At 51.7% G+C, this 89,001-nt stretch carries 77 protein-coding genes and 6 pseudogenes; 65 read left to right on the top strand and 18 right to left on the bottom strand.

Going from position 1 to position 89,001, the window contains the following annotated elements; translation table 11 throughout:
• Positions 1-317 precede the first annotated feature (317 nt).
• Entirely contained in the window at positions 318-791 is a 474-nt protein-coding gene (locus DEP07_RS22400; RefSeq protein ID WP_287103027.1) for a DUF6896 domain-containing protein, read from the top strand.
• Between the two features lie 316 nt (positions 792-1,107).
• Here the strand turns inward: DEP07_RS22400 and glpT are convergent.
• Positions 1,108-2,471 (bottom strand): annotated as a pseudogene (gene glpT, locus DEP07_RS22395) (glycerol-3-phosphate transporter).
• Between the two features lie 215 nt (positions 2,472-2,686).
• On the opposite strand from glpT, the pseudogene DEP07_RS22390 reads away from it, so the two are divergent.
• A pseudogene (locus tag DEP07_RS22390) lies at positions 2,687-2,869 on the top strand (oligopeptide/dipeptide ABC transporter ATP-binding protein); the annotation flags it as partial.
• Positions 2,870-3,494: 625 nt separating this feature from the next.
• Positions 3,495-5,570 (top strand): annotated as a pseudogene (locus tag DEP07_RS22385) (DEAD/DEAH box helicase); the annotation flags it as partial.
• Positions 5,571-5,691: 121 nt separating this feature from the next.
• On the opposite strand, the gene DEP07_RS22380 reads toward DEP07_RS22385, so the two are convergent.
• Together DEP07_RS22380 and DEP07_RS22375 are read right to left on the bottom strand one after the other, a co-directional pair.
• A complete protein-coding gene (locus DEP07_RS22380) occupies positions 5,692-6,843 on the bottom strand; it encodes an epoxide hydrolase family protein (protein WP_287103025.1) in 1,152 nt (383 codons plus the stop codon).
• A 118-nt stretch (positions 6,844-6,961) separates the two neighbouring features.
• Positions 6,962-7,351 (bottom strand): MarR family winged helix-turn-helix transcriptional regulator, encoded by a 390-nt coding sequence (locus tag DEP07_RS22375; RefSeq protein WP_122962149.1) that lies wholly within the window; start codon positions 7,349-7,351, stop codon positions 6,962-6,964.
• 184 nt (positions 7,352-7,535) lie between these two features.
• Here DEP07_RS22375 and DEP07_RS22370 point away from each other — a divergent pair, with 184 nt between their 5' ends.
• The 7 genes from DEP07_RS22370 (at position 7,536) to DEP07_RS22340 (ending at position 14,334) form a co-directional block, all read left to right on the top strand.
• Positions 7,536-8,198, top strand: coding sequence for a response regulator transcription factor (locus tag DEP07_RS22370; protein WP_173597892.1), 663 nt, complete (start codon positions 7,536-7,538; stop codon positions 8,196-8,198).
• Complete coding sequence (locus tag DEP07_RS22365; RefSeq protein WP_281868853.1) at positions 8,198-9,676, top strand: sensor histidine kinase; 1,479 nt, start codon at positions 8,198-8,200, stop codon at positions 9,674-9,676. Before DEP07_RS22370 ends, DEP07_RS22365 begins: the two co-directional genes overlap by 1 nt.
• A gap of 71 nt (positions 9,677-9,747) precedes the next feature.
• Entirely contained in the window at positions 9,748-10,299 is a 552-nt protein-coding gene (locus tag DEP07_RS22360) for a hypothetical protein (protein WP_281868854.1), read from the top strand.
• Positions 10,300-10,427: 128 nt separating this feature from the next.
• On the top strand, positions 10,428-11,306 hold the full coding sequence (locus DEP07_RS22355) for a helix-turn-helix domain-containing protein (RefSeq protein ID WP_287103029.1): 879 nt from the start codon (positions 10,428-10,430) through the stop codon (positions 11,304-11,306).
• A gap of 113 nt (positions 11,307-11,419) precedes the next feature.
• Positions 11,420-11,842 carry a nuclear transport factor 2 family protein gene (locus DEP07_RS22350; RefSeq protein WP_173597896.1) on the top strand — a complete coding sequence of 141 codons (423 nt, stop codon included), beginning with the start codon at positions 11,420-11,422 and terminating at the stop codon, positions 11,840-11,842.
• 156 nt (positions 11,843-11,998) lie between these two features.
• On the top strand, positions 11,999-12,778 hold the full coding sequence (locus tag DEP07_RS22345) for a TrmB family transcriptional regulator (protein WP_287103024.1): 780 nt from the start codon (positions 11,999-12,001) through the stop codon (positions 12,776-12,778).
• Positions 12,779-12,861: 83 nt separating this feature from the next.
• Positions 12,862-14,334, top strand: coding sequence for an MFS transporter (locus DEP07_RS22340; protein ID WP_242773142.1), 1,473 nt, complete (start codon positions 12,862-12,864; stop codon positions 14,332-14,334).
• Positions 14,335-14,436: 102 nt separating this feature from the next.
• On the opposite strand, the gene DEP07_RS22335 is transcribed toward DEP07_RS22340, so the two are convergent.
• On the bottom strand, positions 14,437-14,880 hold the full coding sequence (locus tag DEP07_RS22335; RefSeq protein WP_122962157.1) for a MarR family winged helix-turn-helix transcriptional regulator: 444 nt from the start codon (positions 14,878-14,880) through the stop codon (positions 14,437-14,439).
• A 98-nt stretch (positions 14,881-14,978) separates the two neighbouring features.
• Here DEP07_RS22335 and DEP07_RS22330 point away from each other — a divergent pair, with 98 nt between their 5' ends.
• The 4 genes and pseudogenes from DEP07_RS22330 to DEP07_RS22315 all read left to right on the top strand — a co-directional run.
• Positions 14,979-15,461, top strand: coding sequence for a GNAT family N-acetyltransferase (locus DEP07_RS22330; RefSeq protein ID WP_122962158.1), 483 nt, complete (start codon positions 14,979-14,981; stop codon positions 15,459-15,461).
• A 127-nt stretch (positions 15,462-15,588) separates the two neighbouring features.
• Positions 15,589-17,073, top strand: a complete 1,485-nt coding sequence (locus DEP07_RS22325) for an aminotransferase-like domain-containing protein (RefSeq protein ID WP_280649286.1) — start codon at positions 15,589-15,591, stop codon at positions 17,071-17,073.
• A gap of 21 nt (positions 17,074-17,094) precedes the next feature.
• A complete protein-coding gene (locus DEP07_RS22320; protein ID WP_217023360.1) occupies positions 17,095-18,021 on the top strand; it encodes a D-alanine--D-alanine ligase in 927 nt (308 codons plus the stop codon).
• A pseudogene (locus DEP07_RS22315) lies at positions 18,014-18,193 on the top strand (hypothetical protein); the annotation flags it as partial. The gene DEP07_RS22320 and the pseudogene DEP07_RS22315, both read left to right, overlap by 8 nt.
• A 64-nt stretch (positions 18,194-18,257) precedes the next feature.
• Here the strand turns inward: DEP07_RS22315 and DEP07_RS22310 are convergent.
• Positions 18,258-19,025: an SDR family oxidoreductase gene (locus DEP07_RS22310; RefSeq protein WP_122962161.1), complete on the bottom strand. Its 768-nt coding sequence runs from the start codon at positions 19,023-19,025 to the stop codon at positions 18,258-18,260.
• A gap of 279 nt (positions 19,026-19,304) precedes the next feature.
• Between DEP07_RS22310 and DEP07_RS22305 the strand changes: the two genes are divergently transcribed.
• From DEP07_RS22305 to cntE, 9 genes are read left to right on the top strand one after another with little or no spacing between them, the layout of a single operon-like run.
• Positions 19,305-20,150: a diaminopimelate epimerase gene (locus tag DEP07_RS22305; protein ID WP_242773125.1), complete on the top strand. Its 846-nt coding sequence runs from the start codon at positions 19,305-19,307 to the stop codon at positions 20,148-20,150.
• A 22-nt stretch (positions 20,151-20,172) separates the two neighbouring features.
• Entirely contained in the window at positions 20,173-20,979 is an 807-nt protein-coding gene (locus tag DEP07_RS22300; RefSeq protein ID WP_287103023.1) for a methyltransferase domain-containing protein, read from the top strand.
• A gap of 11 nt (positions 20,980-20,990) precedes the next feature.
• Entirely contained in the window at positions 20,991-22,292 is a 1,302-nt protein-coding gene (locus DEP07_RS22295) for an opine metallophore biosynthesis dehydrogenase (RefSeq protein WP_173597903.1), read from the top strand.
• 37 nt (positions 22,293-22,329) lie between these two features.
• A complete protein-coding gene (gene cntA, locus DEP07_RS22290) occupies positions 22,330-23,943 on the top strand; it encodes a staphylopine-dependent metal ABC transporter substrate-binding lipoprotein (RefSeq protein WP_217023374.1) in 1,614 nt (537 codons plus the stop codon).
• An 8-nt stretch (positions 23,944-23,951) separates the two neighbouring features.
• Positions 23,952-24,884, top strand: coding sequence for a nickel/cobalt ABC transporter permease (gene opp1B / locus DEP07_RS22285; protein WP_122962166.1), 933 nt, complete (start codon positions 23,952-23,954; stop codon positions 24,882-24,884).
• Position 24,885: 1 nt separating this feature from the next.
• On the top strand, positions 24,886-25,779 hold the full coding sequence (gene cntC / locus DEP07_RS22280) for a staphylopine uptake ABC transporter permease subunit CntC (protein ID WP_122962167.1): 894 nt from the start codon (positions 24,886-24,888) through the stop codon (positions 25,777-25,779).
• A gap of 6 nt (positions 25,780-25,785) precedes the next feature.
• On the top strand, positions 25,786-26,607 hold the full coding sequence (gene cntD, locus DEP07_RS22275) for a staphylopine uptake ABC transporter ATP-binding protein CntD (RefSeq protein ID WP_122962168.1): 822 nt from the start codon (positions 25,786-25,788) through the stop codon (positions 26,605-26,607).
• Entirely contained in the window at positions 26,594-27,337 is a 744-nt protein-coding gene (locus DEP07_RS22270) for an ABC transporter ATP-binding protein (RefSeq protein WP_122962169.1), read from the top strand. Before cntD ends, DEP07_RS22270 begins: the two co-directional genes overlap by 14 nt.
• 33 nt (positions 27,338-27,370) lie before the next feature.
• Positions 27,371-28,582: a staphylopine family metallophore export MFS transporter CntE gene (gene cntE, locus DEP07_RS22265; protein WP_122962170.1), complete on the top strand. Its 1,212-nt coding sequence runs from the start codon at positions 27,371-27,373 to the stop codon at positions 28,580-28,582.
• Between the two features lie 90 nt (positions 28,583-28,672).
• Here cntE and DEP07_RS22260 read toward each other — a convergent pair whose 3' ends face one another.
• Positions 28,673-29,725 carry a 2,3-butanediol dehydrogenase gene (locus DEP07_RS22260; RefSeq protein WP_063229073.1) on the bottom strand — a complete coding sequence of 351 codons (1,053 nt, stop codon included), beginning with the start codon at positions 29,723-29,725 and terminating at the stop codon, positions 28,673-28,675.
• 333 nt (positions 29,726-30,058) lie between these two features.
• On the opposite strand from DEP07_RS22260, the gene DEP07_RS22255 reads away from it, so the two are divergent.
• Positions 30,059-31,102 (top strand): LacI family DNA-binding transcriptional regulator, encoded by a 1,044-nt coding sequence (locus tag DEP07_RS22255; RefSeq protein ID WP_122962171.1) that lies wholly within the window; start codon positions 30,059-30,061, stop codon positions 31,100-31,102.
• A gap of 73 nt (positions 31,103-31,175) precedes the next feature.
• Here the strand turns inward: DEP07_RS22255 and DEP07_RS22250 are convergent, their stop codons facing one another.
• Entirely contained in the window at positions 31,176-31,781 is a 606-nt protein-coding gene (locus tag DEP07_RS22250) for a TetR/AcrR family transcriptional regulator (protein WP_287103022.1), read from the bottom strand.
• Positions 31,782-31,911: 130 nt separating this feature from the next.
• Here DEP07_RS22250 and DEP07_RS22245 point away from each other — a divergent pair, with 130 nt between their 5' ends.
• Positions 31,912-33,138 carry an MFS transporter gene (locus DEP07_RS22245; RefSeq protein ID WP_122962173.1) on the top strand — a complete coding sequence of 409 codons (1,227 nt, stop codon included), beginning with the start codon at positions 31,912-31,914 and terminating at the stop codon, positions 33,136-33,138.
• A 1,216-nt stretch (positions 33,139-34,354) separates the two neighbouring features.
• Here the strand turns inward: DEP07_RS22245 and DEP07_RS22240 are convergent.
• Together DEP07_RS22240 and DEP07_RS22235 are read right to left on the bottom strand one after the other, a co-directional pair.
• A complete protein-coding gene (locus DEP07_RS22240) occupies positions 34,355-35,431 on the bottom strand; it encodes a hypothetical protein (RefSeq protein ID WP_122962175.1) in 1,077 nt (358 codons plus the stop codon).
• 67 nt (positions 35,432-35,498) lie between these two features.
• A complete protein-coding gene (locus tag DEP07_RS22235; protein ID WP_122962176.1) occupies positions 35,499-36,353 on the bottom strand; it encodes a YiiX/YebB-like N1pC/P60 family cysteine hydrolase in 855 nt (284 codons plus the stop codon).
• Between the two features lie 275 nt (positions 36,354-36,628).
• On the opposite strand from DEP07_RS22235, the pseudogene DEP07_RS22230 reads away from it, so the two are divergent.
• Both DEP07_RS22230 and DEP07_RS22225 read left to right on the top strand, forming a co-directional pair.
• Positions 36,629-36,817 (top strand): annotated as a pseudogene (locus tag DEP07_RS22230) (hypothetical protein); the annotation flags it as partial.
• Between the two features lie 235 nt (positions 36,818-37,052).
• On the top strand, positions 37,053-38,261 hold the full coding sequence (locus tag DEP07_RS22225; RefSeq protein ID WP_173597910.1) for an MFS transporter: 1,209 nt from the start codon (positions 37,053-37,055) through the stop codon (positions 38,259-38,261).
• A gap of 48 nt (positions 38,262-38,309) precedes the next feature.
• Here the strand turns inward: DEP07_RS22225 and DEP07_RS22220 are convergent, their stop codons facing one another.
• On the bottom strand, positions 38,310-38,567 hold the full coding sequence (locus tag DEP07_RS22220) for a hypothetical protein (protein ID WP_229049792.1): 258 nt from the start codon (positions 38,565-38,567) through the stop codon (positions 38,310-38,312).
• A 48-nt stretch (positions 38,568-38,615) separates the two neighbouring features.
• A complete protein-coding gene (locus tag DEP07_RS22215) occupies positions 38,616-38,975 on the bottom strand; it encodes a winged helix-turn-helix transcriptional regulator (protein ID WP_122962178.1) in 360 nt (119 codons plus the stop codon).
• A gap of 175 nt (positions 38,976-39,150) precedes the next feature.
• Here DEP07_RS22215 and DEP07_RS22210 point away from each other — a divergent pair, with 175 nt between their 5' ends.
• From DEP07_RS22210 to DEP07_RS22195, 4 genes and pseudogenes are all read left to right on the top strand, one after another.
• Positions 39,151-39,993: an aldo/keto reductase gene (locus DEP07_RS22210; RefSeq protein WP_122962179.1), complete on the top strand. Its 843-nt coding sequence runs from the start codon at positions 39,151-39,153 to the stop codon at positions 39,991-39,993.
• A gap of 187 nt (positions 39,994-40,180) precedes the next feature.
• Positions 40,181-41,560 (top strand): PepSY-associated TM helix domain-containing protein, encoded by a 1,380-nt coding sequence (locus tag DEP07_RS22205; protein ID WP_122962180.1) that lies wholly within the window; start codon positions 40,181-40,183, stop codon positions 41,558-41,560.
• Positions 41,561-41,593: 33 nt separating this feature from the next.
• Positions 41,594-42,319: a response regulator transcription factor gene (locus DEP07_RS22200; protein ID WP_122962181.1), complete on the top strand. Its 726-nt coding sequence runs from the start codon at positions 41,594-41,596 to the stop codon at positions 42,317-42,319.
• Positions 42,320-42,362: 43 nt separating this feature from the next.
• A pseudogene (locus tag DEP07_RS22195) lies at positions 42,363-43,124 on the top strand (amidohydrolase family protein); the annotation flags it as partial.
• A gap of 141 nt (positions 43,125-43,265) precedes the next feature.
• Here the strand turns inward: DEP07_RS22195 and DEP07_RS22190 are convergent.
• From DEP07_RS22190 to DEP07_RS22180, 3 genes are read right to left on the bottom strand one after another with little or no spacing between them, the layout of a single operon-like run.
• A complete protein-coding gene (locus tag DEP07_RS22190; RefSeq protein ID WP_173597911.1) occupies positions 43,266-43,571 on the bottom strand; it encodes an Ada metal-binding domain-containing protein in 306 nt (101 codons plus the stop codon).
• A 10-nt stretch (positions 43,572-43,581) separates the two neighbouring features.
• Positions 43,582-44,700 carry a deoxyribonuclease IV gene (locus tag DEP07_RS22185; RefSeq protein ID WP_173597912.1) on the bottom strand — a complete coding sequence of 373 codons (1,119 nt, stop codon included), beginning with the start codon at positions 44,698-44,700 and terminating at the stop codon, positions 43,582-43,584.
• Between the two features lie 20 nt (positions 44,701-44,720).
• A complete protein-coding gene (locus DEP07_RS22180) occupies positions 44,721-45,686 on the bottom strand; it encodes a DNA-3-methyladenine glycosylase family protein (RefSeq protein ID WP_173599705.1) in 966 nt (321 codons plus the stop codon).
• Between the two features lie 137 nt (positions 45,687-45,823).
• Between DEP07_RS22180 and DEP07_RS22175 the strand changes: the two genes are divergently transcribed.
• The 4 genes from DEP07_RS22175 to DEP07_RS22160 all read left to right on the top strand — a co-directional run bounded on the left by DEP07_RS22175 (position 45,824) and on the right by DEP07_RS22160 (position 48,263).
• Complete coding sequence (locus DEP07_RS22175; RefSeq protein WP_122962185.1) at positions 45,824-46,381, top strand: bifunctional transcriptional activator/DNA repair enzyme AdaA; 558 nt, start codon at positions 45,824-45,826, stop codon at positions 46,379-46,381.
• 107 nt (positions 46,382-46,488) lie between these two features.
• The gene (locus tag DEP07_RS22170) at positions 46,489-47,589 is read left to right on the top strand and encodes a threonine aldolase family protein (protein WP_173599706.1); all 1,101 of its coding nucleotides are present in this window, start codon (positions 46,489-46,491) and stop codon (positions 47,587-47,589) included.
• Between the two features lie 12 nt (positions 47,590-47,601).
• Positions 47,602-47,811 carry a hypothetical protein gene (locus DEP07_RS22165; protein ID WP_122962187.1) on the top strand — a complete coding sequence of 70 codons (210 nt, stop codon included), beginning with the start codon at positions 47,602-47,604 and terminating at the stop codon, positions 47,809-47,811.
• 65 nt (positions 47,812-47,876) lie between these two features.
• Entirely contained in the window at positions 47,877-48,263 is a 387-nt protein-coding gene (locus DEP07_RS22160; RefSeq protein ID WP_122962188.1) for a VOC family protein, read from the top strand.
• A 54-nt stretch (positions 48,264-48,317) separates the two neighbouring features.
• Here the strand turns inward: DEP07_RS22160 and DEP07_RS22155 are convergent, their stop codons facing one another.
• The gene (locus DEP07_RS22155; protein WP_287103021.1) at positions 48,318-49,409 is read right to left on the bottom strand and encodes a helix-turn-helix transcriptional regulator; all 1,092 of its coding nucleotides are present in this window, start codon (positions 49,407-49,409) and stop codon (positions 48,318-48,320) included.
• 145 nt (positions 49,410-49,554) lie between these two features.
• Here DEP07_RS22155 and DEP07_RS22150 point away from each other — a divergent pair, with 145 nt between their 5' ends.
• From DEP07_RS22150 to DEP07_RS22095, 12 genes are all read left to right on the top strand, one after another.
• On the top strand, positions 49,555-50,550 hold the full coding sequence (locus DEP07_RS22150) for an ABC transporter substrate-binding protein (protein ID WP_287103020.1): 996 nt from the start codon (positions 49,555-49,557) through the stop codon (positions 50,548-50,550).
• Positions 50,525-51,307, top strand: coding sequence for an ABC transporter permease (locus DEP07_RS22145; protein WP_287103019.1), 783 nt, complete (start codon positions 50,525-50,527; stop codon positions 51,305-51,307). The genes DEP07_RS22150 and DEP07_RS22145 overlap by 26 nt, the downstream gene beginning before the upstream one ends.
• Positions 51,283-52,050: an ABC transporter ATP-binding protein gene (locus DEP07_RS22140; protein WP_287103018.1), complete on the top strand. Its 768-nt coding sequence runs from the start codon at positions 51,283-51,285 to the stop codon at positions 52,048-52,050. Before DEP07_RS22145 ends, DEP07_RS22140 begins: the two co-directional genes overlap by 25 nt.
• Complete coding sequence (locus DEP07_RS22135; RefSeq protein WP_287103017.1) at positions 51,995-52,711, top strand: class I SAM-dependent methyltransferase; 717 nt, start codon at positions 51,995-51,997, stop codon at positions 52,709-52,711. Before DEP07_RS22140 ends, DEP07_RS22135 begins: the two co-directional genes overlap by 56 nt.
• Positions 52,712-52,716: 5 nt before the next feature.
• Complete coding sequence (locus tag DEP07_RS22130; RefSeq protein ID WP_287103016.1) at positions 52,717-54,129, top strand: MFS transporter; 1,413 nt, start codon at positions 52,717-52,719, stop codon at positions 54,127-54,129.
• Positions 54,130-54,215: 86 nt separating this feature from the next.
• Positions 54,216-55,304 carry a saccharopine dehydrogenase family protein gene (locus DEP07_RS22125; protein WP_287103015.1) on the top strand — a complete coding sequence of 363 codons (1,089 nt, stop codon included), beginning with the start codon at positions 54,216-54,218 and terminating at the stop codon, positions 55,302-55,304.
• 255 nt (positions 55,305-55,559) lie between these two features.
• Positions 55,560-56,195 (top strand): nitroreductase family protein, encoded by a 636-nt coding sequence (locus DEP07_RS22120; RefSeq protein ID WP_287103014.1) that lies wholly within the window; start codon positions 55,560-55,562, stop codon positions 56,193-56,195.
• Positions 56,196-56,237: 42 nt separating this feature from the next.
• Entirely contained in the window at positions 56,238-57,188 is a 951-nt protein-coding gene (locus DEP07_RS22115) for a ring-cleaving dioxygenase (RefSeq protein ID WP_217023384.1), read from the top strand.
• Entirely contained in the window at positions 57,185-57,796 is a 612-nt protein-coding gene (locus DEP07_RS22110) for an alpha/beta hydrolase (protein ID WP_287103013.1), read from the top strand. The genes DEP07_RS22115 and DEP07_RS22110 overlap by 4 nt, the downstream gene beginning before the upstream one ends.
• 211 nt (positions 57,797-58,007) lie before the next feature.
• Positions 58,008-58,688: a response regulator transcription factor gene (locus tag DEP07_RS22105; RefSeq protein WP_173599711.1), complete on the top strand. Its 681-nt coding sequence runs from the start codon at positions 58,008-58,010 to the stop codon at positions 58,686-58,688.
• Positions 58,685-60,079 (top strand): sensor histidine kinase, encoded by a 1,395-nt coding sequence (locus tag DEP07_RS22100; protein WP_122962199.1) that lies wholly within the window; start codon positions 58,685-58,687, stop codon positions 60,077-60,079. Before DEP07_RS22105 ends, DEP07_RS22100 begins: the two co-directional genes overlap by 4 nt.
• Positions 60,080-60,202: 123 nt before the next feature.
• The gene (locus DEP07_RS22095) at positions 60,203-60,889 is read left to right on the top strand and encodes a sulfite exporter TauE/SafE family protein (protein ID WP_122962200.1); all 687 of its coding nucleotides are present in this window, start codon (positions 60,203-60,205) and stop codon (positions 60,887-60,889) included.
• 21 nt (positions 60,890-60,910) lie between these two features.
• Here the strand turns inward: DEP07_RS22095 and DEP07_RS22090 are convergent, their stop codons facing one another.
• On the bottom strand, positions 60,911-61,357 hold the full coding sequence (locus DEP07_RS22090; RefSeq protein ID WP_242773044.1) for a FixH family protein: 447 nt from the start codon (positions 61,355-61,357) through the stop codon (positions 60,911-60,913).
• Between the two features lie 138 nt (positions 61,358-61,495).
• Between DEP07_RS22090 and DEP07_RS22085 the strand changes: the two genes are divergently transcribed.
• A complete protein-coding gene (locus DEP07_RS22085; protein WP_242773041.1) occupies positions 61,496-63,682 on the top strand; it encodes a heavy metal translocating P-type ATPase in 2,187 nt (728 codons plus the stop codon).
• 12 nt (positions 63,683-63,694) lie between these two features.
• Here DEP07_RS22085 and DEP07_RS22080 read toward each other — a convergent pair whose 3' ends face one another.
• Positions 63,695-64,060, bottom strand: coding sequence for an ArsR/SmtB family transcription factor (locus tag DEP07_RS22080; RefSeq protein ID WP_063229102.1), 366 nt, complete (start codon positions 64,058-64,060; stop codon positions 63,695-63,697).
• A gap of 220 nt (positions 64,061-64,280) precedes the next feature.
• On the opposite strand from DEP07_RS22080, the gene DEP07_RS22075 reads away from it, so the two are divergent.
• From DEP07_RS22075 to DEP07_RS22060, 4 genes are all read left to right on the top strand, one after another.
• Positions 64,281-65,486, top strand: a complete 1,206-nt coding sequence (locus DEP07_RS22075) for an FAD/NAD(P)-binding oxidoreductase (RefSeq protein ID WP_287103028.1) — start codon at positions 64,281-64,283, stop codon at positions 65,484-65,486.
• 49 nt (positions 65,487-65,535) lie between these two features.
• A complete protein-coding gene (locus DEP07_RS22070; protein WP_280649304.1) occupies positions 65,536-66,957 on the top strand; it encodes an MBL fold metallo-hydrolase in 1,422 nt (473 codons plus the stop codon).
• Positions 66,958-67,232: 275 nt separating this feature from the next.
• Positions 67,233-67,532, top strand: coding sequence for a hypothetical protein (locus tag DEP07_RS22065; RefSeq protein WP_063229105.1), 300 nt, complete (start codon positions 67,233-67,235; stop codon positions 67,530-67,532).
• 1,067 nt (positions 67,533-68,599) lie between these two features.
• Complete coding sequence (locus DEP07_RS22060) at positions 68,600-70,831, top strand: heavy metal translocating P-type ATPase (RefSeq protein ID WP_217023393.1); 2,232 nt, start codon at positions 68,600-68,602, stop codon at positions 70,829-70,831.
• 83 nt (positions 70,832-70,914) lie between these two features.
• Here the strand turns inward: DEP07_RS22060 and DEP07_RS22055 are convergent, their stop codons facing one another.
• Positions 70,915-72,918, bottom strand: coding sequence for an ABC transporter ATP-binding protein (locus tag DEP07_RS22055; protein WP_173600151.1), 2,004 nt, complete (start codon positions 72,916-72,918; stop codon positions 70,915-70,917).
• 288 nt (positions 72,919-73,206) lie between these two features.
• Between DEP07_RS22055 and DEP07_RS22050 the strand changes: the two genes are divergently transcribed.
• The 13 genes from DEP07_RS22050 (at position 73,207) to DEP07_RS21990 (ending at position 88,743) form a co-directional block, all read left to right on the top strand.
• Positions 73,207-74,106 carry a phosphotransferase family protein gene (locus DEP07_RS22050; protein ID WP_122962208.1) on the top strand — a complete coding sequence of 300 codons (900 nt, stop codon included), beginning with the start codon at positions 73,207-73,209 and terminating at the stop codon, positions 74,104-74,106.
• Positions 74,107-74,145: 39 nt separating this feature from the next.
• Entirely contained in the window at positions 74,146-75,372 is a 1,227-nt protein-coding gene (locus DEP07_RS22045; RefSeq protein ID WP_274874743.1) for a glycosyltransferase family protein, read from the top strand.
• A complete protein-coding gene (locus tag DEP07_RS22040; RefSeq protein ID WP_274874744.1) occupies positions 75,369-76,997 on the top strand; it encodes a glycosyltransferase family protein in 1,629 nt (542 codons plus the stop codon). Before DEP07_RS22045 ends, DEP07_RS22040 begins: the two co-directional genes overlap by 4 nt.
• A 226-nt stretch (positions 76,998-77,223) precedes the next feature.
• Entirely contained in the window at positions 77,224-78,870 is a 1,647-nt protein-coding gene (locus DEP07_RS22035; RefSeq protein WP_122962211.1) for an AraC family transcriptional regulator, read from the top strand.
• Between the two features lie 111 nt (positions 78,871-78,981).
• Positions 78,982-79,989 carry an iron-hydroxamate ABC transporter substrate-binding protein gene (locus DEP07_RS22030; RefSeq protein WP_217023397.1) on the top strand — a complete coding sequence of 336 codons (1,008 nt, stop codon included), beginning with the start codon at positions 78,982-78,984 and terminating at the stop codon, positions 79,987-79,989.
• Between the two features lie 20 nt (positions 79,990-80,009).
• On the top strand, positions 80,010-81,017 hold the full coding sequence (locus DEP07_RS22025) for a FecCD family ABC transporter permease (RefSeq protein ID WP_122962213.1): 1,008 nt from the start codon (positions 80,010-80,012) through the stop codon (positions 81,015-81,017).
• Positions 81,010-82,029 (top strand): FecCD family ABC transporter permease, encoded by a 1,020-nt coding sequence (locus DEP07_RS22020; protein ID WP_274874746.1) that lies wholly within the window; start codon positions 81,010-81,012, stop codon positions 82,027-82,029. Before DEP07_RS22025 ends, DEP07_RS22020 begins: the two co-directional genes overlap by 8 nt.
• A 101-nt stretch (positions 82,030-82,130) precedes the next feature.
• Positions 82,131-82,697, top strand: coding sequence for a nitroreductase family protein (locus DEP07_RS22015; protein WP_173600148.1), 567 nt, complete (start codon positions 82,131-82,133; stop codon positions 82,695-82,697).
• 288 nt (positions 82,698-82,985) lie between these two features.
• On the top strand, positions 82,986-84,212 hold the full coding sequence (locus DEP07_RS22010; RefSeq protein WP_173597936.1) for an MFS transporter: 1,227 nt from the start codon (positions 82,986-82,988) through the stop codon (positions 84,210-84,212).
• Between the two features lie 67 nt (positions 84,213-84,279).
• Entirely contained in the window at positions 84,280-84,681 is a 402-nt protein-coding gene (locus tag DEP07_RS22005; protein ID WP_063229115.1) for an MmcQ/YjbR family DNA-binding protein, read from the top strand.
• A gap of 45 nt (positions 84,682-84,726) precedes the next feature.
• Entirely contained in the window at positions 84,727-86,109 is a 1,383-nt protein-coding gene (locus tag DEP07_RS22000) for a sigma-54 interaction domain-containing protein (protein ID WP_122962216.1), read from the top strand.
• A gap of 387 nt (positions 86,110-86,496) precedes the next feature.
• The gene (locus DEP07_RS21995; RefSeq protein ID WP_122962217.1) at positions 86,497-87,879 is read left to right on the top strand and encodes a GntP family permease; all 1,383 of its coding nucleotides are present in this window, start codon (positions 86,497-86,499) and stop codon (positions 87,877-87,879) included.
• Between the two features lie 78 nt (positions 87,880-87,957).
• Positions 87,958-88,743, top strand: a complete 786-nt coding sequence (locus DEP07_RS21990) for a 3-hydroxybutyrate dehydrogenase (RefSeq protein WP_122962218.1) — start codon at positions 87,958-87,960, stop codon at positions 88,741-88,743.
• Positions 88,744-89,001: the final 258 nt, after the last annotated feature.

Raw genomic sequence — 89,001 nt, 5'->3', positions numbered from 1 at the left:
CACTTGGCTTGACAATCCGTCTTATAAAAAGGGCTGTTGTGCTTGTGCAGTGATAATCCAGTTTTAGACAGATGAATAAAGGAATAGACTGGATGATAAAGTTGTAACACTAAGCTCGCAATGCAAGCTTGCAGACTTTGGGACTGGCAGAATTTTTGGCAAAGGTGCGGAGCAGGTTGGATATATCTTTTGTACGTCCTGAATAACTGAACGTTCTGCGAAATTGCTAGGAAGCATATTCGCAGGGGGAGTTGGTAAGAAACGATTAAAGGAAAACTTTATCTGAAAAATATAAATAGCACAAAAGGCGGTAATGTATGAACACGCTAACCAAAGAAACGGTAGATGAATTGTTGGCAGCAATGGACGCTTATAAAGAAATTGCGCAAGAACTCATGGATAAATTAATATTGGAAACAAACCAGCCTGAAAAATCAGAGATAATAAAAGGAAGTTACTACTTAATTTCAAATGCGGAATTACTAAACGGTGAAGAACATTTAAGCGGTAATTGGTACTTTGATGTTCATGGAGAGCATTGCATGTTTGAAAACTTAGATACCGGACAAAAATTGGAAGTTTCCCTCGGGAATAAAGACGATATTGGAAATGTTGATCCTTACTTTTTTTATGACTTCTTGAAAACAACTGAGGATTTTAAACACTTAATTCAATATTTTGCAAACCCGTTTGGTGATATGTTGAGTTTTTTTGAGGCATTAGAAAAGCGAAAAATACTTGTACATATTCACGGTGTTGAATACAGAAAGATTCTTCAGAATGAAAAATAATTTTGTTCGTTGATGAGCGCTTCTACGGAGAAGCAAAAGAAATTCGGCGGGGGACGAAAAGGTTTTCACCGAACACGAAGGTATATTGTTTCCCGACGCTATGGGGGGATGGGTGCAACCGGAGAAGCCATGAGAATGCTGCAGCAGTCACTGATCTATTAACCATGATGTAAGATTGCTCTCTATTTGGACTATGTAGAAGGGCTAGTCATCTGGTGAGTTGAATACCAGGAAGAAATCCGGCGAAGACTGATTATTCATCACATGAAAAAGAAGGATAAAAATCACAACGATTTTCATCCTTCTTTTTGCTATTTTAATGATTTTTAACGACTTCCTGTCCCCGCACATTCCACGTCAGCGCAAAAACAAGCGCAGCCACTACGCACGAAGCTGTCAGCAACATAAACCCTGCATCCCAGCCGGAGGCGTCAACGATAACCCCCATCAATGCATTTGCGGAGACCGTACCGCCAAGGTAACCAAACAGACCCGTCAGCCCTGCCGCGGTTCCAGCGGCCTTTTTCGGAACAAAATCAAGGGCTTGCAAACCAATCAGCATGACTGGACCGTAAATCAGGAACCCGATCGCGATCAGGCAAATCATATCGACTAAGGAATTTCCAGCTGGGTTGAACCAGTAGACCAGAACAGCGATCAATACGCCGAGCATAAAGACAAACCCTGCGGGTCCACGGCGGCCCTTGAACAATTTATCGGACAGCCAGCCGCACAGGAGCGTTCCCGGAATGCCTGCCCATTCGTATAGGAAGTAAGCAACGCTCGACTTGTTCATATCAAAGCCTTTTTCCTCGCTCAAATAGGTTGGCGCCCAGTCCAGAACGCCGTAACGGACGAAATAGACGAAGATGTTGCAACTGCGATGGCCCAAACCCATTTGTTGTTCAACACATATTTGAAAAGGATTTCTTTTGTGGAAAATTCTGTTTCAAACGTTTTCTTCGTCTTGGTTGGATAGTCATTGCGATATTCTTCGATAGGCGGCAGGCCGACTGACTGCGGAGTATCGCGAATTAAGAAATACGTAATGAATGCAAAGACAATGGCAACCAGAGCAGGCAGGATAAATACGCCTTCATACCCGGAACCGATATTACCCGAAAGCCCGGTGAACATCGCTGCACCTGCAACAGCAAGGGGGGCCATCAAGCCTCCGCCAACGTTATGGGCAACATTCCAAATCGCTGTTTTGCCTCCTCTTTCACTTACACTAAACCAGTGTACGAGGACACGTCCAGATGGAGGCCAGCCCATTCCCTGGAACCAACCGTTCAGGAATAGCATTACAAACATAATCGTGACGGATGAGGTGAAGTAAGGGACAACGCCCATCAGCAAACTGATAAGTGCAGAAAGAATCAAACCGGCGGGTAAGAACATTCGCGGGTTGCTTCGGTCTGAAAAAATGGCCATTACAAACTTGCTGATCCCGTAGGAAATCGAAATGGCAGATAAGGCAAAACCAAGCTCTGATTTTGTAAATCCTTCTTCAATCAAATAAGGCATGGCGAGCGAGAAGTTTTTGCGGATGAGATAGTACGCCGCATAACCAATGAAGATTCCTAAAAACACCTGAAGCCTGAGCTTTTTATACTCAGAATCAATTTGTTCGTCAGGCAATCTGTCAATAGGCGGTGCTGGCCTAAACAGTTTGAGCATCGTATTCCTCCCCTAAAGTAATTTCTAACAAAGATGACGATACACGCAAAAAAACCCATACTTTAATGGCGCTTTCAAAAATGAAAGTGCCAGAAAGTATGAGTCTCCGAGTCTCCATCAAAGTTAACTTGTCATTAAATATATTCTATTATTCAGTGAAAACGTTGTCAATGAAGTTATTTTGGGGGGATTAGCTGTGCCGATTCCTAACCCGAAGAAGAGAGCGGGTAATCCTTCGCGGCGAAATCCCGTCTCCCTTGAATCTGCCATCAGGCTGCGTTTTTCAAACCAGATGTCTGTTTGTGAAGGCAGTTTGCAAAGAGCTGACTCCCGTTAAACAAGAAGCAGCTCCCAACCATTGTGTAGCCTGCCATTTATACGAAAGCGGAGAGCGTTAGCCTCGTTAGCCTACACAGCTAACGCTTTTCCGACTTTCTACGCGAAAATAAACCGAACTGGCAGCAGAGGGGGTGGCTCTCTCGATAACAAAAAAGTTGCCACTCCCCCTCAAAATTGATATTTTATATATGCATGCGCACGCAAATAAAATCAAACACGGATTCTATAAGGAGCCACCCCATGAACTACTTTCTCAATCAGCAAAAAATCAAACAAATATGCGGCGATATCTCGTTTAAAAAAGGGAAGAGGTACTTTGCAGAAAAGCGGGTAAAGCTCATCCATTACCATCCCGGCCAGTCGATTTTCCGGGCGACTGTAAATAGCGGAGCGCTGTTCGACGTCACGATTAAAAAGGACAATAACGGATACATCTACGCGGAGTGCACCTGCCCGAGACTCTCTTCTTACCACAAAAGCTGCCAGCACGTTGCGGCTGTTCTCCTCTGCTTGCACGATATACAGGTCAATGGCTTACCTACCCAGCAAGTTTCTCCGCGCCAGACTCCTTCGCCATTATCAGCTGCAAAAAGGATCGAGCACCCGGAACCTACGCCGGCACGCAGCTTGGCAGGGGATTTAGGCATCGACGACCTGGCAAAAGGAAAAGCAAATACTCGTTTCAAAGGCAAGCTGTTCCTGGACAGAATCAAAAACAGGCTGCTGGCGGGTTTGGAGTTTCACTATGATGCGATCGTCATGAATCCATTGGAAGCCATGCATGACGACATCCCAACCGAAGCACGCCTCAGCCAACTGGGAGAGAAGGAGCAGGAAATTCTTCGGCTAATGAAAGAGAGCCTCGGCACGCGAACGGAGAGCGGCTATTATTGGAGCAACGATGAAGAGGAGTACCATTTTTTGGTCCATATGGTTTCGCAGCTGCAATCGCATGTAGAAATCCATGCCACAACAGCGGTGCGGGACCGCATATGTAAAGCAGATACGCGGCCAACCGTCAGGGTGGAGGTCGACGAGCGCACCGATTGGCTCATCTTTCAGTTTGATATGCGGGGAGTTCCGGAAGTAGAGATTCGCGAAGTATTGCTGAGCTTGAGTGAAAAAAGGAAGTTTTACCGACTGCGGGATGGCCGCTTGCTGTCTTTGGAGGCAAAGCAGTTTGCAGATGTGGGCATGTTGCTTGAACAGCTGAACAGGGGCAAAGCGCAGGTCGTGGAGGGCAAAATTCGTGTCCCGTTTGTTTTTGGTCTACAGCAAATGGCACAGACACCAGAGAGTATCCTGACGAAAGGAAGCTCTTTTCAACAGTGGGTGGAGGAACTGAAAAACCCGGGGAAGTCCGACTTTCCCCTTCCCCCGCAGCTTGCGCCCATTTTGAAAAGCTATCAACAAGAGGGGTTCCAATGGTTGAAGCGTTTAGCCCAAAATAACTGCGGCGGGATTCTTGCGGATGATATGGGGCTGGGGAAAACGCTGCAAAGCTTGGCCTTCATCGCCGCAGAGCTATCGGAGATCAGGGCGCAGGGCAAACCAGTTCTGGTCGTAGCGCCTTCCTCGCTTATGTACAATTGGCTGCACGAGTTTGCCAGGTTCACACCGGAAGTACGTGTTACGGTTGTGGATGGTCTTCATCAAGAAAGAAAAGCGGCGCTGGAGCGGGCCAGTGAGACAGACGTTTTCATCACGTCGTATCCGTTATTGCGAATGGACAGTCATTTCTATCAAAAAAGGGTGTTTCATACGCTGTTTCTCGATGAGGCACAAGCTTTTAAAAACGCCGATTCGCTGACGGCAAAGGCGCTCCAAAAACTCCAGGCCGCCAATCGCTTTGCGCTGACAGGCACGCCGATTGAAAATAACATCGAGGATGTCTGGGCGATTTTCCACGTTGTTTTTCCGGGGTTAATGCCGGATCGCCAAGTTTTTCATGAGCTTTCGCGCGAAAAAATAGCACAGCTGATCGCGCCGTTCATGCTTCGCCGGATGAAGGCAGAAGTGCTCAGAGAGCTGCCAAGCAAAATGGAAACCATACTGACCTCCGACTTGCTGCCTGAACAAAAAAAGCTGTACGCCGCTTACTTGGCGAGGCTCAAGCATGTTTCCCTGAAGCATGTCGGCAAGGATACTTTTCAGGAAAATCAGATGAAAATCTTGGCTGGCTTGACGAGGTTGCGCCAGCTTTGCTGTCATCCGGGTTTGTTTTTGGAAGGGTATGCAGGAGGCTCGGCGAAGCTTGCGCAGCTCGGCAAACTGGTGGTGGAGTATCGGCAGCAAGGCAAGAGAATGCTCATCTTTTCGCAATTCACGGAGATGCTTGCGATCATTAGCAAGGAATTGAGTCACAAGGAATGCAGCCACTTCTACCTGGACGGTAATACAGCCGCCAAGGAGCGGGTACAGCTTTGCGATCGGTTTAACAAGGGAGAGAGGGAAGTGTTTCTCATTTCGCTAAAAGCGGGAGGGACAGGCTTGAATCTCACAGGGGCAGACACGGTTATCCTGTACGACCTCTGGTGGAATCCGGCTGTGGAACAGCAGGCAGCCGATCGCGCGTATCGCTTGGGGCAAAAGAAAGACGTTCAAGTCATCAAGCTGATCGCGCAAGGAACGATTGAAGAGAGAATACATGAGTTGCAAACCAGTAAACAAAAGCTTTTTCAAGAGGTTATTCAACCGGGGGAAAATCAATCGTGGAAGCTTACGGAGGAGGGGATTCGAGACATTTTGGAGATAAGATAGAGGGAGCTGGCTTTTTGGAAGGCGGGGTAGACACGTCAAAAAACCTGTAACAGCGTTTTTTTGCTGTTGCAGGTTCTTGAGGTTTGACGGTCTATTTCAAGCACGAGCGTGGAGGCGGGGGTTATTGAAAATAAGCTGCGCGCAAATCTTCGGCGACCAGCGTTGGCTCTTCCCATTCCAGGAAATGCCCTCCGCAATCAAGCTGGACCCAGCGTGCGATATTCGTGCTGCGGGCCGCCCATTCGCGTGGCATTAAAAACATGTCGGAGCCGGCCATCAGCATGCAAGTAGGGACTTTTACATCCAGATGGAAGCTGTTGCTGCGCGTACACTCTGCATACAACCGGATCGAGGAAGCGATCGTCTGGGTCACCCAATACACTGTCAAATTCGTCAAAAGCCGATCCCGTCCATAGCGGTTGACGAAATCATCGGGGCGGTCTGTCCAGGCATGGAATTTTTCCAAAACCCAGGAAGCCAGACCTGCCGGAGAGTCGTTCAAGGACACGGCAACCGTTTGCGGCTTCGTCGCTTGCAGCAATGCGTACGCCCACTCCGATTTCATCCAGGCGGCGGAGTTGGCGATAAATTCTGCCTCGGCTGGCGTGATATCGTCAGGAACCTCCGCGACGAGGAGATTCGTACCCGAGAAGTGCAGGCCGATGAGCTGCTCTGGATATTTGTGAGCGAGGTGCATGAGCACACCTTGTCCCATGTCGCTGCCTCTCCCGATATAGCGCTCGTAGCCCAACACCTTCGTCATCAGAGTGGAGAAAATGTCAGCCATGTAGGCGATATCCATGCCGGATTGACTTGGCCGACCAGAGAAGCCGTAGCCAGGCAAGGAAGGGATGATGACATCAAAATCTTGATCTGCCTGTCCGCCATAAGCGGCCGGATCAGCCAGGAGCGGGGCAATCTCCGCCATTTGCACAAACGAGCTGGGCCAGCCGTGGAGCATCAGGAGCGGCTTGGCCGAAGGACTTTTTCCGCGGAGGTGGATGAAGTGGATCTCGATACCGTCAATCGTTGTCGTATAGTGCGGCAGCTCATTCAAGGCTTGCTCCTGTTTGCGCCAGTCAAAGCCATCGCTCCAATAGGCGACGAGATCGCGCAAGACGACATCGTCAGTGCCGTAGCTCCATCCTGTATGTTCGATTCGGTCGGGCCAGCGTGTCTGTTTGAGCCGATCGGACAAATCATCGATGATTTGCTGATCGACCGAGATTTGGAAAGGACGGGGAGCGGTATAGGATAGAGGGCGACTGTTCATTGGTTTATTCTCCTTGTAGAAAAGCAAGATACAAGCTGCTTTTTTATTTGCGTGCGCACGCACATATAATATAACAAGTTGCTTTTTGTTCGTCAACGCTCATGAAAAAGCAGCATGTTCATGAAATCGTGATCGAGATGTTTTTCTTGTTCATCCCATTACGGATAATAGCGGTGATGTCCGGCAAGATTCCTTGATAATCGGCTCTTCCCTGGTCGGAGAGGCGAACCAATGAGCTGCGGCGATCGGTTTCATTTAAACGGCGTTCCACAGTATGGCAAGTTTCCAGGCGACTGACAAGACGGGAAACCGCGCTGTGGCTCAGATTGACCATTTTGCTCAGTTGGTCGATGGTAAGTCCCGCGCCAGTGTCGTCGTTGAGCACAGTGATGACCATAAACTCACTGACGGTTAAATCGTAGTTGGATTTAAGGAATTTTTCCAATTGCTGATTGAGGGTTACGTACAACTGATCGAGAGCCATCCACGTTTGCAAAGCATCTTCCATGTTCCAAAACCACCTTTTGCAGCCTAAAGATATATTGATTTTACTGTATCTCTCCTGCACGTTCAAATTGTAAAAATATCTTCACTCGCTATGAACGAAAAAAGGATAGGTTTTTACATTTCTTTGACAAGAAAATACGAAGCTGCTGCCATAATGAATGAAGGAAAAAATGGGGGAGGAACGTATGGCTTATTCCATTTTGCTTGCAGAGGATGATCCGTCTATCGCCGAGCTGCTTCAGCTGGCGTTAACTGCTTCCGGCTATCACTGCAAAATCGCAGGGGATGGACACATCGCGAAGCAGCTGTTGGGAGATGGCGGCTACGATTTGGCATTGCTGGATATCATGCTGCCGGGACTGGATGGATACCAGTTGCTGGACATTTGCAAAGAGAAGCACGTACCCGTTATTTTTGTGACTGCCAAAGCGAGTGTGTTGGACAAGGTGCATGGATTGCGGCTGGGGGCTGAGGATTATATTGCAAAGCCGTTTGAACTGTTGGAAGTATTGGCAAGAGTGGAAGTTGCGCTGAGAAGGCGGGTTCAAGAGACAGAAGAGATGCTGCTGATTGGCGACGTGAAAGTAGATTGTATTGGGCGCAAAGTGTACAAAGCGAACGAGCTTATTACTTTGACGCCGAAAGAGTATGAACTGCTGGCGTTTTTGCTGCAAAACCCGAACATTGCCTTTTCCCGTGACAGCCTGCTCAGCCAGGTGTGGGGTTTTGACTTTTATGGAAGTACGCGAACGGTGGATACGCATATTTTGAACCTGCGGACAAAGCTCGGGTTGTCCAGCTACATTCAGACGGTGCACAAAGTTGGTTACCGATTGGAGCTGGCGTGATGTTGCGGACAGACGGACAAATGCCTCTTTGGATACGGATTTATTTGCTGGCATTCGGCTTGAGTGCGGTGATTATTTTGTTTTTTTGCTATCAAATCACGGCTGTCTCAAGTGAGCATAGCATGCAGAGAGAATATAGCCGCTCGCTGGACAGGCATGTGATGTTTGCGAGTGCGATGAAAATGTATGCAGCTTCCATCGAGAAAATGGCGTTCAATCCGGGGTTGCGGCAAGAGCTGTTGACGAGAGCGGCACAAAATTACGGGCGCTACTATACAGATGGCAAAAGCTATATCGCGATGACGAGTCTGGATGGAGAAAAGCTGTACAGCAGTCTTTCCCCAGCGGATGAAAAGATTATGGAACTGGACCCGCCAAAAGACGGCAGGCGGAGCTTCGTGATTCGTCAATCGGGTGAGCACAGCGTCCTGTTTGTATCAGGCTGGATGAGCATAGCAGGCCAGCTCTATCGTCTCGACTATGAAAACGATGTGACCGACATGGTAGCTGGTCAGCAGACTCTCGCTACACAAATCGCCCTGTGGTTTTCAGCGGGAATGATTTTGCTTGCGATCTGTTTGTATGTCCTCATCCGTCATGCGTTAAGGCCGCTCGCCCAGCTGGGTACGCAAGCAAAAGCACTCGCCAGGGGAAACTACGATCCGCGCATTGCAGTGGCTCGCCGGGACGAAATCGGGCAATTGGCGCTAGAGTTCAATCATATGGCCGATGCCGTTCAATCCCACATGGAGCTTCTGCGCAGAGAGGTAAAAGAGCGGGAAACCTTGATTGCCAGCCTTGCCCATGAATTGAAAACGCCGCTCACGTCGATTATGGGCTACGCCAGTTTGCTGGAAAACTATGAACTGGAGCAAGCCGAGAAACAAAAAGCGCTTCGCCTGATTCACTCGGAAAGCAAGCGGCTGGATGACATGTCCAAAAAACTGCTGAATCTGTTCCGGCTGGGCAATGGGCGAGTGGTGCGAAAAGAACAGGTCAGGGTCGCTCAGCTTTTGGAGCACCTCGACATGATCTCGAAGCTGTCGCTTGCGGGCAAAGGGCAGTCATTGGTGATGAAATCCGTCGTGGAGATTGCCTTGGTGGATGAGGAGCTGCTGTACGTTTTGCTGAATAATTTGGTGGAAAATGCCTCGAAAGCGTCGGGTTATCACGAGACGATTTTCCTCAGTGTTTATGCGGAAGGGGAGTTTGTTGTCTTCTGTGTAAGCGATAAGGGCTGCGGCATTCCGGCGGAACATGTAAGCGATGTGTTTCAGCCGTTTTTTGTGTTGGATACTGCCCGGAATCGAAAGTACAGCGGCCACGGATTAGGCTTGTCCCTTTGCAAGGCGATTGCGGAAGCGCACGGGGGGAGTATTTCCATCGTCAGCCGTTTGGGAAAAGGGACGAGTGTCTATATACGAGTGCCGAACGGACAAGTTTTGCAAAACGATGACAGAACGCAGATGGAAGGATGACATGCCGGTGATACGCTAACGGTGTCGAACATCCGGAGGTTCGGCCTCATTTCTTGCAGGGAGGGAATCGTATGGAAACCAGCAAAAAAACAAACAGGAAGTCTCGATTGCTGCTCGGCCTTGCCGCAATCGGCACACTCGCTGTCGCATCCAGTTTTTCCGTGGCGACGTATGCGCAATCTGTGCTGGATGGCAAGATGAATGTGGTCATGACGGAAGCTGCACCACCGAAAGAGCTTGAGGGGAAAGAGACGGTTGCGGATGCTTCCAAACAGCAAAACGAACAAGCCGAGTCCCAAATGGTTTTTCCAACCGCCATGTCCAAAGAGCAAGCCGAGCCGTTTATCAAAGCGGCAACGGAAGCTTTCAAAGCGAGGAAGATCGAGCTGCCCCAGCATGGCTACTGGATTAGCAGCAAATATATCGACAACGAATCAAAAGACGTGCAAATTGACTGGTACCCAAACAGCTTTGACGGTATCGGGCCGATGAACGACATCGAGGGCAAGGTGTATTTCGTCTACTTTACAAAAGCCGATTTGCAAAAAGGGACGGGTGAAATCCAGACTGTGCGCGTGATTGAGCAAGGCGGGATGCCAACTGCCGCCAGTTCCGCAAATTAGCTTATGACAGTGAAGGAAAAGAGTCGCGTATGCGGCTCTTTTTCAGGTGACGCCTGCTCTGTGGAAAAAAGCGGCGTATGCTATACTGGCTGATACGAAAAAACTATTCGGGAGACAGGGTGAGCGCAATGGATGGAGCGATCAAGGAGTTTTTATCTAGCGGTGCAAAGCCGATTTTGTCCAGCGATGATCTGGGGTGGTCGAACATCATGCTTTCCCGGTGGGAGAACATACCGCCTGCCCACCTGTACGACGCTTCCCTCGCCAAAAGGCATGTCATGGCCATACATGGCACACAGGAGCCGCTGAACTTGCAGTTTTTTCAGCACGGCAATCGAACGGAAAAAAAGCTGGCGCCAGGCGATATTCAGTTGTTAGCAGCGGGCGAGAAGTGGTCCTGCCGCTGGACAAGAGCGATCTCTTTTGTGAAGCTTGCGATCGATCCGCTTTTTCTCGACCAGGTTGCCGAAGAGTCGGGGTTTGGGCATACAGACAAATGGCAGCTGGAACAAAAGCCCTTGGTCAGGGACGAAAAGCTGATCGTGCTCACCCGCTGGATGATGGAAGAAGTGCTCAACGGCGGAGCCAGCGGAAAGTTGTACAGCCAATCGCTTGCGACGACGATGGCAGTCCATTTGCTTCGGAACTATACCGCAGACGCCAGAAGTAGTGTGGCATCGTCTACAGCGACAAACGAGCAGGTGACGGCCGCAATCGAATACATGCGCATGAATGTGGAACAGGACATTTCCTTGAAGGAGCTTGCGGTGGTTGCCAATATCAGCCTGTCACAGTTGGTGAGGTTGTTCAAACAGCATACGGGAGTGACACCGCATCAATATTTGATCCGGTTGAGAATGGAACGGGCCAAGCAGCTCATTCGCTGCGGCCACATGAGTTTAAAGGAGGTTGCTGCCCAGAGCGGCTTTGCGGATCAGGTCCATTTTACCAGGCAGTTTAAAAAAGTGACGGGCTTGACCCCGTTGAAATACGCGTCGTCCCGCTGAAAGGAGCGCGATTTTTCACAAAAACTTGCGCATTCTGTTCAATATTTTGCGGCAAAGCTGGCGCTATACTTTGGGGGCAGGTTTGCCAAGAAATGAAAAGGAGTGGAGCAGGAATGAAAGCAGCGGAAATCGTGAGCGAGTTTTTTCAACGGGAGGCTAACCAGGATATACAGGGAATGGGGAGCTTGATGAGCAGCGACATCGTCTATGAGATGCCGTTCGGTCTGCAAGCGGGCCAGATTCAGGGCAAGGAAAAGCTGCTGCAATTGCTTGATCAGTTCATTGGAAAAGAGAACGGAATGTACGCGGCGTGGGAAATCAGCAACATCCGGGTGTACCCGGTTGGCGATGGGAAGACCGAGCTTGTTTTCGCAGAAATGGAGAGCAAAGGGACTGTGAAGCAAAGCGGGTTTGCGTATGCCCAATCGTACGTCAGTCTCGTGCAGGTAAGCGATGGGCAAATTTGTTTGTGGAGAGAATATTTTAATCCGATTCCGCTGCAGCATGCCCTTGCCTCGATTGACGATCACAAGTAGTCGTCTAAACCCGCTGGCAGGAGCGAGGAATGCGTTCCACTTTACCGTGATAGCAGCAGATGCTGGAACGGGAGTTGGGAGTTGACTTCTTCGCAAAACGATAGTAGTATTTAAGAACACCACTACAAACAAACGGGTAAGAAAGGAGGTAGAGCCATGATTGATGAGCTGCGAAAAATCGGATTATCCGATCTGGAAGCAAGATGCTATTTGGCGCTTCATGAGGACCCGAAGATTTCCGGTTATGAGGTCGCCAAAAAAGTATCCGTATCCCGCACGAATGTGTATGCGGCCCTGCGCTCTTTAACGGAAAAGGGCATATGCCGGGTGATCGAAAGCGAGCCTGTGCTCTATGATGCCGTCCCGATTGCACAGCTTGTTCGTCTGCTGAAAACGGAATTTGAACAAACAACGCGTGTGCTTCAGGAGCAATTGAATGCTGTCCCCACTATGCCGCCGTCTTTTTACAGTTGGCAAGGTGACAAAACGATCGAGACGGTCATTCATCGCCTGATTGCGAATGCGGACAAAAGCATTGTCGTAGATATTTGGTCCGAAGATGTGAGCTGGGTGGAAGAGCCGCTTCTGGAAGCGGAAAAGCGCGGGGTTGCTGTTACGCTGATCTCGATCGGGGAATGCAACACGAGCGTAAAAAATGTGATCATTCACCAAAGAAGCGAAGAGTGGAGCTCGGTTCGCACGCGAAAATTTTCGATTTTGTGTGATGTTCATTCCGCTTTGCTTGGCAGCTTTGGGAAAGGCATCAAGCCCACCGCTCTGGAAACAAATCATCCTTCGCTCATTGAGTTGTTGCAAAACACGTTTTACCATGATCTCATCATGGAGCAAGTGGAGCGCGATTTTGGCAAAGAGCTGGAAGCGAAGTACGGGAAGCATTATGAGCGGATCATTGATGCGTACAAGGAATACTTGTAAAACAGTATTCCTCTATTTTTGACCTGCTAATAGTAGTATTTAAAAATACCCCTAAAATAACGGAAAAGGAAGTGCGACTCTGCATGAACACGGCTAATCCGGAGACCGCAAAGGCGATCGATCCAAAGCGCTGGTGGGCGCTGGCTGTTTTATTGCTTGGGACTTTTATGGTGTTGTTGGATTCGTTTATTGTAAACGTAGCGATTCCAACGATTGAAGAACAATTACACGCGAGTACCACACAAATTCAATTCATTGTGGCTGCCTATGTGCTTTCTTATGCTGTGTTGCTGATTACTGGCGCTCGTCTGGGGGATTGGCTGGGACGCAAAAAGCTGTTCATTGTCGGTATGATTATATTTACCGTGGCTTCTGCCTTATGTGGATTTTCGACAAGCGCAGGATTTTTGATTTTTTCACGTGTCATTCAAGGGGTTGGCGCCGCGCTTTTGATCCCCCAAGTGCTGGCTATTATTCAGGTGATCTTTCCGCCCGAGGAAAAAGGAAAGGCGATTGGTTTTTACGGTGCAGTCAGCGGGCTTGGCTTGATCGCGGGACAAATGATCGGTGGCGCACTGCTCCATTTTGATATCGGAGGGCTCGGTTGGAGTTCCGTGTTTTTTATTAACATTCCTTTTGGTATTTTGGCTGTTTTGCTCATCATTCCATTGATCAAGGAAACAAAATCGGCAGGAAAGCAAAAAATTGACGCGCTCGGCATCTTCATTTTGACGGGCAGCTTGCTGCTGTTGATCTATCCGCTGGTTGTCGGAAGAGAGGCGGGTTGGCCGCTGTGGGTATTCGCAAGCTTTGCGGGAGCGCTCGTTGCTTTCTTCCTGTTTCGCATACACGAAAAGAGAATGGTTGAGCGCGGGGAGAAGCCATTGATTCCTGCAGCGATTTTTCACGAGCGTTCTTTTACTCTGGGTGTCCTTACCATTTTGGCTTATCAAATCGGCAATAGCGGGTTTTTTCTCGTTGTATCCATTACGCTACAGGACGCTTTGTCCCTTTCTGCCATGGATTCGGCGCTGGCGTTCACTCCGATCGGGCTTGGCTTTTTTATCGCATCGTTGCTTGGGCCGAAGTGGGCAAAGAAAAATGCCCATGTGCTGAAAGTGGGGGCAACGGTCTTGATCGCGGGCTATGCGGCAGTCATAGCGGCGTGTTATGCCTTTGCCGCTGAGCTGTACTGGCAGCAGCTCATTTTGCCATTCTTCCTGATCGGCTTGGGACAAGGCTTGGTTGGCGCTCCGCTGATGGGAACGATTATGTCAGGTGTCGGAAGGGAATATGTAGGAGCGGCGTCAGGCATATTGAGCACTTTCATGCAGACAGCCAATGCGCTTGGAGTCGCCGTAATCGGGACCGTATTTTTTGCAGCTCTCTCAGGGCAAGCAGCAGCTGATATGCACCTGCAGCTAAACGCCTTCACCTTGGCGTTAGGATGCAGTATTTTCCTGGCTGTTGTAACGCTGATTCTGATTATTGGCTTGCAATGGAAAAAGTCCGTTCCGCAGCAAGGCGCTATGGCTAAAGCGGGAAAAGGGACGTAAATCTATACGCTGACAAAAACGCTGCATCCCTGTACTCATAGGGGTGCAGCGTCTTTTATTGTTCAGGCATGTGATGCATGCGTTTCCAGACCAAGCCTGGGATTACTTGCTGTTCATTTTTGCTTTGCTCAATTTCTCTTGGATGAGTGCCATTGCCTCGCAGATCTCGTTCACGTCACGATCAGTCAGTCCATCCAACAGTTGCTCGATTTGTTCGTCTGACTGGCTGTGAATGTTATCCAATATCTCTCTCCCTTTTTGTGTTAAAGAAAGGAACGTTTTTCTGCTATCGGTCAGTGAAGTTTTTTTCTCTATGAGTTCTTCTCTCTCAAATTTGCGTAAAATTCGACTCATGTAGCTTCTATCGATCCGAAGCTCTTGCACGAGGTTGTTGGCGATGCATTCCGTTCTCTCGCTGATCTCAAACAATACCCGCGCTTCCGTTAATGTATAATTGGTCTCTAAAATTTGATCATTAAATAAGCCCAGTATCTTCGTATAAAACCGATTGAATTGCCGAATGTCAGAGATGCTTTGCTTATTCATATAGGCTCCTTTTTTAGTTGACTTGGTCCACATTTAAGATTAGTATAATTGTACTTTTAAAATGTGGACTGAGTCAACTTTCGAGGGAGAGAAAGCATATGGTTATCCGCGAAATAAGCAAAGAAGACAATGCGCAAATCAAAAAGATCATTCAAGATTCATTAAAATCGCTTGGGCTAGACATCCCGGGGACAGCTTACTTTGATCCGCAGCTTGACGATCTTCACCAATACTACACTCGCTTGAAAAACAGCCAGTATTGGGTGGTTGAAATCAATGGCGAGGTTGCTGGCGGGATTGGCATAGCGCCGTTTGACGAGCGCGAGAAAATTTGCGAATTGCAAAAGCTATATTTAAGTCCCAAAACGCAAGGTCTGGGGTTTGGGAAACAGTTGATGGAAACAGCTTTGGCATTTGCCGCCGAGCATTATGAAAAATGCTACCTGGAAACACAGCACGAGCTGAAAGCTGCGTGCAGATTGTATGAGAAGTTTGGCTTTACCCTTTTACCTGAGCCGCTACCTGGCTCTGAGCATTCCGCAATGGATGCATGGTATATAAAAGATCTGAAACAAAGTTGAAGAAGCAAAGCTTGTCACCTAATGGGGGAAGCGAGCAAGGAACCGCCGCACGATGAAAAATCGATCGCGGTGGTTCTTTTTTTTCGCGCGTCTTCTGTGCCATCATTGTAGATGGGGGCGATGAAGGATGTTCCAGGATTTCAAGCTCGTCGATGACCGGCCGGTCGTGATCCAAGTAAAAGAATACCTTAAACGTTTGATGATAAAAGGGGCGCTGCAAGTGGATCAGAAGCTGCCGTCCACGCGAGAGATGAGCGGTCTTTTGAAAGTGAGCCGCAATACAGTGATCGCCGCCTATGAAGGCTTGGCGGATGACGGCTTTGCGTATGCAATCCCCGGCAAGGGCAGCTACGTGGCTGCTATAGTGGACCAGTCAGCCACAGATAGTGGAGGAACGGAAGGCCCCGCCAGCTGGCAAGTCGATTGGAAGGCGAAAATGAACGAGTATGCGGTAGCAGCTGTAGAGCTGGACATGATGAAGCAGGGCATACGCGCCCAAAAAGGGACGATCTCGTTTACGAGCATTGCGCCGGATGAGCATTTGTTCGATCTGGGGGATGTAAAGCGGGCGTTTATGGATCGCATGGCGATCGAGGGGCAGGTGCTGCTCAACTACGGCTATGCCAAAGGCTACAAGCCGCTGATGGAATACTTGATGCGCTATATGGAAAACAAAGGCGTGGATATAAGCGGCAAGGACATGTTGATCACAAGCGGGTTTACAGAAGGCTTTGACATGGTGCTGTCCGCTTTGCGGCCTTCCGGGCGTCGCGGTGCGGCCATTTGTGAAAATCCGACCCATCATACGGCGATCAAAAACTTGAAGCTGCACGGATTCGAGATAACTGGCATTCCGCTGGAACGTGACGGCATCGATGTGGAGCGGCTGGAGGCAGTGCTAAAAGCCAATCATTTCGATTTGGCCTACCTGATTCCTTCCTATCACAATCCGACTGGCATCGTCATGTCGCCAGCCAAGCGCAGCGCCGTCATGAATGTCATGAGCCGCTATCAAGTTCCGGTGATCGAGGATGGGTTCAATGAGGAGCTGCGCTACTCGGGAGCGCATGTGTCGCCTTTGATTGCCACAGTGGGAAAAGGGAACGGGGTCATCTACATCGGCAGCTTTTCCAAGGTGCTGTTCCCTGGCCTGCGAGTAGGCTGGGTGCTTGGAGACAGAGCGCTGATCGACACGCTGGAAAGCATCAAGCGCGCACGCACGATTCATACATCCACCATCGATCAAGCGATCTTGTACCAATATTTGCTGAACGGAAATTTTGATAAGTACGTCAAAAAAGCGCGGACGGAATACAAGCGCAAATACGAGCTGACAAAAGCATGCTGTGAAGCGCACCTTCCGGAAGCGCAGCTGTCTGGAGACGGGGGCCTGCACTTGTTTCTTGCTTTCCCGCCAGGCGTTAATACCCGTCAACTGCTGGCAGCTTGCACGGAGCAAGGCGTTATTTTTACGCCGGGAGACAAGTTTTTCATTGCTGAAGGCGAAGGCGTGCATACATTGCGGTTAGGCTTTTCACGGGTAACGGATGAAAATATCGAACGGGGCATTCGCATAATCGGCGAGCAGACGCGCAAATTTTTGCAAGGATAACGATAAAGGAGAGGTGTCACGATGAAAATTGGTGTCATTATGGGCGGGGTTTCCTCGGAGCGTCAGGTTTCTCTGCAAACAGGCCAAGAGATGATCAAACAGTTGGATCGCAGTCGCTACGAGGTCGTTCCCATCGTGATCGATCAGCGGCTGGATTTAATCAGGCAAGTTCAGCAGGCAGGAATTGATGTCGCTCTGTTGGCGCTGCACGGCGAGTATGGGGAGGACGGCACGGTGCAGGGCGCGTTGGAGACGCTGGGCATTCCCTATACAGGCAGCGGGGTCTTGGCTAGCAGTCTGTGCATGAATAAACAACTGAGCAAAATGCTGCTCAAAGCAGCGGGCGTGCACACGCCTGCGGGTCTTTGCTGGCAAGGAATGAACGATTATGACCCGCAGATGGTGGCGCAGCTAGGTTACCCGGTTATTGTGAAGCCGAATACGGGCGGATCGAGCATCGGTGTCCAGCTTGTGCAAAACGAGCAGGAGCTGTTGGCGGCTGTCCAGGGAGCTTGCAGCTTGGGCGAGACGATTTTGATTGAGCCGTATATAAAAGGGACAGAGCTGACCGTTGCGATCTTGGATGGCGAGGTTTTGCCGATTATCGGGATTCGCTCCGCCCATTCGGAGTGGTTCGACTACCAGGCAAAATACGAGGTCGGCGGCGCGGAGGAAAAGGTGATTCAGCTTCCCGCTGTTGTGGAGCAGCGCGTACATCATGCGGCACTGACCAGCTATCAGTTGATGCAATGCAAAGTGTACGCCAGGATCGACATGATTTTGTATCAGGATACACCGTATGTGCTGGAAGTGAATACGCTGCCGGGCATGACCGCCAACAGCCTGTTTCCAAAAAGCGCAGCGGCAGCAGGCATGACCTATACGCAGCTGCTGGATCGAATGATTGCCAGCTCCGTGCATGAGCGGAAACAGGAGTGGGGAAGGTAAGGTGGCAGTCGTACCGGGACGTGTGTTCGGAGCAGGCGGAGAGGGCTTTATTCGCTGCTGCTATGCAAGCTCGCGTGACGATTTGCAGCGGGCGCTGGAGCGAATGGGCAAGTTTAGGCAAGCGGCAGCCTGGCAGCCGCAGCAATCGCCCGGAACAGTCGGAGCATTGTGAAAAAAGGGCGTCTCGCAGTCGGAAAATCGACTTGGGAGACAGCCCTTTTTTGCGTCGAGTGTCCTTACAACCGCGATCCGCCACTGGCGTCAAGCAATTGTCCGGTTACCCACCGACTGTCAGGCGAGGCGAGGAAGGAAGCGATATCTGCCACGTCTTCCGGCTCGCCCCATCTGTTGAAAATGGACAGGCTTGCGGCGTATTTTTGTCCGTCTGGATTGTTTTGCAGGGTGCCAGCATTCATTTCGGTATTGATGATGCCCGGTTGAATGGCGTTTACCGTGATGTGGCGGCTGCCAAGCTGTTTCGCCAGCGCGAGCGTGAGGGTATCCATCGCTCCTTTGGACACGCTGTAGGCAAAAACCGTTGGCGAAGCTACGCGCGTCACAAACGACGACAGATTGATGATCCGCCCGCCATCTTTCAGGCGAGACAAGGCTTGCTGGATGACAAAAAACGGACCTTTTACATTGATGCTCATGACTTCATCGAACGATTCTTCTGTCGCTTCTTCCAGAGACAAAATCTGACCGATCCCCGCGTTGTTCACCAAAATATCAAACTGACGCTCTCCGGTGCGAGCGATCAAGGCATCATCCAAAGCGGCAAACAAGTCGTGAATACCCGCGAGCGTGCGCAAGTCGGCACCGACGGCAAAGGCCGCACCGCCGTTTTTCTCGATCTCCTGCACGACTTCCTCGGCTTCCTTTTGTCTGCGGCCATAATGTACGGCGACCAACGCGCCATCTTGTGCGAGACGCAGTGCGATGCCGCGGCCAATACCGCGACTTGCTCCCGTTACCAAAGCGATTTTTCCATTCAACTTGCTCATGTCCTCATCTCCCTGTTTGAAAAGTCATGTTAGTTATATCACAGGGGGACATTTGAAATATTGCTCTCTCATTCCTCCGTCTAGGGTACAGATTGATTTCCTGACCATTGTCTCGATATCGGTACTCCGGAGCATGGCGACAAAAAAATATATTTGGAACACGTTGACAATCACCAGAATTGTACCATATAGTTATCGGTATTAAAACGTAATGATTACGTTTTTCATTTAAACAACCCAAGATGCTTACGTTAATCATATGTGTAAAGGGTGGGGATCATGAGGCAAGAAGTCGATTTTATCAAGTTCAATCCCACGCAAAACATGACGCTTCTGGTGAAAACGAAGCATCTGACGGAGCAGTATTCGCGCATTGCGTCCAGGCTGATGTCCTACGACAGCGTACATGCAGAGCAAGTCGGCTTTATTGAACAGGCGCAGCAGGATGGAGCGCGTGCTCATTTGCAAATGGCGGGAGGTGAATTTTGCGGAAATGCGTGCATGGCTCTGGCTGCTTGGCTCGCCTGGGAGAACGGTCTTGGCCCCAATGAGCGGACAGAAGTCCGGTTAGGGGTATCTGGAGCGGAAGGGCTTGTGAATTGCCGGGTCAACCGCCTCGCGGATGAATACTACTGCCAGCTTGATATGCCAGTGCCGCAGCGTTTGGAGCAGCGCACGATTTCGTACGAGGGCAGCGAATGGAACCTGGCGATGGTCAGATACCCGGACTTTTTGCACGTCGTGATTGAAGCCGAAGTCATTTGCGAGGATTTGCGGAAAAGGGCAGAGTCGCTGGCGAAGCTTCTTGGCTCGGTGTCGGAGTGGAGCATGGTCGGGATTTTGTTGTATCAGCCTGTCAGAAACGAGCTTGCGCCGCTCATTTACGTTCCCGAGCTGGACAGCTTGGTTTGGGAGCGCGGCTGCGGATCGGGAACCGCTTCGGTCGGTGCCTATCTCGCCTGGAAGCAGCAAAAAGATACGTCTGTTGAGATCAGACAGCCGGGAGGGACCATCCATGTGGATGCCACCTGGCGAGGGCAGGAAGTCGTTCGTTTGCAAATTGGCGGGTCTGTCGGCATTGTCGCACAAGGCAAAGCGTATATCGAAATAGGGAGTAACAATTGAAGAGGGTGAAGGTGGGAGTGGAGTGATCAAACCAGAACTGTTTCAGGAGTGTGTCCGGGATTTTTGCCACAGATTTTCCGAATTGGCGAAGGTGTATGACGGTACGATCCAGCACAGCTTCGAGCTTGCCGCTGTGATCGATGAATACTCTGCTTTTGTGACGGCAGAAAGCAACAAGGAAGCCTGGGAATGGCTGGTGCAAAACGAGCCGGAACCATTTCAAGGGCTGGTAGCGGATGTGAGGCAGGTGGCGTCGCGCTGCGTGGCGATCATGGAAAAATACCGGGCGTTGAAGCTGCTTGGCGGGCAAGCAGAAGGAGCGGACTACTTCAAAAATATCGAATCGTGCATCGAGGAGGAATTTGGGAGCTTTCAGGTAGGGGCAAACTCCAAAGTGCTGCTGGTCGGCTCCGGTTCCTATCCGATGACGCCTTTATTGATTGCGAAGCGCACTGGAGCGCCCGTCGTCGGGATCGATATAGACGAGGAGGCTATCCAGCTCGGGCAAAAAGTAGTCGATAGGCTTGGACCGGGTCTGCCGATTCAACTGGAGAGATCGTATGTCGAACAGCTTCCTGTGACGAAGGAGGCGACCCATATCATCTTCAGTTCGACTGTCTCGAATAAATACGAGATTCTCGATCAGCTGCACGCGCTGACAAAGGAAGACGTGGTCGTCGCCATGCGGTATGGCGATCACTTGAAGTCGCTGTTCAACTATCCGATGGAAGCGGTCGACGAGCAAAAGTGGAGGCTGGTCGAAACCGTCTTGCGTCCTGAGCATGTTTTTGACATCGCTTTGTATCGCAAAGCGGCAGTCATCCAATAGGGAGGTTGTGTATGAACGTCTTGCAACGAGTGTTGCTGCTGGGAACGGGTCCGGTAGCGGTTCAATTGGCTGTTTTGCTGAAAAACGAGTGGAACTGCCAGGTGGGAATGGTCGGGCGAAAATCGGTGCGCTCTGCGTCGTTCTTTTCGGCAGTCAAAGAAAGCGGCCAGCGCCTGATTGTCCATGTACAAAATGAGCAGCACCGCAGACTGGCTGGGGAATGCGTCCTCGATTACTTGTTTTGCGGGTATCAGACGGTTTATGGCGAGTGGGACACGATTGTTTTGTCTGTCACGGCCGATGCGTACATAGAAGTGTTGGAGCAACTGGATGAGTCGGTATGGCAGCAGGTGCGAAGAGTTGTCCTGATTTCGCCGACGTTCGGCTCCGGCGGCCTGGTCCGGCAATATTTGCAGGAGCGGCAATCGGACGCGGAAGTGATCAGCTTTTCTACGTATCTCGGCGACACACGCTGGTTGAATGGCGATCCGTCGCATGAAGTCGTGACGACAGGAGTGAAGAAAAAAGTCTTCATCGGCTCTACCAATCTGCTCTCTGCTTCTGTCAAAAGGCTGCGCGAGCTGTACGAGCGCATGGGAATTGCACTGGAAGCCAAGGATTCCCCGCTTGAGGCCGAGACGCGAAATATATCGCTGTACGTGCACCCGCCTTTATTCATGAACGAGTTTTCGCTGCGCGTCATTTTCGGAGAGGAAAAGGTGCCGAAGTACGTGTACAAAATGTTTCCGGAAGGTCCGATCACGCAGCACGTCATCTTCGATATGCTCGGGCTGTGGCAGGAAATCACGAATGTGGTAGAAAAGCTCGGCATGAAAGGCGTCAACCTTTTGCAGTTTATGACCGACGACAATTACCCGGTGCGTCTGGAGAGCCTGTCGCGCCGTGACATTGAGAACTTCCCGTTTTTCGAACCGATCCGTCAAGCGTATTTGCTGTATATCCGCTATACGTCTTTGCTGGTCGATCCGTACTCCGAACCGGATCAAAACGGCAGGTATTTCGACTTTTCCGCCGTTCCGATCCGCACGATGTTCGTCAACAGCGAAGGCAGCTGGGATATGCCGCGCATGCCGAAAGAGGATTACTACCGGATCAAAATGATTCGCGGAATTGCCGCGTATGTGGGCGCTCTTTGCCCGACGATGGACAAGCTTATCGCTACGTATGAAAAGAAACTGGAGGAAGCCGCTGCCGCGCTTGCAGGCGAGTCACTATCAGAGGCGTTTCGCGTGCAAAGCTTCGAGAGCGACGTGCAGCTGGTTTGCCGCGAGCTGGGAAAGGTGCATCACTAGACAGACAAAATGAACAGGAAACGCAGGAGGATCGAGCATGAAAAAAGCACAAGCAGGATGGCTATGGGGAGCAATCGTTTCGCTGCTGGTATTGGCGGGATGCGGAAATGAAAACGCAGCGCCGAGCGAACCGGAGAAGCAAGCCCGGGAACTTGTCATGGCTGTATCCAAAGATATAAAAGATATGAACCCTCATCTGTATACAGGCTCCATGTTCGCGCAGGGCATGCTGTATGAGTCGCTGGTGGAAAATACCGAAGCGGGAATCAAGCCGCTGTTGGCTGAATCTTGGGAGATTTCTGGAGACGGCAAGGTTTACACATTTCATCTGCGAAAAAATGTGACGTTTCACGACGGAGCGCCCTTCAACGCAGACGCTGTAAAGAAAAATATCGAGGCGGTCCAGCACAATGCCGCCAAGCATTCCTGGATCAAGCTGTCGACCAAGATCGCAAGCTGCAACGTGGTGGACGAGCATACTGTCGAGCTGGTGTTGACCGAGCCTTATTATCCGACTCTAGTGGAGTTGTCGATGACGCGCCCGTATGTGTTTGTCTCCCCGAAAAATTTTATCGAGGGTGAAACGAAAGACGGGCTGAACGGTTACAGCGGTACCGGGCCATACAGGCTGGTCGAGCATAAAGCGGAACAGTCCGCCGTCTTCGAAGCGAATGAACAATACTGGGGCGGTGCGCCAGCTGTCAAAAAAATTACAGCGAAGGTGCTTCCGGCGGGGGAAACAACGTATTTGGCGCTGCAAAAAGGCGAGGTCAATTTTGCCTTTACCGATGACCGGGGGGCGAACAATCTCGACGTAGAGGCGATGAACCAGCTGGAACAGTCGGGAAAATACCAGATTGTCCGCAGCCAGCCGATGAACACGAATTTTTTGGCAGCAAACAGCAGCAAGAAGGAGAGTCCCGTCCACGACCGCGCTGTCCGTGAAGCGCTCTGGTACGCGATGGACAGAGAGCTGATCAGCAAACAAATTTTTGCGGGAACGGAGCCGCCAGCCGACACTCTCTTTTCTTCCAACGTCAACTATGCCAATGTCGAGTTGAAGCAGCGCGAGTATGCTCCCGAAAAAGCCAAGCAACTGTTGGAGGAGGCAGGGTGGCTCGCGGAGCAGGCAGGCGGTGTGCGCAAGAAAAACGGAGCGGTGCTGGCGATGAAGCTCTACTACGATGTGAACTCCTCTGCGCAAAAAACGGAAGCGGAATGGATGCAGGATCAGTTGAAGGGGATCGGGATTCAGCTCGACTTGATCGGAGAGGAGTCCTCTTCTATTGCCAGCCGCAGATCCAGTGGCGACTACGATTTGCTTTTCAACCAAACATGGGGACTGGCTTACGATCCGCAAAGCACGATCGCGGCCTTTACTTCCAAGTCGTCCTACTACTACACGACAAGCGGCATTGCGCAGGCGGAAGAGTTGTATAAAAAAATCAACGACGTCATGGTGTCGACAGAGGAGCAAGCACGCAAGTCTCTTTACCGCGACATTTTGAATATCGTGCATGAGGAAGCGGTGTTCATTCCACTGACGAACGGCAGCGTCACGATTGTCGCTCCCAAAGCTTTGCAAGGCATTTCCTTTAAACAGACCCAATACGAGTTGCCGTTTGAACGCATGTCGTTTGCAACGAAGTGAGGATAGAGATGGGGCGTTATTTGCTAAAAAGGCTGCTGATTTCGATTCCGCTGCTTGTCTTGGTTTCGTTTTGCACCTTTTGCCTGATGCAATTCTCGCCGCTCGACCCGGCAGAGGTGGTGCTGCAAGCGCAAGGCGTACCGCAGATCACTCCGGAGCTGGTGGCGCAGACCAAAGCGGAGCTTGGCATGGACAAGCCGTTTATCGTGCGCTATCTGGATTGGCTCTTGAGCTGCTTGCAGCTTGATTTCGGCCATTCGTACGTCACGGGCAAATCGGTCTGGTCGCTGCTCGGTCCGGCTTTTGTCAATACGCTCAAGCTGACTTTGGTTTCAGTTGCCGCCATTCTCGTGCTGTCTGTCGCCCTCGGGGTTATATGCGCCCTGCAAGCAGGCAAGCGGACAGATCAAGCGGTCAGAGCTGTATCCTTTTTGCTGGCTTCGCTTCCACCCTACTTGCTGGCGGCGATATTGGTCTGGTACTTCGCAGTCAAGCTCGACTGGCTGCCGACGAGCGGCATGGATTCGTACAAAAGCTACTTGCTGCCTGTCGCTGTGACCACGATTGGCTACGCAGGCATTTATTTTCGCATGGTCAGGAGCGCGGTGCTTGGCAACTTGCATGAAGAGTATGTGCGTTACAGCCGGGCGTGCGGGCTGCCGGAGCGAAAAATCATGCTGCATGTCATAAGAAATTCGTTGCAGGTGACTACCGCCGTATTTTGCATGGCGATCCCTGTCATTTTAGGAGGCACCGTTGTGGTGGAAAACGTCTTTGCCTGGCCGGGGCTGGGAACGTTGAGCGTCAAAGCGATCATGAGCCGGGATTTTCCGCTCATTCAGGCGTACGTGCTTGTGCTGGCAGTCGCTTTTATTTTGTTCAACACGGTTTCAGATGTGCTTCAAGCGGCGTTGAATCCAAAGCTGAGGGAAGAGTTGTAGCATGAAATGGCTGAAAAATGCGCTTCACGACAAAGTCGCCATGGCATCGTTCACTTTTCTCGTGTTGATTGCGGCAGCCGGGATTTTTGCCCCGTTTCTGGCTCCCCATGATCCAAAAGCTGTGCATATGGATATGCGCTTTGCTCCGGCTTCGTGGGAGTATCCGCTTGGCAATGATCAGTTGGGGCGATGCGTCTTGTCCCGGCTGATCTACGGCATCCGTCCCAGCTTGCTGTGGGTGCTCGCAGCGCTCGTGTTGTCTGTGGGCATCGGGGGAATCGTCGGTTTTGTGGCCGGATATTTCCGCGGGCGGCTGGACGCCGTTTTGATGCGGTTGTGCGATGTCATGCTGTCTTTTCCCGGGTATGTGATGACTTTGGCCATCATCGGGATTATGGGAGTGGGCCTGGAAAATATTTTGATTGCGTTTGTCCTCTCCAAATGGCCCTGGTTTGCCAGGGTGATTCGCACCTCTGTGAGACAGTACGCAGAGGCGGATTATGTCCGGTTTGCCAAGGCGATCGGGATCAGCGACTGGCAAATCATGACGAGGCATATCGCTTTGGTGGCGACTCCCGACATCGCCGTGATTGCCAGCAGTTCCTTGGGGTCGATGATCTTGCAAATATCCGGATTCTCGTTTCTGGGGCTGGGAATCCAGGCTCCGAACGCCGAGTGGGGCATGATGCTGAGCGAAGCGCGGGAAGTCATGTTTTCCCGCCCGGAGCTGATGCTTGCCCCTGGTTTGGCGATCGTCCTGACGGTTTGCGCGGTCAACTTTTTGGCGGATGCGCTTCAGACAGCCCTGGACCCGAAGCTTGGGCGGAGCAGGCAAAAGCCGCAAGCGCTCGTTTCCGCCCTGGATACCGGAATCAGTGGAAAGAGCGGGAGGTGATTGCACATGGCTGTACTGGAAGTAGCGGATTTGCAAATTTGGGACAGCGGCACGAATCAATGCCTGGTCGCTGGCAGTTCTTTTCAGGTAAAAGCCGGGAGTTGTCTGGCGATTGTCGGGGAAAGCGGGAGCGGGAAGTCGCTGACCTGCAAGGCGATTATGCGGCTGAACGACAGCGGGCTTCGTCAGTCTGGAGAAATCCGGTTCAAAGGGGAGAACTTGCTGGCTCTCTCGGAAAAAGAGATGCGCCAAAAGCGCGGGAAACAGATTTGCCTGATTGTGCAAAATGGAATGCGTGCCTTTGACCCTTCATGCGTAGTCGGGGTGCATCTGCTTGAGACGATTGCTACTCACTTTGACTGGGGCCGTGACGAGATAACGACCAGGCTGACAGCGGCCATGGAGAGCGTCATGCTGAGAAATCCGCGGGAGATCATGAACAAGTATCCCCACCAGTTGTCCGGAGGGATGCTGCAACGGATCATGATTGCCCTGGCGCTTGTGCTTGCCCCTGATCTCATCATCGCTGATGAGCCGACGACCGCTCTCGACGCCGTCTCGGCCTTTGAAGTGGTAGAGCAGCTCATGGCTTTGCGTCAGAACACGGGCTGCGCGATGATTTTCGTCTCGCACGACTTGGGCGTCGTCAAAAAGATCGCGGATGAGGTGCTGGTCATGAAGGAAGGGGCAGTGGTCGAGAGCGGAGCGGCGCACCAGATCTTTTCCAAGGCGCGGCATGAGTATACGCGTTATCTCGTGTCCAACAAGCTTGCGCTCAGCCAGCGATTCAGCCAGGTGATGGGAGGCGTGGACGTTGCTGAAGGTTGAAGGGGTAGCGAAAGCGTATAAAAAAGCAGGTCTTTTTTCCAGAGAAAGAGAGCAAGTGCTGGCGGATATCCATTTTGCCTGCGATTACGGAGAATGTCTGGGGATCATCGGGGAGAGCGGAAGCGGGAAGTCGACGCTGGGACGGCTCGTGCTGGGGATTGAGCAGCCGGATCGCGGAAGCATTTTGTTCGAGGGAGAGAGCGTGACGAAGCGCAGGGGCCGAGCCGGGAAAATCAGCGCTGTGTTCCAGGATTACACTTCTTCGATCAATCCGTTTTATACCGTCGAAGCGGCGATTATGGAGTCGTTGCGCCTGATCGGGATGGGAGGGCAGGAGGCAAGTGACAAGCTCGACTTTTTGCTGGATCAGGTCGGGCTTGATCGCTCCTATCGCCAAAAGCATCCGCATGAGCTGTCCGGGGGCGAAGTGCAGCGAGTGTGCATCGCAAGGGCTGTCGCGACAAATCCCACGTGCATCGTCCTGGACGAAGCGATCAGTTCGTTGGACGGTTCCGTGCAAATGCAGGTGCTGCAATTGTTGAAGCAGCTCGGGCAGACATACCGCATGAGCTACCTGTTTATTACGCACGATTTGCAGGCGGCGGCTTATTTATGCGACCGGGTGATGATCGTACATCGCGGACGAGTGGTAGAGACGGTCGCGGTCGAGCAACTGAAAGACGTACAGTCTGCCTATGCCAGAAAGCTGTTGGGCATGGTCATGCTGTAATGTAACGACGACAGACAAGGAGGGAGAGCTGTTGTGAAGGGAGCGTTGGCCTGGCCTTTTTTGCGGTTGTATGTTTTGACTCTTTTCTATTTTAGCGCCAACTCCATACTGAATGTGATCATTCCGCTGCAAGGCTCATCGCTGGGGGCTTCCAATACGACCATCGGGATAGTCATGGGGGCGTATTTGTTTACGACAATGCTGCTGCGCCCGTGGGCTGGTCACATTATTCAAAAGCGCGGGCCGATCAAGGTGCTCCGCACGATTTTGATCCTGAACGGGGCGGCGTTGATCCTGTACACGTTTACCGGACTGGAAGGGTATTTTGTCGCTCGCATGCTGCAAGGGGTGTGCACGGCCTTTTTCTCCATGGCTTTGCAGCTCGGCATTATTGATGCCCTGCCGGAAAAAGAACGCTCCCAAGGGATATCGATGTACTCGTTGTGCGCGTATTTGCCAGGGATCGTCGGGCCGCTTTTGGCTTTGGGCATCTGGCAGCCCGGGGAGATGGGCAGCTTTGCCGTCACGATGATCGCGATTGCGATTTTGACGGGTGTGGTCGGGTTCACCGCCAAAATCGACGATCCAAGCGATGGGCAAGCCGGGGCTGGCGGGCAAGGACAGGCGAATGCGAATGGAAAAGCGGAAACCTTTTCGGCGTTCGGCCCATTTTTCAAAAATCCGCACTTGCTCGCATGCAGTGTGCTGATGCTGACATCCTCGCTTGTATTCGGGGCGGTGACTGCTTTTATTCCGTTGTACGCACTGCAAATTGCCGGCGGTCATGCGGGAGTTTTCCTGATGCTACAGGCGGGAACGGTCGTTTTGGCGCGATTTGTTTTGCGAAAAAAAATTCCTTCCGATGGCAAATGGCGCGCTTCTTTTATTATGGGAGTGATGCTTATACTCGCTGTCGCGGCACAGAGTGTGAGCTTGTCCGCTGCGGGCGGGTTTGTCTTCTTTTACGTAGGGGCTGTGTTGATGGGAATCGCGCAGGCGCTGCTCTATCCGACATTGACCACGTATTTGACCTTTGTTTTGCCGCAGGCAAGCCGCAATGTCCTGATCGGTTTGTTTATCGCCACAGCCGATCTCGGTGTTTCGCTCGGCGGAATTATCATGGGGCCAGTCGCGGATTTGTCTTCGTATTCGTTCATGTATATGCTGTGCGCTTTGCTGGGAGTGGCTATGACCTTGTTTGCCTATGAGCGGCGCAAAGCGCTGACAGAGGCGAAGGCGGCGTAGAAAAGAAAAAGGAGCGGAAGGCCGGAGTGTAGCCAGCCTGTCCGCTCTTTGTTTTGTGAGAGGGATTCATGATATTGGAATCGTTTTCGATTACGCTTTTGGACTGACGAGGATTTTCACCTGATTTTTCTCTTTCAGGAGCGCTTCGAAGCCGTGATCGACGATTTCGTCCAGCTTGATGCGTTGGGTAACGAGCTTGTCCGCCGGGAAGAAGCCTTTTTCCATCAGGCTGATTACGGCCGGGAATACGTCGCGGTAGCCGATGATGCCAGTCATGGAGCGTTCTTTCATGACGATGTTGTTCGGCTTGATCGACGCTTCGCGTTCGAAGATGCTGACGATCATGATTTGTCCGGCGATTTTCGTAGACTCGATCGCTTGGGTGAGAACTGGTGGCACGCCTGTTACTTCGAAGGCAATGTCAGCCCCGCCGTTGGTGCGGTTGTGAATTTCCTGAACCACGTCGTATTCTTGTGGGTCGAGGACGATTGCGCCCAGCTCTGCTGCCTTGCTTTTGCGCTCAGGAGACAGCTCGACAGCGTAAATTTCTGCTGCGCCTGCCGCTTTCAACGCTTCGATCACGAGCAATCCGATTGGTCCGGCACCGAAGACGACTGCTTTGTCTCCTGCTTTCAGTTGGCTGGAACGCACAGCGTAAAGAGCTACAGCAGATGGCTCGACCAGTGCGCCTTGCTCATAGGAGAGGCTGTCCGGGATTTTGTGAACCATGTGTTCGTCGCAAGCAACGTATTCCGAGAAGCCGCCACCGCCGCCAGCGAGGCCGAGGAAGCCCATTTTGCTGCACAGGTTGTATTTGCCCTGGTTGCACGCCGCGCAAGTGCCGCACGCGAAAACAGGTTCAACAACGACGCGGTCGCCAACCTTGATATTTTGTACGCCTTCACCGATCTCGACAACTTGTCCGGAAAATTCATGTCCCATGACAATTGGCGCTTTTTCGCCAGTGAGCGGGTGAGCGGTTCCTTCCGGGATGAAGATTGGTCCAGCTACGTATTCATGCAGGTCGCTTCCGCAAATGCCGCACCATTCCACTCTGATTTTTACCTGTCCTTTGCGAGGTTCAGGTTGTTCGATTGTTTCCAGACGGAGGTCCTTTAAACCATGCCAGCGTAACGCTTTCATAAATGGTCAGCTCCTTGTAGGTGGATAAAATATATGATGATCGGAATCAGTAATTAAAACAGGAAACGTTTCCGAAAAATAATATGTCATAACTTTGACATATTGTCAAACTGTAATATCGAGTGGAAATCGTGCGACTGATTGTTGAGTGGGAAATCGAGCGAATGTTTTTGGTTTGGCTGAAAATATCCGTTGTTGCATGCGTGAAGCGCTCTGACCGGGCGTGGCGTTTGCATTACCGCCAGAGCCGCGTGTGATATAATAACGATAATAAAAGCGGCAGATTCGTAAGAAAGCAGAAAACGATTCCAAGCAGGAAAGGAAAGCATTGCATTGGATACCAATCATAAAGTGACGATTGAAGACGTGGCGAAAAAAGCAGGGGTAGGAATTGCTACTGTGTCGCGAGCGATCAATGACAGCGAAGGGATCAGCCCGAAGACGAAAGCGCTGGTTCTGCAGGTGATTGAGGAACTCGGATTTACCCCGAACACTTCTGCGCAGAGCCTGAAAGTACGCCAGACGTATCAGATCGCGCTGGCTGTGCCGGACATTCGCAACGCGATTATCCCGGACATTGCCTGGTCTGTGGAGCAAGCGGCGAAGCAGCACGGCTATCGCGTCGTGCAAATCAACACGTCAGGCAATGCGCGGACCGAGCTGGAGACTGTCCGCGAGGTGAAAAAGCTGCATGTGGACGGGCTGATCATCATGCCGCTCGCCTACCCGAAAACGCTTGTTCCGCTGATCAACAAGGCGAGCGTCCCGGTTTCGATTATCAACTACGGGAAAAGGCTTGAAGAAAACGTGAAGGCCGACGTCGTCAGCATGGCTCGCCAGGAGGGGCGGCTTGTCATGGAGCATCTGATCAAAATCGGGCGGACGCGGATTGCTTACGCCGGGGCGCCTAAAGACAAGATCGAGGAACGCTACTTTGCCTACGAAGGATCGCTCAGTCACGTCGATCCTTCGCTGGTGTATTTCGGCGAGGACTTCTCCTTTGAGACTGGCCGCCGGGCCGCTGACTATTTTTTCAGCCTGAAAAACATGCCGGACGCCATCTACGCGGTCAACGACATGGTGGCGATTGGGATCGTGAATCGCTTCAAAGAGCTGGGCGTTCGCGTTCCGGAAGATGTGGCGATCGTGGGGATCGACAACAACGTCTGGACGACGATCACGACTCCGCAGATCAGTTCTGTGTCCATCATGGGGGAGGAAGTGGCACGGCTGGCTACCGAGCTGCTTTTGAAACGGATTCGCGAAAACGGTTCCGGTGCATATGAGCGGGTACAGTTTGAACCGAGGCTCATTGTCAGGGAATCAAGCGTGGCGATGATTCGCAAGTCGCCGATGGATAACGAGCTGCCAAGATGAAGGAAGCCGAGAGCTGGACAGGAAGGAATTGCTCCTGCGATCTCTCGGCTTTTTTTATTGGGGAAAAGCCGATTTATTTCAGCGGCTCTCTCGTCAGCAACAGACCGTTCAATAAAGCGGTGAGGCTTTGCAGCGCTTTGGACAAATCCGCTTCCGGCGCGTCGGAGTTGGCGAGCCAAAAGGCAGTATCAGCCAGGCCGCCGTTCAACAGCCGGGCAAGCGCTTCGTGGTCTGTTTTGACAATCATGCCATCTTCCATCAACTGGCGGAGCGTTTCCGCCATCGTCGCCAGGCATTGGGACTGGGAGGATTGCCAGTAGGCATTGCCCAGGATGGAAGGTGCGTCCCGCAGGACAATGCGCTGAATCTCCGGCTCAAGCGCCATGGCGAGATAAGAGCGGCAACGGCAGACAAAGCCTTCCCATGCATTTTCCGCTTCTGTGGAGATGGTGGCGAGCTTTTCGTCCATTTCTGCGTCGATTTGCTTGACCACTTCTGCGAGCAGACCTTTTTTGTCTCCGAAATGATGGTAAAGCGCTCCGCGGGTAAGTCCGACAGAGGCTGTGAGATCGTCCATGGATGTGTCCGCATATCCGATTGTGCCAAAGGCTTGTCTGGCTGCACTTACCAGCTTGGCGCGGGTTTCTGTTAGCATTTCTTGGCGTGTCTTGCGGGTCATGGGACTCCTCCTGTTTGATTGGTATGGATTGACATACGTCGCGTATGTTTTTATGATATTGGCATACGGGACGTATGTCAACTTGAAAGGACGGTCGTGACAAGTCATCCTACATTTACGGAGGTGCACCATGTTTCGCTCATACCGTGAGATATTTCAAACTCCTGGAACGAAGGGGTTTTCTGCGGCTGGCTTTATTGCCAGAATGCCGATTTCCATGATGGGGATCGGAATCGTTACCATGCTGTCTCAACTGCGAGGCGAGTATTGGCTGGCAGGTGCTGTGGCAGCGACGTTTGCCTTGGCATCTGCGCTCTTGGCTCCCCATATCTCGCGGCTGGCTGACAGGCTGGGGCAATCCCGCGTGCTGCTGCCTGCTGCGGGGATCAGCGTAACCGCTGCTGCTATTTTGCTTTTATGCACAAGGCTCGGGGCGCCGGACTGGACGCTGTTTTTGGCAGCGCTGTTCGCCGGGGGAATGCCGAACATGGCAGCGATGGTGCGCGCTCGCTGGGCTGCGATTTTGGGCGGCTCCCCCAAGCTGCACACCGCGTTTTCTTTTGAATCGGTGGTGGATGAGATTTGCTTTATTGTCGGACCGATCGTTTCCGTAAGCTTGAGTGTGGCAGTCTTTCCCGAAGCGGGGCCGCTGTTGTCTTGCCTTTTCCTGCTGACAGGAGTGGTGCTGTTTACGCTGCAAAAGGGTACAGAGCCAAAAGTGCGCCCTATTGATCCTGAGGAAAAAGGGAGCGTCATCAAGCTCGGCTCCTTGCAGGCACTGGTGTTTACGCTCGCAGCCATGGGTGTCATTTTTGGCGCGGTGGATGTCGTCACGGTAGCTTTTGCCGAGGAACAGGGCAACAAAGTCGCTGCGAGCATCGTGCTATCGATATACGCAGTCGGCTCGTGCCTGGCTGGGCTTGTGTACGGTACGCTCAGCTTGAAAGCGCCTTTGCACCGACAATTTTTACAGGCAGTCGCGCTGTGCATGGTCATGATGCTGCCGCTGTTTTTGGTGAGCAACCTCTTCTCCCTCGCCATCGTCGTGTTCTTCGCTGGCCTGTCAGTGGCGCCAACGATGATTGTGACGATGGGGCTGGTGGAAAAAATTGTCCCGCGATCGATGGTGACAGAAGGCATGACATGGGCTATTACAGGCTTGGGGATTGGCGTGGCGTTCGGCTCTGCGGCAGCGGGCTGGGTGATCGACGGGTTCGGTTCCCACGCAGGCTTCATGGTGGCGATTGTGGCGGGAGTTTTGGCCATGCTGATCGCGGGATTGGGCTATCGTTCGTTGCGCTCGGCGCATATTCGCGCCATCTCGCGCGCGGAGGAAGCAGCTGTGAAGCATGGGTAAAGGTGTGTTTGGTAGGAATGTTGCCGTTGGATGCGACTATGAGAAAATTGGAGCTGGGATGAGAGTGTATAGAACGACACTTTTTCTTAGAGTTTTTATAATGCTCATTCGCAAAATAAAGATAAGAGCGGAAATGAAACCTGTTAAATCAATGATGCACTGAGAACTGGTCTGCCAACTGCTTACATGAATTAAGGAAACCAACGGATGGACAAAAGTAGTTTAGCTTAGCATGCACATTGAACTGTAATACGATATTGTATTTGCTCTGAAATACGGAAGACAGGTGATTTACGGCAAATGAAATCGAAAGCAGGAAAACTCTTGTGGGAGCTGTACGAGCGAAAAGGGGAGAAGTAGTTGTAGAGGAAGCTTGCGCAAATCATATTAATACTGGTCAGCATTCTTTCCCAACTAAGTGTGTCCGAATTCATGGGGGACTTAAAGAGAGAAGCTCACTGATGATTTTTGAAAGTTTGAAAATATAAAGTAACTATAGGGAAGTCGACAGTCCTGTTGAAGAATATATATGTGGAGACGATAGGATGAAGCAGGAAAGTGATTGAAGAATACAAACGAAGCCATCTGTGGGGGAATTTTGAAGGTTAGCGTTCAGGTGAGAGATAGAGGAAGTGAAGTAGAGACAGCGTTCACGTTTAAGGTTTGTAACAGCAGTTGGGAGCAAAAAAGGAAGGAGCCACAACTTTCAACATCACGACAGGTTGTGGCTCATAACTGAATGAAGTATATATGTTGCCCAATATAGAGCATGCTCTTGGTTCAACAAACTGCCAAGTAACGAAGAAAATAGCAGCCCCATTACGTAATTTTTTGACACGTTAATCTGGAAGAGCATTGTATAGGCTCAATAGTAAATTACGTATGTTGATCTCCTCAGTCCTCCCTGAAATTATGAATTAATTTTCTAAGCAAGCTCGCGATTCCCATTCCAATAGATGCAGTAAGCAAATTAATAAATAGAAATGAAATTGACCAAGTCAATGCAAAATATTTTAGGAACAGAATCCCTAGCATCGCATTAGTGAATAAAAGGACAAGAAAATGAATCTTTGGTAAAAAAAAACGTAAACACCCAGTGATAATTATAGAAAGTATATGAAATGCAATTAAATAAGAACCAATAAATATTAAAAATTCCATAATTCCACTTCCTTTGAAGCGAATTGTTAAACAACAAATTACTTTTTTGAACTATCTAATTATTGGTTATATCGAAGTCAACTAATCTTAGATTATCTAGTTTCTCAAGATAAAAATTAGCTAATACAGAGCCATCATCGATGCTATATTGCCGAATAAGTCCTTCATATTTATAGGATTTTCCGTAATATGCTTTATCAAATGTATATAGAACGTGTAATACTTTGCCTTTAATTTTGGATTGGATACTAATTAAATGCTCATTTGATTCATTTTGCAATTTCAAGACACTATTGACCTTATTTTGTTTTATCTGAATAAAAACTCCATTATAGAACAGCACATGTATTCCTTGGTAAGCAGGAAATATTTTAAATACTTTACCAGTTCCGTTTGTAAGGGGTATCTCTTGAAGATTATCTGCTGTATCTATAAATAGCAATTTTCCATCATTAGAATACATATATATCAAATCGTTACTTGTGGTAATGGATCTGAACTCAAATCGGGGAGATCTGCCAAGTACAAATTTTTTTACTATTTCACCATTGAAATTTACTTTTAATATTTGCTCTTCTTTAACTGTTGGGTCAAATGTTAATACATATATATGATTATTAAAAAAGGTTCCGCTTGTGAAAAATCCATTATTTAGAACAAATTCGACAGGTTCACTTTTAGCGTTAAGTAAATATATTCCACTCGTGTAAGAAATAATTCCCTTCTCTTTTTTTTGCCCCCAGTTGGTGATAAATGTAATTTTATCATTGTTATAGAATGTATTTGTAATTCCTTTTCCTGACTCAATTCTTTTCTTAATTAACCGCCCATTTTTAGAAAGAATATAGTAATCGCCTTTATATCTAGAAGAAATATAAAAATCATTCTTATGCTTAATAAGACTATTTAATGCTCCTTGGTCAATACTCTCTTCATTTATTTTTTTGTCTTCAGAATATATCTCTAATTTACTTTTGTTCTCTATAAATGAAGTGCGAAGTATTATGTAATTTTCTGCATTTTTATTAATCTTATATGAAAGTTGTCCGGTGCTTAACATTATTATACTTAAAACACCTGTAACTCCAAAAACTAACAGAAAAAATTTAAAACGTAAATATTTACTTCTCATAGACTCTCCTTTTTAATATAGACAGAAAGGTAGGAAAATACGGGATTTTCCTACCTTTCTTGTGCTTTTAGATACCAGCACTGTAGAATGGGATAACCTTCGAAGAATTAGCAATATCTTCTGGCCATACTTCATCTCCGCCATCAGAATCTAGGTTAAAGCCTTGGTTATACCATGCACGCCAGACTATTTGTGAGCAGTAGAAAGATGTAGTGTCCCATTTGTCGAAGTAATTAAAGTTGTAAGGTTTGTACAAGTTGTCCTCAGCGTATAGTGCAGCGTCAGTGTAGTCGGATAAAGAAGCTTTTTTTACGTGATATCCTGCCACAGTATCGTATCGATTTGCCCAGTCATTTATGTGCCAATAAACGCCGTCAATTTTCGGCGCTTGCGGACTCCACCCTTTTGCGAACGACTCTATAGTCCAGGAGTTGCTATCCTCAGATACAATAGCAGCATGACCTCCGTAAAACGTACCTGAACTTTCTGATCCAGAATCAAGTGTAATCAGTATATCGCCATAAGTGCCAATCTGCCCGGTTCCAGATGTCGTTTCCAACTGAAGTTCCCCAGATTCTTCATTGTAAGAGAAGTTCTGTTTCTCAAATTTAGGATCGATTGACGTAATAATACGGATCATCTCAACCTTTTCATTCTTTTTCCCTAGGTTGGCTTTCTGTTTGTCTACTTCGTCCTTAAATTCTTCACGTTGTTTTTGGATGATTTTCGACCAGTTCTCCCTTGTCTGTTTGAGTCGTTCTTGTCTCTGGTTCAGCAATTTGATTACCTCTTGTTCGCTTTTCCCACTTGCTAAGGCAACTTTTTGAATTTCCTCATTGTTGTACTCTGATTCAGCATTCACGATACTTAATGGGCTGGATATTAATGCAAAGATAGCAAAAGCGCTCAGTAACTTTTTCATAAAGTCCTCCTAAATTAAAATTGTAATGATATAAACAGGATGGAAATTGCGAAAAACTTACCTTTTTGTCCCGAAGTGTAAGTAGATAACTTTTTATGAAAAATTTTACATTTTTTATTTTGTATGTCAATGCTATTTGCTAAATTAATTCTATTAATTTGACTACGCTTATGCTCACTCATTTTTTCCTGTTTTTAGTGCTAAAATTTCATTAGCTTTTTGCTACTTACAATCCACATGATCACCTTTTGACTGATCATCTTTTATTTTGCTGTATGACGATGATCGTGGTGACGCACGAGATGGGCTTTGCCCGCGAAGTGGCAGACCGAGTCGTCGTCATGCACGATGGCAGGATCATTGAAGAAGGCCCGCCAGCTCGGCTTTTTTCTGCGCCAAGTCATGAACGAACCAAACGATTTTTAAGCCAGCTGTCGTCAGAGCGTCTCACCGGCCAGTTATAAAGGGCCGAGAGACGTTTTTTTGTGCAAAGGGAACGCGGGCCAGGCAGGCTTGAACAGATTTATCCGGCGCGCCTAAGGCACTTTTTTGTGCCTATGCTACTAAAAAGTACGTACTTCCGCTAAAAGCTCGCATGCTCGATAATGGCAATCAGCAACACAACATATTCGCCAATCATGATGCGCAAGGGCCCTGCCGAATGACTGGCAAGTAAAATAACAGGAGGATGTTTTCATCATGAGCACAGCTATCAACCGAGAGCAGCATGAAAAAGGTGCGAAAAACTCCACGCTCGCTTTACTTGCTCTCGCAATCAGTGCATTTGGCATTGGAACGACGGAGTTTGTCATTGTCGGTCTGTTGTCTACTGTCGCGCAAGATTTGCATGTAACGATCACGCTCGCCGGACTTTTGATTTCCGGCTACGCGCTGGGCGTGGCTGTGGGAGCGCCGATCATTACCGCGCTGACCAGCCGAATCCCGCGCAAGACGCTGCTGCTTTTGCTAATGGTGGTCTTCATCGTCGGAAACAGCGTCGCTGCGCTGTCATCAAGCTTTGCTTTGCTGCTCATTGCCCGTTTCATCACGGCCTTTTCCCATGGTGTCTTCTTTTCCATTGGCTCGACCATTGCGGCAGACCTGGTGCCTGAAAATAAACGGGCAAGTGCGATCGCGACGATGTTTACCGGATTGACGGTCGCCACGGTTACAGGTGTGCCTTTGGGAACGTTTATTGGTCAAATGTTTGGCTGGAGAGCGACGTTTTGGGGCGTAGCCATCCTTGGCCTGATTGCTTTGGTGGCGACCGCGATACTCGTTCCCAGCCAGTTGAAAACAGGCAAGCTTGCCTCGCTGAAAGACCAAGTGAAAATTATCACAAATAGCCGATTGTTGCTGGCCTTCGCCATTACGGCACTCGGTTACGGCGGAACGTTTGTCACCTTTACGTTTTTGACGCCGCTTTTGGAAGAGATCACAGGCTATCATGCCAATGTCGTCAGTCTGATTTTGCTTGTGTACGGCATCGCTATTGCCATCGGTAACACAGTCGGAGGGAGGGCAGCCGACAAAAATCCGCTGCGAGCGTTGTTCTTCATGTTTGTGGTTCAGGCAGTCATTTTGCTCATTCTTACGTTTACCGCGCCGTTCAAGGTGGCAGGCACGATTACGATTATGTTGATGGGCTTGCTGGCGTTCATGAATGTGCCAGGGCTGCAAGTATACGTGGTGCAGCTCGCGGAAAAATACGTTCCCGGCGCGGTGGATGTGGCGTCTGCGATCAATATTGCTGCGTTCAATCTCGGAATCGCCATCGGAGCTTTTGTAGGGGGAATCGTCGTAGATTCGCTGGGCTTGATTCATACGCCGTGGATCGGCGGAGTGATGGTGTTGGGGGCGGCGATTCTTACTGCCATCAGCGGAAAACGGGAAAAGGCGCGCCGTTGATTGGCTGCGTTCTTGAAAAAACGAAGCAGGCTGTGATCTACTCGCGGATCACAGCCTGCTTTTTGTGTGGAGGAGGACGCGTATTTGTCTGCCAGTTCGTCCAACACTTCGATGAGCGGCAACGTCTTTTTCAGACCAGACTCGCGAAAGTTCGCCGACCATTTCCCGCATTTCACTGGCAACCGAGGAAAAGGAGTAGACCATGTCATTGCCGTTGCTGAACTGCCAGCAGCCAAGCCCCAGCGGCGACAGCAGCAGGGCAGAGCTGCCCAACTGGCGCAAAACAGGAGATGCGGTTGCTTCCAAGGTGAACCTATCCTTTTCTCAATCACATGAATGGGGGTGCCGCGGTTGTTATTTATTGAGAATGCTGTCTTCCAATACAGCATATTTGTCCCCGTACTCCTTGATAATATGCTGTTCACCCCAGGCGCATAACGCGTCCAAAATGCTTTTCAGGCTCCAGCCGTACTCGCTCAGCTCGTACTCGACCTTTGGCGGAACCTGATTGTAAGTGATCCGGTTGATAATCCCATCGTCTTCCAGCTCGCGTAGCTGTTGGGTGAGCATTTTTTGCGTGATGCCGGGCATGAGCCGCTTCAACTCGCTCGTGCGTTTTTTCCCGTGCGTCAGATGGCAAAGAATGACGCACTTCCATTTGCCGCCGATAACTTCGAGTGTGGCTTCGACTGAAATGTTGTACTTCTTTTTCAAGAACGGTTCCCTCCTGCATGCATAGGCACTTTTTAGTACCTATCGCACAAAAAAGTACGTACTTTCTCTTTTGGCTATTGTCTCTCATAATAGCACTTGTCAAACCGTACCCCGCATATTTGACTACTGTAGACTGTCTTTCATAAATAGACAATAGGGATGGAGGAAATTAATCATGGCAAAGCATTTGCAAGAGACTACCACACTGTACAACGGCGTGAAAATGCCTTGGCTGGGCCTTGGCGTATTTAAAGTCGCGGAAGGATCGGAGCTGGAAAACGCCGTAAAAGCTGCGATCCGGCACGGCTACCGGAGCATCGACACGGCGGCGATTTACGAGAACGAAGAAGGTGTCGGACGCGGCATTGTCGCTGGCCTGAAAGAAGCGGGCTTGGCGAGAGAAGACCTTTTTGTGACGTCAAAAGTGTGGAACGCCGACCTTGGCTACGAATCCGCCTTGGCTGCCTACGAAACGAGCCTGAACAAGCTGGGGCTGGATTACCTCGATCTGTACTTGATTCACTGGCCGGTGGAAGGCAAATTCAAAGAGGCGTGGAGAGCGCTGGAAACTTTGTACAAAGCAGGGCGCGTCAAGGCGATCGGAGTGAGCAACTTCCACATTCATCATCTCGAAGAGCTGCTCAAGGACGCCGAAATCAAGCCGATGGTCAACCAGGTGGAGTTCCATCCGCGACTGTCCCAAACAGAGCTGCGCGCCTACTGCCGGGAGCAGGGCATCCAGTTTGAAGCGTGGTCGCCGCTGATGCAGGGCCAATTGCTGGACAATCCTGTCCTGAAAGGGATCGCTGAGAAGTACCAAAAATCGATTGCCCAAATCATCTTGCGCTGGGACTTGCAGCATGGCGTTGTGACGATTCCGAAATCGACAAAAGAACAGCGCATTGTCGAGAATGCCTCGGTGTTTGATTTTGAGCTGACAAAAGAAGATATGGAGCTGATCGACGGCTTGAATGAAAATCATCGCGTCGGTCCAGATCCGGACAACTTTGATTTTTAATCGATACAGAAAAAGGGTATAGAGCCGCCTCTATATCCTTTTCTTTTTGGGAAGCGGGAACTGAAACTTGTCAATCTTCCGACACATATTCATGCCCAAAATAGCCAGGTTGAGTCATGTAGCGAAACGGGCAATCGTCATATACTCAATTTCGTAAAATCATCAGTACGAGGGGGAACGCGGGTATATGGCGATGCCGCAAACGTATCAGCAAGAAGCAACAGAGGAGCCACAAAAGGAAAAACGCTTGTATGTGGCGATCTGGCGGTGGCATTTTTACGCAGGTATTATTTTTGCTCCTTTTCTGATTTTATTAGCTATCACTGGCGGAATTTATTTGTACAAGCCGCAGATTGAAGCGTGGATGTACAAGGACCTTTACTATGTCGCGGCGGGACATACGGCTGTATCGCCGACCATGCAGGTTGAGGCAGTAAGACAGGCTTATCCGGAAGCCGTCATCACACGCTACCGTCCGTCTGATGAGCCGACACGAACGGCTGAGGTCGGCATTGTCGAACACAAGGTCAGCAAAACTGTCTTCGTCAGTCCGTTTGACGGCAAAATCGTCGGCGATCTGAATGATCAGAACAAGCTCATGCAAGTCATGAAAAAACTTCACGGCGAGCTGATGGCAGGGAAAACAGGCGACCGGATTATCGAGCTGTCAGCCTGTTGGGGAATGATTTTGCTCGTAACCGGAGTCTATCTGTGGTGGCCGCGCAACACAAAATCGCTGTACGGAACGCTGATCCCGAGATTCACGCAAGGAAAACGCATTTTCTGGCGGGATTTGCATGCTGTGCCCGCTTTCTGGCTCTCTTTGTTTACCGCTGTACTGATCATGACAGGCTTGCCGTGGTCTGGCGTCTGGGGCGATTACGTCAACAAGGCAGCCACTTCCGCACAATCCGGCTACCCCGACCAACTGTGGGGTAGCGTACCGGAGTCGGTGATCCCGACAAAGGCTGTTGCCGAAGTATCGTGGGCTGCCGAAAACATGCCCGTGCCGGAATCCGCTCAAAAAGGCGGAGTACAAACATTGCCGTTGGAACAAGTAGTCAACATTGCTACTGAGCGCAAAGTCCCTGCCGGATATACGATCAATCTGCCCGAAGGAGAAAAAGGCGTCTACACCGTGTCGGTTTTCCCGAAATCTCCGGTAGATAACGCGACGCTGCACATCGATCAATACAGCGGCAAGGTGCTCGCTGACTTGCGTTTTGCCGATTACGGGACAATGGCAAAAGCAATCGAAATCGGCATCGCTTTGCACGAGGGACGCTTTTTCGGCTGGCCGAACCAGCTTTTGGCGGCATTGACTTGCCTCGGCTTGGTAGGCATTTCGCTTACCGGGCTGATCATGTGGTGGAAACGCAAGCCGGCTGGCAAGCTGGGAGCGCCAGCTTTGCCGAAAAACTACAAGCTGATGAAAGGCGTCGCAGCCATCATCATCGCGTTTGGACTGTTTTTTCCGCTGGTGGGCATTTCCCTGGTTGCCGTGCTGCTTGTCGATTTGCTTGTCATCAGGCGGATTCCTGCGGCCAAGCGATTTTTGGGAGCGTAGGGAGCAGTTGCAAAAGCGAGGAGGGAGAGCGTCATGGGAGATCATCCTGCTACAATCTTGATCGTGGACGACGAGGAGCGAATCAGGCGTATTTTGCGCATGTATCTGGAAAATGCGGGATATGTCGTGGATGAGGCAGAGGACGGATTCGCAGCGTTGAAACTGGTCAAACAGATCGATTATGACCTCATCATACTCGATCTCATGATGCCCGGTATGGACGGGATCGAGCTGTGCTTGCGTCTGCGCGAAACAGATCCGGTGCCGATTGTCATCGTATCGGCCAGAGGGGAGCAGGCTGACCGCTTGCGAGGTTTTGAGGCGGGAGCCGATGATTATGTCGTCAAGCCGTTCAGCCCGCACGAGCTTGTATACAGAATCAAGGCCATCCTGCATCGGACTGCCAGTCTACAAGAAACAGGCAAAAAAAGCAGCGGCTCTCCTGTGGCGATCTCCTATCCTGACCTTTTGATCGAACCGCTGGCTCATCGGGTCACGGTCAGCGGAAAAACAGTGGGACTGGCTCCCAAAGAGTTTGAGCTGCTGTATTTTCTCGCGCTGCATCCCAATGAGACGTTTTCGCGGGAAGATTTGCTGCAAAATGTCTGGAATGACGAAACCGAGCGGGATTCCCGCACGGTTGACGCCCACGTGCGGAAAATCAGAAAAAAGCTGTCCCAGCGCTCCCCGGAAGCGGCGGGGATGATTACGACCGTCTGGGGCTGGGGCTATCAGTTGTGCGCTGAGAATCGCAAGTAACGCCCGGATCGTGTCTGCTGCTGACGAGCTGAGCGAGGATAGCATCGAGCGGGAAGACGCCAGAGGGCTGTTGGCTATGCCGACCTTGCTGGAAAAGCACGTCCACCTGGACAAGACACTGTTGGGCGAGGAATGGCGGGCAGTGATCCCGGCCGCAAACGTGATCGAGCGCTGCGAGATCGAAAAGCGGATTTTGCCGGGGCTTGCGACGTCCACCAAGGAACGAGCGGAAAACTTCCTTGCTGTCCTGCTGTCATACGGCTCCACCTATGTGCGTACTCATGTAGACATTTATCCGAAAGTAGGAATCTCCAACCTGGAGCAGGTTCAGGCGGCGCTTGCGACGTATGCGGATCGGCTGACGCACGAAATCGTCGCGTTCCCGCAGCACGGGCTGTTGCGCACCAAGGCGAAAGGACTCGTCAGGGAAGCGCTGCGGCAAGGGGCGACACACGTCGGCGGCGTGGACCCGGCGACAGTCGATCAGGACATTGAAGAGTCGCTCTATCAGATGGTCGATTTGGCTGTCGAAGCGGGGGCGGGTATCGATTTGCATTTGCACGACCACGGTCATCTCGGCACGTTCACCATGAAGCGGCTGGCAGCCATGACCACGGAGGCTGGTTTGCAGGGGCGAGTTGCGATCAGTCATGCTTTTGCCTTGGGCGACATTCCGGCGCAGGAAGCGGAAGAGATGGCAGCCGTGTTGCGGGAAGCGGGTATCTCCATCGTCACGAGCGTCCCGTATTTCCGAGTCATTCCGCCTGTTCCCCTTTTGCACAAAAATGGCGTGTCTGGCAGCGTGAACGAGTAAAGCAGCGAAGAAAGCAAAAAGCCAAAAAGCTGGCTTCCGTCATCGGCACGGGCCAGCTTTTTGGCGTGTAGGATTTACTGTAGCTGTAGGAAATGCATGAATACACAGCGGTCGCATGTCGCTTCCAGCAGTTTATAGGGAGCGGTCCGCTTTCCACAGAGCGTATTTGTCAGGCAGGCAAACTGCACAGGGCCGATAGCCCGCAGCGACAGCGGTCTTTTCGTCAGCGAAAAATACGCGATGGGCTACATATCCTCCCCGTGCGATGGCACGCAGAGCGGAGGGGCAGTCCAGCCGTCCGTATATTTTTTTCCGCCGATAGCCACCGATTGTACCCGGAGTTTGGCTTCGATACAACCGACCGTCGCTTCCGAGAAGCAAGTACGTTTTTTCTTTGGCTGCACCGCTGTTCAGGCCGAATCTGCCAGAGAGATTCATGCGGCCTGGCTTACGAGAATTTCGGGATGGCAAACCAGGCGGTCAGGCGTTGATTCAGCTCTTCCTCGGAAAGCTCCGGGAACAAGCGTGCTTCGTGCGCCATGTCGTACAGTCGTTCCATCGGCTCGCGACCGTCCGCTTTTTTGGCTTTCGCGTCGTTTTTCAACAGATCCCAGATGCCGACGACATATTCGCGTCTGGTCACATCTTGCTTGCGGAAGAAATAGTCCAGCCGCTCCACGTGATCCATAAATTCGTCGCCGAAGCGCTGTTCGATCTCGCCGCGCAGCAGGGCGATCTCGGCTTTGTACATCGGGCGCTCCTTGCCTTTTTCTTTTCCGATCCACGGTGTTTCCAGAACGAGCGGCAGGTGGCGGATTTTGTCGTGATTGACGATGTAGTTCATCGCGTCAAAGCCGATCAGCCCGGCACCGATTGGCGCATGGCGGTCTTTTCCGGCGCCGCGGAAGTTTTTGCTGTCGTTCAGGTGAACGACACTCAGGCGGTCCAGGCCGATGGTGCGGTCAAACTGCTCCAGCACACCGTCAAAATCGTTGACGATATCGTAGCCCGCATCGTGAATGTGGCACGTATCCATGCAGACGGCGAGCTTGCTGTTGTCTTCGACTTTTTCGATGATCGCGGCGAGTTCTTCGAAGCTGCGTCCGATCTCGGTTCCTTTTCCGGCCATGGTTTCCAGCGCGATCTTGACGTCAGTGTCTTTCACGCCGGCGAGAACTTCATTCAAGCCCTCGGCGATTCTGGCAATGCCGTACTCCGCGTCCTTGTCGGTATAGGCGCCGGGATGGAGCACGATGTTTTTGACGCCGATGTAGTCAGTCCGGCGAATTTCTTCTTGCAAAAAGCGGACAGCCAGTTCAAACGTGTCTTCTTTATAGGAGCCGAGATTGATAATGTAAGGGGCGTGCACGACAATTTCCTCGACGCCCTCTTTGGCCATGACAGCTTTGCCTTCTTCAATGTATTGGTCTTCGATCGGTTTGCGTCTTGTATTTTGCGGCGCTCCCGTATAAATCATGAACGTGCTAGAGCCGTAGGTGGCGGCTTCTTCTGCGGCATTGAGCAGACCTTTGCCGGAGAAGGAAACGTGCGAGCCTATTTTCAGCATGCGAGTGAAACCTCCTTTGGTTAGTAGAGAAAACGCCATAAGTAAAAGGTGGCGTAAGACTCCCAGCCTGTCCAACTGCTGGACAGCGCCAGAATTTCGGCTTTGGTCGGTTTTGTCTCCGTACCCTGAACATATTTGATGGCATTGTGCAGGCCGACATCGTCGATCGGAAAAGCAGACGGCATCCTCAGACAGCGCATGAGGACATAGTTGGCTGTCCACGGACCAATCCCGCGAATGCTGATCAGCTTTTTCTCCGCCTTTTTACAATCTCCTCCGTCCCATAATAGCTCTTTCGATAGTTTCCCTTCAACGATGAGTTGTGCAACACCGATCAAATACTCGCACTTTTTCGTGGTCATCCGCAGCGCTTCCAGGTCTTGCACGGTAAGTTCGGCGATCACTTGCGGCGCAGGATGCACCCAAAAAGTTCGCCCTGCGTGCTCGACCCGTTGCCCGAAGCTTTCCACGAGACGTCTTTTCAACGTATAGGCATACGTCAGGTTGATTTGCTGTCCGATAATGCCCCAGCTCATCGCTTCAAACAGGTCGGGGATGCCCATATTTTTCAGCCCGTAGTAAGAAGCGACAGCGTTTTTTAACAAGGCATCGTTTTGGGCCAGGTCGTAAAACTTTGTCAGATTGGTTCCCAGATCAAACCAGTCGTAAACGTACTGCGCTACTTGGGCGCGTACATTTGGCGGCGGAGCGTCTCCGAGAAAACGAACAGACAGCTGCCCGTCATCGTCGTCGCGAATTTCTACGACAGGGATGTCGCCGTCAACAGGAATCGCTTTGTACAGCCGATCTCCTTCAATCTGGTACAGGCACTCGTTGTTGCTGCGCGACAAGTAATGGAGGTTTTGGGAAAATGAAAAAGGTTGTTCGGTATGCAGGATCAGTTCCTTCTTATTATCGACCCAAGCGTTGGCAGGTAGACATTGGCGTGGCAATTCCGTATATATTCGTTTGTTTGTATTCATCATCAAACAGCCTCCTTTTGGCACTCTCTTAGTTGTATCGCAAGAAAAGCTGGACTGTCATTTCGTTATCTTGCTATTTTATTTACAACCGAGCACGAAGCGGTTCGCTTGGGGGTATAATGACGGTGGAGGTGGGCAACATGGAGCTTGGGATTACTGAGGAGCGATGGCAAGCCATCATCAATAACGATGCGACCTATGATCAGCAGTTTTTTTACGCGGTGAAGACGACGGGCATTTTTTGTCGCCCATCGTGCAAGTCGAAGCCGCCGAGATGGGGAAATGTGCGGATATTTGAACAGGCGAGCGAGGCGATTCGCGAGGAGTTTCGCCCGTGCAAAAGGTGCAAGCCGACGGGTCAGCGCCTGCCGGATCGCGAGTGGGTCGCACAAATGACGCAATATATCGACTCTCACTACACCGAAAAGCTGAGCTTGGCCCATCTGGCAGACATGTGCCACGGCAGCCCCTACCATTTGCATCGCACGTTCAAGCGAATCAAGGAAATGACGCCTGTGGAATACATTCAGCAGAAACGGCTGGACAAGGCAAAAGAGCTTTTGGCTCAATCAAACAAGTCAATCGCCGCGATTTCCACGGAGGTCGGCATGCCAAACACGCCGTACTTCATTACGCTGTTCAAAAAGACGACAGGGAGCACCCCCAGCGAATACCGTCAATTGCACTTGAAGCAATAATTTTGAGAAGGCTGCGAAAAAGATATGGTATCTTGGAAGAAGGGGCATGGCAAAGCCGCATGCAAACAATCGCAGCCTACTCAGCTGGAAAAAGGGGACCTGTCGACATGGAAGATCAGAAAACGTTGCTGCAAGCATTCAATCAGACGACCTATCAGTTAGCTGGGCACAGCAAGAGAGATATCCGCCAATTGCAGCTTGTTTTTCAGGAGCTGGATGGCGACCTCCAGGCGGATGTGTACGGAACGGGAGCGGTCATCGAGAATTTTCAGCGTAAAATGGCAAAATATTTAGGAAAAGAATCCGCCGTCTTTTTCCCGAGCGGTACGATGGCACAGCAAATCGCCATGCGCATCTGGTCCGAGGAAAAAGGCATCAACCGGGTGGCGTACCATCCGCTTTGCCATCTGGAGATTCATGAAGAGGAAGGGCTGCGCAAGCTCCACGGCATCGACGCGGTGCTGCTTGCGGACAAACACCGGGTAATTGCGCTGGACGATGTCCTCGGCATGACGGAGGAGATTTCCTGCCTGCTGTTGGAACTCCCGCAGCGTGAAATCGGCGGACAACTGCCGTCCTACGAGGAGTTGCAAGCAATCTCGCGCCACTGCAAGGAAAAAGGCATCCGCTTGCATATGGATGGGGCAAGGCTTCTGGAAATTTTGCCATACTATCAGAAAACGGCCGAGGAAGTATGCGCGTTGTTCGATAGTGTCTATATCTCGATGTACAAAGGAGTCGGCGGCATCGCCGGAGCGATTTTGGCCGGAGACGAGACTTTCACGAAAGAGGCCGTGATCTGGAAAAGGCGCCATGGCGGCGATCTGATCAGCTTGTATCCGTACATTTTGACTGCCGAAGCCAACTTTGAAGCGAGAAAGGGCAAGTTCGGCGAGTATTACGAGCAGGCCAAAGACCTCGCCAGCAGATACAACCAATGCCACGGCGTCACCACCATCCCTGCCGTACCTGTATCAAACATGTTCCATGTGCATGTCCGTTTGCCCAAAGAGCGTTTCGAGCAAATTCTTCTTTCCATTTGCGAGGAGACAGGCGTAGGAATCTCCCATTATGCGCGGAAGGTAGACGAGCATTCCAGCTACTACGAAGTGAGCATAGGCGATCGCTATGCGAACGTTCCCGCAGAAAAGCTGGCAAGCGTCTTTCAGGTGCTCGATCAGAAGCTGAGAGAGGCGTGCCAGGAATAGAAGGGAGCTTCCATGACTGTAGCGAATGGATTTTGGATCAGACCGTATGAGCAAGACGACTTTCCTGCTATCGCCGCTTATTGCTTGCCGGAAGAGCAGGCTATTTATACTTCGCTGCCAGTTGACGTCGTTGCGGTCTCGCAAGCGAATGCCGAGCAGCGAGCTTTTGTCGTGTATGGCGAGGAATGGATTTTTCATCTTGCCTTGCCCAAAGACAGGTAGGTAGGAAAGCAGCCCATCGGGGGTACACTAGCGAAATAGGCTGAAAAGTAATCAGGAGGTTCCTTATGCGAATCAGTTTGGCGAGTGTTTTTGTAGACGATCAGGAAAAGGCGCAAAAGTTTTATACGGAGATACTCGGTTTCGTGACCAAAATGGACATTCCGATGGGAGGGGCCAAGTGGCTGACAGTGGTGTCTCCGGAAGAGCCGGACGGTGTACAGTTGCTTCTGGAGCCGAACGGAAATCCGGCTGCATCGACCTACCAAAAAGCGATTTTTGAGCAAAACATCCCTGCGACGGCGTTTGAAGTGAGTGACGTCAACAAAGAGTACGAGCGCTTGACTCAGCTCGGCGTAGTTTTCAAGACGCCTCCGACCGAGGCTGGAAACGTGATCCTCGCCGTTTTGAACGATACGTGCGGGAACCTGATCCAGATTTATCAGATGGCGTGATTGGAACAACAAGCAGCCCGATTGCACCGGATAGTGGTGCGACCAGGCTGCTTTTCATTTCCCTTCGCTTGCCTCCACGCCGAATCTCGAAAACAGCTGCCAGATCAACTCGCGTCTGCTGGATACGCCTGTTTTCACGAAAATCGACTTCAAATGATCCTGCACCGTGTAGGCAGAGATATGCAGCCTGTGCGCAAGCTCTTTGGTAGAGAAGCCGCGCACGATCAGAGCGAGCAGCTGTTTTTCACGCTCGGACAATCCGTAAGCCTCGCACACAATCGGAAGAATATCGGCTGGCTTGGCCGGACTGAACAGAACCGCCAGATGGACAGCGCCGTCCTGGCCGTGCAGCGGACTTGCTTGAATCGCGACATAAGGGCCATCAGGCATGCGGATGCACACTTTTGCCATGGACGCTTTCGGATCAGACTCGTTCAATTGCGCCAACGCCCGGGAGCAGACAGCGCGCACTGGTCGCGGCAAGGTGCGGCGATCGATCGACTCCCACTTGCGCAAAAGCGAAAGCCATCTGTCTGCGGTCGTGTTGGCCGATTGGATCGCCAATTGATCAGACATGAGCAAAATCCCCGTCTCTTCCTCCATCCAGGAAGTCTCCTCGGCAGGCAGGGACAGGCTCGTTTTTCGCAGCTGGTAGGCGATCAACGGTGCCAGCTCCGCCATCCACTCGCGCTCTTCCTCGCTAAAAAAAGGCCGCCCCTGAAAGCGAAACAACGTCAAAAATCCCCAGCAAGCTCCATCGTACTTGAGCGCCGCACGCAGTTCATCGGCAAATCCGGCAGGGAACAGGACATGGCGGTAACGCGCGCTGCGCACAAGCTCGCCTCCGGTTGCCTGATGAAGCGTGGCGACCGCTTCTGCTGAGCGGCTCAACTGATCGTACCGATTGAAGTCTTCACGCAGGTACTCATATTCAAAAATCCCGTGATGAATCGCCTCAATCCCGTCCTCGGTTATGGCCCCTGTAGACAGAAGCGTCTGCGGGTCTACCGCCGTGCAGCACGCCCCGTCAAAAGGCACGAACTCCCGCAGCTCCTGCAAAAGCGCCGTCCGGTAGTCCTGCGAAGAGGAATGCCGCTTTGCCAGAGCCAACAGTTTTCGTTTGCTTGCTTCCCATTTTGCATTCATCTGTGCTCTCCTGTGCGTGTAGATTCAGTGGATTCGCAGAAAAATCCCATATTTGTGGGATGGTGCTCCTATCGTGCATCTCTATAATTGAGAATAATTCTTAATGAAGAGATGCCAAAAGTCAACGAGGAGTTGGAGAGTTGCTATGAAATCCATTTACCGCCACGCTACCCGCATGTTTGCAAGCAGTCTGGCTGCGCTGATTCTTTTGACTGGTTGCGCCACAACGAACACGGCAACTAACACAGCCGAGCAGCCGGGTCCTGCTGCCAGCCCTGCCGCGATCACGCTGCTTACGCCCAAGGCACCGTCTCTGATTCCTGCCGTCTATATGGAAAAGACAGAGGCAGACGGTACGTTCCAAATAGCCAAATGGGATTCCATAGAGCAACTGCTGGCTGGCATACAGGGCAATGAAGCGCCATTGTACGCTGCTCCGATCAATGTCGGGGCCAATCTGTACGCAAAGGGAATGCCGATCCAGCTGCTTCACGTCAACACGTACGGCTCGATGTATTTGATTTCGCTTGACCCAAACGTGCGCGAGCTTTCGCAATTGAGCAACGAGACGGTCTATATCCCGGGGCAAAGCGGGCCGCCCGATATTTTGACGCAACATCTGCTTGCCAAAAAAGGACTGCAAGGCAAAGTGAACCTGGCCTACGGCGTAATCCCGGACATCATGCAGCAACTGGCGGCGGGCACAATCAAGCACGCTGTGTTGCCTGAGCCTGTACTGAGTGGCTTGCGGATGAAGACACAAGGAAAAGTGAGCGAAGTCGTCGATTTTCAAAAAGAGTGGCAGGCCGAGTTTGGACAAGACTTGCCGCAAACGGCCGTTTTCGTCAATCGCGACTGGGCCAAAACGCATGCAGCGGATATCGCCCGCTTCGAACAGTCGTATCAGGAGGCTGTCCGGCAGGTCAACCAGCAAGCGGGCGAGACGTTGAAAATCGCGGCAGAAGAGTTTGGCATGCCAGAGGCGGTGCTGGCTTCTGCTCTGCCCAAAATTACGCTGCTTTATAAGGACGCGCAGACAGCCAAACCGGAAGTGGAGCGTTACCTGGGCGTTCTGTTGCAAATCGCTCCCGATTCGATTGGAGGATCAGTCCCAGATGCCGATTTTTACTACGGCTCGTAACAACTGGTCGAGCGGCCTTACGTACTTGCTGTTGCTTTTGGCTTGGGAGGGGCTGTCCCGCGTGTATCCTCCTGTCATTTTGCCGGGGCCGTGGGAGAGCTTGCAGACGTTGATTGGCTTATACGAAAAAGGCCGCCTGATGGAGTCGCTGCTCTACTCGTTTCTCAGGCTCGCAGCGGGCTTCGGTATCGCTTTTTTGCTTGGAACCGGGCTTGGCGTCTTCGCAGGCGCACAAGAGCTGGTGTTCAAGCTGGTTAGCCCGGCCGTTTCCGTGTTGCAGGCAGTTCCCCCCGTTTCCTGGATGCTGCTTGCCATTCTCTGGCTCGGAGTGAACGGCGGGGCGCAAATTTTCGTCGTGGCACTCGCCCTGTTTCCGCTCTTCTTTTTCAATTCCTTGCAGGGCGTGCGGCAATTGCCCAAGGAGCTGCTGGAGATGGCGCGCGTCTTTTCGGTCAATCGCCGCAAGCAGCTCGTGGATATTACTTTGCCAGCGCTCGCTCCGTTCTGGTCGGCTGCGCTTACCGTCAGCGTTGGCATGGGCTGGAAAACGATCGTCATGGCGGAGCTGATCAGCGGACAGACGGGGATCGGAGCTTCGATGAACACAGCGCGCATTTACTTGAAAACGGAAGAAGTGATGGCCTGGACATTGCTCGTTGCCTTGTTGGGGATGGCTTTGGAAGTGCTCGTGCGCAAAATCACCCGGCCGCGCGAAAGGAGGGGGAGCGCCGCATGCGATTTACAGGAATCTCGTTGAAATATGGAGCTGGTCGGCTGCTTTTCGATAACTTTTCGCTGGAGGCAGCCAAAGCTCAAGTGACGTGCCTGATGGGAACATCGGGGATTGGCAAAACGACTCTGCTGAAAATGGCTGCCGGGCTGATCCGGCCTGCGCAGGGAGTCATTTCGCGCGATGAAGGGGAACGGCTGGGCTACGTTTTTCAGGAACCGCGCCTTCTGCCTGAGAAGACGGTGCTAGAAAACGTCCTGTGGGTGTTGGAGCAACGGCAAGAGCAAGAACAAGAGCGGGTGCTTGCCATGCTGGATGCTGCTGATTTGAGTGCGGTGCTGCACGCATACCCTGACCAGTTGAGCGGCGGGATGCGGCAGCGTGTGTCGGTCGTTCGCGCTTTTGCCGCGCGGCCTGGACTGTTGTTTATGGATGAGCCTTTTCAAAGTCTGGATGCTGCTACACGAGCTGGCATGCACCAGTTGTTCAGGAAGCTGTGGGAAAGCGAGCAGCCGACCGTTTTGCTCGTGACACACGATCTGGACGAAGCGCTCGCTCTCGGAACGCGCATTGTTGTGCTGGGATGTAGGCCAATGAACATTTTGGCTGATGTAACGGCAGCTTCGGTGGAGCAACGTGGCGGCACGTACTTCTCGCAAGCAGATCAACGGAGGCTTTGGCAATTGACGACAGGAAAAGACGGGAGAGAGACAGATGACAGAAAAACAGCGGCCTTTAAGCTGGCACCATCCAGAAGTAGCGAAATATGAGCAGACAATCGCGCTGAAAATTCCCGGGTACGCCTACTTGTACGAAATGACGGAGCGCCTGCTGGGAGCGCAGCTGCCGCAAACCGGAGAGCAGAAGCACATCCTTGTTGTAGGCGCTGGCGGCGGTCAGGAAATCGTGACGCTGGGAGCAAAACATGAGCATTGGACGTTTACAGGTGTTGATCCATCCGCACAAATGCTCGAACGCGCCCGGCACAGAACGGCTGGCGCGGACTTGGCTGCGCGTACGGTTTTGCACGAAGGAACGGTCGACGTGCTGCCGGAGCAGACAGCCTACGATGCGGCGACATGTCTGCTCGTGCTTCATTTTGTCAAAGGTCTTGCCACAAAAAGAGAGCTGTTGCAGCAGATTGCCGCACGTCTGAAGCCAGGTGCCCCGTTTTGTCTCGCAGCCATTGCTGGCGATCCGCAGTCGCAGGCGTTTGCCATGCAAATGCAAGCCTGGCGCACGCATATGACCGACAACGGCATTTCGCTTGCCGAGTGGGAGCGCTTTGCCGCCTCCATGGGCCAAGAATCTGATCCGATCCCTGCCTGCCAAGTGCAAGAGCTGATGGAAGAGGTGGGCTTCGAGCACAGCTCGCGCTACTTCGGTTCTTATCTGATCAATGCCTGGTTCGCGGTCAAAAGTAGCAGGTGATGATGATGCAAACAGGCGTGCAGTTTCAGACGCTTATGAGTGCGAAACAGCGCTTTTTCATGATGACAGCGATCTGCCTTGGAGCTTTTTTGTCGCATTTCACGGCAGGAGTCGTCAACGTGTCGCTGCCTTCTTTTACGCAACTGTTTCAGACGGAGTTGGGAGTGGCCCAATGGATTACGACCGGATATTTGCTCGTCATCGCTTCGCTGCTTCCCGTCATGGGCAAGCTCGGTGACCGATACGGCCACCGGATGCTTCACAACTACGGCTTTTTGCTCTTTACCATCAGCTCGGTTCTCGTCGCATGTTCGACGACGATTGCCACACTGCTTGTCCTGCGGGTCGTGCAAGCCGTCGGTGCGGCGATGTTTCAGGCTACGAATATCGCTCTGATTACACTGCTGCTGCCAAAGGAAGTGCGTGGGAGAGCACTTGGGATTATGAGCACGGCTGTAGCGCTCGGCGGGATGACTGGCCCGATTGCAGGCGGATTTATTGCTTCCGTACTCAGCTGGGAATGGCTGTTTCTCGCGCATGTTCCGGTAGCGGTTGTAGCGACTGTGCTTGCGTTTCGCTACATTCCTGTTCACTTGCCGAAAAAACAGGCGAAATCAATCGATGTTTTTGGCTCAGGCTTGTTCACGATTGCAGCCAGTTCCCTGATTTTTGCGATTTCTGGCGGAAATGAATGGGGCTGGCTATCGGCGCGGCAAATCATGCTTTACGGGCTTGCCGTCGTAGTGCTCTGGCTGTTGATCTGGCGAGGACGCCATCAGGCAGAGCCGTTTTTGCCTGTCGCGGTTTTTCGGCTTCCTGCTGTCTCGACAGGGCTTTTGATCAGTTTTGCTTCGTTCGTGTTGGCCAACCTGGTTTTGGTCGCTATGCCGTTCTACCTGCTTGATTATGCGAAAATGTCTTCTCTGTCAGCTGGCTATCTGCTCACAGCGTACCCTCTGCTGCTGGCATTGACGGGGCCGCTTGGGGGCTGGGCCGCCGACCGTTATCAGGCTCAAGCCGTTGTACTGGCCGGACTGGGGAGCATGGGAGCAGGACTGGCCGCTCTGGGAGTATGGCTTGGGCACATGTCCACGGTTGAACTGATCGCAGCGATCGCGCTGGTGGGCGCCGGGATGGGGTTGATCGCCTCGCCAAACAACAGTTACATCATGAAGCACGTTCCGCTGGAGCATGCCGGGGCAGTCGGGGGCATGATCGCGCTCACCCGAAATGCAGGACTGGTGACAGGCGCGGCACTTGGCCTGGGGATGATGAACGGACAAACAGCAGGGGCGCAACCAGATTTGGAAGCGTACAAAACCGTGTTCATCATGGGTGGCTGGCTCAGCTTATGCTGCCTGTGCATCTGGGGGTATGCGACCCGTAGCAACGACCGGAAAAAGCGAGCAAACGGATAGGGACCAGACGGATGCCAGGCTTCAATTTTTCCAGTCTATGCAGGGGGCAGGGCCGAGAAGCTTTTACAGAAGAGAGGACGAGGCGCATGAAAAAACAAAAAATCCTGGTGGTGGGCGGTTACGGACATGTAGGGGCAACGATCTGCAAGGAACTCGGGGAGCTGTATCCAGGCCAGGTGTATGCCGCCGGGCGCAGCATGGAAAAGGCCGAGGCTTTTTGCCGGGAAACAGCGGGGAAAGTGCGCCCCCTCGCGTTCGATCTTCGACAGCCGCCAGAGCAGGAGCTGCTTGCGGAAGTAAAGCTGGTGGTGATGTGTCTGGACCAGCATGATACGGCATTCGCCGAGCAGTGCCTTTTGAGCGGAACGCACTACATCGATGTGTCTGCATCCGGTGCCTTTTTGACCCGCCTGGAGCAATGGGGCAGGCGTTCCCAAGCGAAGGTTACAGGAACTGCCGTGCTCAGTATCGGACTTGCGCCGGGCTTGACGAATCTGCTCGCAGCCCATGCGCATCGTTTGCTGGAAGAAGTGACGGAGCTGGATATTTTCATCATGCTCGGTTTAGGAGATCGGCACGGCAAGGCGGCGATGGAATGGACCGTAGACCATCTGTGCACGCGCTATGATGTGACGCAAGATCATCGCCGGGTGAGCGTAGAGAGCATGACAGACGGCAAACTGGTCGATTTCGGAGCAAAACTGGGGAAAAAGAAAGCGTACCGCTTCCCTTTTTCCGATCAGCAGACACTCGCCGGAACGCTCGGTGTAGCGTCAGTCTCCACACGGCTTTGTTTTGATCAGGAGTGGGTGACGAGAGCAGTGGCTGCGTTTCGCCGCAGCGGAATTTGCCGACTGCTCAAGCGGTCAGCGGTACGGAAAGCCGTCGTGGAATCGTTTTTGCGCTGGAAATGGGGAGACGATCTATTTGCCATCAAGATCGAGGCACGGGGAAAAGCGGGCAATCACGCGGCAATGGCGACGTGTCAGTTGCAAGGGCGCGACCAGTCCCATATGACGGCAAAAGTGGCCGCATTTGCAGCTAAAACACTCTACTCGGAAGATTTTCCGCAAGGCGTGTACCATATTGAACAGTTGTTTAAATGGGAACAAATGCGGGCATGGCTGCCAAAAGAAGCGGATTTGCAGGTTTCTGTAAGCGAATTGCCCCGATAGATGAAGCAGGGCCGGGAGAAAAACTTTCTTCTGGCCCGAAAGGTTGACAACGAGCCATGCTGGTTCTATAATTATCTTAAATTAAAGATATTTACTGCACGCGCTCATCAGCTTCTCGACCAATCAAGTTTGTTGCAGTCAGTATCCTCAAGGGCAATAGGCAAGTTGTTTTTTGTGTTAATATCTTAAATTTAAGATTTTTAAAAATGATGATAATGGCACACACCATTCGGTGATGTCGAGGAGGAAATCAAAATGAGCGAGTTTACTGCATTAGTGAAAAAACGGAGATCTGCCAATAAATTTATCCCTACTGAATCTATTACGACAGCTGAACTTGAGGAGATCATGTCGCTCGTCAAATTTGCCCCATCCGCTTTTAATCTCCAGCACGCGCACTATGTGATCGTGACCGAGCCAGAGACAAAGGAACGAGTATATGAAGCAGCACAGAGACAGTATAAGGTAAAAACTGCGTCCGCTGTCATCTTGGTGCTCGGCGATCTGGAGGCGTACAAAAATGTGGGGCCAATCCACGAGGGGCTGCTGCATTTGGGAGTCATGGATCAGCGCGAATACGATCAAACTGTATCGTCTGTCCATTCCTTCTATGAAGCTGGTGGAGATCAGCTCAAACGGGATGAAGCGATTCGCAATGCCAGCCTGTCGGCCATGCTCTTCATGCTTGCCGCCAAAGACAAGGGCTGGGACACGTGCCCGATGATCGGCTTTGATCCGGAAGCAGTCCGCGATATTTTGCGCATTCCGGAACGTTATGTGCCGACGATGATGATTACGATCGGAAAAGAAGATACAGCGAGCCAACGCGTGAGAGGATACCGCAAGCCGGTAGGGGAGTTCGTCAGCTACAACACATTCCAGGCCGAATAATCGAGAAATAGAAGCAAAAATATATGAAGGAGGTCATCAGCTATGTCTCAACAAACAGCAGGTATTCATCATATTACAGCCTTTGTCAAAAATGCACAGGATAACGTTGATTTTTACGCAGGCATTCTCGGTCTGCGACTGGTCAAAAAAACGATCAACTTCGATGCCCCCGAAGTGTACCATCTGTACTTCGGCAACGAGGTGGGCAGTCCCGGAACGGCGATCACTTTCTTCCCGTGGGAAACGGCGCGACATGGCCGCATAGGCGGTGGACAAGTCGGCTACACTACTTTTCTCGTTCCTGTCGGCTCGCTCGATTTTTGGGAAAAGCGTCTCGACAAGTTCCAGGTGGAATACCGCCGCATAGAGCGCTTCCAGGAAATCTATCTGCAATTTGCCGACAAGGACGGTTTGCAACTGGAGATTGTCGAGCGCGAAGGCGGCCCTGCGAGCCAGTGGACGTTTGGAGGTATTCCCGCTGACAAGGCAATCAAAGGGTTCGGTGGAGCGATTCTGTACAGCGTTGCGCCGAAGCACACGATGGAAGTGCTGGAAAAGCTGATGGGCCTGACCCGAGTCGGCGAAGAAAACGGGCTTGTCCGCTTCCAGGCACCCGGCGACCTTGGCAATATCATTGATGTCAACGCCGAGCCAATGCCGAGAGGCGCAGGCGGAGCAGGAACTGTGCACCATATCGCTTGGCGGGCGAAGGATGACCAGGATCACCGCTTGTGGCAATCACGAGTGGCGCAGTCCGGCTTCCATCCTACCGATATTATTGATCGGCAGTATTTCCACGCCATCTATTTCCGCGAGCCAGGCGAGATTTTGTTTGAGATTGCCACTGACCCGCCAGGCTTTGAACGAGACGAGCCATTCGAGTCGCTCGGTGAAAAGCTGATGCTGCCCGAATGGTATGAACCACATCGCGCCGAGATCGAGCAGGGACTGCCGCCGATTGCCGTGCGCGTGCTTGCGGAGGATAAGGAATGAAACACATTTTTCGAAAAGGAAGCGATCTCGCAGCCCCCACTCTGTTGCTGTTGCATGGAACAGGAGGGGACGAAAACGATCTCGTGCCGCTGGCTGAGCTGATTCATCCCGGCGCTTCTATTCTCAGCGTCAGAGGCAACGTCCTGGAAAACGGCATGCCCCGGTTTTTCCGTCGCCTGGCAGAGGGTGTGTTCGATGAGGAAGATTTGGTGTTCCGCACGGAGGAGCTGCATGAATTTTTGAATCAGGCAGCGGTCAACTACCAGTTGGACAGGGAGAATATCGTCGCAGTCGGATATTCCAACGGAGCGAACATTGCCGGAAGCTTGCTGTTCCATTACGCCAATTCGTTGCGCGGGGCGGTGCTGTATCATCCGATGGTGCCAAGGCGCGGGATTCCCCTGCCTGACATGAGCGGCATCCCGGTGTTCATCGGGGCGGGAACGAACGACCCGATTTGCTCTCCCGAGGAGTCGGAGGAGCTGAAGCAGCTGTTGGCAGCGGCTGGGGCCGATGTGACTTTGCACTGGGAGTCATACGGTCACCAGTTGACCAGGCTGGAAGTGGACGCTTCCGCCAACTGGTTTGCAGAGACGTTTAACCAATAAGAATCGAAGGCCATTGTTGCTTAGGCAGCGATGGCTTTTTGTTCATCTGCCGTTCATATTCCCTAACTATACTGATGAAAGCAACCTTGCGTCCCTTTTCCGCAACGGAACTGAACCGGAAAAATTGCGTAAGGGACTGCATCGCGGGAGATGCTACCCGTTATAATCAGATCATCAGCCTTGAGATAGACACGGCAAGGGGAGAAGCCTGATGAAAATGACGATCTTGGTCGCAGATGACGATGCGCACATTCGTGAACTGCTGAGATTTTATTTGGAAAAAGAAGGATACCGCGTGCTGGCTGCCGCAGATGGGAGCCAGGCATCCGTTTTGCTTGAGCAGGAAAAAGTTCAGTTGGCGATCGTCGATGTGATGATGCCGGGGAAAAACGGCTGGGAGCTGTGCAAGGAGATTCGCGAATACTACGATATTCCCGTCATCATGCTGACGGCAAAAGGCGAAGTGAGGGACAAGGAAAAAGGATTTTTGGCCGGAACGGACGACTACCTCACCAAGCCGTTCGAGCCGACGGAATTGCTGTATCGGATCAGGGCCTTGCTGCGCCGCTACCAGATGGTCAGCAAGCAGGTCATTGTCATGCATGACACCGTCATCGACCGGATGAGCCACGTTGTAAAAATCAAAGACGAAGTCATGCATCTCCCTCTCAAGGAGTTTGAACTGCTCGCCCAGCTCGCCAGTTTTCCCGACCGGACTTTTACGCGGGATCAACTGCTGGATTTGGTGTGGGGAGGAGATAACGAGAGCGACAGCCGCACGATCGATGTCCACATCAAACGGCTGCGGGAAAAATTTACGGACAAGACCGATGACTTTGTCATTTCCACTGTTCGCGGCCTCGGCTACAAGCTGGAGGTGCGCGGCGGATGAGATCCCTCTACTTTCGGGTCGTGCTCATGTTCGTCGCGATTGTCATCGTCAGCGGGACGCTCGGCTTTCTCCTTGCCAACGAATATTACCAGCGCAACATGCGCACGTACAATGAACAAAAAATTACCCGGATCGGACAGCAGATTATCGATTTGTACGAGCATAATGCCGCCAGTATGGACTTGCCTGCCTTTATGACCCATGTAGCCAATCTCAATTTTCAGCTGTATCTCGTAGACGAGAACGGACAAGTCCAAACGTTCGGAGCGCCTTTCCGCGACCAGCAGATTGAGCCGCAGATCGTGCAAAAGGTGCTTGCTGGGGAAACGTACAGAGGAATCGCCGAAGAACAACACGGATTGTTCGTTACCGGATTTTTTGAAAATACGCTGAAAAACAGCATCGGTTTGCCGCTGGAAGCAGAAGGACGGAAATACGCCTTGTTTGTGCGGCCCAGCATCGAGCAGCAGTTTGGCGAGGTCCATGTGATGTTTGCCGTGCTGCTTGCCGCCATGTTTTTGCTCAGCTTGATGTTTATTCTGATATTCACCCGCTATTTGGTTCGGCCGATCCAAAAACTGAGCCAGGCGACGAAAAAGCTGGCGGAAGGCGAGTACGAAATCCAGCTCGACATCTCGCGCCGAGACGAAATCGGGGAGCTGGCGGCCAACTTTGCGCAGATGACAGAATCGTTGAAGCAGCTCGATGACATGCGCCAAGAGTTTGTTTCCAACGTCTCGCACGAAATCCAGTCTCCGCTTGCTTCCATCCAGGGATTTTCCCAGGCGATCCGCAGCGGCGGCATGCCAGAGGCGCAAAAGGCGGAGTATTTGGCGATTATCGAAGAAGAGAGCAGGCGACTCTCCTCACTGAGCAAACAGCTTTTGACGCTCGCTTCGCTGGACAAGGAAACGGGCTTGTACGAGCCGAGCGAATATCGGCTGGACGAGCAGTTGCGACAAGTCGTACTGCTGCTGGAACGCCAATGGCAGCAGAAAAAGCTGGAGCTAGAGCTGGAACTGCCGGACACACTCGTCACCGCAGACAAGCAGCTGTTCAATCAAGTATGGATCAATTTGCTGTCCAACAGCATCAAGTTTACTCCGCCGCATGGCACCATTTTTGTCTCGATTCGGCAATCGCCCGACATCGCCGTCATCATCCGCGATACAGGGATCGGCATTTCGGAGGAGGAGCGCCAGCACATTTTCGAGCGCTTTTACAAAGGCGACAAGTCCCGCAACCGGGAAGCGACAGGCAGCGGACTCGGTTTAGCCATCGTCCAGAAAATTGTCCAGGTTGCAAAAGGCAGCATCGAAATCGACAGCCAAACAGGAGTCGGCACGACCATCAAGGTCACTTTGCCAGCCCAGGAACGCCCCCGCAAGTAAGCCAAGCCGGGGGCGTTTTCATTTGCCGCGAAGTCATAAATACTAGCCACAGCCATTACGTTAGGAAAAGGATGATGCGTCATTGCATGAGCGTGAAAATAATGGAAAAAGAGGGGCTACGGGATGAATGCTGGACTGTACGACTACTGGCTCGTCTTTGTGACAGGCTTGCTCAGCGCTCCTCACTGCATCGGGATGTGCGGCGGGATCATGTCCACCATGACGCTTCAATCCAAAGCGTCGCTTGCGCAAACGATCCTGGCATACAATACGGGGCGAATTGTGACGTACATGGCCGTAGGCGCATTTATGGGCTTTGTCGGATCGTTTGTGAATGCGGCAGGAGTCGTAGTCGGATTGCAGGGAATTGCCAATATCGCCGGAGGGCTGTTGATCATTCTCTGGGTCGTCAAAAAAGTGGCGCTGCCTTTGGATAAATACAGTCCGCTCAAACTCCCCGCCGCGCAAAAGCTGTTGCAATTGCAAAAAGAGCGGCAGGGAACAGTGCCTGTGCTGGCAAGCGGACTGCTGCTGGGCTTTTTGCCCTGCGGACTGACGTATACGATGCACATGAAAGCCGCCGCTACTGGCAGCGTCCTGCAAGGGATGACGACCTTGGGCGTGTTTGGCTTGGGCACTTTGCCCGCGCTCGTGGCAATCGCGTTGTTTTCACTGGTTTTGTCGAAAGCATTTCGCTCCAAGGTGATGGTCATGGGCAACGCTCTTGCGCTCTGCATCGGGATATTGTCCGTCTTGCGGGGAATGGCCATCAACGGCTGGATTCCCACCGTTAATCCGTGGCTGTGGTAGTCATTACAATGCTTTTAGCTATTATGGCTCCACTTCAAAAGAATACGCTGTGCTCATGGCTGTGCCGTCCATCTCGAAAGTAATCGTAGCCAGCCATTCTCCCAGCATGGTCGGCACGATTTGCGCGACGTATTCGCCTGCTTTTTCCTGCGTCGCTTCAAAGACGATAGCGCCGTGGTCCATATTGGGCATGGTCAGGGACACGGAGACTTTTGCTTTGGCCAGCTTGGCTGCATGCTCGGCTGGCACGGTAATGCGCAGCGTGTTTTCTTTCACGTTTTTCGCCGGAGCCGGATCAAGCTCGACCTGCAACGGGATGGACAGCTCCGCAAGCATTGGCGTATCTGTTTTTTGTGCGAGAGCAGTGCTGGCGTGTTCAGCATGATCCGCAGAAGCGCAGCCAACGAGTGCAAGGAGAACGGACAACAGCAGGGACGACAGCCGAAAGAATCCGGATTTTCGCAGCATTCTCACCACTTTCCCATGAGTTACAAGCTTCCCTATCGTATTCATGACAGTTGCCATTCATACTTCATCTTCTACTGAATTGTCCTGCCGCATAGGTTGGACATGAGGGCATGTACGGAAGCTGAAGGGGAGTTTTTCATGACCATCAACCAAACGTATCAGGTCACAGGGATGACTTGTGCAGCGTGCGCCAACCGGATTGAAAAGCGGCTGCGAAAAGTTCAGGGCGTCCAGGAAGTCCACGTCAATCTGACGACCAACAAGGCTCGGGTAGCCTTTGATCCTGCGCAAACCAACGATCAGGAGATCATGACCAAGATTGAACAGCTCGGTTTTTCCGCGAGTTTGAAGCAAGCAGAGCTTCAGGAGGAAAAAAAGCTGCTGCTTCGGCGGTTTATTTTCTCGGCTATTTTGACGATCCCGCTTTTGTGGGCGATGGCGGCGCACTTTTCCGTCCTGTCATTCATCTGGGTGCCGAGCTTGTTTCTTCTGCCGCTGTTTCAGTTTGCACTGACGCTGCCGATCCAGCTGTTTATCGGGCAGTCGTTTTACATCGGGGCGTGGAACGCGTTGAAAAACCGTTCCGCCAATATGGACGTGCTGGTTGTGCTGAGCACCTCGACCGCCTTTTTGTACAGTCACTATTTGACGTTTACGACCATCGGGCAGGAGAGTCACGGTCTGACAGTCTATTACGAGTCTTGCGCCGTCATTTTTACGTTTCTGCTCCTGGGCAAATATTTGGAGGCGATGGCGAAAGACCGGACGAAAAATGCCATCGGACAGCTTCACCAGCTTCAACCGACGATGGCGCATGTCCTGCGCGGCGATGAGGTGCGGGCTGTTCCGGTAGCAGAGCTGGCAACGGGCGATATTTTCATCGTCAAGCCAGGCGAGCGGATTCCGACAGACGGAATCGTGCTGGAAGGGCACGCGAGCGTCGATCAGTCGATGTTTACCGGAGAGAGTCTGCCTGTGGAAAAATGGGGCGGCCATTCCGTAATCGGCGCCACGTTGAACCAGAGCGGCTGGCTCAAGGTAAAAGCGACAAAAGTAGGCGAGGATACCGCGCTGACGCAAGTGATTCGCACTGTGGAGGAAGCGCAGCTGTCCAAAGCCCCGATCCAGAGAGTGGCGGATGAAATCACGGACGTGTTCGTGCCGATTATCATCGCGATTGCCGTTATCACTTTTGTTGCCTGGTACTACGTCTTTACCGCGCAAGATTTGGGCGGCGCGCTGGAAAAGGCGATCGCTGTCCTGATCATCGCTTGCCCGTGCGCACTCGGTCTGGCTACGCCCATGTCGATCCTGGTGGTGTCTGGACGGGCGGCACAGATGGGCATTTTGTTCAAGCAGGGAAAATTTTTGGAAGTGCTGCAAAAGGTCGATACGGTTGTGTTTGACAAAACGGGAACATTGACCCGAGGGGCTCATCAGGTCGTCGGGATTAATACACGCGGATGGAGCGAGGCGGCGTTTTTGCGTCTGGTGGCCGGGGCGGAGTTGACCTCTGAGCATCCGTTGGCGGCAACCATCGTGGCTCATGCCCAAAAACAAGGCTTGTCCATTCCGGCAGCTACGTCCTTCGCATCCCTTCCCGGCTATGGGATCGAGGCGACTGTGGAAGGCCATACGGTTGTAGTCGGATCTTCCAAGCTGCTGACCCGAAAAAACATGGACATCGCCCCTTTGCAAAGTCAGGTGGAGCTTCACGGGGCGGAAGGAAAAATGGTGCTGCTGGTCGGCATTGACGGGCGTTTGGCTGGATACGTGGTGCTGTCGGATCAATTGAAGCGAGACGCGAAAAAAGCAGTCGCCCAACTGAGAAAAATGGGCAAGGAAATCATCATTATTACCGGAGACAATCCGCATACGGCGGCAAGCGTGGCAAGACAGGCCGGCATCGGGCAAGTGTACGCCGGGGTGCTGCCTGCGCAAAAAGCGGAGTTGATCTGGGAGCTGCAAGCAAAAGGGAAAAAAGTCGCCATGGTCGGCGACGGGATCAACGATGCGCCAGCCCTGTCCGCAGCCAGTGTCGGCATTGCCTTGGGCACCGGAGCCGACATTTCCAAAGACTCGGCAGATGTCATCATCATGCACGGAGAGGTACGCGGCGTTGTCCACGCCATCAGGCTCAGCCAAATGGCGATGAAAAATATTCGGCAAAATTTGTTTTGGGCGTTTTTTTACAATGCCATTGCCATCCCGGCGACGATGCTTGGCTTTTTGGCTCCGTGGCTTGCGGGCATCGCCATGGCGTTCAGTTCGCTGTCGGTAGTGCTGAACTCTTTGCGCATGCGCAACAGGCGCATGGAAAAATAAAAAACCGAGCCATCAGGTAGCTCGGACATTCGCTTTCTGTTCTTTTGCGTGCTCTACGCCCGCGAGGATCAAGTGGCGCACATGGTCATCGTCGAGCGAGTAAAAGACGAGCTTGCCTTCCTTGCGGTACTTGGCCAACCCCATATTGCGAAGAAGCCGCAGATGATGCGAGGTGTTGGCGATGGAACTGCCGATGATGGCTGCCACGTCGCAGACGCAAAGCTCGTCTTCCATGGACAGAATATGAATGATTTTCGCCCGGGTGTCGTCCGCCAGCGCTTTGAATATTTTCGCTACCCCTAATGATTCGCCAGCGTGCGGCTTCAAGCGACTGACCTTTTCTTCGTCGTAACATTGAATTTCACAGATGTCGTCCATCGTTATAATCACCTCTTGCCCACTACAATGTTCTACTATTATAGACATTCACATGAAAAGAGAAAAGATAGCGGCGCACTGATCAGGGGGCAGCCCCGTATTTTTGGATGCAAAAGTTTGGCAGCATCGTTTTTTGCTTGATCAAGCAACTTGGCTTGTCTCTTGCCATATGAATAGGCGAAGGGTTGTTTCTCATCCAATACAAGGAGGGGTGAGCGTGATGGAAGCAACGCAAAGGACACGTTACAAGCTGGTGATTGTAGGCGGAGGCAGTGCAGGCATATCGGTTGCGGCGCGTCTGCTGCGCCAATCACGCGCGTTAATCGGCCAGATCGCCATCATTGATCCTGCAAGCAAGCACTATTATCAACCGTTGTGGACACTGGCAGGTGCGGGTGTCGTCAGCCGGGAGTCGACGGAGCGCGACGAAGCCTCCGTGATTCCCAAAGGAGCGGTCTGGGTACAGGATGCCGTCACCAAATTTTTGCCCCAAAACAATACCGTCATGACAGCGTCGGGAACAGCTGTGCATTATGATTTTCTGGTTGTCGCCGCTGGCATCCAGATTGATTGGGGTAAGGTAAAGGGACTGAAGGAAAGCATCGGCAAGCATGGGGTGTGCAGCAATTACTCGTATGACTACGTCGAGAGCACGTGGGAGCAAATTCGCCATTTTCAGGGAGGCAACGCGCTGTTTACCAACCCGAACACTCCTGTGAAATGCGGCGGAGCACCGCAGAAAATCATGTACCTCGCTGACGATTCCTTTCGCAAAACAAAGGTGCGCTCCCGCTCGACCGTGCGTTTTGTCTCCGGCGCAGCGGCTATTTTCGGTGTGAAAAAATACGCGAAAGCCTTGCAAAAAGTCATTGAAAGAAAACAGATTGAGACGATCTTCAAGCATAATCTCGTAGAAATCGTCGCGGATAAAAAGCAAGCCATTTTCGAGAACCTGGACACAAAAGCGCAAGTAGCCATGCCGTACGAGATGATCCATGTCGTGCCGCCGATGAGTGCGCCGGATTTTATCAAGCACAGTCCGCTCGCTGCCGCTGACGGCTGGGTCGATGTCGATCCGTTCACCCTGCAGCATGCTCGCTTCCCCAACATCTTTGGCATAGGCGATTGCACCAACTTGCCTACCTCCAAAACAGGGGCGGCGATTCGCAAGCAAGCACCAGTCGTCGTGCAAAACGTCTTGTCGCTCCTTGAAGGAAAACCGATGACCGAGCGATACGACGGCTATACATCGTGCCCGCTCGTCACTGGTTACGGCAAATTGATCCTGGCTGAATTTGATTACGAGCTGAATCCGCGCGAGACATTCCCTTTTGACCAATCCAAGGAACGGTTAAGCATGTATTGGCTGAAAAAAGAGCTGCTCCCGCGGATGTACTGGCACGGCATGCTTCCGGGAAAGTTGTAGGACCACGCGAGCGGATGGCTGCTTGATAAAAGACAGGAGGCTGATTTTCATGCTGCTTAAATATTTTTACGATGAAAAACTCGCCCAGGCATCTTATTTGGTAGGTTGCCAGGCAACAGGGGAAGCGATCGTGATTGATCCGGCGCGCCATATTGAGCCATATGTACAGGCAGCGAAAGCAAATGGACTGAAGATTGTCGCTGCGACGGAAACCCATATTCATGCCGATTTCCTCTCGGGAGTAAGGGAAATCGGGGAAAGATTGGGAGCGACGCTGTATTTGTCAGACGAAGGCGGGCCGGACTGGAAGTATCGGTATGCAGCCCAGTACGAGCACCGCTTGCTGCGCGACGGGGAAACATTCCGCATCGGTCATCTGACGTTCGAAGTCCTGCATACACCGGGGCATACGCCAGAGCATATTGCCCTGCTTTTGACAGACAGAGGCTGGCCGGACACGGAACCGATGGGCATTTTTACGGGCGATTTTGTGTTTGTCGGTGACATTGGGCGTCCCGATTTGCTGGAAAAGGCGGCTAACGTAAGCGGCTCGGCTGACGAAATGGCGAGAAAGATGTTTCACTCGTTACAGCGGTTCAAGCAGCTTCCTGACTATTTGCAAGTGTGGCCGGGGCATGGGGCAGGCAGTGCGTGCGGCAAAGCGATCGGGGCTGTGCAGTCTTCGACGGTTGGCTATGAAAAACGTACGAACTGGGCGTTGCAGCATGAGCGTGAAGAGGAGTTTGTGCAGCAATTGCTCCAGGGCCAGCCTGAGCCTCCTACATACTTTGCGATGATGAAACATCTGAACAAAGTCGGGCCACAACCGCTGCAAGCGATAGCGGCACCTGTGCAGGCGGAAGCTTCCATTGGCGTGCTGGAAGAATGGAAGCAGCAGGGAGTAGTCATAGACGTCCGTCCGGCAGAAGCGTTCGCCCAAAAGCATGTGCCGGGCACTATCAATCTGCCCTGCGACAAGTCGTTCCCTACGTGGGCTGGGTGGCTGCTCGATTACGAGCGCCCGATTTTTGTGCTGGCCGAGACGCAGCTTGTTCCCGCCGTTTTGCACGATTTGCAGTCGATCGGGCTGGATCAGGTAAAGGGCACGATGGAGCTTGGCAGGGGAGAACAGCTTGCAGAACAGTCTGTTGCTTTTGAGCAGTATCAGGAAGTCACGCCAGAAGCGGTGGAAGAGCAGGTTCGGGCGGGGGAGCTATACGTGATTGACGTTCGTTACGAAAAAGAGCTGGCAGAGGGGCAGATCCCGGGCGCGAAGCACATCATGCTCGGCTATTTGCCGCAGCGCATGCAGGACTTGCCGCGTGACAAGCCAATACTGGTGCAGTGCAAGAGCGGCAGAAGGTCGGCGATCGGGGTGAGCTTGCTGAAAGCAAACGGCTTTTTACAAGTGCAAAATCTGAGCGGCGGCTTTGACGAATGGAGAAGGCGTGGGTTGCCTGTTACTCGGTGACAGAGGCTGAATAGGGCGCTGCTACCGGGCAGATCGCTATGTCGCGGGAGTCTTGGTGGTGTCTCTCCCTTTTTTTGTGTATACTCTTTTTGCAAAGATGTTGTTATTGACATTGGCCGTAAAGGATTGGCAGAATAAGGGTAGTTCTCTATAGGGAACGTTTGTTGCCGTTGAATGCATGCCAAGATAGGCATGGTGATGATGCCTGTCAACTCACGGGCTTTTCGTAACGCAACACTCTTTACGAAAAGAGCATAAAACAGGGAGAGAGAACGATGAGTTTCCAACAAAAGTGTACCAAGTGTCATTCCAAAAAAGTCGACTATACGGAAGCGATCAACCGTCGGCTGTATGTTGTGATTTACGCAGCGGTGCTGATCGTCCTTGCCCTCATTGGCATATCGGTACAAGGCACGCCTGTTATTTTCTTGTTTCTCGGCTTGATGGGTGCGTTTATCCTGTTTGCGGTCAGGATGTATCTGGAAAGGAAAAAAGTAGTCAAATGCGTTTGTCTCGATTGCGGCGAACGTTGGCAAACAACTCCCGTCGCTGTCTCCCAAAAGCAGATGAAGTAGCGAAGAAAGGCTCTCCGCCATTGTGGGGAGCTTTTTTATTTAGTGTCTGGGGGCTAAGTACGGTTGTTGATCGCGGCTGTGGTGGAGGGAGAAAACAGGAGAAACCGCTGTAGGGACGTGGGCCTCTCGCGGGGAAGCGCGGACTGCCCGTCTCCGGCGAAAAAGGAAAACCGCGTCAAAAGCAGCGAGATCGAAGAAGCGGACGCACGTTGCCGCTTAAAAGCGTGTTTTCCTTTTTCACCTCCGCCTCGGTAGGAGTCCCAAAGCCCTTTCGCTTGTTTCTCCTGTTTCCTCGGCCAACGTTTAACTTTAGTCGGATATTGCTTTTGGATGGTTGCTCAGGGGGAAATCCAGAGCAGAAATTAAACAAGTTTTTTCATGACCGGGTTGCATGAAGCGACCGTTTTCAAGAAGACTCTTGCTCATGTTTCTGTGTTTTTTTTGAAACCCCGATCACCACCGCTAAAGTACCGATGACGCAGACTACAAAGCGTCAGCTCAAACAAGCTTTTTGGCATTGGCATTTTCCTTTGAAACCCGCGCCGATCACAACCAGCCGCTGACGAGGAAAGAGACGAAATGCGAGAAAGCTCTTTGGGATACCGACCGAGGTTCCGAGGAAAAAGCGAAACACGGTTTTAAGCGTCAACGTGCGTCTGCTTCTTTGAGTCCTCTGCTTTTGACGCGGTTTCGCTTTTTCCCCGGAGCCGTGCAGTCCAGGCCCCCAGCGGGTATCCCAAGAAGCTACAGCGATTCGTCTCTTTCCTCGCCTCACCTGAAGTACCGATGACGCAATCTACAAAGCATTACCCCAAGCAAGCTTTTTCGATCAAGCAGCTCCCCAAGCAAGCCTTCAATCCACCACTCAGCATTTCCCCGCCACACCGAAGCCCTTCATCATCTCCCGTTCCTGAATTTGTCAAATAAATAGGCGAAAAACTCTAAATTGAATCTTGAACCAGGAACTGGTATCCGATAATATAATAATTAAATGTTTGTTTGAATGTTTGTTGGATATATTCAGATGAGTTGGGGAAAATAGATGCTTGGGAAATAGGTGAGAGCATATGGCAAATGAACAAAAACATGACGGGTGCTGCAGCGGGCACCATTGCAGCTCAGAACATACCCATGGCAAAAAAACACTCACAGTGCTGGAGTCTGCGGCTGCCGTTGCCTCTGACGGTACGGCCGCTCTGTCCGGAAAGGCGATTGTCTACAGTGTGCACGGCATGGATTGCAGCTCGTGCGCCAAGTCGCTGGAAAGGCACATGCGGACGCTTCCAGCGGTGAAGGATGTCAGTGTTAATTTTTCAACCGGAAAAATGCAGCTTGTCTCTGACGGTTTGCAGGATGACGCGGTGATCAGGGAAGTCGCCAAGGCGGGGTACAGCGCCCAGCGGCTGGAGCGCAGAACATCTGGTGAGGCGGTCAAAAAAGATCAGGCGGGCACGCTGCTCACGACTCTTTCCGGAGTTTTTCTGGCGCTTGGCTTCGCAAGCTCCTTGACCAGCTTGGACGCATTGGTCAGCACGATTCTTTACGCACTCGCCATTATTAGCGGCGGCTATCGTCCGGCGCGCAGTGCTTTTTACGCGATCAAAAGCAAGTCGCTGGACATGAACGTACTGATGTCAGTTGCTGCGATCGGGGCTGCTCTGATCGGAGAGTGGCTGGAAGGGGCAACGGTTGTCTGGTTGTTCTCAATCGGCAATTTGCTGCAAACGAAGTCGATCGAAAAAACGCGCGACTCGATTCGCAATTTGATGGATCTCGCGCCGCCGGAAGCGTGGGTGAAAAAAGGCGAGACGCTGACCCGGATGTCCGTAGAAGAGATTGGCGTAGGCGATGTGATCGTGGTTAAGCCGGGAGAGAAAATTCCGCTCGACGGCGATATATTGGCGGGGCATTCCAGCGTGAACCAGGCTCCGATTACAGGGGAGTCCATTCCCGTCGACAAACAGGCTGGCGACGCCGTATTTGCAGGCAGCGTGAACGAAAGCGGCGCATTGGAAATCAAAGTGACGAAGCTCGTCGCAGATACAGCGATTGCGCGAATCATTCACCTAGTGGAAGAGGCTCAGGAGAAAAAAGCTCCGACGCAGGCGTTTGTCGACAAGTTTGCCGCCATGTACACGCCGATTGTGCTGATTCTCGCCTTGCTCGTGATTGTGTTTCCTCCGCTGTTTGGCTTTGGCACATGGGGAGAATGGTTTTACAAGGCATTGGAGCTGCTTGTGGTTGCCTGCCCTTGCGCGTTGGTTATCTCGACGCCAGTTGCCATTGTTTCCGCGATCGGGAATGCCGCCAGAAATGGCGTGCTGATTAAAGGCGGGACTTTTTTGGAGAAGGCAGGAGCGATTGAAGCGATTGCTTTTGACAAAACAGGCACGCTGACAGAAGGCAAGCCGCGCGTGACTCAGGTGGTGGCAGTGGGAGAGGCGGAGGACGTCATCCTTGCCATTGCCCGGACGATGGAAGAGCGCTCCAACCACCCGATTGCCCAGGCGATTGTCGCTTACGCCAAGCAAAAGCAGATAGCCGCACGAGCGGGCGACGATTATCAGGCGCTGGTAGGAAAAGGCGTGCAGGCGACGGTAGATGGTGTGGTTTATTACGCAGGGAAGCCGGCGCTTTTCGAAGAGCTGGGGATTGACATGAGTCCTTGGAAGGAACAAATCGCTTCCTTGCAAGTCGAAGGCAACACACTGATTGTGGTTGGCACGAAGCACGAGCTGCTCGGCATGATCGCTGTAGCAGATGCGATTCGCGAGATTACGGTTGGCGCGATCAGTCAAATAAAAGCAGCCGGAATCAGCGAAATCATCATGCTGACAGGCGACAATGCCGGGACAGCGAAAAAGGTAGCGGCCCAGACGGGAGTCGATCGCTATTTTGCCGAGCTGCTTCCGCAGGACAAGGTCGAAGCAGTGAAAAAGCTGCAACAAGAGGGCAAAGTCGTCGCCATGGTCGGCGACGGAATCAACGACGCCCCTGCGCTGGCAACCGCCGACTTGGGTATCGCCATGGGCGGGGCAGGCACGGATACCGCGATGGAAACGGCAGATATCGTGCTGATGGCCGACAATCTGGAGAAGCTGCCGCATACGGTGAGAATCAGTCGCAAAGCGCTTGTGATCATCAAGCAAAACATCTGGTTCTCCATCGTGGTGAAGCTGGTTGCACTCGTGCTGATTTTCCCGGGCTGGTTGACCTTGTGGCTGGCTGTACTGAGCGATACAGGCGCTGCTTTGATCGTGATTTTAAACAGCATGCGCTTGCTCAGAATGAAACCGTAATGTGCTGAACGGCAAAAAGAAAAGGGAGAGAGCCATCGAGGCTCATCTCCCTTTTTCGTTTGTTGGTGCAGGCTTGTCCTCGTTTAGACCAGGACGCCGCCGCCGTAACGCTCAAATTCTTTTTGCGTGCAAGCGACATAGTGACCTGGCTCGATTTCCCGCAGCACTCTTTCTTCGGTCTGGTTCTGCAAGTATTCCTGATCGTCGAAAACAATCCGTTTGCGGTTGCGCTCGTAATCCGGGTCTGGCAGAGGGATAGCCGAAAGCAGAGACTTGGTATACGGGTGAATCGGGTTTTCGTACAAGCGGTTGCTCTCCGCCAGCTCCACGATTTTGCCGCGATACATCACGCCGATCCGGTCACTGATGTATTTCACCATCGACAGGTCATGGGCGATGAACAAATAGGTCAGGCCCTTTTCTTTTTGCAGACGTTTGAGCAGGTTGATAACCTGAGCCTGGATGGATACGTCCAGAGCAGAGATCGGCTCGTCCGCGATAATGAACTCGGGATCGACAGCCAAAGCGCGGGCAATTCCAATGCGTTGGCGTTGTCCACCGCTGAACTCATGCGGATAGCGGTTGGCGTGCTCGCGGTTCAGACCGACTGTTTCCAGCAGCTCGTGTACTTTCGCGATGCGCTGCTCTTTGGTAGCCAGTTTGTGAATATCCAGACCTTCTGCAATAATATCGGATACAGTCAGGCGAGGATTCAGAGACGAATACGGGTCCTGGAAAATCATCTGGATTTTGCGGTTCAGCCATTTCTTCTCGTCGCCTGTTTTTTTGCCGTGAACACTCTTGCCTTTGAACAGCACTTCGCCGTCTGTCGCATCGTACAGGCGGAGGATGGTGCGGCCAGTTGTGGACTTGCCACACCCGGATTCTCCTACCAGTCCGAAAATCTCGCCTTTGTAGATGTCAAAATTGATTCCGTCAACCGCTTTCAAAATATGGCCGCCGCCAAGATCGAAATGCTGTTTCAGGTCTTTGACCTCTACAAGCTTTTCGCGCTGGTCATACGATTTCGCTGCTTGCGGGCGTTGCACTTCGACTTTCTTTTCGTCGCTGTCTGTTTTGCGTCTCACTGCGGATGCAGGAGGATCGATTTGCGGAGCCATCTCATGCAACAACCAGGTTGCAGCATAGTGCGTCTCCGAGATTTTGAACATCGGTGGCTCAAATTCCAGATCGACTTGCAGCGCATACGGGTTGCGTGCTGCGAACGCATCGCCGACAGGAGGCTTGAACATGTCTGGCGGGGAGCCAGGAATGGACATCAGCTCTTCGTCGCTCGTATCGAGGTTAGGCATGGAGCCAAGCAGCCCCCATGTATACGGATGCTTCGGATCGTAGAAAATCTCATCGACATTTCCGATCTCGACAATTTTTCCAGCGTACATAACCGCTACACGGTCAGCCATATTCGCTACGACACCGAGGTCGTGGGTAATGAAGATGATGGAAGTACCCATTTTTTTCTGGATATCTTTCAGCAGCTCCAAAATTTGCGCCTGAATGGACACGTCCAGCGCGGTTGTTGGCTCGTCCGCAATGATCAGCTTCGGATTGCAGGCCAGCGCGATCGCGATGACGATCCGTTGACGCATACCGCCAGAGAATTGGTGCGGATATTGATCGACACGCTCTTTGGCAAACGGAATGCCAACCAGCTCCAGCAGCTCGACAGCGCGTGTGCGAGCTTCAGCGCGGCTCAGCTTCTGGTGTTTGATGAAGCTCTCCATAATTTGGTTTCCGATCGTCATCGTCGGATTGAGCGACGTCATCGGGTCTTGGAAAATCATCGAGATGTCGCGTCCGCGAACATCCTGCATTTCTTTTTCTGTCAAAGTAACCAAGTCTCTGCCTTCAAACAGGACTTGTCCTTTGGGAATACGGCCCGGAGGAGAAGGAATAAGGCGCATAAGTGCTTGAGACGTAACGGATTTACCGGAGCCGGACTCACCTACGATAGCCAGCGTTTCCCCTTTGTGCAGGTCGAAAGAAACCCCCCGCACTGCTTTTACCTCACCTGCATACGTGTCAAATGAAACGTGTAAGTCCTTTACTTCCAAAACTTTTTCCATAGAATCTTCCCTTTCCAACGTGATGATGTGATCAAACAACCCGCCGTTTATGTGTAACAATCTCTCTAGTATGAATTTTTACGAAAATGAAAATCATTATCACCATTATACTATATTTGCTGAGTATTGTTAAAAAATTTTTTTCTATTCAGCACATACCTATCGGCAAAACCCCAAATGTTTCTAGGCAGGCTTCATTAGGGGCTTTTTTATCGTTGCCTTTCGTAAGCCAAGTCATACAATACATCAATTGAGTATGAATGCGGTCTGGAAAGGGGCGTATTTCGTGTGCAACTCGAGCCTTTGCGCAAGCTGCTGCAAGACCGATATCCGGAGCTGCGAAACGAAACATTTCGCGTGGACGATACAGGCTGGAGCAATTTTGTCGTCATCGTAGGAGAAAAGATGATTTTCCGCTTCCCCAAGACAGAGGAGGCGAAAGCGATCATCAGCCGGGAGATGCAAATTTTACCGCTGCTAGGGCCTATGGTGCCTGTGGCGATTCCCCAGTTTGTCTATTCCTCCACGCAGACAGACGACATCAAGTACGTCGGATACCCGATGATTTACGGGAAGCCGCTTTTTCGTGAAGAGATGAGCGGACTGTCTGACAAGGAACAAGAGCAAGTAGCCAAAGCGATTGGGGGATTTTTGAGCGGGCTGCATTCCTATCCGCTGGAAAAGTCGTTCGACAAGGCGATTGACCCGGCGTTGACCAAAGCTTTTTACGAAAATCTTCTGAAGCGAATTGAACGGAAGGCTTTTTCTTATATGCCTCTTGAGCTGCAACAGTGGACCAGGCAGACCTTTCAGGCGTTTGTGGCGAATCCGGACTACTTCGCGTTCAAGCCGGCGCTGTTGCACAACGATTTGAAGCCTGAGCACCTGCTCTACGACTTCGAGAAAAGGCGGCTGAACGGGATTATCGACTTCGGCGCAATGGGAGTAGGAGACCCCGCCTACGATTTTGTCGGGATTTACAGGGCGTACGGCGCAGCCTTTGCCCACAAAGTATTGAGCTATTACACCAGGGAGACTGACCCGGTGTTTTTTGACCGCATAACATCATTTTACGTCAAGACGATCAGCTTTTGGACACTATTTTACGGAATTGACTGCCAAAATCAAAAACTCATTCAGTATGCGCTTGGAAAATTGCAGGCATTTGCCCGAGCCAAGGGAACCTGAGGGAACGGAAACAGGAAGGAAGGACGGCGAGGTGAGAAAATGCGAGTATTGTTCTTGGAAAGCCACCCCATGTGGATTCACGGGCTGCCAAACGGATTTCGCGATTCAGGACACGATGTGATGATTTCAGGGCCGTTGACGGAGCAAAACATTCCCGAGATGCTCGGGGAGTTTCAGCCAGATTTGGTGATCGCCATCGGCTGGGGGCCTGAGCAAACGGCTGTCAAACTGGACTGGATTAATCGGTATGTGCATGAGGCGAATGTTCCGCTCATTTACTGGGCGACAGAAGACCCTACGTTTACAGAGAGCTTTACGATGCCGCTGATTCAAAGGGTGCAACCTGACTTTGTCTTTACGATTTGCTCCGAGCGGGTAGATTATTACGCACAACGAGGGATCAAGGCGGCACACATGGATTTTGGATTCCATTCCAGCATTCATTGTCCCGTTCCGGCAGAGGATGCGTATCGTACATCGATCGCCGTTGTTGCCAATGCGTATCCGCACGTCTTCAAGCAGCATGCTGACCATTTTCGGCTGGTGTCGCTGTTTACGCTCATTCGTCCGCTGCTTCATGCCAACATGCGCATCGACTTTTACGGCCGCGACTGGGACAAAATGAAACCATATCTGGGGCTGGACATCCCGCAAGAGTGGATTCACGGTTATTTGTCTTACCCGGATGCCCACAAGGTGTACAGCTCGGCAGACATCGTCATTGGCCTGCAAAACTACGAGACGCAGCTGACACAGCGGACGTATGAGATTTTGGGATCGGGAGGCTTCCTTGTTACACAGGATACACTGGCAGTCCGCAGCATGTTCACGTCAGGAAAAGACCTGCTCGCGGCTTTCACATCTCACGAGACGCGGCAAATCATCGAGCACTATTTGCAGCATCCGGAGGAACGCAAACAAATTCAGGAGCAAGGAAGACGGGCTGTTCGCCATGCGTCCTATCAACACCGCGCAGATTACATGGTGCAGGTGCTGCAAGCGCAAGGAATTTTGTCCACCGATAGCGAGACTGCGACTGGACCAGGCGAGCTGATCTCCTACCCGGAGCGAATCCGGCAACGCTATGAAGTGCACGACGTCCGCCGGGGAGATACGCTCTGGAAAATTGCCCAAACCTACGGGGTGACGATCGAACACATCATGAAGGAGAACGGGCTTACTTCCTATGATATTTACATCGACCAATACTTGAAAATCAGGGAGCGCAGCCGCGAAGCAAACGAAAGCGGCGGAGGGAGCACATGAGAATTTTGTTTCTGGAAAAAAATCAGGCGCTCCTTCACGGATTGCCGCACGGTTTTTGCGATGCCGGACATCAAGTGATGATTTCCGGGCTGTTGACGGAGTCCAATCTGCCTGCGCTGCTCCAGCGCTTCCAACCGGATTTCATCATGATGACAGGCTGGGGGCCAGAGCTGACTCCCACGCAGCAAGCGTATGCGGGCGAGCAAGCCAAAAAGGCGCGAGTACCTCTGATTTACTGGGCAGAGCAAGATCCTGCTTTCTTGGATATGTGGTCACTGCCTGTAGCTTTGCGGATGCAGGCAGATTTTGTTTTTACCGTCTCGCCAGAAAGTGTTCCGAGCTACGAAGCGGCTGGAATCCGGGCGGCGCATATGGATGTTGGCTACGACCCCAAGTGGTATGGCCCAGGCGAAAGCCCAACCCCTGACGAATCGCGCACACCTGTGGCAGTTGTATTTTCTCCGTTTCCTTATATGTATCGGCATCAGTGGGGCCATGAGCTCGCTGACGCTTTGCATACGCTCATCTGGCCTCTGCTTGCGAAGGGCATCCCGGCTCGCTTTTATGGAAAAGAGTGGGGGCAGATGCAGCCGTTTTTTGGCTGGAGCATTCCGCAGAACGGGACGATGTCTAAGCCAAGTCCTCTGGAAGCAAGACGGGTCTATCAGGAAGCGGACATCGTGATCGAATTGCAATCGTCCGAACAGCATATTTCGCAACGCATGCTGGAAGCCGCAGCGTGTGGCAGTTTGTTGCTCGCGCGCGAAGCTTCCGGTTTAAGGCGGATTTTTACTCCCGGCCATGATATGCTGGCATCTTCGTCTCCGCTACAGACAGCAGAATTGCTTTCATATTATATGGAAAAAAGCGGCGAGCGAAGGGAACTTCAGGCACAGGCGATGCGGACGGTTCAAGCCCATACGTACGAACAGCGCGCCCAATCTATCATACGCACGCTTGTAGAGGAAGGGATTGTCGCTAACGACAGGACAGCATCTATGCAGCGAGAAGAAAAGTTCTTGCGGCTGGGCCAGCCGATTTGCAGCAGCGACACGGTGCATGCGGTCAAGCCAGGAGAGAGTTTGTGGGGAATTGCCCAGACTTACGGGATAAGTATCGAGAGGCTGCGCGAGGCGAACCGACTCGTCTCTGATCTGATCCAGATCGGCCAGTTTTTGCGCATTCCGCAGCGAATCGCAGAAGATGACGAGCAGTGCAGGCGAGTGAAAAGGTGGCTGGACAAAGCAGCGCGCCTGTTTCAACTCGATCCGTGTCTGCTCTACGGAATCGCCTATGCAGAGTCCGATTTCGGCCAAAATGCGGGCATGAGTACAGCAGGAGCGTTCGGAATCATGCAGCTCAAGCAGAAGACAGCGCAAGGGCTGGGCGTGGATCGGAACGATCCGTGGCAAAACATCGTAGGCGGAGCCATGTACATCAAGGAGCTGTTGCATGAATTTGCAGGCGATCTGCCCATGGCTTTAGGGGCGTACAACTGGGGGAAAAACCACGTTCGGATGGCCGCTCAGCAAGTGGACAAACAGTGGCTGTTGCTGGCTCCCGAAGAAACGCAGCACTACGTCGCCAAAATAGTAAAATACATGAGCGAAGCGGGCAGCGTATGACAAGGCCCGCAGGTGCATGATACAGCGTCAGAAAGCCCGGCTTTGTGGAGGTGGGGCTTTTTTGGCGCTGTTGGCGCTGCTAATAATTGAAGATAGGAAGAGATGGATGAGTTTGATATACTTTTAGCACAGAAATGAGAATTGTTATCAAAAAACCAATCGATCCATTTGTTTGTACATAGAGAGCCGTGAAGAAATATTCTGCAAGACTGAAGGTGTGACCAAGATGAATGACAGACAAGCGATGTTCCAGGAGTTTACCGAGCATGTGATGGCCGATGTCATGTTCAAGCTCCGCGATATTGCCTGGATAAAAGGAGACGAGCATGAACGTCTGCGCCAACAGTTTACAAATTCACACATATTGCTGATCGTAACCGGCGGGAGAGGTCGTTTGCGATTGGAAAATGTCGAGCATCAGTTGCGTCAGGATGCGATTTATATATGCCCCCCGATGAGCACGTTCGGGATCGATCCAGACTCGGTTGACGAATTGCAGATGTACGTCATGCGCTTCGACGCGTTTAGCGAGTCCAAGCAGAGAAGGAGACGTCTTCGCGTATTGCGGGAAGAGCACGAGTTTCCATTAATGGGGGAAGTATCTGTCCGCTCCGCGGGGCAGCTTGTGCTGTACTGCGATTCGATTGCAGAGCTATGGCAGCAGGCAGGCGGGATCGACCGTTTTCGCAGCCAGACCATGTTTCAAGAAATGTGGTACCACATCGTGAAGAACGTCGACTTCACGGCACAAGATTCAGCTACGGCGCTGGAACGAGCACGTGCCTATATGGAAGAGCATTACTCGCAAAATATCACGATTGAGCAGCTCGCCCGGATTGCCGAAGTCAGCCCGAAATACTTCGTGGATTTGTACAAGAAAACATACGGTGTATCCGCGATGGATTACGTCACGGAGCTGCGCATTAGCCGGGCGAAGCAGCTCATGGCGCAATCCCACGTAAAGCTGCGTGAAATCGCTCACCAGGTAGGATACAACGACGAGTTTTACTTCAGCCGCAAATTCAAAAAAGAGGTGGGAGTTTCGCCTACCTTTTATATGAAAAGCCGCCAGCGCAAAATCGCCGCCTATCGCGCCCCGATCATTGGGCAGATGCTGGCATTGAAAATGATGCCGTTCGCAGCTCCACTGCATCCGAAATGGACGGCCTATTACTACCAAAACTACCGAAACGACATCCCCGTCCATCTGAGCGCGTTTCGCCAGAATGAAAACTGGAAGGCAAACATCGAAATGCTGCAAGAAGCCAAGCCCGATGTAATCATTTCGCTGGACAAGGCCAATGAACAGGAGACCGAGCAGCTTGCTCGCATTGCGCCAACTTTGTTCGTGCCATACGAAGCGCAAGGATGGAGAGAGCAGTTGCTGATGATCGGCGATTTTTTGGGAGAGTCGGTGGAGGCCAGACACTGGCTGGCTGCCTATGACGAGAAAATGGCCAGAGGACGGGAAGGGCTGCGAAAAACGCTTGAGGAAGAAACGTTTCTCATTTTGCGCGTGTTCAAAAATGAGCTGACTGTGCACTGCAATCGCAGCATGAACGAGGTTTTTTACAAAGGGCTGCAAGTGAAGCCGGCTTTTGTTACGACAGAGGATGTTTACGATCAGACCGTATCGCTTGCCGATGTGGCTGCGCTTAATCCTGACAGGGTGCTGATGCTCGTTTGCCAGGAAGCCGAGACTTTGGAAACCTTCAAACAGTTGAAGCTGTCTGCGCAGTGGCGGGATTTGAAAGCGGTGCGAAACAACCGGGCGTACCTGATTACTTCCGATCCGTGGCGAGAGTATTCAGCCCTTGCCCATAATCGGGTTCTTGACCAATGCTTGCGTCTATTTTCAGGAGATCGTCCATGACGATTCTGGATATCGTCCATGGTCGCGGATAAGCAGATGCATTATAATCACGAATGATAATCGTTATCAATAAAGATCATATACAAACATATGAGAGGGGCTTTTCAAGTAATGAAAAAGGTATATCTGGGTCTTAGCATCGCCATGCTGGCAATTGCACTGACTGCGTGCGGCGGCAACCAGGCTGCAAACTCCACAGCCACGAACAACAGCACCACACCTGCTGCGACTACGACAACAGCGGAAAAACCTGCTGAAGAGGGTGCCAAACAAGAGACACGCACGATCAAATACCTCGATAAAGAATACACTGTCCCAAGCAAAGTAGAACGGATCGCTATCACAGGCAGCATGGAGTCCATGGAAGATGCGCTCGTGCTCGGCGTAAAACCGGTTGGGGCCATTTCCATCGGTGGCAAGTTCCCTGAGATGTTTGCTCCGATCACCGGAGAAGCAAAATCCACTGGCGAGAAAATCCAGCTGAACCTGGAAAGCATCGTGTCCATGAAACCAGAAGTCATTCTGGGCAGCAGCAAGTTCCCGCCTGAAACTTTTGAGAAATTGACCAAGATCACTACAGCGTTCCCGGTTTCCCACATTTCCACCAACTGGGAAGCAAACCTGCTCTTGCTGGGTGAATTGACTGGCAAACAAGCTGAGGCTCAAAAAGTGATCGACGACTACAAAAAAGAAGTCGAGGCAGCAAAAACTCAATTGGGTGAGGGCCTGAAAGACAAGAAAGTGGTAGCAATCCGTTTGCGCCAAGGTAGTATCAACATTTATCCGGAAAAAGTGTTCTTCAACCCATCTCTCTACTCTGAATTGGGTTTCACAGCACCAGCAGAAGTAAAAGCAGCGAAGGCGCAAGAAGTGGTTTCGCTGGAGAAATTCAGCGAAATGAACCCGGATTACATTTTCGTCCAATTCTCTGCGGATGAGAACAAAGACAATCCAAAAGCACTGGAAGATTTGGAAAACAACCCGATCTGGAAGAGCATCAACGCTGTGAAAAACGGCAAAGTATTCGTAAACGTGGTTGATCCGCTCGCACAAGGCGGAACAGCTTGGAGTAAAGTACACTTCCTGAAAGCTGCTGTTGAAAAATTGTCTGCCAAGTAATAGTAGGCGAGGTTAATCGCATGCAATCAAAAAAAGCAGTACCTATCCTCATACTTGCGATTTCGCCCGTAGCGATTGCGCTAGTGATCGTGTTGTCTATTCTGTACGGGGCTAAGCAGATTGACGCATACACCGTCTATCAAGCTCTCTTCCAGTTTGACGAAGGGAATGTGAATCATCAAATCATTATGCATTCCCGTTTGCCACGAGTGTTGGGCGCACTCATGATCGGAGCGTTTTTGGCAATATCAGGAGCATTGATGCAGGGGATGACGAGGAACTACCTCGCGTCCCCCTCTATTATGGGGGTATCCGACGGTTCGGCCTTTGCCATTACCCTGTGCATGGTGCTGATGCCTGCTTCGTCGAATACGACAATGATTTTCATGTCGTTGGCTGGTTCGGCGCTGGCAGTTGTGATGGTACTCGGATTGTCCAGGCTGTTGCCCAATGGATTTTCGCCTGTCGCTTTGGCGGTAATCGGGACGATTACGGGAACGTTTTTGAGCGGTGTCTCTGCGGCTATCGCTTCTTATTTTCAAGTCTCGCAAAATGTAAGCTTCTGGTATAACGCGCGGTTGCATCAGCTTGAACCGGGGCTGATTTGGCTGGCGGTTCCTTTTGCTGTCGTCGGCATTATCATGGCTCTGTTCTTGTCCAAGTCCATTACGATTTTGTCGTTGGGGGAGGAAATCTCGCTCAGTCTGGGACAAAAGACGGTCTTGGTCAAAGTGCTGGCAACGACGGCTGTCGTTATTCTTACAGGCATTTCGGTAGCATTAGCCGGAAAAATCGGATTTGTCGGGCTGATTATTCCCCATATGACCCGTTTCCTGGTCGGCCTGGACTATCGCTGGATTGTTCCGTGCGCAGGCGTGATGGGAGCCGTTTTCCTTGGCTTGTCTGACGTCTTCAGCCGCTTCATGAACAGTCCGTTTGAGACGCCAATTGGAGTTGTTACCGCATTTATCGGTGTGCCGTTCTTCCTCTATCTGATTTACAAGAGAGGGGGAGGCAAGCATGCGTGATAACAGAAGCAGATTTCGTCTGGTTCTGACAGTCAATATAATCCTGATTGTACTGGCAATTTACATTAGCATCACAAACGGCGTGTTCGACATGTCCGTGATGGATGTGGTTCGCACTTTGTTGCGGCTCGGGTCGTCTCCTGAGCAGGACCTCGTTATTTTTGAATTTCGGTTGCCGCGGATTGTCATTGCAGCGTTGGTCGGCTATGGCTTGGGTGTTGCAGGTGCTGTCATTCAAGGCATTACCCGCAATGGTCTGGCTGATCCGGGGATTTTGGGGATCAACGCCGGGGCAGGTGCGTCTGTCGTGGCATTCATGTTTTTCTTCCAGGGACAGTTTACGGATGCCAGTTGGTTCTCCATCATGGCAATGCCGCTGTTTGGTCTGGCCGGGGGCTTGTTGGCCGCCGCGTTGATTTACATGTTTGCCTGGCGCAACGGAACACTTGACCCGCAAAGGCTGATCCTGGTCGGGATCGCGATCGGATCAGGGCTGGGAGCAGTAGCTTTGTACTTGTCGCTGAAAATGAACCCGAACGATTTTGAAATGGCTACTGTCTGGCTGACCGGAAGCATCTGGAACGCCAACTGGACGCATATTACCGGAATGCTCCCCTGGTTGATCCTGCTTGTTCCTGTCTTGTTGCGCAAAGGGCATATTCTCGACTTGATGCAGCTAAACGAGGAATCGGTGAAAAGCCTTGGGGTGTCGGTGGAAAAAGAACGCAATCGGCTCTTGCTGTCCAGTATCGGGATCGTAAGCGCATGCGTTTCCGTTTCCGGCAGCATCGGTTTTGTCGGTCTGATGGCTCCGCATATAGCCAAGCGCCTGACGGGTATTGCTCACAGACATGTTTTGCCGCTATCCGGCACAATCGGGATGCTGATGGTGATTGCGGCGGACTTTATCGCCAAGACCGTATTCACTCCGGTTGAACTGCCGGTTGGCATTGTCATCTCGATCATCGGGGTGCCGTATTTCTTCTATCTGCTTAGCAGAGCCAAAAAATAGAGAAAAGCAGTCCATTTGGATAGAGTCAGGAGGAGGGCGCCACTTTGAGCAAGGGGCGCTCCTCTGATTTTGGGAGAGAAAGCAAAAAGGGAGGAACGAAAATGGAACTGGCAAAATTGATCAGAGAACGCCGCTCGATTCACCGTTTTGAAAATCGCGAGGTAGACCCGGCTCTGGTGGCCGAGCTGTTGGATACAGCGGTCTGGGCGCCTAACTACCATATGACCCAGCCGTGGCGTTTTATTGTGACGCATGGCGAAGGCCGCAGAAGAATCGCGGAAGCGGTGCGGATCATGAAGGAAAAACGCGAAGTGGACCCTGCCAAAAAGAAAGAAGTAGGGGAAAAGTTCTACAACAAAATCATGGCGATTCCGATGCTGATGACAGTTATTATGAAGGAAAGCCCCAACCTGATCGAGCGTCAGGATGATTTCGCGTCCACCAGCATCGTCATCCACAATTTCAGCTTGCTGGCGTGGGAAAAAGGCATCGGTCTGACCTGGGAGACTTACCCTTGGATTCACGAGCCGGAATTTCGTGAGGCGATGGGCATTGCTCCGGGAGAAAAAGTGTTGGGTAACCTGCACATCGGCTATCCGGCAGCGATTCCAAGCCCGCAGCCGCGCGTTCCGGCAGCCGAGCGGATCACGTTTGTGGATAAAGCGTAGCGCAGGACAAGAGGGGAACATTTTTTCTTGTCAGGCAGTTACTTTTTGTGGTACTCTTGGGACACTCTACAAGAAAGGGTGACCATCAAGCCAATGATTTACTAACTCCTGTTTCCACAAAAACAATCGGATAAGACGATGCGTTTTTTGGATGGGAGTAGTATGTGTGCATATTGGCAAATGGATGGTAGAGCCTTTGATGTTTCTTTGCAGAGGGTTTCTATGTCTTTTTGACGATGATATGCTGTGCCTCCTGTCCAGATCGCAAATGGATAAGGAGGCTTTTTTATGTCAAATATGCTTAAAAATCGGTACGTCAGGGCGATTTTGTTGTCGGGCTTGTTCTTGCAAATCGGGATATGGGTACGCAATTTTGCCATACTGCTGTATGTCATGGACCATACCGGAGGCGATCCGTTCGCCGTTTCCATGATTTCTGTCGCGGAATACGCGCCGATCTTTCTGTTTTCTTTTCTCGCGGGAACGTTTGCTGACCGTTGGCGGCCGAAACGAACGATGGTCTGGTGCGATGTGCTCAGTGCCTTGTCCGTGATTGCCGTACTGGTCACGTTTGTCTTCGGAACGTGGAAGGCGATCTTTTTCGCAACGCTGATCTCGGCCGTGCTCTCGCAGTTTTCCCAACCATCGGGCATGAAGCTGTTCAAGCTGCACGTTCCGGCGGAGCAGATGCAAGCGGGGATGTCCGCCTATCAAACGCTTTTTGCCATCTTTATGGTTCTGGGGCCAATCTTGGGTACATTTGTGTTCCAGCAATGGGGGATGGAAGTGTCCATGCTGATTACGGCCGTTGCTTTTCTGGCTTCTGCCGGGGTGCTGTACATGCTGCCGCCTGATCGGGTGGAAGAGGGAGAAAGGCAGGAATCTGCCTTGCTGGAAGAGATGGCGAGCGGGATTCGCTATGTGCTCAGAAGTCGCGTGTTGTCCTTGTTGGGCATCTGTTTCATGGCAGCGGGGCTAGGTATAGGAATGGTGCAGCCTCTGGCGATATTCCTGGTGACCGAACAGCTCCAGCTGCCTAAGGAGAGCCTGCAATGGCTGTTGATGGTTCAAGGTGTGGGCATGATTGTAGGAGGGGCGCTGACGATGGCGCTGGCGAAAAATGTGCCTCCGCAAAGGCTGCTCGTTCTCGGAATGCTGGGCAATGCCGTTGCCCTTGGCGTATGCGGAGTGTCTACTCACTTGTGGCTGACGCTGCTCGCCCAGCTTTTGGCCGGATTGCTGTTGCCGTGCATTCAGATCGGGATCAATACGATGCTGCTCAAATATACGGAAAGCTCCTTTATCGGACGGGTAAACGGCATTTTGACCCCGCTGTTTACAGGTTCCATGGTGATCATGATGAGCGTGGCAGGGGTGCTGAAGCTGCATCTTTCCCTCATGCTTGTGTATGAAATCGCGGCGATTCTGTTTTTGATTGGCCTGAGCTTTATACTGCCGCTGTATCGCGTAAAAGAAGGAAAGCCGATGCCAAGCGCAGAACAGATTGGATCATGAGGAAACAGCCGTAACGTCGGAAAAGCGGCAAGGAAAATTGGTGATAGAGGATGGGGGTTGCGATCAGATGACGCATGAGCGGATTACGTCCAAGGAAGGGCTGGAAATGGAAGCGGCGGTCAGGGAGCTTGCGATCCGCTGGCCTGAAGTGACGGAAAAGGTCGATGGCTTCGGGCATACGTCGTTTCGGGTAAGCGACAAGCCGTTTGTCATTATGGGAGAGGGGGGCGCAGAAGGCCCCGCCCTCTCCTTCAAAGTGCTCAAGACGACACAAGAGCTGTTGCTCGCCCAGGAGCACTTTTACAAGACGCCGTATATCGGTCACCACGGCTGGGTTTCCATTCGCGCCCAAAACGTTGCGGATTACAGCCTGCTTGCGGACTATTTGCTGGAGGGTTACTTGTGTGCAGCTCCCAAGCGTTTGGCAAAACAAATGCAGGCGCAGCTTCCATCGCTCATGGAATCATGAGGAGCTGTCATTCAAGCGATCTACCAGACAAAGGGGGAGCCCCAGTTGGATTGGAATCTCCAACAAATCAGCAAGTTGCTTGAGGTCGTCTTCGAGAATGCCCATGAGCCGATGATCGTGACGGACAGGGACGGCAAAATCCTTTTGATGAACCGGAGCTATCGGGAATTTTTGAACGTGCAGGATGTCATCGGCAAACCCGTTACAGATGTGATCGAAAATACGCGGATGCACATTGTCGGCCAGGCAGGTGTAGCGGAGATTGCGGATATCCAGCAAATCAAGGGACAAAAGATGATCGCCCACCGCATTCCGATCATGGACGAGGGCAACGTGATCGCTGTACTCGGAACGGTGCTGTTTCAGGATGTGCAGGAGCTGACTGCCCTGGCTGCGATGGTCGATCAGCTGAAGGACGAGCTGACTTACTATAAGAAAGAACTGCGGCGCAGGATGGGGGCGACCTATCATTTTGACCAGATCGTCGGATACAGCCAAAAGCTGCAGGAACTGAAAAAATTTGCCCAAAAGGTGGCGACCAGCGATTCGACGGTATTGATTACCGGGGAGAGCGGGACAGGCAAGGAGCTGTTTGCCCACGCGATTCACGCGCAGAGCAAACGGAAGATGGGGCCGTTCATTCGCGTGAACTGCGCGGCGATCCCGGATACTTTGCTGGAATCGGAGCTGTTTGGCTATGAAGAAGGAGCGTTCACCGGAGCGGTTCGCCGCGGGAAAAAGGGCAAGTTCGAGCTGGCCAATCACGGGACGATTCTGCTCGATGAGATCGGGGATATGCCGCTGCCTTTGCAGGCTAAGCTTTTGCGCGTTTTGCAGGAAAAGGAAGTGGAGCGGGTTGGCGCTGTCCGGACGACGCCAATCGACGTGCGGGTGATTGCTTCCACGAACCTCGATCTGTTGCAGAGCATCAAGGAAGGGAAGTTCCGCGCCGACCTTTACTACCGTCTGAACGTAGTCACCTTGTCGATCCCTCCGCTGAGAGAGCGGCTGGAAGATTTGCCGGAGCTGGTATCCAACCTGCTCAAGCAACTGGGCGAGTCTACAGGCATCACGGTCAAAGTGATCGACGAAGAGGTCTGGAATGTGCTGCGGGGCTATGCTTGGCCGGGGAACGTTCGCGAGCTGCGGAATGTGCTGGAGAGAGCATTGCATCTGATGGAGGACGATGTGCTGAAAAAAGAGCACATTTGGCTGCCGGCATCGGACGAGACGGCAGTTGTTCCTGTGGCGGATGCGCCGTTCAGAGAGCTTATGCCTTTAAAGCAGCTCATGGAACAGACGGAGCAGGAGGCGCTTGCGCTTGCGATGCAGCAAACGGGCGGAAACAAGCTGGAGGCAGCCAAGTTGCTGCAAATCAGCAAGTCCAGCTTTTATGAAAAGTGGGAGAAGTATTCCCAACGGAAATAATGGATGCGTACTGAAAGCCGGGACAGGGCGACAAGGCCGAGTTCCCGGCTATTATTTTTGCCAGATTCCGCGTTTCCGGAATAGAAAAAAGGAGAAAGGTGTCGACGGCAGAAGGTTTTGACATTTTGCCGGAGCTGTTTTTGGCTAGTTTTTTGCTAGATTCCAAAAAAGCGGACGCATAATTCCGGAAATCCGGAAATTTTGCAAGCGCTATCATTCGGGTGTCGGTGCCCGGTGACTACAAAGTGGCGCGAATGCTGGATTTGTCGAAAAAGTGACAGAGTTGGCACGATCCATGCAATTCAGAAACGGTTGTAAGCGGTTTCTTTTGCGGTGATTATAAACACTGCGCCTCCAAGCTGGAGGGCAATCTGAAAGGAGAATCCTATGATCATTGAAGTGTTGTCTATCGTGATCGCGCTCGGCCTTTTGATGTTTTTTGCGTACCGGGGCTACCCTGTTATCGTCTTTGCCCCGATCTTTACGCTGCTCGCGGTCGTTTTGTCGGGAATCGCGCTTCTGCCAAGCTATACGGAAACGTTCATGACCAATGCAGCAAACTATGTGAAATCATTTTTCCCTATTTTCCTGCTGGGTGCCATTTTCGGAAAAGTCATGGAGTTGAGTGGAGCAGCTTCGTCGATCGCCCATACGATCGTGAAGGCGCTGGGCTCCAACCGTGCGATTTTGGCTGTCGTGCTGGCATGTTCGATTTTGACGTATGGCGGGGTTTCGCTGTTCGTCGTTGCTTTTGCTGTCTACCCGTTTGCCGCGGCGATTTTCCGTGAAGCGAACATCCCAAAACGTCTGATCCCGGGAACGATTGCACTCGGTGCATTCACGTACACAATGGATGCTTTGCCGGGTACACCGCAAATTCAGAACATCATTCCTACTACTTATTTTGGTACAGACGCTTATGCGGCTCCGGTCGTCGGCATTATCGGAGCGATTATCGTATTCGTCGGAGGGATGGCGTGGCTGGAGCGGAGACGCAAGCAAGCCGCAGCCGCCGGAGAAGGTTACGGCGAGGGGCATTCGAATGAACCAGAGCTGTTGAAAACCGAGTCCTACATGAACATCTGGGTAGCGATTTTGCCGTTGGCGCTTGTCCTTGTCGGCAATTACTTGTTCAGCCGGGGCATCTGGACAGTGGAGGGCTGGTATGATGCCACCATGCTCAAAGACTCGTTCAAAATCGAAAAAGTGAAAAACGTCGTGTCGTCCTGGGCGTTGATCATTTCCCTTAGCCTGGGGATTCTCGCAGCGCTGCTCATCAACGTCAAGCAGGTGAAAAACAAGCTGGCGAGCGGACTGACTGCTGCTGCGATGGGAGCTTTGCTGGCGATTTTCAATACCGCGTCCGAAGTAGGTTTTGGTAACGTCGTCAAAACATTGCCTGGCTTCAAGCTGATCCAAGGCTGGATTTTGGGGGCAAGCGATCATCCGCTGGTGTCCGAAGCCGTAGCCGTAAACGTGTTGGCAGGCGTGACCGGTTCCGCTTCTGGCGGGATGTCGATTGCGCTGGAGGTCATGGGCAAGCAATACCTGGAGATGGCCAATGCTGCTGGAATCAGTCCTGAGCTGTTGCACCGGATTGCTTCGATGGCTTCTGGGGGGATGGATACGCTGCCGCACAACGGAGCAGTCATTACCCTGCTGGCTATCACTGGCTTGACACATCGTCAGTCGTACAAGGACATTTTTGCGATCACCGTATTGAAAACAGCCGCTGTCTTTCTGTTGGCTTTCGCGGTATCGATTTTCTAGATTGGCTTGGCAAGTCATTTGCAACATAGCAGCCCGCCTTGAACGGGAAGAGAGAGTGTTTTGGAGAGGAGCAGGAGTATGGAGAAACTGTTGAATAATCAAGTGGCTTTGGTGACAGGCGCAGCGAGCGGGATCGGGCTGGAGATCGCGAGGACGTTCGCTTCTGAGGGTGCAAAAGTCATGCTGCTGGATTTGAATCGGGACGCTGCCGAGCAAGCAGCGCTCCAGTTGCAAAACGAAGGCTACGAGGCTGTGAGCGTGAGTGCCGACGTGACGAACGAGGAGCAGATGCAGCAAAGTATCCAGCAAGCTGTGCAGACATTCGGCAAGCTCGATATTTTGGTGAACAATGCAGGGCTTCAGTTCGTTTCGCCTATTGAAGGCTTTCCTACCGCCAAGTTCGAGCAAATGATCAGAATCATGCTGACGGCCCCTTTCATCGCCATCAAGCATGCATTTCCGATCATGAAACAGCAAGGGTATGGACGGATCATCAACATGGCGTCGATCAATGGCCTGATCGGTTTTGCAGGCAAGGCCGCTTACAACAGTGCCAAGCACGGGGTGATCGGTTTGACCAAAGTAGCAGCGCTTGAAGGGGCAGCAGATGGGGTTACGGTCAATGCCATCTGCCCAGGTTATGTCGATACGCCGCTAGTTCAGAACCAATTGGCTGATCTGGCCAAAACGCGGAATGTGCCATTGGAAAAAGTCATGGAGGAAGTCATTTATCCGCTCGTTCCGCAAAAGCGGCTGCTGCAAGTGCAGGAGGTGGCGGACTACGCTGCATTTTTGGCGAGCAAGAGAGCGCAAGGCATTACAGGGCAAGCAGTCGTCATCGATGGTGGATATACGGCGCAGTAAGCTCCATATAGAGAAGAGAAAGGGTAGCGGGGCCTCTTGTTTAGAGGGGCCCTTTTTGATTTGTACAAAGGTTTTTTTAAAAACTAGAAAAAAACCTTGTATTCTATTTTTAGATGTGATAGATTATTCCTTGTCGCCAAGAACGACGACAAAACACGAGAAAAGAAAACAAGATTCAACAAAAAACTTCTTGACTCGCAAACAACGAACGTGATAAGATATGAAGCGTTCGACAAAAAATGCTCTTTGAAAACTGAA

Source organism: Brevibacillus sp. (assembly GCF_003521185.1).
Classification (GTDB): domain Bacteria; phylum Bacillota; class Bacilli; order Brevibacillales; family Brevibacillaceae; genus Brevibacillus; species Brevibacillus parabrevis.
The sequence above is the reverse complement of the archived record's forward strand: the minus strand, read 5'-3'. Positions and strand labels throughout refer to the sequence as shown.

Coding starts and splice junctions, on each gene's coding strand:
- DEP07_RS22190 (WP_173597911.1), bottom strand. CDS start 43,571: ATGAATCTCTCTGGCAGATTCGGCCTGAACAGCGGTGCAGCCAAAGAA.
- DEP07_RS22260 (WP_063229073.1), bottom strand. CDS start 29,725: ATGAAAGCGTTACGCTGGCATGGTTTAAAGGACCTCCGTCTGGAAACA.
- DEP07_RS22345 (WP_287103024.1), top strand. CDS start 11,999: ATGATTGATGAGCTGCGAAAAATCGGATTATCCGATCTGGAAGCAAGA.
- DEP07_RS22155 (WP_287103021.1), bottom strand. CDS start 49,409: ATGAATGCAAAATGGGAAGCAAGCAAACGAAAACTGTTGGCTCTGGCA.
- DEP07_RS22355 (WP_287103029.1), top strand. CDS start 10,428: ATGGATGGAGCGATCAAGGAGTTTTTATCTAGCGGTGCAAAGCCGATT.
- DEP07_RS22150 (WP_287103020.1), top strand. CDS start 49,555: ATGAAATCCATTTACCGCCACGCTACCCGCATGTTTGCAAGCAGTCTG.
- DEP07_RS22225 (WP_173597910.1), top strand. CDS start 37,053: ATGAGCACAGCTATCAACCGAGAGCAGCATGAAAAAGGTGCGAAAAAC.
- DEP07_RS22115 (WP_217023384.1), top strand. CDS start 56,238: ATGTCTCAACAAACAGCAGGTATTCATCATATTACAGCCTTTGTCAAA.
- DEP07_RS22330 (WP_122962158.1), top strand. CDS start 14,979: ATGGTTATCCGCGAAATAAGCAAAGAAGACAATGCGCAAATCAAAAAG.
- DEP07_RS22080 (WP_063229102.1), bottom strand. CDS start 64,060: ATGGACGACATCTGTGAAATTCAATGTTACGACGAAGAAAAGGTCAGT.
- DEP07_RS22370 (WP_173597892.1), top strand. CDS start 7,536: ATGGCTTATTCCATTTTGCTTGCAGAGGATGATCCGTCTATCGCCGAG.
- DEP07_RS22100 (WP_122962199.1), top strand. CDS start 58,685: ATGAGATCCCTCTACTTTCGGGTCGTGCTCATGTTCGTCGCGATTGTC.
- cntA (WP_217023374.1), top strand. CDS start 22,330: ATGAAAAAAGCACAAGCAGGATGGCTATGGGGAGCAATCGTTTCGCTG.
- DEP07_RS22175 (WP_122962185.1), top strand. CDS start 45,824: ATGGAGCTTGGGATTACTGAGGAGCGATGGCAAGCCATCATCAATAAC.
- DEP07_RS22095 (WP_122962200.1), top strand. CDS start 60,203: ATGAATGCTGGACTGTACGACTACTGGCTCGTCTTTGTGACAGGCTTG.
- DEP07_RS22235 (WP_122962176.1), bottom strand. CDS start 36,353: ATGAAAAAGTTACTGAGCGCTTTTGCTATCTTTGCATTAATATCCAGC.
- DEP07_RS22240 (WP_122962175.1), bottom strand. CDS start 35,431: ATGAGAAGTAAATATTTACGTTTTAAATTTTTTCTGTTAGTTTTTGGA.
- DEP07_RS22010 (WP_173597936.1), top strand. CDS start 82,986: ATGTCAAATATGCTTAAAAATCGGTACGTCAGGGCGATTTTGTTGTCG.
- DEP07_RS22185 (WP_173597912.1), bottom strand. CDS start 44,700: ATGCTGAAAATAGGCTCGCACGTTTCCTTCTCCGGCAAAGGTCTGCTC.
- DEP07_RS22145 (WP_287103019.1), top strand. CDS start 50,525: ATGCCGATTTTTACTACGGCTCGTAACAACTGGTCGAGCGGCCTTACG.
- DEP07_RS22035 (WP_122962211.1), top strand. CDS start 77,224: ATGAATGACAGACAAGCGATGTTCCAGGAGTTTACCGAGCATGTGATG.
- DEP07_RS22020 (WP_274874746.1), top strand. CDS start 81,010: ATGCGTGATAACAGAAGCAGATTTCGTCTGGTTCTGACAGTCAATATA.
- DEP07_RS22310 (WP_122962161.1), bottom strand. CDS start 19,025: ATGAGCAAGTTGAATGGAAAAATCGCTTTGGTAACGGGAGCAAGTCGC.
- DEP07_RS22305 (WP_242773125.1), top strand. CDS start 19,305: ATGAGGCAAGAAGTCGATTTTATCAAGTTCAATCCCACGCAAAACATG.
- DEP07_RS22245 (WP_122962173.1), top strand. CDS start 31,912: ATGTTTCGCTCATACCGTGAGATATTTCAAACTCCTGGAACGAAGGGG.
- DEP07_RS22350 (WP_173597896.1), top strand. CDS start 11,420: ATGAAAGCAGCGGAAATCGTGAGCGAGTTTTTTCAACGGGAGGCTAAC.
- DEP07_RS22120 (WP_287103014.1), top strand. CDS start 55,560: ATGAGCGAGTTTACTGCATTAGTGAAAAAACGGAGATCTGCCAATAAA.
- DEP07_RS22170 (WP_173599706.1), top strand. CDS start 46,489: ATGGAAGATCAGAAAACGTTGCTGCAAGCATTCAATCAGACGACCTAT.
- DEP07_RS22110 (WP_287103013.1), top strand. CDS start 57,185: ATGAAACACATTTTTCGAAAAGGAAGCGATCTCGCAGCCCCCACTCTG.
- DEP07_RS22040 (WP_274874744.1), top strand. CDS start 75,369: ATGAGAATTTTGTTTCTGGAAAAAAATCAGGCGCTCCTTCACGGATTG.
- DEP07_RS22295 (WP_173597903.1), top strand. CDS start 20,991: ATGAACGTCTTGCAACGAGTGTTGCTGCTGGGAACGGGTCCGGTAGCG.
- DEP07_RS22015 (WP_173600148.1), top strand. CDS start 82,131: ATGGAACTGGCAAAATTGATCAGAGAACGCCGCTCGATTCACCGTTTT.
- DEP07_RS22160 (WP_122962188.1), top strand. CDS start 47,877: ATGCGAATCAGTTTGGCGAGTGTTTTTGTAGACGATCAGGAAAAGGCG.
- DEP07_RS22130 (WP_287103016.1), top strand. CDS start 52,717: ATGCAAACAGGCGTGCAGTTTCAGACGCTTATGAGTGCGAAACAGCGC.
- DEP07_RS21995 (WP_122962217.1), top strand. CDS start 86,497: ATGATCATTGAAGTGTTGTCTATCGTGATCGCGCTCGGCCTTTTGATG.
- DEP07_RS22070 (WP_280649304.1), top strand. CDS start 65,536: ATGCTGCTTAAATATTTTTACGATGAAAAACTCGCCCAGGCATCTTAT.
- DEP07_RS22045 (WP_274874743.1), top strand. CDS start 74,146: ATGCGAGTATTGTTCTTGGAAAGCCACCCCATGTGGATTCACGGGCTG.
- DEP07_RS22005 (WP_063229115.1), top strand. CDS start 84,280: ATGACGCATGAGCGGATTACGTCCAAGGAAGGGCTGGAAATGGAAGCG.
- DEP07_RS21990 (WP_122962218.1), top strand. CDS start 87,958: ATGGAGAAACTGTTGAATAATCAAGTGGCTTTGGTGACAGGCGCAGCG.
- DEP07_RS22325 (WP_280649286.1), top strand. CDS start 15,589: ATGTTCCAGGATTTCAAGCTCGTCGATGACCGGCCGGTCGTGATCCAA.
- DEP07_RS22090 (WP_242773044.1), bottom strand. CDS start 61,357: ATGCTGCGAAAATCCGGATTCTTTCGGCTGTCGTCCCTGCTGTTGTCC.
- DEP07_RS22180 (WP_173599705.1), bottom strand. CDS start 45,686: ATGATGAATACAAACAAACGAATATATACGGAATTGCCACGCCAATGT.
- DEP07_RS22135 (WP_287103017.1), top strand. CDS start 51,995: ATGACAGAAAAACAGCGGCCTTTAAGCTGGCACCATCCAGAAGTAGCG.
- DEP07_RS22200 (WP_122962181.1), top strand. CDS start 41,594: ATGGGAGATCATCCTGCTACAATCTTGATCGTGGACGACGAGGAGCGA.
- DEP07_RS22340 (WP_242773142.1), top strand. CDS start 12,862: ATGAACACGGCTAATCCGGAGACCGCAAAGGCGATCGATCCAAAGCGC.
- DEP07_RS22365 (WP_281868853.1), top strand. CDS start 8,198: ATGTTGCGGACAGACGGACAAATGCCTCTTTGGATACGGATTTATTTG.
- DEP07_RS22400 (WP_287103027.1), top strand. CDS start 318: ATGAACACGCTAACCAAAGAAACGGTAGATGAATTGTTGGCAGCAATG.
- DEP07_RS22105 (WP_173599711.1), top strand. CDS start 58,008: ATGAAAATGACGATCTTGGTCGCAGATGACGATGCGCACATTCGTGAA.
- cntD (WP_122962168.1), top strand. CDS start 25,786: ATGGCTGTACTGGAAGTAGCGGATTTGCAAATTTGGGACAGCGGCACG.
- DEP07_RS22140 (WP_287103018.1), top strand. CDS start 51,283: ATGCGATTTACAGGAATCTCGTTGAAATATGGAGCTGGTCGGCTGCTT.
- DEP07_RS22205 (WP_122962180.1), top strand. CDS start 40,181: ATGGCGATGCCGCAAACGTATCAGCAAGAAGCAACAGAGGAGCCACAA.
- DEP07_RS22165 (WP_122962187.1), top strand. CDS start 47,602: ATGACTGTAGCGAATGGATTTTGGATCAGACCGTATGAGCAAGACGAC.
- DEP07_RS22380 (WP_287103025.1), bottom strand. CDS start 6,843: ATGAACAGTCGCCCTCTATCCTATACCGCTCCCCGTCCTTTCCAAATC.
- cntC (WP_122962167.1), top strand. CDS start 24,886: ATGAAATGGCTGAAAAATGCGCTTCACGACAAAGTCGCCATGGCATCG.
- DEP07_RS22085 (WP_242773041.1), top strand. CDS start 61,496: ATGACCATCAACCAAACGTATCAGGTCACAGGGATGACTTGTGCAGCG.
- DEP07_RS22210 (WP_122962179.1), top strand. CDS start 39,151: ATGGCAAAGCATTTGCAAGAGACTACCACACTGTACAACGGCGTGAAA.
- DEP07_RS22030 (WP_217023397.1), top strand. CDS start 78,982: ATGAAAAAGGTATATCTGGGTCTTAGCATCGCCATGCTGGCAATTGCA.
- DEP07_RS22335 (WP_122962157.1), bottom strand. CDS start 14,880: ATGAATAAGCAAAGCATCTCTGACATTCGGCAATTCAATCGGTTTTAT.
- DEP07_RS22055 (WP_173600151.1), bottom strand. CDS start 72,918: ATGGAAAAAGTTTTGGAAGTAAAGGACTTACACGTTTCATTTGACACG.
- DEP07_RS22025 (WP_122962213.1), top strand. CDS start 80,010: ATGCAATCAAAAAAAGCAGTACCTATCCTCATACTTGCGATTTCGCCC.
- DEP07_RS22320 (WP_217023360.1), top strand. CDS start 17,095: ATGAAAATTGGTGTCATTATGGGCGGGGTTTCCTCGGAGCGTCAGGTT.
- DEP07_RS22065 (WP_063229105.1), top strand. CDS start 67,233: ATGAGTTTCCAACAAAAGTGTACCAAGTGTCATTCCAAAAAAGTCGAC.
- DEP07_RS22250 (WP_287103022.1), bottom strand. CDS start 31,781: ATGACCCGCAAGACACGCCAAGAAATGCTAACAGAAACCCGCGCCAAG.
- DEP07_RS22375 (WP_122962149.1), bottom strand. CDS start 7,351: ATGGAAGATGCTTTGCAAACGTGGATGGCTCTCGATCAGTTGTACGTA.
- DEP07_RS22075 (WP_287103028.1), top strand. CDS start 64,281: ATGGAAGCAACGCAAAGGACACGTTACAAGCTGGTGATTGTAGGCGGA.
- DEP07_RS22360 (WP_281868854.1), top strand. CDS start 9,748: ATGGAAACCAGCAAAAAAACAAACAGGAAGTCTCGATTGCTGCTCGGC.
- opp1B (WP_122962166.1), top strand. CDS start 23,952: ATGGGGCGTTATTTGCTAAAAAGGCTGCTGATTTCGATTCCGCTGCTT.
- DEP07_RS22125 (WP_287103015.1), top strand. CDS start 54,216: ATGAAAAAACAAAAAATCCTGGTGGTGGGCGGTTACGGACATGTAGGG.
- DEP07_RS22060 (WP_217023393.1), top strand. CDS start 68,600: ATGGCAAATGAACAAAAACATGACGGGTGCTGCAGCGGGCACCATTGC.